The following is a 108485-nucleotide window of genomic DNA, read 5'->3' as shown; positions in this document are numbered from 1 at the left end:
GTCCGGCAGCCAGCGTCAGCGTTGTCAGTTTCATGTGTCCTCCCTTGGTTGCCGCGAGTCTTTGCCCGCAGCTCTTCTCGCCTTGTATACCGTAGGCTACGGAGAGCCAATACGCAACATCAAATTCACGAATGTGAATTGTTATTTCATTGCAAGGACCACCACCGGAAATTTCGAAAAATTTCACTTGATTACAGTGATCGTGGGGCCTTTCAGCGGGTGTCGCCGTCGTTGCGCTCCTTGATCATGCGCGCATGGTAGCGCTGAAAATCCTCTTCGGACTGATCGAGATATCGCTCTTCCTTGACCCAGGTCATCATGTCCAGAGTCGTTCCGGCCGAAAACGCTCCCGGCATCACCGAAACGGCCTGGTCGACCGCCGAAACGCTTTCCTCCAGCACCGGCGGCAGGAAGATCATCGTCGGCGTGAACAGGACCCGCCATTTCCGGGTGGCTTCCTTTTCCGTCAGAGTTTCGCCATCGGTATCCACGATCTCGATATCCCCGTGCAGGTTGATCTGCACCGGAAAGTAGGTCTCTTCCAGCAGAGCCAGAACCCGTGGATCGGTGAAGGTATTTTCGTGCATGTCCCTGCAATAAAGGCACCCGCGCTGTTCGACCAGCAGCAAAAGCCGCTTGCCCTCGGACTGCGCCTCGGCGTAGTCCTCGCGCAGGTCCTTGAACGTGTCGCGGAGCCATTCGGGCTTGTGCAGGCCATCATCACCCATTTCGACCGCATGCGCCGCGGTCGCAAGACCCAAGGCCAGAATCGCAGCCAGAAGTCGTCTCATCGTCTTCCTCCATTTGTTCACGGTCGTCACCCGACCGACGAAAACCCGGGCATCCAGCGAATCATCGCCTCGGCAATCCAGGTCACGCCGCCGGTGGCAATGAGGATAGCAAAAAGGATCAGCATCGCGCCCATGCCTTTTTCGACCCATGTGAAAGCGGCCCGGTGGCGCTGCACCCAGGCCAGGAACGGTTTGGCGAAAAACGCGGCAATGACGAAAGGCGCCGTCATCCCCACCCCGTAGACCAGCAGCAGCAGGCCGCCCCTCCAGACATCGCCCATTCCGCTGGCGATCATCAGGATCGAGGCCAGCGCCGGCCCTACACAGGGTGTCCAGCCGAAACCGAAGGCCAGGCCCATTGCATAGGCCCCGAAAACCGTCGAGGCGGAAGCGCTGCTTTCAAGACGTGCTTCACGATAGAGCAAGGGAACGCGGATGACCCCGAGAAAGTGCAGACCGAAGATCAGCAGGATACCGGCGGCGCCCCAGGCCAGCATGTCCATATATGTCGCAAACAGACGGCCCAAGGCGGTGGCGCCCATTCCCAAGGCCATGAACACCGTCGTCACACCCGCCGCGAAACACAAGGCGGAGTTGATCAGGCGACGTTGCGCGCCGGGCTCGATTCTACCATCGGCACGCAATTCGGCGATGCTCAGCCCCCCAAGGTACGACAGGTAGAACGGCACCATGGGCAGGATGCAGGGCGTAAAAAAGCTCAGCAATCCGGCAATCAGAGCCCCGAGGAACGAAATCTCCAGCATCTCACCTCCCTGTGAGAGCAGCCAAGAGTCGCAACTCTTGAATTATTCACACATTCAAATTACGTTGTGAGAAGCAAAAAGGTCAACGGGTCTCACATGTACAAGTTTCGAAATCTTCTTGCCGCGATCGGCCTGACGATTGCAGGTACACCGCTTTGGGCGGCGGATCTCGTCATGGTCGAACAGGCGGGATGCGAATGGTGCGCGCGGTGGAACAAGGAGATCGGAGACATCTATCCGCTGTCCGCCGAAGGTCGTTTTGCGCCGCTGAAACGCGTCGATCTGCGCGCGATACCTGCTGATCTTGAACTCAGCCGCCGGGTCGTCTTCACACCGACCTTCATTGTCGTGGAGGACGGGCGTGAAATCGGCCGCATCGAAGGCTACCCCGGAGAGCATTTCTTCTGGCCGGTGCTTGAAAAACTGCTGATCGAACAAACAAGCTTCCAGCCACCCGTGCCGGGCAGCAGTTGAGGCAAACCGGAACCACATGAGATCAAATTCGCCGAAGCCGGTGGAACAGATCGACAAATAGAATTAAATGCGCGCGAAAGCGCTGGTAAAGGGCGTAACGGTTGCAGACCCCCGGATCTCTCCTACCGGGAACGAGGACAAAAAAGATGGCACTTCCGAAATTTTCGACCGATATGGCCGAAGAAGAACTCGACAAGATGGTGGACAACGCCACTCTTGCGTCCAACTTCCTCAAGGCGATCAGCCATGAAGGCAGGTTGATGATCCTCTGCCATCTGGTTTCCGGCGAGAAATCCGTGACCGAACTCGAAGACCTTCTGTCCGCCCGGCAGGCAGCGGTGTCGCAACAGCTGTCGCGACTGAGGCTCGAAGGCCTGGTGGTTCCTCGTCGCGACGGCAAGGCCATCTATTATCGTTTGGCAGACGACCGCCCGCGTCGCATACTGGAAGTGGTATACGAGCTTTTCTGCAACGCCGACTGACCGACCGGACAGACCGCTGCAACAGGCTGACCGGGCGCGACAGCGGGAGGAACACATGCTTGCATGGATGAGCGACAGCCAGGCTGTTGCGCTGGTGGGATTGGTCGGAGGCATCGCCCTCGGGCTGGCTGCCCGTCTGGGCCGCTTTTGCACCCTGGGTGCGATCGAGGACCTGCTCTACGGCGGTTCCGGTGTCAGGATGCGGATGTGGCTGCTGGCCATAGGGGCGGCCACGTTGGGCAGTTTTGCCCTGACCGGTCTAGGACTGCTTGACCCGTCTGAAAGCTACTATCTCTCGATCCGCTGGATGCCGCTTGCCTCGGTGGTCGGCGGGCTGATGTTCGGGTACGGCATGGCCCTCTCCGGCAACTGCGGCTATGGCGCTATCGCGCGTCTGGGTGGCGGCGACCTGAGAGCCTTCGTCATCGTGCTGGTCATGGGCGTGTTTACCTATGTCACGCTTTCGGGTCCCCTTGCTCCGATTCGAAATGCCTTGTTTCCTCAGATCGAGGTGGCGGGGCAGATTCCCCCTGGAATTGCCCATTACGCGCAGGCGGCGACCGGGTTGCCTCTCTGGAGCATCGGAGCGGCGCTCGGGCTTCTGCTCTGTGTCGGCGCGCTGTCTTCGTCCTCTCTGCGGCAGGAACCAAAGTCCATTTTCTGGTCCCTGGTGGTAGCCTTCGCGATCGTCTCGGGCTGGGCCGGAACGCAATGGGTCGCCAACCACGGGTTCAATGCCGAACCGGTGGTGTCGCACAGTTTCTCCGCCCCCGTCGGCGAGACCATCCTGTTCGCCATGACCGGGTCGGTCCGGCCGCTGTCCTTTGCCGTGGGATCGGTGGCCGGGGTCTGGCTGGGTGCATTCATCGGGTCGATGATCCGCGGCCATTTCCGGTGGGAAGCCTGCGAGGATCCGCGCGAATTGCGCCGCCAGATCATCGGGGCCGCGATCATGGGAACCGGTGCCGTCATCGCCATGGGGTGCACCGTGGGACAGGGTCTGACGGCCTTCAGTCTGCTATCCTTCAGTGCACCAGTAACTTTTGTGGCGATCTTTGCCGGGGCCGCTCTGGGCTTGCGTCAATTGATCGAGGGGTTCAGCCCGGCGGAATGACCGCCCGTCAGTTGCCCGCGCATTCCACAAAACCCGCCCCCATGTCGCGCAGCAGTTGCGCGTAGAGGTCCGGACCTGGGGTCAGATGCGCGCCGATCGGGTCCAGGACCAGAATGCGCGTGTCCGTTCCTTCGATGACGGTCTGCAACACACCGGTGTTGAACTGAGGCTCGGAAAACGCGCAGGCAATGTCCTTTTGCCCGATCTCCTCGCGCAGACGCGCCAGCCTTGCAGGGCTCGGGCTGCGTGCGTCGCTCAGCGACACGGTGCCCGCGAGCGTGAGCGAGAAACGCCGCTCGAAATACTGGTAGGCATCGTGGAAGGCGATGAAACTCCGCCCGTCCATTGGTTGAACCGCCGATGTGATTTCGGCGATCGACACTTCGAGCCTCTCCACGGCGGCGACGGCGTTCGCCCGGTATGTCCCGGCATTCTCCGGGTCGATGGCCGCCAGTTCCTCGGCCAGCGTCGCCAGCCATGCTTGCCCGTTGCGAGGGTCGAGCCAGGCGTGCGGGTCCACACCCTCGTGGCCATGACCATGGTCATGGCCATGGTGCTCGTCCTCTTGCTCCCCATCGTCGTGGTCAAGCACCCGAAGCGGAAGGGTCTCTGTCGCAGCCAGGTCGAGCAGAGTGACATGACGTGCACTCGCCCCAAGCGCCTCCAGTGGCTTCTCGAACCACGGTGTAAGCTGCGGTCCCATCCAGACCACAAGATCGGCTTGTTCCATCGCGCGCGCCTCGGACGGGCGCATCGCATAGCTATGGGGTGAGGCTCCCGGATGCACGATCAGTTCCGGCTCTCCTACCCCGATCATGACTTGCGCGACCAGCGAATGAACCGGGGCTATGTCGACAACAACGCGCGGGACATCGGCAACCACGGGCACGGCAGCAGTGAGAAACAGCGAAACGAGGCAGGAACGGAGCATGTTGGTCCTATCAGTGACATGTTATTCTATAACAGATGACCAGGGTTGATATCCGAGATGTTATAACATATCAACCCCTGCACTCCATCAGGGGAACACCCGTATGACAGCCATCGGTTTCGAACAGCATGATCACAGCCGCTGCATCGCCACGGCGCTGGCCGAGGCCGAAGCGCGCTGCGCCGATCAGAAACTGCAACTCACCCCCGTTCGTCGCCGGGTACTCGAGATTCTCGTGCAGCAGCACCGCGCCATGGGCGCTTATGAGATCCTCGACATACTGGCCGCCGACGGTCTGGGATCACAGCCGCCGGTCGCGTATCGGGCGCTCGATTTTCTGGTACAGAATGGCTTTGCGCATCGTATCGAACGGTTGAATGCCTATACCGCCTGCGCCCATCCCGAGCAGGACCATGTCCCGGCCTTCCTGATCTGCCGCAACTGCAAGGCAGTGGCGGAAGCAGAGACGGAACTGGAACAGGGCCGTTTGGGCAAGGCCGCCGCCACGACCGGGTTCGCGATAGAACGGATCGTGGTCGAAGCCGAGGGGCTGTGCCCTGCCTGCCAGGAATTCGCCGCATGACCGCCGATGCCGGTACACCCGTGATCGAAACCCAGGGGTTGGGTGTGCGCGTCGGTGGGCGCACCGTGCTGCAAGACGTATCGATGGCCGTTGCGGCCAACGAAATCGTCACCATCGTAGGCCCCAACGGATCGGGAAAATCCACGTTTCTTCGCGCCTTGATCGGGGCGGTGCCGCTGAGCGCCGGTCGAATGCAACGTTTGCCCGGCCTGAGGATCGGATATGTCCCCCAGAAGCTGTCGATCGATGCAGCGCTGCCGATCACCGTCAGACGGTTTCTGAGCCTGCCGCGTCGCGTCACGGACAGCGTTGCGGGCGAGGCACTGGCGCGCGCCGGCGTGCCGGAGCTGGGCAAGGCGCAGATGGCGGACCTCTCGGGGGGGCAGTTCCAGCGGGTCTTGCTGGCGCGCGCCATTCTGGAACGCCCGCAGCTGTTGTTGCTCGACGAGGCGACCCAGGGTCTTGATCAACCCGGGGCCGCCGCCTTTTACCAGCGGATCGAAGAAGTGCGCCGCGAGCTTGGCTGCGCGATCATCATGGTCAGCCACGACCTGCATGTGGTCATGGCGGCGTCCGACCGCGTGCTGTGCATCAACGGGCATATCTGTTGCGAGGGCACGCCCGAGGTCGTGGCCGATGCCCCGGAGTACCGCGCGCTGTTCGGGACCGGCACCAAGGGCACTCTGGCCCTCTATCGGCATCAGCACAGTCACAGCCATGACGCCGATTGCGCACATGATCACCAGCCCGGAGTATCCTGATGCTGAACGATTTCATGGTCCGCGCGACCCTGGCCGGAATGGGGATCGCGGCGGCCTCTGCGCCGCTCGGGTGTTTCGTGGTCTGGCGGCGCATGGCCTATTTTGGTGAGGCCACCGCCCACGCCGCGGTTCTGGGTGTGGCGCTGGCGCTTGCCCTTTCGGCACCGGTCCTGCCGGCGGTCATCCTCGCCTCTCTGGCGATGGCTCTGACTGTCGTGCTGTTGCGCGGCCACGGATACGCGATGGACACTTTGCTGGGCGTCATGGCACATACCGCGCTGGCGGCAGGCATGGTCGCCGTATCGTTGAACACGAACGCCCGGCTTGACCTCATGGCCTTCCTGTTCGGCGACATCCTGGCGGTCACGCCCGGCGATCTGGCGGTGATCTGGGGCGGCGGCATTCTGGTCATCGGGCTTGTCGCATGGCACTGGTCCGACCTGCTGGTCTCGACCCTGAACCCCGACCTTGCGCGGGCTGCGGGCGTCGATCCCGCAAAGGCGGAACTCTGGCTGACACTTGCGCTGGCCCTTGTCGTGGCGGTCGCCATCAAGGTCGTCGGCGTATTGCTGATCGCGGCGATGCTGGTGATCCCGGCCGCAGCGGCCCGGCCTCTGGCCCGAACCCCCGAGGCGATGGCCTTGGGCGCAGGCGCAATCGGCGCCGCCGCCGCTCTCGGCGGCCTTTACGCCGCATACTGGTTCGATACCCCCGCCGGGCCGAGCATCGTTTGCGCCGCCTCGGTGATCTTTGTGCTCACGACCCTTGCGCGAAGTGTCGCCCGGCACCGCTAGGGCCTCTGGTCCAGCCCGGGCGCGACTGATAGAGAAGCCCTGAAACCAGATGGAGGCCGGAATGATCCGCATCGTTGTGATCGGTGTGATGCTGTTGACGCTCGCCGCTTGTGAAACGGCGAAGGGGGCGGGACGGGATATTCGCAAGGCGGGGAATGCGATCGAGAACGCCGCGACGGATTTGCAGAAGCAGTTCTGACCCAATCGCGAATGCCATATCTGGGGCGAGTGGAGCAGCCGACACCGATATATTGTTGCATCCCATAGGCGCATCGGGTAGAGGTTAACCACAGGTGCAACAGACGCGGCATTGCATCCAAGGACACGGACAACGGGGATCAGCCAAGCAAGGCCGATCCCCGTTTCTGCTTCAGACCAAGGTAAGCCCTTGAAACAACTGCCAGAATAGAAAAAGGCGTCAGGTGCTCAGACGCGGTCTTTGCATGCATCCCCAAGGACACGCCCTGACGCCTTGCCGAGCGAGGGCGAACCCCCGTCCGGTTTGCCGATTAACGTCCGCAAACGTCAACCCGCCCGCAAGACCCGTGTCAGAGATGGCCCCTCGCCCGGCTCCGAAGACCCTGTGCGACGCGCCACCTCCCGGTAAGCTCCTGACTTTGCTGCGTTTCCCCTAAGGTCCCCGCTGCGCCGCCCGGCCCCCTGGCCCCTGCGTCCCGCTTCGGAAACCGAGGCTCCGTTGCGGTAAGACAAATCTGGCACCCCACCCCGCTGCGAGGCAAGAAAATAGCACCGCAGCATGAAAATTCGCCGGGGATAACATGGGGATAAGCGGTGGCGGCACCTGTGGACAAGGCCGACAAATCCAGCCGCGCGGCAGGGTTGCAGGGGGACAGGGGTTAACGCGGAGCCAAGCCCCGGTTTCTGCGCCCGCAAAGCGGATCGTACGCTGGAATCGGGCCGTTTTAACCGAATTGTCCCAGCCTCAGACCCCTGATTGACCGTTTTGTACAGAGGAGATTCGCCATGTACATCCCCGTTTCCGAGGCCCGCTCGCAACTGGGCCAACTCGTCACCCGGGCGCAGGACCCGCGCGCGGTGATCGTGCTGACCCGCCACGGCCGCCCGGTGGCAGCGCTGGTGTCGATGCCCGAGGTGGAACGCATCTGGGACCTGGGCGACGACGCGCGCACCGGCTGGCGGCACGTGCTGGCGGGGATGCGCGGCTGGTGGCACCGCCGCCCGACGGTGCCGGGGATGGAACCGGGGCCGGACGGGAATTATGTCACCGCGCGCGAGGCGGCGATCCAGGTCCGCAAGATCCAGATGACCCGCGCCCAGGAACGCCGGATCCTGAAGGCGGGCGGGGTCGAGGGGGTGGAAGGCGGCGAGGTTGCGGGGGAAGTTAGGAAGGGGTGGTTTTGGTGAGGGGGGGGTGAGGCCCGTCCTGGAAACGGTCCAGTGGACCGTTTCAGGGCCGAACGGGCGGAGCCCCGGGGCGCAGTCGCAAATGCGACGGCGGATCAAAGCACGGAGGGCCGCGCCGACCCGAGGGGTGGCGCAATCGCGCCGCCCCATGGGGGCGGGTCGGCGCGGCCCGGCCTGTGGCCGGGCGGTATTGTTGGATTGCAAACAGAAATTCTAACTCGGGATTATACAACAGCCTGCTTTTACTGATCTTTTTGCAAAAAATCAGTTAGAAAAATCTGGTAGATAGAGGCGATTGATGGACGAATTATTCCCTGACCGGGGTACAGCCATAGAAGGCTTGCTGCCAAAAGAATTCACTTATTTATTGGGACTTTATCTGCAAACCTGCGCGCATATCGAGTTGTTAACAAGCGCTCTGGTTGTTTTCCTCGGAGGATTAAGGCTGGAAAATGAAAATTGGTTTGATGCATACTGCCAGGTGAGAAAACTCACCACGAAAGAGCTCAACAAAGAACTCAAGAAATCTAGCGAGTTGGCGAAAGAATTCGGGTTTTCTGAAGACTTGTACGCCTTATCTGATTGGATCGAGAGGTTTGTCCAAAATCGGCACATGGCCGCACACGGTGCTTTCTTTGGAACGTCACAAGGATTCTTACGAGTGGACTATGTGACCAACATTGGCTCGAGGAGTAACCCTAAGTTTAGGCGCCAAACTAGTGCCGTGACACGAGAACTGGTCGATGAAGCTCTCAAGGACGCTGACCGAATTTACCTGATAGTCTTGGGAATGATTGGCCTTATCCGAAAAGATCTACCAATTAGCGTACACCACGCCATATTGCCGATAGTTAAAAACCCAAATGAGCAAGCGTAGGGTGGGCAGTTTGCCCACCGCACGGGCGCATCAACCATGGTGGGCAGGACTGCCCACCCTATGGGGGCGAGGCCTCTACCGGGTGCCGCACGCCTACGCGCCCTGAAAACAAAGCCAAACTCCACGGTGTGGGCACGCAGTTGGCTGCGCCAACCGCTTTCGCACACCGTCACTCAAAATGAACAGCCTCAGCTGTCCATTTTCAGGGCGGAAATAAACGCTTCCTGCGGGATATCCACCTTGCCGAACTGGCGCATCTTCTTCTTGCCCGCCTTCTGCTTGTCCAGCAGCTTGCGTTTGCGGGTCGCATCCCCACCATAACACTTGGCGGTCACGTCCTTGCGAAGCGCCGAGAGGGTCTCGCGTGCGATGACCTTGCCGCCGATGGCCGCCTGGATCGGGATCTTGAACATGTGGCGGGGGATCAGGTCCTTGAGCTTTTCGCACATGGCGCGGCCGCGCGCCTCGGCCCGGTCGCGGTGGACCATGGTCGAGAGCGCATCGACCGGCTCGTCATTCACCAGGATCGACATCTTGACCAGGCTGTCCTCGCGGTAGCCGGTGAGCTGGTAGTCGAAGCTGGCATAGCCCTTGGTCACCGATTTGAGCCGGTCGTAGAAGTCGAACACCACCTCGTTCAGCGGCAGGTCATAGACGACCATGGCGCGGGAGCCGGCATAGGAGAGGTCGGTCTGGATGCCGCGGCGGTCCTGGCAGAGTTTCAGCACGTCGCCGAGGTATTCGTCGGGCACGAGGATGGTCGCCTTGATGCGCGGTTCCTCGATATGGTCGACCTTCGACAGGTCGGGCATGTCGGCGGGGTTGTGCAGCTCGCGCATCTCGCCGTCGCGCATGAAGACGCGGTAGACCACCGAGGGGGCGGTGGTGATCAGCTCGATATCGTATTCGCGTTCGAGGCGGTCGCGGATGACCTCGAGATGCAGGAGGCCCAGGAAGCCGCAGCGGAAGCCGAAGCCGAGGGCGGCGGAGGTTTCCATTTCATAGGAGAAGGAGGCGTCGTTGAGGGCCAGTTTCTCGATGGCGTCGCGGAGGTCTTCGAACTCGGCGCTATCGACCGGGAAGAGGCCGCAGAACACCACCGGCTGGGCGGGTTTGAAGCCGGGCAGCGCCTTGTCGGCGCCGTTGCGGTCATTGGTGATGGTGTCGCCGACGCGGGTGTCGCGGACCTGTTTGATCGAGGCGGTGAGGAAGCCGATCTCGCCCGGGCCGAGCTCGTCCACCATCTGCATGGCGGGGCGGAAGACGCCGATGCGGTCGACATGGTGCAGGGTGCCGTTGGACATGAACTTGACCCGCATGCCCTTTTTCAGGACGCCGTCCATGATGCGGACCAGCACGATGACGCCGAGATAGCTGTCGTACCAGCTGTCCACCAGCATCGCCTTCAAGGGCGCGTCGCGGGTGCCCTTGGGCGCGGGCAGGTGGTGCACGATGGCTTCGAGCGTTTCGTGGATGCCGACGCCGGTCTTGGCGCTGACGCGGATCGCGCCGGATGCGTCGATGCCGATCACATCCTCGATCTGTTCGGCCACCCGGTCGCAGTCGCTGGCGGGCAGGTCGATCTTGTTGAGGATCGGCACGATCTCGTGGTTGGCGTCGATGGCCTGGTAGACGTTGGCGAGAGTCTGCGCTTCGACCCCTTGCGTGCTGTCCACCACCAGAAGCGACCCCTCGACCGCGCGCATCGAGCGGCTGACCTCATAGGCAAAGTCGACATGGCCGGGCGTGTCGATCAGGTTCAGCACATACTGCTCGCCATTGTCGGCGGTATAGTCGATGCGGACCGTGTTGGCCTTGATGGTGATGCCGCGCTCGCGCTCGATATCCATGCTGTCGAGCAACTGCTCCTTCATGTCACGATCCTGCACCGTCCCGGTCTCCTGGATGAGCCGGTCGGCAAGGGTGGATTTGCCATGGTCGATATGGGCGACGATGGAGAAATTGCGGATATGAGCGAGGTTTGTCATGGATTGGGCATATGATGAGGAATCTTGGTTTGGTCAAGGTGGATCAAGAGCCTTCAGTTGCCGGAATTGATCCTGAGACGAGCCAATCGGCGGATGCTGGCAAGGGCTTCCTCGGCGACGGGACGGGAAGGCTGCCCACAAACATCCTCGCGGCATGCCTGAAGGCGCTCCCCCACCAGAGGACAGGTGACGCAGGCGCGCATCATTCATCCACCAGCCATACATTCCGATTGTCGCACCCGATTGATCCGCGCGCGCTCTTTTGTCATAGTGTGGCCCGAGAGACGGGGCGGCAGACCCCGCAGCAGAGCAAGAGGCCAAAACGTGAAACGGTTTTTGACGGGGGCGGTCTGTGCCGCCCTGATGAGCGTGACGGCGCCGGCACAGGTTTTTGCGGCGACCGGAGGCATTCATGATGCCTGCCGCCAGAGCGGCCGGTCCGAGGCGACCCCGCAGCGGTGCAGTTGCATCCAGCAGGCCGCCAACAAGTCGCTGACCCGGTCCGACCGGCGCAAGGTCGCCAAGTGGTTCCGGGACCCGCACCAGGCGCAGGAAGTGCGGATGTCGGACAAGCGCAGCGACGAGGCACTGTGGAAGCGCTACAAGGCGTTCGGAGAGCTGGCGCAGGCGATCTGCCAGTAATCGAAGACGGCGGACGGCTGGCTTGAAGCCCGCCTTTTGTTTGCTCAGCCATTGCCGACCTGTCGCAGCACGGGGCGCAACTTTTCCAGACGGATATCCGCCGTGCGGGCGTGGCCTTCCATCCCCTCGGCGCGCGAGATGACAGCGGTGGCGCGGGCGAGTTCGGGCAGCGCCCGCGGCTCGACCTGCTGCCAGGTCACGGTTTTCAGGAACTTGTGTACGCTTAGCCCGCCAGTATAGCGTGCCGCGCCCGAGGTGGGCAGCACGTGGTTGGGCCCGCTGGCCTTGTCGCCGAAGGCCACGGTGGTCAACTCGCCCAGGAACAGCGAGCCATAGGCCGAAAGGCGGCGCCGCCACCAGTCGAGATCGGCGGCCTGCACATGCAGGTGCTCGGGCGCGTAGCGGTCGGCGGTAGCGGCCATCTCCTCGCGATTAACGCACAGGATCACCTCGCCCAAGGCATCCCAGGCGGCCTGGGCGCTGGAGCGGTTGGGTTCGGGCAGTTCGGCGATGCAGGCGGGAATATGGGCCAGCACCGTCTCGGCCAGGGTCCTGTCGTCGGTGACCAGCCAGACGGGTGAGTTGTAGCCATGCTCGGCCTGGCCGACCAGATCCCAGGCAACGGTCAACGGGTCGGCGGTGGCGTCGGCGATGACCAGGCTGTCGGTGGGCCCGGCGAACATGTCGATACCGACCGGGCCGAACAGCTGGCGCTTGGCCTCGGCCACGAACTGGTTGCCGGGCCCGACGAGGATATCGGCGGGCGGGGCACCGAAGAGGCCAAAGGCCAGCGCCGCCACCCCCTGCACCCCGCCCAGCGCCAGGATGCGGTCGGCGCCGGCCAGCGACATGGCATAGAGGATCGCCGGATGGATGCCACGCCCCGGCTGCGGCGGCGAGACGGCGGTGATACGCGGCACGCCCGCGGCGCGGGCGGTGGTGATCGTCATCAACGCCGAGGCGATATGGGCATAGCGCCCGCCCGGCACATAGGCCCCTGCCGCCGCCAGCGGGATCTGTTTCTGCCCGGCGATCAGGCCCGGGCGCAGCTCAGTCTGGAAATCCAGCGCCGAGGCGCGCTGCGCCTCGGCGAAACGGCGGATGTTGTCATGGGCGTAACGGATCTGGGACTTGAGGTCTTCGGGCACCTGGTCGCAGGCGCCGGCGATCTGCTCGGATGTGACCACGATATCGCCGGTCCAGCCATCAAGACGCGCGGCATAGTCACGGGCGGCAACCTCGCCTTCCAGTTTCAGACGGGCGAGCATCACCTGCACGACGTCGGACGCATCCCCCTGCGCCGAGACTTCAAGCCCGGGTGCGGATTTCAAAACGGTAATACTCATTCGAGAGCCTCACGATCATTACTTGACGTTTGGTCAACTTATATTAAGAAAAAGCAAAACTGCCGGGAGCGACCGAAATGCTGATGAAAGGCGTGACCCTGCGCGGTCTGGAAGTGTTCGAGGCGCTGGCGCGCTCCGGGTCGGTGGCGCAGGCCTCGGAACTGACCGGGTTGAGCCAGCCGGCGGTGAGCCAGCAGCTGAAGAATCTGGAACAGGCACTGGGCAGCGATCTGGTGGACCACGGCCGCCGCCCCATGGTGCTGACACCGGCGGGGCGCGCGTTTCTGCCGCGGGCAGAGACGGTTCTGAGCGAGCTCCGGCTGGCGCAGAGCGAACTGACGGTGATGGACCTGACCCATCTGAGCACGCTCAGCATGGGGCTGATCGACGATTTCGACAATGACCTGACGCCGCGGCTGGCGGTACTTCTGGCCGACAGCCTGACCAAGTGCCGGTTCAAGCTGATTACTGCGCCCAGCCACGAGATCACCGAGGCGATGAAGGCACGGCGTCTGCATATTGCTGTCGCCGCAACCGCGGGCGAGATGCACGAAGGCGTGGTCGAATATCCGCTGGTGCGCGACCCGTTCATGATCGTGGCGCCGCGCGGGGTGGTGCCCGAGGGCGGCGACGTGATGGCGGCGCTGCGTACCATGCCCCTGCTGCGCTATGCCCGAGAGCAACTGATCAGCCGCCAGATCGAAACCCAGCTGGCCCGCCACAAGCTGGAGTTCGAGGAACGGTTCGAAATCGGTTCGCACCTGGCGCTGATCGCGATGGTGGCCCGGCGCGTGGGCTGGGCGGTGACGACGCCGCTGGGATACATGCGCGCGGCCCGGTTCCATGAAGAGATCGACGCCTTTCCCCTGCCCTTTGCCGCGTTTGCGCGCACCATTTCGCTCTTTGCCGGATCCGACTGGGCCGACCGGGTGCCACGCGACGTGGCGCAGACCATGCGCCGGCTGGTGCAGAGCCAGATGATCGACCCCGCAGTCGCCCGGCTTCCATGGCTTGGCGGCCAGCTCAGGGTGATCGAGGACTGACGGGCACGCATGGTCCCGGGCATCCATATCCGAAAAACTTTGGTTTGAGGTCATCTGAAGCCTGCCGGGATGCTGACCCCCCGCATTGAGCGCAAGGCGCGCGGACCCGGCAAGAGGCGGCTTGCAAGTTTGCACAACAAGAACGGCCAGTTTTGGAATTGCTTAAATCCCGGCCGGTTTCCCCGGACCCCCGCCTTTTGTGCCGCCGATCCGGGGCCAGTTTACAAACTGGTGGCAGGCCGTCAGGGGAGTTGGGATTGACAGACTGCGCTTGGGTCGATCCTGGTCAGTGGCCCAGATGTTTCCGCAACCCGGCCGCCGCGGCCCGGATCAGGTCGAGCGCGCCGTCGAAATCGCGGGTGTAGTAGGGATCGGGCACATGGGTTGCCCCGGTTTCGGGCGCGAACTCGGTGAAGAGCCTGACCGGAGTCGCGTTGCCGGCGGGACGCAGCGCCTCGATATCCGCAATGTTCTGCATGTCCATGCCCAGGATCAGGTCGAAACGGGTGAAATCGGCCGCGGTGAACTGGCGCGCCCGCAGGTCCGACAGGTCGATGCCGCGCGCCTGCGCCGCCACCTGCATCGGACCGTAGGGCGGCTCGCCCACATGCCAGTCGCCGGTTCCAGCGCTGTCGGTCTGCGCGTCGGGCATCAGCACGCGAAAAACGCCTTCGGCCGCGGGTGACCGGCGGATGTTGCCAAGGCAGACGAAGAGGATACGGTGGGTCATGCGGGGCTCCGTTTTGCCCCGATCATTACGCGAGGGTCCTGGGATGGAAAAGATCGTCATACTGACCGGCGCGGGTATATCGGCTGAAAGCGGGCTGGGCACGTTCCGGGACAAGGACGGGCTGTGGGCGAAATACGCGATCGACGACGTTGCGACGCCCGAGGGTTTTGCCCGCAACCCGGTGCTGGTGCACGAGTTCTACAATGCGCGCCGGGTGAAGGCCGCCGCCGCCCGACCCAATGCAGCGCATCAGGTGCTGGCGCGCCTGCAACGGGACTGGCCAGGCGAGGTGGTGATCGTGACCCAGAACGTGGACCGCCTGCACGAGGCGGGCGGCGCGCAAGACGTGATCCACATGCATGGCACCCTTGCGGGGGCGCTTTGCGCCGCCTGTGGCCACCGCTGGACCGCACCCGAAGAGATGGACACTGCCACCCCCTGCCCCGCCTGCACCCGCCCCACCGCCCGGCCCGATGTGGTGTGGTTCGGCGAGATGGCCTATTTCATGGATGCCATATATGACCACCTGGCGGGCTGTTCCGTGTTTGCCGCGATCGGCACCTCGGGGCAGGTCTATCCGGCGGCAGCCTTCGTGAACGAGGCGACCGCGGCGGGCGCGCGGACTGTGGAGCTGAACCTGGAGCCCTCGGCCGTCGTGTCGAGCTTCGACGAGACCCGGTTCGGCCCGGCCAGCCAGATCGTTCCGGACTGGGTGGCGGACTTGCTGGAGGGGCCGAGATGAGCGGCTTCCTGATCCTGTCGGATTCCGAACTGGCCGGCCTGGGGATAACGACGGCCGAGGTGCTGTCGGCGCTGGAAAACGCAATCGCGGCGCAGGTCCGGGGCACGGTGAAGGTGGCGCCGAAATCGGCGGTGCTGCCGGGAGACGGGCGCTACGTGATGACGACGCTGGCCACGGGCGATGCGCCGGACCTGACGGTGGTCAAGTCGGTGATGGTGAGCCCGCGCAACCCGGCCCGCGGCCTGCCCGGGGTCGAGGGCGTGGTGCTGGTGCAGGACAGCGAAACGGGACAGATGCGGGCGCTGATGCAGGCGGGGTGGCTGACGGGCGTGCGCACGGCGGGGCTCAGCGCGCTGGCAGCGCGGCGGCTGGCCGATCCGGCGGCCGAAACGATAGCCTTCGTAGGCACCGGGGCGCAGGCGCGCAGCCACCTGGCGGCATTCTGCGACCTCTTCCCGCTGCGGCGGGCGGTGCTGCTGGGGCGCGGCGCGGGAAACCTGGAGCGGCTGGCCGCGCTGGCCCGGGCGCGAGGGCTGGAGGTCGAGATCGCCAGCGCACCGCAGGCGGCGCTGGCGGCGGCCGATATCGTGGTCTCTTCGGTGACGCTCGCCTACGGGATGGAGCCGTTCCTCGATGCCCGCTGGCTGAAACCCGGCGCCTTTGCCGCGATCACCGATGCGGGCGTACCCTGGCGGGCCGAAGGGATGGCGGCGCTGGCGCCGCTTTACATCGACGATCAGGCGCAAGAGGTCGACAACCCGCGCCCGATGGTCGATCCAGCGCTGGTGGCCGGGGACCTGGCGGCGCTGGTGACTGGCACCGCACCGGCCCGCGCCCCGGCGAACCGGGCGGGTTTCGTGTTTCGCGGCATGGCGATCGGCGATTTTGCGATAGCGGCCCAGGCGCTGGACCGTGCCCTTTCGGCAGGGGCGGGAACGGTGTCGGATTGGGCCTCCAGGCCGGGGGAAGGCCCGGCCTGACGCATGGATGAGGGCTGCAGCGCAGCCTGAAGACAGGCGTGCCTGCGCGTTCAGTTCTTTTTCATGTGGCCGTGGCCGCCATCCTGGCGCTCCAGGTCGACGGGGACCTCGATCTCGATCTCGCCGGCCTTTTCGAACAGCAGCGTCAGCGGCACCATCGCCCCCTGCTCAAAGGGCGCCTTGATGCCCATGAACATCACGTGATCGCCGCCGCGCGCCAGCGCATGCATGCCACCGGCAGGGATCACGAAGCCTTCGGGGACGTGCATCATCTGGGCGACACCCTGATCGTTGATCTTGTGGGTGTGCAGTTCCACCCGGGCCGACACGTCCGAGCGGACATCCATCAGCCGGTCGTCGGTATCGCCGGAATTGTGGATCACCATGAAGGCGGCGCCCGCCTTGGCATGGGCGCCGGCCGAGCGGGCATAGGCGTCGTCGATGATGATGTCCCCGGCCAGCGCGGCGGTGGCAAGGCTCAGGGATGCGGCGGCGGCCAGCAGTGCGGATTTGAACGACATGGGTCTCTCTCCTTGGTCATGTCCTGATTGGTCTGATTTGGGTCGGATCAGACCGGGACAGGCGGCGCGCGGGCCGGAACGGCCGAGAGCGTGGCGGAAATCAGGCTGGCCCGGGTGCGGTCGGGCTGCGATGCGGCGCGCTCGGGCAGGACTGGCAGAGCCATGACGTCAGGCGTCAACGCCCCCAGCAGGGCCAAGGCGAAATCGGGACAGTAATGCGGCCGGGCCGTGGGCTGCCCGTCTTCGCCCATATAGAGGATCACCGGGCCGGAGCCGGTGCAGATCTCCATCTGCCCCACTGCGGCATTCATGCCGCGGGAATTGGCCAGCCCCTGCCCGGTCAGCGCCAGCAGCGCAGCCAGGATCACGGCTAGGGAGATGCGCAGACGGATCATCATTGCCGTTCTGCTAGCGCGTTCGCGAGGGGGAACACAAGGCGGCATCGGGCCGCTGCGACAGGCGGACGCTTTGCCCGCGCCCAACACGCGGAAAACCCCGCACCGGTTGGTACGGGGTTTTCTGCGATCCAGTGTCCTGGGGTCGATCAGGCCGAGGCTTGTGCCTTGGCGATCTCTTTCTTGACCTTCAGGGCGTTGTCGGACAGGTCCTCGTCCTTGGCCTTGGCCAGGAAGGCGTCCAGACCGCCGCGGTGGTCGACCGAGCGCAGGGCAGCCGCCGAGATGCGCAGCTTGACGCCGCGGCCCAGGGTTTCCGACTGCAGCGTCACGTCGTTCAGGTTGGGCAGAAAACGACGGCGGGTCTTGTTGTTTGCATGGCTGACATTGTTGCCAGTCATCGGGCCTTTTCCGGTCAGTTCGCAACGGCGCGACATGGTCTCTTCCTTCGTATCTGGTGGCAGACGAAAGGCGCCTGCCAAATCACAAGGGGCGCAACCCGAAGTCGCGCCCGAAAACTGGTTGGATGCGTGTAGTGGGAATCGCGCGGGGGGTCAAGACGGCTGGCGCGGATTCTTTGCCTTCGCTGCGACCGCCCCCGAGGGCCCCGGGTCCGGCATGTTCCGGGCCACGGTGTTCTTGGCAGGCCAAGCCCATCAATTCACCTTCAGATAGGCCAGCATCTGCTCGGCGGCGCTGGCCGGGGTCATATCACCCACGGCTGCAGCGGTGGCCAGCCGGTCCATCTCGGCCCGCGCCTGCGGCGTTTCCAGCCGGGCCAGCAGGGCGTGGCGCACCTCCTGCCCGAACCAGAACCGGGCCTGCGCGGCCCGGTTGTCCTGCCAATGCCCCTGCGCCTTGCGCCATTCGACCAGCGCCTGCATCTCGGCCCAGGCCTCGGCCAGCCCGTGTTCCTCGACCGCCGAGACGGTGAGAGCCTTCGGGAAATGCTCCGGATCCTGCGGCCGCTTGCGCAGCAGGCGCAGCGCGCCGGCATAATCGGCACAGGTCCGGGTGGCGACCGGTTTCAGCGGGCCGTCGGCCTTGTTGACCAGAATGATGTCGGCCATCTCCATGATGCCGCGCTTGACCCCCTGCAACTCGTCGCCGCCCGCGGGCGCCAGCAGCAGCAGGAACAGGTCGGACAGTTCCGAGACCACGGTTTCTGACTGGCCGACGCCCACGGTCTCGATCAGCACGACATCGAACCCCGCCGCCTCGCACAGCGCAACCGCCTCGCGGGTGCGCCGCGCGACGCCACCCAGGTGGCTCTGGCTGGGGGAGGGACGGATAAAGGCATTGGACTCGCGCGAGAGACGCTCCATCCGGGTCTTGTCGCCCAGGATCGAGCCGCCGGAGCGAGCCGAGCTGGGATCAACCGCGAGGACCGCGACGCGCAAGCCCTGCCCCACCAGCATCATGCCGAAGCTTTCGATGAAGGTGGACTTGCCAACCCCCGGCGTGCCCGAAAGTCCGATCCGGAGCGCCTGCCGCCCTGCGCGCGCCAGCCGCTCCAGCAGTTCGGTGGCGTCGACCCGATGGTCGGCGCGCCGGCTTTCCACCAGCGTGATCGCCCGCGCCAGCGCCCGGCGATCGCCCGAGAGTATCCTGTCGCCAAGCTGTGTGATATCCATGCCGATCCTCGCGAATTTTGCCCTGAATGGCGGAGCGGGCCGGTGTTTGTCCAGAGCCTGTCGTCCGGATGCGCCGGATTGTCCCTGCGCCGGGGACCCCATCGCAGTCAATCGCCCCAGAGCGCGGCCGCCTCCGGCGGGAGTATTTTTCACCAGAAAGAAGCCCGAACGCTTCTGCTTCTTTCTGGTTGGAAATACTCCGGCGGGTCGCCATCCGTGGCGCCAGTGGCTCGAACCCGGATGGCGACGGGGCCGCAATTCCGGATTGGGGCCTAGACCTTTGTCCCGTACTGTGGCGATAAGATGGACATGACCCGCCTGCCCATCGAAGACGCCCTGCCCGATCTGCTTTCCGCCCTGCGCCTGCGGGGACGTGCGGTCCTGCAAGCCCCACCGGGGGCGGGCAAGACCACGCGGGTGCCGCTGGCCATATTGGAGGCCGGGCTGACGCCCGGACGGATCGTGATGCTCGAGCCGCGCCGGCTTGCGGCGCGGGCGGCGGCGGAACGGATGGCCGAAACCCTGGGCGAGCCGTTGGGCCAGACCGTGGGCTATCGGATCAGGGGCGAGGCCAGGATTTCGAAATCGACCCGGATCGAGGTGGTTACCGAAGGCATCCTGACCCGGATGCTGCAATCGGATCCCGATCTGCCCGGCGTCGGTGCGGTGATCTTCGACGAATTCCACGAACGCTCGCTGAATGCCGATCTGGGTCTGGCGCTCTGCCTGGAAGTTGCGGGCGCGCTGCGCGAGGAGCTGATCCTGCTGGCGATGTCGGCAACGCTGGATGCGGCCCCGGTGGCGGAGTTGATGGAGGCGCCGCTGGTGACATCCGAGGGACGCGCCTTTCCGGTCGAGACCCGCTGGCTGGACCGTCCGCTGGATCCGCGCGTGCGACGGGTGGAGGCGCTGGCCGATCTCGTCGTACAGGCCGAGGCGGACACCCGTGGCAGCCACGGCGGGCTGCTGGTGTTCCTGCCCGGCGAGGGGGAGATCCGGCGCGCCGAGGCGCTGCTGTCCGCGCGCCTGCCAAAGGACTGCGCGATCAGGCCGCTGTTCGGGGCCATGCCCTTCGGCGCGCAAGGCGCGGCGCTGGCCCCTGTCGCAAAGGGGCGCAAGGTGGTGCTGGCGACCTCGATCGCCGAAACTTCGCTGACCATTCCCGACGTCCGGGTCGTCGTGGACATGGGTCAGGCACGGCGGGCGCGGTTCGATCCCGGCTCGGGGATGTCGCGGCTGGTCACTGAACGGGTGACGCGGGCCGAGGCGACCCAACGCGCGGGGCGCGCGGGGCGAGTGACCGAGGGCGTCTGTTACCGGCTCTGGACGCGCGGCGAGGAAGGGGCGCTGGCCGGGTTTCCGCCGGCCGAGATCGAGGCGGCGGATCTGGCCGGCCTTGCGCTGGAACTGGCGCTCTGGGGGGCCGAGCCCGAGGATCTGCCGTTTCTGACCCAGCCCCCCGAGGGCGCGCTGGCCGAGGCGCGGGCGTTGTTGGCCATGCTGGGCGCGCTCGACGGACGCGGGCGGATCACCGAGCACGGCCGCGTACTGGCATCGCTGCCGTTGCATCCGCGGCTCGGCCACATGCTGGCCATGGCCGGGCGGCAGGCGGCGCCGCTGGCGGCGCTGATGGCCGAGCGCGACCCGCTGCGCGGTGCGCCCGCCGATCTGGAGTTGCGGCTGGACGCCCTGCGCGACCCGGCGCGGTTCCGGCGCGAGCGGCCTTATGAGATGAACATGGCGGTGATCGACCGCATCCGGGGCGAGGCCAAACGGCTGGAGCGGCAGGCAGAGACATCGCCCGAGGCGATGAGCCCGGCGGCGATGGCCGCGCTTGCCTATCCCGACCGGATCGGCCAGCGCCGCAAGGGTGAGGCGCCCCGCTTCGTCCTGTCGGGCGGCAAGGGCGCGGCGCTGGACCTCGGCGAGACACTGGCCGGCGCGCCCTATCTGGTGGCCATCGACACCGATGGCGACCCGCGCGAGGCGCGTATCCGCATGGCCGCGCGGATCGGCGAGGCCGAGTTGCGGACACTGTTCGGCGACCAGATCACCCTGGTCGATACTTGCGAGTGGTCGCGGCGCGAACGCCGGGTGATCGCACGGCAGCAGGAGCGGCTGGGCGCGATCACGCTGAGCGACCGCCTCTGGAAGGACGTCCCCTCCGAGGCCGTGGCCCGCGCGATGCTGGACGGCGTGCGCGACCTCGGTCTGCGGCCGGAGGGGGCCGCGGCCCGGCTGGCGCGGCGGGTGGAACTGGTCCGCGCCGGGGGCGCGGACCTGCCGGATTTCTCGCAAGCCGGGCTGATGGCCAGTCTGGAGGACTGGCTGTTGCCGATGCTGACCGGGGTACGCAGCGCCGAGGACTGGAAACGCTTCGATCTGCTGCCAGCGCTGAAGGCGCGGCTCGACTGGGGACAGAGCCAGGAACTGGAGGCGCGCGCGCCAGGAGCATTCGTCACGCCCCTGGGGCGCAAGGTGCCGATCGACTATGAACATGAGGTGCCGGAAATCTCGGTCCGCCTGCAAGAGATGTTCGGGGTGACTCAGCACCCGATGGTGGCGGGCGTGCCGCTGAAGATCACGCTCCTGTCCCCTGCCCAGCGCCCCATCCAGATCACCCGCGACCTGCCGGGATTCTGGGACGGCTCCTATGCGGATGTGCGCAAGGACATGCGGGCGCAATATCCAAAACACCCCTGGCCCGAGGACCCGCGCGCCGCCGATCCGACGCTCAGGGCCAAGCCGCGGGGCGGCGCCTCTTAGTCGGGCCCGAGGTCAGTAGCGGCCGGACAAGCCCACGATTGCATCGTGCAGGCCGTACTCCGACGCAAGGGCCTCGGGGCAGAGTTCGAAGATTTCCCGCGGGAAGGCGCGGCGCGCGCGGTCGTCCTTGGTCTCGGTCTCGGGCAGTGGGGCCGCCTGGGAGCGGCGCCAGGACAGCGGCCGCGCCAGAAACGCGCACATGATTTTGAAGCGGGTCGGAAAGCTGTCCTGCATGGCCATCCCGGCCTCCCCTTGCTTGGGCATCACACAAAGAACATTAGGTGGCGCGCAAGCGGCATGGTATACACGACGGCGTTGCGCGGTTCTTCGGAAATGAAGAGGTGGTCGTTGAACTGGTCGGACATTCGCGTCTTTCTGGCAGTCTACCGCGAGGGATCGACACTGGCCGCGTCGAGAGTGCTGGGGGTGTCGCAGCCGACCGTCGCCCGCCAGATCGAGACGCTGGAGCATCAGTTGGGGCTGACGCTGTTCGAGCGCGATACCCGCGGGTTCCGCCCGACTCTAGTGGCGCGGGACCTGCTGCCGCAGGCGGAGATGCTGGAAGCCTCGGCCAGAAACCTGGAGGAGGCCGCGACCAAGGCGCGCAAGTCCAACGCCCGGCCGATCCGGATTACCGCCCCCAACCGGAATTTCTCGCCGATTTTCACCAAGATCCTGTCAGATTTCCGTGACGGGCACCCCGAGATCCGTTTCGAATTGATCTCGACTTATGACATACTCGATCTGGCGGCGGGAGAGGCCGACATCGCCATCCGTATCACGCCCCAGATCACCAACGAGCGGCTGATCTGTTCAAAGCTCACCGACGTCAAATCGGCCCTTTACGCATCGCGCGACTATGCCGCGCGCCATGGGGTACCGACGGGGCCCGATGATTTCGCCGGTCATACCTTTGTCATCTACGACCCCATGCCGGGGGCCATGCGGCTGAACAGCTGGCTGATGGAACGGATTTCGCCCGAGCAGATCGTGGCGCGCTGCGGCGAGCCGGAATCGGTGACCGCCAGCATCGAGGCGGGCCTGGGCATCGGTCCGGTGGCGATCTTGTATGCCACCGATTACCCGACGCTGGTGCGCTGTTTTGATCCGGTTCCGGACACCGACAGCACTTCGTGGCTGGTGATCGGCCCGGACGCCTATCGCCGCCCCGAGGTCCGCGCCTTTGTCGCGTTCTTTGCGCCCCGGTTCCGCACCGCCTATGTGGCGCAGCGTGAACAGGCGATGATCGCGCAGGCCTATCGGCCGGAGCGCTGAACCGGGCGGAGCAAGGGGGCGCTGCCCCCTCGGCCCTGACGGGCCTCACCCCCGGAGTATTTCGGACCAGAAAGAAGCAGGAATGACGGGCTGTCAGGTGCCGCTGCGGATCATGTCGGCGGCTTTTTCGGCGATCATGATCACGGGCGAGGCGGTGTTGCCGCTGACGATCCTGGGCATGATCGAGGCGTCGATCACCCGCAGCCCGGAGAGACCGTGCACCCGCAGGTCAGGGGCGACCACCGCCATCGGGTCCCGGCCCATCTTGCAGGTGCCCACCGGGTGAAAGATCGTGGTGGCGATATTGCCGGCCTCACGCAGCAGATCGGCATCGCTGGCGATATGCGGGCCGGGCAGGAATTCCTGCGGCCTGTAGGGCGCGAGCGCCTTTGCCGTCATGATCCGGCGGGCCTGCTTGATGGCGGCGACGGCGACCTGCTGGTCGCGCGGGGCGCTGAGGTAGTTGAGCCGGATATGCGGCTGTTGCCCGGTGTCCGCGGTGGTGATGTGGCAATCGCCGACGCTTTCGGGGCGCAGGTTGCAGACCGAGACGGTGATGGCCGGGAAGGGGTGCAGCGGGTCGCCCAGCCGGTCGGTGGAGAGCGGCTGCACATGGTATTCCAGGTCGGGGGTTTCCAGGCTGGGATCGGATTTCGTGAACATGCCGAACTGGCTGGGCGCCATGCTGAGCGGCCCCGAGCGGGTCAGCGCATATTTCAGCGCGATACCGATGCGGCCGGTGAGCGAATTGGCCGTCTCGTTCAGGGTGGGCGTGTTCGACACCTTGAACACGGTGCGGATCTGCAAGTGATCTTGCAGGTTCTCGCCCACGCCGGGCAGGTCGTGCACCGGGGCAATGCCCAGCGCCGAAAGGCGGTCGGGCTGGCCGATGCCCGAAAGCTCCATCAGCTTGGGCGAGTTGATGGCGCCCGCGGCGAGCAGCACCTCGGCCCGCGCGATGGCGGTATGGTCCGCCCCGTTGTGGCGGAAGGCGACGCCGGTGACACGCTTGCCGTCGAGGATCAACCGCTGCGTTTCGGCCCGGGTCAGCACCCGCAGGTTGGACCTGTTCATCGCCGGGCGCAGGAAGGCCTTGGTGGTGTTCCAGCGCACGCCCTTTCTCTGGTTGACCTCGAAAAAGCCCGATCCCTCGTTGGTGCCGCTGTTGAAATCCTCGGTGGGCTCGTATCCGAATTCGCGCGCGCCCTGTTGAAAGGCACGCAGGATCTCCCAACTCAGGCGCTGGGTGGTGACCTTCCACTCGCCCCCTGCCCCGTGCAGGTCACTCTCGCCCTTGTGGTGATCCTCGGAGCGGCGGAACCAGGGCAGAACGTCGTCCCAGCCCCAGCCGGTATTGCCCATCTGCCGCCAGCCGTCGTAGTCGGCGGCCTGCCCGCGCATGTAGATCATGCCGTTGATCGAGGTGCAGCCGCCCAGAACCTTGCCACGCGGATAGACCAGGCTGCGACCGTTCAGGCCGGGTTCGGCGGCGGTCTTCATCATCCAGTCGACGCGCGGATTGCCGATGCAATAGAGGTAACCCACCGGGATATGCACCCAGTGGTAATGGCCCTTGCCGCCCGCCTCGAGCAGCAGGACGCGCGTCTTTGGGTCGGCGCTGAGCCGGTTGGCCAGCACGCAGCCGGCGGTGCCACCCCCCACGATGATGTAGTCGTAATCGCCTGCAAGCTGCTCGGTCATGTCACTCTCCCTCGTCTGCCAGCTTGCCGATCGGGACGGGGGATGCAATGGGCGTGTTCGATGCCCGCCGCGCATTCGGGGGCGCGGCGGGAACCGGTGTTCATCAGCACGGGTATCAGTCGGCCTTGCTGCCGGCGATGACCTTCCACAGGATCGCGCCGAGCGCCCCGCCGATCAGGGGCGCGACCCAGAACAGCCAGAGCTGCGCCAGCGCCGGACCGTCGGCGAACAGCGCCACGCCGGTCGAGCGGGCGGGGTTGACCGAGGTATTGGTCACCGGGATCGACACCAGGTGAATGAGCGTCAGACCGAGGCCGATGGCTATGGGCGCGAAACCCGCCGGGGCGCCCTTGGACGTGGCGCCGAGAATGATGATCAGGAAGAAGGCAGTGAGCACCACCTCGGTCACCAGGCCCGAGATCATCGAGTAGCCCTGGGGCGAGGCCGCGCCATAGCCGTTGGAGGCAAAGCCGCCGACGCCCGCAAAACCGGCACCGCCGGAGACGATGATATAGAGCACCAGGGCAGCGAGTATCGCGCCGACAACCTGCGCCGCCCAGTAGGGCAGGAGCAGTTTGCCATCGAAGCGGCCCGCCACCATAAGGCCCAGCGACACCGCCGGGTTGAAATGGCCGCCCGAGATATGTCCCACGGCATAGGCCATGGTCAGGACGGTGAGGCCGAAGGCCAGGCTGACGCCTGCCCAGCCGATCCCGACGTCTGCGACCCCGGCCGCGAGCACGGCGCTGCCGCAGCCGCCGAGCACCAGCCAGAAGGTTCCGAAAACTTCTGCAATCAGTTTGTTGGTCATTGAGTTCTCCCTCGGGGAAACCGGTATTAAAAATTACCTTGCCGCAGAGAGCGCGATCCGCCGGATACAAGGCGAAAAACGCTTGCGGATCAGCCAGTAAGTCCAAAGATTTATTGTTGTGTCAACTTTCTTGATGCCGCCGGAACCGGGTGAAGCGCATTCTGCTGTCGGGGCGTTCCGCAAGCCGGGCCGGTCACCAGTCGAAATGCGCCTCGCCGGGCCTGTCGATGCGTTCGAAGCCGTGGCGGCCAAAGGCGTCACGCTGGGCCTGGATCAGGTTCGCCGTGCCGCGCGGCTGCGCCAGGCTGTCGGCCCAGGCCAGCGCGGCGGAGAGCGCCGGAACCGGCAGGGCCGTTGCGACCGCCTGCGAAACGGAGGCACGCAGCGCAGGCAGAACCGAGGACAACAGATCGGCGGCCTCGGGGGCCAGGTAGATTGGCCCGTCGCCCGCGCCACGCAGGATCGGCGCGAGGCGGTCGAGCAGGTCAGAGCGGATGATGCAACCCGCGCGCCAGATTTCGGCGACGCGGGCCAGATCGAGCGGCCAGCCGTATTCCTCGGCGGCGGCGCGCATTATCCCGAACCCTTGCAGATGGGCGATCAGGCGGCCCGCCTGCAACGCGTTTTCAAGCTGTTCCGGCTGAAACTGCCTCTGCCCGGCAGGCTTGGCGCCAGACAGGCGCGGCAGGCCGGACCAGCCGCGCGCGGCCACGGCAGCCTCGATCACCGAAGCGGATTGGCCAAGGCGCAGCGCCTCGATCACGGTCCATCGCCCGGTGCCTTTCTGCCCGGCCCGATCCCGGATCAGGTCGACCATCGGCTGCCCGGTTTCGGGATCGACCGCAGCCAGAACCCGGGCGGTCGTTTCCACGAGGAAGGACCTGAGCGGGCCCTTGTCCCACTCGGCAAACAGCGCGCCGATGCGGGCGGCGCCCCAGCCGGCGCCGTCCCGCATGAGACCGTAGACCTCGGCAATCATCTGCATGTCGGCATATTCGATGCCGTTGTGCACGGTCTTGACGAAATGCCCCGCGCCATCCGGCCCCATGTGAGCGACACATGGATCACCCTGGAACCGCGCGGCGATGGGTTCGAGGAGGGGGCGAAGCAGGCTCCAGCTATCCCGCGAACCGCCCAGCATCATCGATGGCCCGTTGCGTGCGCCTTCCTCGCCGCCCGAGACGCCAAGGCCAACGAAGCCGATCCCCTGCCCGGTCAGGGCGGCTGTCCGGCGGCGGGTATCGTGAAAATCGGAATTGCCGGCGTCGATCAGGGTATCGCCCGGTGAGAGAAGCGGCAGGAATGTGTCGATCATCGCATCGACCGGCGCGCCCGAGGGGATCATGAGGAGGATCAGCCGCGGCCTCGGCAAAGACAGGACCAACGCGGCGGGGTCTGCACAACCGGTGATCCGGTCCGCCAAAGGCCCGGCCCGGTCAAGGAAGGGCGCGAGCCATTCGGCTTCGCGATTGGCGACGGCTATGTCGATCCCACGGCCGGCGAAATTTAGCGCCAGAGCACTCCCCATGGTGCCCAAACCGTATAGTCCGATCCGTGGTTGCCCCATCCTTCCTCCGGTCTCGCTCTGCTGCGGTTTCAGGATGCGCGATGCGTGTGGCCTGTGCAAGCGGGTGAACCCAGGACACCGACAGACGGGAAAAACAGTTGAATCCCGGCGCAAAAAGAATATTTCATGAACATATTTCCACGCGACACAAAAAAACAAACGTCAACCCAATCGGAGGTGGAGAGCATGAGAACCAAGGTCAGTCGCGCATGGGCAGAATTGGTAAGCCCCATCCTGAGGCGCCCCAAGAGGGCACAAGTTGCGGCGCTGTGCCTGCGCCCTGTCGCGCAGGGACAAGAGGTTCTGCTGATCACCAGCCTGGACACCGGGCGCTGGATCGTTCCGAAGGGCTGGCCGATCGAAGGCATGAGCGGGGCCGAAACCGCGCTCCACGAAGCCTGGGAAGAGGCGGGCGTCTCGCGTGCCGAGGTGACGGACGAGCCGGTCGGCGTGTTCGGCTATGGCAAGCGGCGCAAGAACGGCACGGTCGAGCCGGTGGAAACCTATGTCTATCGGGTGGATGTCGCGGAACAGTCCGATGAATTCCCCGAAGCAGGCCAGCGCACCCTGCGCTGGGTCGCGCCGCTGGAGGCAGCAAACATGGTTCAGGAGCCGCAGTTGCAGGAATTGCTGCGGCAATTGTAACAGTCCGATTACACTTTAATGACAGCCTGGTTGCGCTGAAACCTCAGGCGGTCTATGGCATCCTGCGACATTCCCAGGCCGGATGACGCAGATGACCGAACCCACCGCAAGACCCCAGTGGGGCAGGCTCGACGCCGACCTGAACCGGATTTCCCGGATCGAAGTGGCGGCGAACTACGTGACCCGTCCGCTCGTTGCCCCCGGCATCGCGCTGGCTTTCATCGTCGTTGCCGCATTGGCGGCCATGGTGGCCTTTGGCCATGCGCCCGGCGGGTTCGTCGTGGTCGCGGCGGCAGCGTTCGGCGCCTACATGGCAATCAACATCGGCGCCAACGACGTCGCCAACAACATGGGGCCGGCGGTAGGTGCGGGCGCGTTGAGCATGGGGGCGGCGATCGCCATTGCCGCCGTGGCCGAAACCGCAGGTGCGCTGCTGGCGGGCGGGGACGTGGTATCCACCATCTCCAAGGGGATCATCGACCCGCATTCGGTCGAGGATGCGCAGGTCTTTGTCTGGGCGATGATGGCAGCGCTGATTTCCTCGGCCTTGTGGGTGAACCTCGCCACCTGGATCGGCGCGCCGGTCTCGACCACCCATTCGGTGGTCGGCGGCGTGATGGGCGCGGGCGTGGCGGCGGCCGGCCTCTCGGCGGTGGACTGGTCGACCATGAGCGCGATCGTCGCCAGCTGGATCATCTCGCCCGTGCTGGGGGGCGGCATTGCTGCGATGTTCCTGGCCCTGATCAAGCACCGTATCCAGTACCAGCCGGACAAGATCGCGGCAGCACGCAAATGGGTGCCGATCCTGGTGGCGATCATGGCCGGAACCTTTGCCACTTACCTGGCGGTCAAGGGGGTCAAAAAGCTGGTCAAGATCGACCTGCAGATGGCCCTGCTGATCGGGCTGGGCACGGCCCTGGTCATCTGGGCCGTGACCGTGCCCTGGGTGCGGCGCAAATCCGAAGGCATGGAGAACCGCACCCGTTCGGTCAAGGCGCTGTTCGGCCTGCCGCTGGTGTTGTCCGCCGCCCTTCTGAGCTTTGCCCATGGCGCCAATGACGTGGCCAATGCCGTCGGACCGCTCGCCGCCATCGTGCATGTGACGTCTGCCGGCAGCTTTGCCGCCAAGGTGGCTATCCCTTCCTGGGTGATGGTGATCGGCGCATTCGGGCTGTCTTTCGGCCTGTTCCTGTTCGGTCCCAAACTGATCCGCATGGTGGGCAGCCAGATCACCAAGCTGAACCCGATGCGCGCTTATTGCGTGGCGCTGTCGGCCGCGATCACGGTAATCGTCGCCAGTTGGCTGGGTCTGCCGGTCAGTTCCACCCATATCGCCGTTGGCGGCGTGTTCGGGGTCGGGTTCTATCGCGAGTGGCATTCGGAAAAGCGGCTGCGCGCATTGCGAGACCGCCGCCCGGCCGAGCTCCGCCTGCCGCAGGAAGAGCGCCGCCGGCGCAAGCTGGTGCGCCGGTCGCATTTCATGACAGTCGTTGCGGCCTGGATCGTCACCGTTCCAGCGGCGGCGCTGATGTCTGCGCTCATCTTCATCCTGCTCAACCAGATCACCTGAGCACAGGACCTGTTCAGCCGCGTATGTCCTGCGGGGTCAGTCCGGGCAAACCGGGGCCTGCCATTTCGGCCCGGCGGACAAGTCCGGTAATGCGCTCGGCAAGCGGCGCGGGCCGGTCCCACGCTTGCGCAAGACGCAGGATCTCGCCTTGCAGGCTGTCGATCTCGGTCATCCGTCCTGCCAGCAGGTCATAGGCCATCGAGGTGCGGGCGGCGGGGTCGACGGTCAGCATACGGGCCGCGATGCGCCGGAACAACGGGGTCGGCAAGCGCAGGATATGCGGGCTGGTCCAGACCGGGAGCGGCGTGGTCGAAGCCACGGCAATACCCGCAGCGCGCAGCACGCCCAGCGCCTCGGCCATCTGGTCGGCCATCAGGCGGCGCCAGTCGCGGTCGGCGAGTTGTTCCACCAGCGTCAGCCCCGACAGCGCATTGAGCGCGTTGTTGAGATTGACCACCAGCTTGCCCCATTGCACCGCCTCGATCCGGGCGCTTTCGATCACCGGCAACCCAGACACAGACAAGGCCGGGCCGAGCCTCCCCGGACCGGGCCCGATCACGATGTCACCGGAGCTGGCGCGGTGCCAGACACCGGCGCCCGCGGGCACCACGTTGAACGGCACCATGCCCGCGCGCAGGTCGCGCCCCGGCATGGCCGCGCGCAGGATCCGGGCGTTTTCAACCCCGTTCTGCCAAGACACCACCGGCACGACAGAGGGAGCATGGGTTGCGATATCGCCGGCGATGCCGGCGGTCGCGGGTGTCTTGACGGTGACAATCACCGCTTCCGCGTCGGACAGGCAGGCCGGATCCTCCGCCAATGTCAGACCATCGACGGCGATATGCCGTTCGAGGCCGGAGAAATCTGTCACCGTCAACCCGTGGGCCCGGATCTGGTCCAGCACGCGGTCCCGCCCCCAGAGCGTGACGGCATGCCCTCCGGCCGCCAGCAACCCGCCACAGAAACAGCCGATGCTGCCCGCACCGGCGATGACGATCCGCATGGTTTCCTCTCTCGCTTGACAATGCGCATCATGCGCGTGCCAAGACAGCCGCGCAACTGGTCAAGCTGCTGGTCGGCCGCGTCTCGGGAGGCGTTGGTCAGAGGCCCAGCGTTTCATCGAGCCCGAGCATGATGTTGAGGTTCTGCACCGCCGCCCCCGAGGCGCCCTTGCCCAGGTTGTCGAGCAGGGCGATCAGCACCGCGCCGCCGGTGTCGGGATTGCCATGCACCGACAGTTCCAGCCGGTTGGTATCGTTCAGGCGGCGCGGGTCGATCCGGGCGCCGTAGTGATCCGGCTTGACGACCGACACGAAGGCGCTGCCGGCGTAATGCTCGGCCAGGGCCGCGTGCAGGCCGGCGCTCTCGCCCGGTTCCAGGAAGGGCAGCGGCACCTGCACGATCATGCCCTGTTCGTAGGGGCCGACCGAGGGCACGAAGACGGGCCGCCGCGACAGGCCCACATGCGCGATGATCTCGGGCAGGTGCTTGTGCCGCTGGTCGGTGGCATAAACGAAGGGGCCGTCGGTCTGGCCGCTCTGGAACTCGGCGATCATCGCCTTGCCGCCGCCGGAATAGCCGCTGATGGCATTGATGGCGAGCGGCGTTTCGGCGGCGATCAGCCCGCGCTTGACCAGCGGGTGCAAGAGCGCAATGGCGCCGGTGGAATAGCAGCCGGGGTTCGAGACGAACTGACCGCTGGCGATCCGGTCGCGCAGGCCGCTGTCCATCTCGGGGAAGCCGAACACCCAGTCCGGGTCGACCCGGTGCGCGGTGCTGGCGTCGATCAGGCGGGTCCCGGTGCCAGCCAGTTGCGCCACGATCTCGACCGCCGCCGCGTCGGGCAGGCAAAGGATGCCGACATCGGCCTCGGCAAAGGCGGCCAGCCGCGCGCCGGTATCCTTGCGCTCGGCCTCGCCCAGGGTGACGAGACGGATATCGTCCCGCCCTTCGAGCCGGGCGCGGATCTGGAGGCCGGTGGTGCCGACCTCGCCGTCGATGAAGACCTTGTGTGTCATGTTCAGTCCCCCGTGTTGAGGAGTGGGTATGCGATGATCTGGCCGAGTCCGGCCATCGGTTTGGTTCAGGTTGCGCAGGCGCGAGATCAGACCCCCAGGCACCAGCGCATGATCGCCTTTTGCGCGTGCAGCCGGTTTTCCGCCTCGTCGAAGACGACAGAGTTCGGGCCATCCATCACCTCGGAGGTCGCTTCCTCCTCGCGGTGGGCGGGCAGGCAATGCATGAAGAGTGCATCCGGCTTGGCGTGGCGCATCAGTTCGGCATTGACCTGGTAGGGCCTGAGCAGGTTGTGCCGGCGTTCCTTGGCCGATTGCGCGTCATGCATCGACACCCAGGTATCGGCCACCACCAGATCGGCGCCCTCGACCGCCTTGTAGGGATCGCGCTCGATCACGATCGTCGAGCCCTTGCGGCGGGCGAAGCCCACGAACTCTTCCTTGGGGTCGAACTGGGCCGGGCCGGTGAAGGTGAGATCGAAGCCGAACTGACCGGCGGCATGCAGGAAGGAGGAACAGACATTGTTGCCGTCGCCGGTCCAGACCACCTTCTTGCCGGCGATCGGGCCGCGGTGCTCCTCGAATGTCAGCACGTCGGCCATGATCTGACAGGGATGGGTGCGGTCGGTCAGCCCGTTGATGACGGGAACATCGGCATATTCGGCCATCTCGGTCAGCACCGTCTCGTCGAAGGTGCGGATCATGATCATGTCGACGTAGCGGCTGAGCACGCGGGCGGTATCCGCGATGGTCTCGCCGTGACCGAGCTGCATGTCATTGCCCGAAAGCACCATGGTCTGCCCGCCCATCTGGCGCACGCCAACGTCGAAGGACACGCGGGTCCGGGTCGAGGGTTTCTCGAAGATCAGCGCCACCATCCGGTCCTTGAGCGGCTGCGTGTCATCGGGCGCGGCCCTGGGCCGGCCGAGGCGGGCCTTTTTCATGGCACCCGCCTGGTCGATCATGGCGCGCAGGTCGGCAGCGTCGGTCTTGTGGATGTCGAGAAAGTGATTCATGGCGTTGGACTTTCGTCTGCCCGGGAGATGGGGCGCTGCCCCCGTCGCGCCATGCGCAACTCCCCCGGAGTATTTTCGAAAAGATGAAGGTCAGGAGGTTGCGAGCTGTTCTTCAACCTGTGCGGCGGCCTTGTCGAGGCGGATCATGGCCTGTGCAATGTCGTCCTCTGTCAGCGTCAGGGGCGGCAGAAGGCGAATGACGTTATCGGCAGCAGGCACCGTTATGACCAGATTGTCATAGCCGGCCTTGACGACGTCAAGGTTGGACGCCTTGCATTTCAGCCCCAGCATCAGGCCAGCGCCGCGAACCTCTTCGAACACCTCCGGGTGGTCGGCGACCAGGCCTTCCAGCTTTTGCCGCAGCAACCCTGCCTTGCGGTTGACGCCTTCGAGAAAGGCCGGGGCGGTGATGTGGTCAATCACCGCGCAGCCCACCGCGCAGCCCAGCGGGTTGCCGCCATAGGTGGAGCCATGCGTGCCCGCGGTCATGCCCGAAGCGGCCTCTTCGGTGGCCAGCACGGCACCCAGGGGAAAGCCGCCGCCGATGCCCTTGGCGACCATCATGATGTCGGGTGTGATGCCCGCCCATTCATGCGCGAACAGCTTGCCGGTGCGCCCCATCCCGCATTGCACCTCGTCGAGGATCAGCAGCAGGCCGTGATCGTCGCAGATCTGCCGCAGCGCCTTCAGCTCGGCATCGGGGACGGGGCGAATGCCGCCCTCGCCCTGCACCGGCTCGATCAGGATCGCGGCGGTCTTGTCGGTGATCGCGTTGGTCACGCCGTCGAGATCGCCGAAGGTGAGATGCACGAAACCGGGCAGCAGCGGGCCGAACCCCTTGACCATCTTTTCCGAGCCAGCGGCGGCGATGCCGGCCGAGGACCGGCCATGAAACGAGCCGTCGAAGGTGAGGATCTCGACACGCTCGGGCTGGCCCTTGTCGTAGAAATACTTGCGCGCCATCTTGACCGCCAGTTCGCAGGCCTCGGTGCCCGAATTGGTGAAGAATACCGTGTCGGCGAAAGTATGCTCCACCAGCTTGTCGGCCAGCGCCTGCTGTTGCGGGATCTGGTAGAGGTTGGAAACATGCCACAGGTTCTGGGCCTGGTCGGTCAGCGCCTTGACCAATGCCGGATGGGCATGGCCCAGCGCATTCACCGCAATGCCCGAGCCGAGGTCGAGGAAACGTCGGCCGTCCGCCTCGGTCAGCCAGGCGCCTTCGCCCTTCACGAAGTTAAGCGGCGCGCGGTTATAGGTCGGCAGGACGGACGGAATCATGGGATCATCCTTGTCTGATGGTTATCCCCGATGCAGGGCATAGCGGGGCGGTCAGGTCAATGTCTGTAACGGGATATGCGCGGAAAACACGGGCGCGCATGGATCAAGAGGCCGCTCAGGCGGCAGCACGTCGGCGTCGAAGGGACAGGATATGGACGAGTTTGATCATGGCGCGCTCCATAACGGAGGATTCGCGCAAAGAAAACCCCTTTTGGAGGGTCGCATGCAACAAAATGGCAATCCGGCCACGCGCAGCGGTCGAGTCGCCACGTCCGGCGGGCAAAGATGCCGGGAATGCCCCTGGCCACCAGCGCCTCGACACGCTGGTAACGGAATTCCCCGCAGTCGCGTCCGGGTGATCATGGGCGCCATTCGCGGCACGGCGCGCACCAAATCGCGCCGCGCCGCCCTTGCGCCTCGCTGACGACACCAGCCGGACCCATCGTTTCCTCTTGTCAAGCGCGCGGTACTCGGTCACCGCTGGCGCATGTTCGAAGCGAAACCGCAAAACCCCGCGCTGGCCGCCGCGTTGATCTTTGCCGCCACGGCGTTCATCGCAGGCACCACGCTGCTGGCCAAGGCGCTGGGAACCGGCACGCTGGGGCCGGCACTGCCGGCCCTGCAGATCAGCCACGGCCGCTTCCTGTTTGCCTTCCTGGCCATCGGGGGCGTGGTGATGACCCTGCGCCCCCGCCTGACGCGGCCGCATTGGAGGCTGCATCTGGGCCGCACCACCTTCGGTTGGGGCGGGGTGACCCTGATGTTTGCCGCTGTCGCCTATATCCCGATGTCCGATGCCACGGCGATCGCCTTCCTAAATCCCGTATTCGCAATGGTCCTGGCAATCCCTCTGCTGGGCGAACGGGTTGGGCCATGGCGCTGGGGCGCGGCGGCGATTGCCCTTTGTGGCGCGCTCATCCTGCTGCGGCCGGCGCCCGGCAGCTTCCAGCCCGCCGCCCTGCTGGCACTCGCCGCGGCCGCCGTGATGGGAATGGAACTCATTTTCATCAAGAAGCTCTCGGGGCGGGAACGGCCGATCCAGATCCTGCTGGTCAACAACGCCATGGGGCTGGCGATCGCCAGCGCCGCGGTCTGGCCGGTCTGGCAGCCGCCCCTGCCCGGCCAATGGGCGGCGCTGGCCGGAATCGGGGGGCTGATGGCTTGCGCCCAGGCCTGTTTCGTCAACGGGATGGCGCGGGCGGATGCCTCCTTCGTGGCGCCGTTCAGCTACGCCACGCTGATCTTTGCCGCCCTCTATGACATGATCGCATTCGACGTGATCCCTGACGCGATCAGCATGACCGGCGCCGCCATCATCCTGACCGGCGCCCTGGTCCTGGCCTGGCGCGAAGGGCGTGCCGCGCGACGCTGACTACGGTTTCTTTCTGGTCAGAAATACTCCGGGGGAGCGCCGCCCAGAGGGCGGCGCGGGGGCAGAGCCCCCTGCGGCATCACGGTCCGTTTTTTCGCGGCGCTGGCCTTTGAGCGACGGATGTGTCGCAAATCTTCGCGACCGCGATCCCAGTGATGCCGATGCTGAGCCCGTTTTGTAGCAAAGGTTGCCATTATGCATGAACGCCGGATTCCCGAATGGGTGCGCCATTCTCCCGCCCCCTCGGTGCGGGATTTCGGCATAATTGCCGGGCTCGAGGCAGTGGTCCGCGGCATCCTCATCTCGGTGTTTCCGCTCGTGATGTACCGTGCGCTCGGCAGCGCCGAAAACGTGTCTCTCGCCTATTTCCTGATCGGCGTCCTGTCGCTGGTGGCCGGGTTGATGGTGCCCTTCCTGATCCGTTTCGTGCCGCGCCGCTGGTCCTATACGGTCGGCGCGCTGCTGTTCGTGATCGGCGCCGTCCTGGCGGTTCGGGGTACGCCCGAAGCCGTGGTCGCCGCGCTCGCCTGCAACGCGGTGGCCGCCGTGGTCTGCTTCATCTGCTTCAACGCCTATGTGCTGGATTACATCGAGCGGGTGGATCTCGGCCGGTGCGAGACCAGCCGGATGTTCTACAGCGCGATGGGCTGGACGGCAGGTCCGATGGCGGGCGTGCTGCTGATGGAACTCTGGGCCCCTGCCCCCTTCGTGATCAGCGGCGCGGCCGCGGTGATCATGCTGGCGGTGTTCTGGATGCTGCGGATGGGCAATGGCAAGATGATCACCCGCGCGCGCGGCCCGGCGCGCAATCCGCTCGCGTTCCTGCCGCGCTTCTTCGCGCAGCCCCGGCTGGTGTCGGGCTATCTCTTTGCCATGATCCGGTCCTGCGGCTGGTGGGTCTATGTGGTCTACCTGCCGATCTTTTCCATTGAATCGGGCATGGGCGACAAGGTGGGCGGCATCCTGCTTTCGATCACCAACGGGATGCTCTTCCTGGCGCCGCTGATCCTGCGCTGGGTGCAGCGGCGGTCGCTGCGCAGCGCGGTGCGCACCGGTTTTGCGGGCGCCGGTTTCTGCTTCGCGGCAGCCGGTTTCCTGTCCGGCTGGCCGCCGCTTGCCGCGATCGTGCTGATGCTAGGATCGTTCTGGCTGATCGTGCTGGACATCTGCGCCGGGCTGCCGTTCCTGATGGCGGTGAAGCCCTCGGAGCGGACCGAGATGTCGGCGATCTATTCCAGCTATCGCGACGTTTCGGGGATCATGACGCCGGGCGCCGCCTGGCTTGTACTGATGGTGGCGCCGGTGGCCGGCATCTTCGTCGCCGGCGGCACGGCGCTGTTCGGCGCCTTTGCCATCGCCGCGCGGCTGCATCCCCGGCTGGGCCGGCCGCGCATCCCGCTGGAGCCGGGATCGCTGGCCGACGCCTGACGCCCTTGCATCACGCCTTCAGGCGGTAACCTTTCCTCAGCATCGACCAGGCCAGCAGGCAGACCGCGAAGGTGGCGGCGACGCAGACCGCGGCCCCCAGCGCGGGCGGGCTGTCGGAGGCGCCGATCACCGCAAAGCGCAGCCCGTCGATCAGGTAGAACACCGGGTTGGCGTGGCTCAGGAACCAAAGCGCAGGCGGCAGCACCTCGACCGAATAGAAGGTGCCGGACAGGAACGCGAGCGGCGTGACGATGAAATTGGTGATCGCCGCCATCTGGTCGAACTTGTTGGCGTAGATCCCTGCCACAAGCCCCAGCGCCCCCATGAAGGCCGCGCCCAGCGCGGCATAGAACAGGGCCAGCACCGGATGCTGCGCGACCAGCCCCAGCAGCAGCGCCAGCGCGACCGCTATGGCCAGGGCCACGATCACGCCCCGCGCCACCGCGCCCGCCAGATAACCCAGCAGCAGTTCCAGCGGCGAAAGGGGCGGCATCAGAGTGTCAACGATATTGCCCTGCACCTTCGAGATCACCACCGAGGACGAGGTATTTGCAAAGGCGTTCTGGATCACCGTCATCATCAGGATGCCCGGCGCCAGGAAATGCAGGAAGGGGACGCCCATGACCTCGCCCCGGCCCGAACCGACCGCGAGCGTGAAGATCATCAGGAACAGCCCGGCCGTCACCAGCGGCGCCAGCAGGGTCTGGGTCCAGACCACGAGAAACCGCATCACCTCGCGCGCCGCAAGGGTATAGAGCCCCAGCCAGTTGATGCGCCCAAAGCGGCGGACCCCGGGTTCGACCGTCTTGCCGTTCATGCCATTCTCCTGTCGCGATCCGATTCGAAGTGCCTTGTAACTCGGGCCGCAGTGGCTAGAATAGGGCGCTGAGACGAATTCCGGAGGCGGCCACAGCGCATGGGGCCGCTTTTCCCGCTTTTGAGAGGCTGACATGTCCTGGACTGACGAGCGCGTTGAACTGCTCAAGAAAATGTGGAGCGATGGCCAGTCGGCCAGCCAGATCGCCAAGGAACTGGGCGGGGTGACCCGCAACGCAGTGATCGGCAAGGTTCACCGCCTGGGTCTGTCAAACCGTACATCGGGCCCCGCGGCGGCGCCCGCACCGGCCAAGCCCGAAGTCAAGGACAAGCCCGCGGCCAGCGCACCCAAGCCCGAGGTCCGGGCAAAACCCGTGCCGCGCACGGAACCTGCGCGCCCCGCCCCCGCGGCGGCGGCCGCCGATCCACAGCCGGCCGAGGCCAAGCCCATTCCGCCGCGCAAGCAGATCATTCCGGCAGGCCAGCCGCTGCCACCGCAGCCTTCGGCCAACGAGATCAGCCCCGAGGCGCTGGCCAAGGTCAACGAGGTCGAGAAAAAGGCCAAGAAACTGACGCTCATGGAGCTCACCGAACGCACCTGCAAATGGCCGGTGGGGGACCCCGCGACTGACGACTTTTGGTTCTGCGGCCTGCCGGTGCAGCAGGGCAAACCCTATTGCGAGGCGCATGTGGGCGTGGCCTTCCAGCCGATGAGCGCGCGCCGCGACCGGCGCCGCTGAGACTTGCATGGGCCGAAAATGGACTGGTCCGGGATCTTGACCCCGGACCATTTCTTTTTGCGGAAAACCGCTTTTGCGTGCCGTCAGTTGGTTACCGGCGCCGACGAGGTGAAATCGGGGATCACGCTGGTCGATGCCGCATTCGGTTCGATCCCCGGCCAATTGCCATCGGCCTTGTCGATGTTGCCGGGAATATCCTCTTCCCAGAATCCCACCACGTTCCGGGTGATGTTCAGATAGAGCTTGTCGTCGACGATGCGCCACAGGTTCGGGTTGCCCGGAACCTTGCCACCCTTGGACACGCCATAGGCGCAGTGTCCGTCAAACTGCGGCGCATAGAACTCCGGATCGGCGAGGAACTTGTCGCGGTTCTCCTCGGTCGAGAACGCCCAGGTCGCGCCGTTCCACTCGGCCGTGATCGAAGCCTTGCCCTTGACCCCCTCAGGCTGGGCAAGACCGACGGCCGATTGGGTTAGGCCGTGATAGGCCACCACATCATAGCCCGACACCGCGTATCCGGTGCCGTCGACATATTGCTCACCGGCAAGGGCCGGCAGGGACAGCGCCGTGGTGGCGACCGTGGCAAGGGCAAAAACGAAACGTCTCATCAACGGGTCCTTCCGTATGGTTCATGGCCGCATGCACCGGCCAGTGCCCAGAGATTACCCTTGCCCGCATGATTTCGCAGCGCCGCTCGCGCGGGTGTGAGCGGGAACGAGGTTTCGTGATTGCGGCCCGGGGAAATGTTTCAATTCCGCATTACATCCCGACGTCAGAATGATCGTCCCTTGTGTCTCTGCCAGGGTTGGACTTTGTTGAGCGAAACATTAGCTGACCGGGTGTCGGGTGTCCGGTCCCGTCGCAAGCGAGAAAGGTTCCGCATGAGTGAAACGTCAAACTATACGCCGCCGAAAGTCTGGGTCTGGGACAAGGAGAGCGGCGGTCAGTTCGCCAGCATCAACCGCCCCATCGCGGGACCGACCCATGACAAGGAACTGCCGGTCGGCGAGCATCCGTTCCAGCTCTACTCTCAGGGTACGCCCAACGGGGTCAAGGTCACTGTGATGTTCGAGGAGCTGCTGGCCGCGGGTCATGCAGAGGCCGAATACGATGCCTGGCTGATCCAGATCGGCAAGGGCGAGCAATTCGGATCGGGCTTTGTCGACATCAACCCGAACTCGAAGATCCCGGCCCTGCTGGATCGTTCGGGTGCCGAACCGGTCCGTGTGTTCGAGAGCGCCTCGATCCTGTTCCACCTTGCCGAGAAATTCGACGCCTTCCTGCCCAGGAGCGGCGCGGCCCGGACCGGAGTGATGAACTGGGTGTTCTGGCAGATGGGCAGCGCGCCTTATCTGGGCGGCGGGTTCGGTCATTTCTACGCCTATGCGCCCGAAAAATGGGAATATCCGATCAACCGGTTCGCGATGGAGGTCAAACGTCAGCTGGACGTGCTGAACCGGGAACTGGCGAACAAGAGCTTCATCGCCGGCGAAGACTATACCATCGCCGACATGGCGATCTGGCCATGGTACGGACAACTGGCGTTGGGCCGGCAATACAGCGCGGGAGAGTTCCTCGATGTCGAAAGCTACGAGCATGTGCAGCGCTGGGCCAAGGCGATCGACGCGCGCCCGGCGGTCAGCCGGGGACGCATGGTGAACCGGACCGCCGGCGAGCCCAAATACCAGTTGCGCGAACGACATGCCGCCAGCGATTTCGACACCCGCACCCAAGACAAGCTGGAAGCGGCGGAATAACCGCCGCCCCTTGCGGGCGGGCCAGGCGCCCGCCTGTGGTCATTTCAATCGCGGCGGGCGACCCGGGTCCATGCCCGGAGCTGACGGCGCACTTGCAGGGGCCACAGGTTTGGGCAATTCGAACCGCAGCCCCACACGCGCCAAGGCAGCGGCCATCGGGTCGCTGGCGCTGAAAAAGCCGACGTCCATGGCCCCGGCCTCGATCCCGGAAAAGGTGAGCGCTTCGGACGCCGCCTTGGCCAGCGCCGCTTCGGCCCCTGCCACCGCATCGACAAATCCCAGAAGATGCCCGCGCGCGCCTTCGTGATAGACCACCCCCGCGAGATAAGCCCCCTGCGCCAGACCGGCGGCGCTGACGAGCTTGGCATCGAGGGCGGATAGCAGCGCCTCGGGCAGCCCGCCGGGCGGCGTGACCTCGGATATCCGCGCCTCGACATGGTCCGGACGGTTGCCCAGCGTTGCATCCAGCCAGGCCAGCGCCTCGGCCGGGATCAGCATGGCCGAAGGCGCCACGTCGAGATTGAGGCCGAGCCCCACCCCCTGCCCCGCCAGCATCGCCGCGAGCACCCGACCAGACAAGGCCGCATAGGGCGCCGGCCGGCCGACAAACGCGGCCAGGCGGTCCTCGCGGTCGAAGGCGAGTACGAAGCGGCCATCGGCGAGGTCGAAGAGTTCGGGCGAAAGATTCTCGTCGCGCGCCTCCTCGGTCAACAGCAGGAACAGTTCGGCATCGCCCAGCCGCTCGAAGAAGCGCAGGCGGGCGGCGTCGCTCGACTCCATTTCCGCATGGGCGCGGTCAATCGGGGTTTCCGGGGTCATGCAGCACCTCCTTGACCCGTGCGCGCAGGACCGGCAGCAGGTCGGTCTGGAACCACGGGTTCTTCTTCAGCCATCCCGTATTGCGCCAGGACGGATGAGGCAAGGCAAAGACCCGCGGCGCATGGTCCCGCCAGGCGGCGACCGTTTCGGTCACCGGCCCGCGCGCGCCAAGGTGGTAGCGATGCGCGTGACCGCCCACCAGCACGACCAGCGGCAAATTGCCCAGTTCTGCCATCACCCGATTGTGCCATGTCCTTCCACAAATCGGCGGCGGCGGCAGATCCGAGCCCTTATTGTCGTAACCCGGGAAACAAAAGGCCATCGGAACAACCGCCACGCGGGAGAGGTCGTAAAAAATATCCTCGCCGATCCCCAGCCAGTCGCGCAGACGATCACCCGACGGATCGGTGAAGGGGCGGCCGGTCTGGTGTACGCGCGCACCCGGCGCCTGTCCGGCAATCAGCACACGCGCGCCGGGCCGGAACCAGACCACCGGACGCGGGACATGGGCGGTAGCCGTCCCGGCAAACCGTTCCGCACACAGCCGGCAGGCACGGATATCCTTGGCCAGTTGGGTTTCTGCCGGTGTGTCCGGGACCATGTTCCTCTTGCCTCGTGGAATTTGAGCGGCCAGCGCAAGATAGACCATGGCCCTCTTGCCTCCAACCGTCAGAGAGCTGCACGATATCTCAAAACCCGCCGGACCGGCGAAAGTCCATCAGTTTTCCCTGCGGGAATCGCATTGAAGATTTGTTTCGGATTTCGACATAATGTAGCCCAAATCCCCCTATAGTCGGAGGTCAGTCTCCGTGCAGGCGGGAACCGGGTAGGCGCCCATCAGGGACGGAACTGCAAAAAAGAAAACATGGGCCGCAGCAGACAGCAGATGCTTGAGTTCGAGAATGTCAGCAAGTCGTTTTGGACCGGATCGCAGCGAAAGGTGATCCTGGACCGGGTTTCGTTCCGGGTCGAACTGGGCAAGTCGCTTGGCGTGCTCGCACCGAACGGGACCGGCAAGACGACCCTGATCAACATGATGGCAGGGCTGGAAAAACCCGACGAAGGCGTGATCCGGAGGTCCTGCAACATTTCCTTTCCGCTGGGCTTCATGGGCGGCGTCATCGGCCGATTGTCCGCCATGGAAAATGCCCGCTACATCGCTCGCCTCTATGGCATGGACCCCGACTACATCGAGGCGTACTGCCGGTGGCTTTGCGGGTTGGGCGAATATTTCGACCAGCCGCTAGGCACCTATTCCTCGGGCATGAGGGCGCGGTTCTCCTTTGCGCTAATGCTTGCGCTTGACTTCGACATGTACCTGATCGACGAAGGCATGCCGGCCTCGACAGACGTCGAATTCAACAAGAAGGCCGGCGCGATCCTGGAAGAACGCCTGCGCACAACGACGATCGTGATCGTCTCGCACCAGGCCGCGACGCTTGAGAAATTCGCACGCCAGGCCGCTGTTTTGATGAATGGCCAGTTGCACATGTTTGACTCGTTGGAAGAAGCGAAACAGCTCTATGACTACGAAACCCAAAGCTAAGAAATTCCGCATCCGCCGTACCGGCGGTGTGCCGGAGGGCGTGCAGCATGCCTCTGCCGCCGGGGGTTCTGCAGCCCAGACGAGCAATGTCGCGCCGCTGCGCCCGCTTGTGACTCCCACACGCCCGGCAACCGGAGCGACGCGCCCCGAAACCGCGAAGGAAGACGTCAGCACGCGCGTCGCGCCAGAGGGCAAGGCCTCTGCGCCGATGCAGGGTCAGGTCTCTTCGGCTGCGGAAACCGGCGCCGAGACCGAGATCGACGCGATCAAACGCGAAGGGCTGACCGGCCGACAGTTGCGTATGGCGCGTCGGCTCGCGCAGAAACACAATCTCCCGGTCATGTCCGATTACGATGCGGTACGTCAGCTGCGCGCGCGGGGCATAGACCCGCTGGAGCGCGGCAACATGCTGGATCTGGTGGTGCAACGCGGCGAAAAGACTGCCGAAAAACCGGAGCCCAAGGTGCAGCTGCCGCAGACCATTCAGCCGCGCCAGACGCTGCCATCGACAGAACTCAGCCCGACCCAGCGGCGCGAGATGGAGATTGGCAAGATCCAGCAGGACATCATGCGCCGGCGCCGGCGCAAGCTGATGCAGCTGGTGACCCGGCTGGCGGTTTTCGTCGGGCTGCCGACGCTGATCGCCGCCTATTACTTCTATGCCGTCGCCACCCCGATGTATGCGAGCAAATCGGAATTCGTGATCCTGCAGGCGGATGGCTCGCTGGGCGGGCTGGGCGGCTTTTTCGCGGGCACCCAGTTCGCCACCAGCCAGGATTCGATCTCGGTCCAGTCCTTCCTGGAATCGAAGGAAGCGATGTTGCAACTGGACCGCGACCGCGGGTTCAAGGCGCATTTCCAGCAACCCTGGATCGACCCGATCCAGCGCCTCGCCCCGGATGCCACGAACGAGGACGCCTACAAGATCTACAGCCGCATCGTGAAGATCGGCTATGACCCGACCGAAGGCGTGATCCGGATGGAGGTCGCCGCCCCCGATCCGCAGGTGGCCACCGAGTTTTCGCAAAGCCTGCTGACCTATGCCGAGGAGCGGGTGAACAACCTGTCCGGGCAAAAGCGCGAAGACCAGATGCGCGAGGCGCGCCAGAGCTTCGAGGATGCCCAGGCCGAACGGCGCAAGGCACAGGAGGCGCTGGTCGAGTTGCAGCAGAAGGGCGCGCTGCTTGATCCCGAAGGCGTGATCGCAAGCCTGCGCGGCCGCATCGACCAGGTCGAAGTGCAGATCCAGGAGAAGGAATTGCAACTGGCGGCCCTGCTGGACAACGCGCGTCCGAGCAAGGCCAAGGTCGACGGCACCCGTGCCGATATCGCGCGATTGAACGATCTGCTCGACGATCTGAACGCCGAGATGCTGGATACCTCGCGCGGCGAAAACTCGCTGGCGCGGCTGACCGTCCGAATCCAGATGGCGCAGGCAGACCTCGCCACGCGCGACATGATGCTGCAATCGGCGCTGCAACAGATGGAAACCACCCGGATGGAGGCGAACCGGCAGGTGCGCTACCTGACAGTGTCGGTCAACCCCGTGCCAAGCGAGGAACCGAGTTATCCGCGCAGTTTCGAAAATACGATTTTGGCATTCCTGCTCTTTGCTGGTATCTACCTGATGATCTCGCTCACCGCGTCGATCCTTAGAGAACAGGTATCCTCGTAAGCCCATGAAACATGTCAAAATCGCCGACCTGACCGTTGGCAACGACCTGCCGCTGACCGTCATTGCCGGCCCCTGCCAGCTGGAATCCGCCGATCATGCGCAAATGATCGCCGGCACCTTGAAAGAAGCCTGCGACGCCGTCGGCGCGCAATTCGTCTTCAAGGCAAGCTACGACAAGGCGAACCGCACCTCGTTGAGCGGCCAGCGCGGCCTGGGCATCGACGCCGGGTTGAAAGTGCTGGACGACATCCGGCGCGGCATGGGCATACCCGTTCTCACCGATGTCCATACCGAGGCCCAATGCGCCGTTGCTGCGGCGGCGGTGGACGTGTTGCAGATACCGGCCTTCCTGTGCCGGCAGACCGACATGCTGCTGGCTGCGGGCGCGACCGGTGCCGTGATCAACGTCAAGAAAGGCCAGTTCCTGGCGCCCTGGGATATGGGTAATATCGTCACCAAGATCGAAAGCACCGGCAACGACAGGATCATGCTGACCGAGAGGGGCGTGTCTTTCGGCTACAACACCCTTGTGGCCGATATGCGTTCGCTGCCGATCATGGCGCAGACCGGCTATCCTGTGGTCATGGATGCCACGCATTCGGTGCAGCAGCCGGGCGGCCGGGGCGGCTCTTCGGGAGGGCAGCGCGAGTTTGCGCCGGTCATGGCGCGGGCGGCGGTGTCCCTGGGCATCGGCGCCGTTTTCATCGAAACCCACCCCGATCCCGACAATGCCCCCAGCGACGGGCCCAACATGATCCATCTCGATCAGATGCCGGCCATGATCGCCACCTTGATGCGCTTCGATGCGCTTGCTAAGGCAGAGCCCATTCGCATCTGACAAGAAACCAGAGAATTTGACATGACCAAACCGCTTTCCGAGGTGACACCCAACACCTGGAGCTTTCTGCGCGACGCAATGATCCGGCCCACCGGGTTCCGGGAATACGATGCCCGCTGGAAATACCCCGAAGAAATCAACTTGCCCGGCATGACCGCGCTGGGACTGGGCCTGGGCACGCAGATGCACCGCCGCGGCATCGCGCCGGTCATCGCGGTCGGCAACGACTATCGCGACTATTCACTCGCCATCAAGAATGCGCTGATCCTGGGCCTGATGCAGGCCGGTGTCCAGGTCAAGGACATTGGCCCGGCGCTGTCACCGATGGCCTATTTCGCACAATTCCACCTGGATGTGCCGGCGGTTGCGATGGTCACGGCCAGCCACAACCCGAACGGCTGGACCGGGGTCAAGATGGGGTTTGACCGGCCATTGACCCACGGACCCGACGAAATGGCCGAACTGCGCGACATCGTGCTGAACGGCGAAGGCGTCGCACGCCCGGGTGGCTCCTATGAATTCGTGGAGGGCGTGAAGGAAGCCTATATCGACGATCTGGTCGGCGATTTCCGCATGTCCCGTCCGCTCAAGGTGGTCTGCGCCACCGGCAACGGCACGGCCTCGGCCTTTGCGCCCGAGATCTTCGCGCGCATGGGGGTCGAGGTGGTGCCGAGCCACAATGAGCTCGACTATACCTTCCCCCACTACAACCCGAACCCAGAAGCCATGGAAATGCTGCATGACATGGCCGACATGGTCAAAGCCAGCGGCGCCGATCTCGCGCTGGGCTTCGACGGGGACGGCGACCGCTGCGGCGTGGTCGATGACGAGGGCGAAGAGATCTTTGCAGACAAGGTGGGCGTGATCATGGCGCGCGACCTGTCGAAATTGTATCCCGGCGCCACCTTCGTGGCGGATGTGAAATCCACCGGCCTGTTTGCCGCCGACCCCGAACTGAAGAAGAACGGCGTGGTCGCCGACTACTGGAAGACCGGTCACAGCCACATGAAGCGGCGGGTCAAGGAGATCGGCGCGCTGGCGGGGTTCGAGAAGTCGGGCCACTACTTCCTGGCCGAACCGATCGGGCGCGGCTACGACTGCGGCATGCGGGTGGCGGTCGAGATCTGCAAGCTGATGGACCGCAACCCCGGCAGCCGCATGTCCGACCTGCGCAAGGCGCTGCCGCGCACCTGGTCGACGCCGACCATGTCGCCCTATGCCGCCGATACCGAAAAATACGCCATTCTCGAACGGCTGGTGGAAAAACTGGCCGCAAGGCATGCGGCCGGGGACAGTTTTGCCGGCAAGGCGATCAAGGAAGTCGTCACGGTCAACGGCGCCCGCGTCATCCTCGACAATGGATCCTGGGGCCTGGTCCGCGCCTCGTCGAACACGCCCAACCTGGTGGTGGTCTGCGAAAGCAGCGAAAGCGAGGCGGAGATGCGCGCCATCTTCGCCGAAATCGACGCGGTCATCCGCACGGAACCCGGCGTCGGGGACTACGACCAGACCATCTGAGCGGGTTTCGGGGGGGGAGGCGCTCCCGCCCCCTCACCGGGTTTCTCTGGCGAGAAACCCGTTCGGGCTTGGGCCGGGCCGCGCCTGCGGCGCGGCATATTCAGGCGAGGCTCTGCCTCGCGCTCCGGAGTATTTCCGACCAGAAAGAAGCCGGATCCGCGCCTTCTTTTCCGAGACACCCGGGCAGTGCCCATGCCCGGTTGCACTGCGCACTCTTGCGGCATTGGCGAGGCGTCTGCTGCGGCTCTGTTCCGACAGGCTCTAGTTCTTGCCGAGCAGCTTCAGCAATCCCTTGGTCGCTTCCTGTTCCAGACGTTCCCTGATCAGGTCTTCGACATCCTGGCCAGGCTGGATCTCGGTATCCAGTTCCTCGCCCAGTTTGCGCCGCAACTCCTCCTTGGCCTTGTCTTCGAGTTGCCCCGCCTCGAGACCGGTTGCCTTTTCGATCACCTGTGTCAGATCGGGCCGAATGGCAGGATTGGCCCAGGGGCCGACAATCCGGACCGGGACCGCAAGGCCCTGGCCCGCGTTTGCACGAAGCGCAACCGGGGTGAAGAGATAGTCGATATCGCGCGCGCCGAGGCCGATGCGCCCCTCGCCGTTGGCCTTGAAATTGTCCAGCAGCATGAGGAGGTCGCCATTGAAAACATCCCCCTTGTCGATCTTGTAGCTTGCCGAAAGGCTGTTGAATACGGTTGCCCCGCCGCCTGCCCCCTGCCCCATGAGGCTGTCCAGATCGAACCCGGAGATCACGCCGCGCCCCATCTGAATGCTTCCCTCACCGGACAGGGACCGCATCAACTCGTCTTCGCTTTCGCCAACGCCAAGAAACCGGAGCGTACCCGAGGCAGCGCCCGAGAGGCGCTGGACTCCCGCCAGTGTGGACAGGACCTGTTGCATCTCGACCCCTTCGACGCTGATGTCGCCGGCCATCGACAGGCCGTTCCTGTTGTTGGCGACAAGCTGGCCAGTGAGTTGCCCGGAAAACAGGGAAACCGGCTGCATCGCCAGAACCGCGCGGTTCTGGTCGAGGGACAGCGTCAGGTCGCTCGCCCCCAGTGACAGGCCTGGCAAGGCGATAGACTGTGCGACCAGACGGATGGAACCGTTCGCAAGCGCGAGGGCCGAGGCGTCGATCGGCGCCCTGGACCAGCCACCGGAGCCGGCGGCCGCAGCGGGAGTTTCACCTGACGCGGAAAGACCGGTCAGGTCGAGCGCGTCGGCCGCAAGCCGTGCGGTCACCTGCGGCGGATCGGCTACGGTGACATCGGCGGCGCCCGTGAGCCGGTTTCCGTCTAGATCCATCGCCAGATCGCGCAGGGCCAGCTGGCCGTTGGCGGTATAGGTGATCTGGGCGCTGACTTCAGCCTTCTGGCCCAGACCGCGCGCCAGGGTCGTGCCCGGCTGACCGAAGGCCGCCAGCATTCGGGCGCTGTCAGTCGTCCACAGGCTGGCCTTGCCCGCCATGTCGCCGTTCAGCGCAGCATGACCGTCGAAGATGATCAGGCTGTCCGGACCCGTCATCTGTATCTGCATGGCAGTAACCTGGCCCGACGAAAAGGCCGGCAGATTCGGCAAGGTGAGATCGACGCCGATGCCATCTGCGCCCAATGCCAGTCTTGCCTGCAGTTTCAGCGGCGCATCCGGAGCAGGCCAGCTTGCCGTGATGTCCACATTGGCGAAGTCGAAACGGGTCTGTGCATCTTCGGTAAGGATCAGGCGGGCATTCTTCAATTCCAGCCGGTCCAGCGTGATGAGACGCGGCTCCGATGCGGGAGTCTCGGTACCTGATCCGGCGGCCAGGGTTTGCGTGGGCGCGAATTCCCAGTTGACCTTGTCTCCGGCGGTTTCCAGACGCAGAAGAGGATCCTCGGCGACGATCCCGGTTATCCGGACATCTCCGGCAAGCAGTGCCGGCGCGCTGACGCCAATGGCCAGACGGCTGGCCGTCAGCATTGGCTGATCACCCGCCCAGGGCGCATTTCCCAGGACGACGGGTCCCGTTTCGACCCCCAGAACGGGCCAGAAGGTGAGACGGACCTCGCCTGTGAAGCTCAGCTCCCGCCCGGTTTGCGCCCGGATCTGATCTGCCGCGAGACGCGCCAGCTTGTCCCCCGGCAACAGGAGAACGGCCCCGGCCAGCGCCACCGCCGCCAGGACCAGGGTGATCAAAATGCGAACCAGCCATTTCATGCAACTGCTCCCCGTCGGTCTTGTGTTCCCGGTATGGCAAACGGACTGCGCTTCTACAACATTTGCAAGCCGCAGAGTTCCCCACTATATGCGCGCCATGAGCACGAACCCACCGAACCTGCGGCCCGACCTGGCGCCTGCCGCCCGCCTGACAGACACCGCCCGCCCCGGCCAGCCGACCATCGGCATGGTTTCGTTGGGCTGTCCCAAGGCGCTGGTCGACAGCGAACGCATCCTGACGCGGCTCAGGGCCGAAGGATATGGGATTTCTCCGGATTATGCAGGAGCCGATGCCGTGATCGTGAACACCTGCGGGTTTCTCGACAGCGCCAAGGCGGAAAGCCTGGAGGCGATCGGCGAAGCGTTGAAAGAAAACGGCAAGGTGATCGTGACTGGCTGCCTGGGCGCCGAGCCGGACTATATCACCGGGGTGCATCCCAGGGTTCTGGCCGTGACCGGACCGCACCAGTACGAACAGGTGCTGGACGCGGTGCACGGGGCCGTTCCGCCGGATCCCGATCCCTTTGTGGACCTGTTGCCCTCCTCGGGCATCAAGCTGACGCCAAGACACTATAGTTACATGAAGATATCAGAGGGCTGCAATCACAAGTGCAAGTTTTGCATCATCCCGGACATGCGCGGCAAGCTGGTGAGCAGACCCGCACATGCTGTCCTGCGCGAGGCGGAAAAGCTGGTTGAGAACGGCGTTCGGGAACTGCTCATCATCTCTCAGGATACAAGCGCTTATGGGCTGGACCGAAAGTACGACGTGAACCCGTGGAAGGACCGCGAAGTGCGCAGCCACATCACTGATCTGGCCCGCGAACTGGGGCAACTCGATGCCTGGGTCAGGCTGCACTACGTCTATCCCTATCCACATGTTCGCGAACTGATTCCATTGATGGCGGAATCGGCTTCCAACCTATTGCCATATCTCGATATTCCGTTTCAGCACGCGCATCCCGACACGCTGAAACGCATGGCGCGCCCGGCGGCGGCGGCGAAAACCCTGGACGAGATTGCCGCCTGGCGCGCGGTCTGCCCCGAGATCACCCTGCGATCGACCTTCATCGTCGGCTATCCCGGTGAAACCGAAGAGGAATTCCAGACGTTGCTCGACTGGATGGACGAGGCGCAACTGGATCGCGTGGGATGTTTCCAGTACGAGAACGTCGCAGGCGCCCGGTCCAACGATCTGCCCGATCATGTGCCGGACGAGGTCAAGCAGGAGCGCTGGGACCGGTTCATGGAAAAGGCGCAGGCGATTTCCGAGGCCAGGCTGGCCGCCAGGGTGGGCCAGACAATTCAGGTGATCGTGGACGAGGTTGATGACGAGGCCGCAACCTGCCGCACCAAGGCCGACGCGCCCGAGATCGACGGAAACCTGTTCATCGACCAAGGGTTCGAAGGTCTGAAACCGGGCGATATCGTGACGGTCGAGGTCGAGGAAGCCGGGGAATACGACCTGTGGGGCCGTCTGGCTGGCTAAGGAACTGCCAAAATGGCCGTCCGGCCAGACAAGTTAAAAAACTGCCTGTCCCGGCCCCTTTCCACGCCTGCCGCTCACGCTAGACTGTCCTGCGACAGCAGCCAAAAGGAGAGCCAGATGTCCGACGCGCCGCATATTGCGCAGAAAGCCTCGTTTCCGGTCGAAGTGGCCGAAGGGAAAACCTATTTTTGGTGCGCCTGCGGCAAGTCGCAGAAGCAACCGTTCTGTGACGGATCCCACAAAGGATCGGAGTTCTCGCCGGTGAAGTATACGGCGGAGGCGGACAAGAAAGTGTTCTTCTGCGGATGCAAGCATTCGGGCAAGGCACCGTTGTGCGACGGCACTCACAAATCCCTGTAACGCATCTCCCGAAAAGCCTTGATCAGCGCAGCCGGTTCAGCAGATCCGCATTGACGCAGAAGTCAGGCGCGGCTGGCGCGTTGCAATTCTGCGTTGCCAGCCAGTGCTGACACCTTTCGCTGCAATCGGCGGCACGGCACCGGGCGACGACCTCGGCATAGTCGTCTTGAGTCACCTTGCCCTGGATCATGGCCTCAGAGAAGCTGACTCCAAGCGACCGCGCGACAGAGCGCGTCAGCCAGAAATGCCTTTCGATATCACCGAGGGGAATTTGCGGCATTGGGGCTCTCCGTAACTGAAAGGTCAAGGTTGCAGCCGGCTGAGCAGATCACGGTTGCGGCAATACTCGGGCGTTTGCAGCGCGTGGTCACGCGTATCCAGCCATCCGGCGCAATGATCGGGGTTGCTGCATTCAGTGCACGAGAGAACCGCATCGGTAATCTGGTCTATACTCAGCTGGCCCTGAATAGCGACCTCCTGCAGATCGTGACCCAAGGTGCTGACCATGTTGTCGAACAACTGGGCGTGGTGCTTGAGAATCTCGCGGTCGGCCATTTCGTCCTCGACAGTTCGCTGGTTTCAACATGCCGAGGGTAGCTTGTGGCGCAGCGGCCGCGCCTTGACACAGGTCAAACAGCCAATCCCAGATGATCGAGATAGGCGCGGGTCGCGTCCTGCACGCGGCGAAAGCGGTCTCCGCCCAGTTTCTTGCCGCCGTACCAGCGGGTCACCACGATGACATGGTCGGTCAGGCCGGCCCGCTCCATCATCCTCAGAATCACCATAGCCGCGCCGGTTTCGCCGTCATCTGCCTTGAGCGCGCCGGATGGCAACACGGCCGCCCAGGTGTTGTGCGTCGCCTTGGCATAGGACTTGTCCGATTTCAGGACAGCCAGCACCGCGTCAACCTCTTCCCGGCTGCGTGCTGGTGCGCCGCTGACCGCGTATTTCGACCCGCGATCCGTCAGGACGACGCCCAATCGGGTCGGGTCGGTCATTGGACGAGGCCCAGATTGGCGGCGGTGCGCTGCACGACCTGGATGCGCGCGGCATTGGGCGGATGTGTACCGAGGAAGCGGTCGCCGGGGTCGGGAATGCGCGAGAAGAAATGCGCGCCGACCAGGGGGTTGTAGCCCGCGCGATAGGTAATCAAGGTCCCCAGTTCGTCGGCCTCAAGCTCGTAATCCTTGGAATAGGTGCGCGCCCCGACCATCGCGCCGATCTGGGTGGCGGCGTCGATGGCCGAGGCATTTCCCCCGGTCAGACCGGCCAGCCCGGCAAAGACGATCGCGCCTGCGGTGGCATTGGCCTGCTGTCGGGCCAGATGGCCGCGAATGTGGTGTGCCGCCTCATGTGCCATGACAAAGGCCAGTTCGTCGGCATTGCGGACGGAATCGATCATCGCGCGGGTAAAGATGATCACGGGCCGACCTTCGCGATCCACGGTCTGATAGGCATTCACCGGCGCGCGGGGATTTGGATCGACCTCGATCCGGAAATCGCAGCGCATTCCGCTGGTGCGGCGCTGGCACTCGTTCACAGCCACCGGACGCAGGTTGGCGCTGACCGTTGAAAACGCCGCCTGAGCGCTGGCGGGGCTCAGTGCGGCACCACCGGGCGCCTGGCTCAGCGGGACTGGCGCAGAGGTAGGGGCCGGCGAATCGCAGGCCGACAGAAACAGGGCAATCAACAACAGGACCCGGCGCATGAATTTCCTCGTTTCCGTCTGGATCATTGGAATCTACCCAAAGCGGCACCCGGCTTCCAGCCCCGGGCGTCTGTCCGCTTGCAAAGGCGGCGGAGCGCCGCCACTCTGTGGTCATGTTTAGCATTGAACACGAATTCGACTCGACCGTGATCACCCTTGTCGACGAGGGCGAGACACCTTTGCAAGAGGACGTGGTGATCAATTCATTTGCCGAATGCGTGACGTTGGAACAATATGACGCGCGCACGGATACGATGCAGAAGATCACCCTGTCGCCCGAGCAGTTGCGTGATCTTGCTGCCGCGCTGGACCTGCCGGAAGGGGTCTATCAACTGCGCGAAATGCCGCCGGAGAGTTAGCCTTCAAGACAGACGAATGTCTTGTCGCGCGCGGTCTGGCCTCGGCGCAGGTGAAGCCGGCTGGGCGCGATGCCCATGGCACGCGCCAAGAGCTTGCGCACCGCCTCGTTGGCCTTTCCGTCCTCGGGCGGGGCGGTCACCGTGACGCGCAGGGTTCCGTCGCGCAGGCTAAGGCTATCGCGCCTGGCCTTGGGTGTCACACGAACATTTACCTCTCGACCGGCATGGGCGAGATGTTTCAGGTCCAGCAGCGCATCTGATTTCAGTTTGGCCATGCCGCGGGTCTACAGGATTGTCGGCTGAAAACCCAGATTGCGATTCAGTACCATTCTTCCCCGCGTGGACCCAGGTAATAGGCTTTCGATGCCGCCCTGACGCTTTCATCGCGCGGCGCGGTGGGCGGCGGCAGACTGCCAGGCCAGGCCTCCGGCGTCGGTCTGGCCGCTGCAGATTGCCGAGGTTCGTTCACACAGGCCGCCAAGGCAGACAGAACCAGAGCCGTTAAGAAAAGTGGTTTCATTGTCAACTCCGTGGGTTTCGAAACAGATGGTACCATCTTGCCCCTGATTTTCCCTGGCCAAAGCTTTTGATCACGCAGGATTTACACTTGAAACTCGGACGTGGGTGCCCGAGATACGGAAGGGACAGTATGTGAAAAGGATTTACATATGCCGCCGCGCAACGATGCCGCCCTTGAATTTCTTCTGACCCGCCGCTCGCGTCCGGCAAAGACGCTGACCGCGCCGGGACCGTCCCGCGCGGAGCTTTTGCCGATCCTCACCGCCGCGGCGCGCAGCCCCGACCATGGCAAACTGGAACCCTGGCGGTTCATCGTGCTGGAGCAAGGGGCCATGGCGCGACTGGCTGATCTGGCCGAAAAGCGCGGGCGCGAACTTGGAAAGTCCGACGAAGACCTGGTCAAGGGGCGGTCGCAATTCGACCAGGGCATCCTGGCTGTCGCCGTGATCGAAGTGCGCCGGCAGAGTGACAAGATCCCGGCGCTGGAACAGACCTATTCCACCGGCGCGGTATGCCTTGCACTGCTGAACGCGGCGCTTGCCGCCGGCTGGGGCGCCAACTGGCTGACCGGCTGGCCCTCGCATGACCCGGCGTTCTGCGCCGAGGGGCTTGGGCTGGCGGAACACGAGCGTGTGGCCGGGCTGATCCATATCGCCACGGAAACCAGCGCACCGCCCGACCGGCCGCGCCCGGATCTGGATGCAATCACCAGCTGGGTTTCGGAATGATCATCATCAATTCCTTTCTGCTGGCACTGGGCCAGATCGGAGATCCGCGTTTTCGCAAAGTCCTGTTGCTCGGGGTCGGGCTGACATTCGCGCTGCTGGTGGGCGTCTATGCCGGTTTTCTCTGGCTGATCCAGACATTCATCGGCCCCGAGGTGACCTTGCCCGTTCTGGGCGAGGTGACATGGGTCGGTGGATTGCTGAGCGTCTCGTCGCTCTTGTTCATGATGGTGCTGTCGGTTTTCCTGATGGTGCCGGTCGCCTCGGCCATCACCTCGATGTTTCTCGACGAGGTGGCGCAGGCTGTCGAGGACAGGCACTATCGGGGTCTTCCGCCGGTCGCCCCGGTCCCGTTCGGCGAGGCGCTGAAGGATACGGTCAATTTCCTCGGCGTGCTGATAGTGGCCAACCTGCTCGCCTTTGTACTCTACGTGTTCTTCGCGCCATTCGCGCTGTTCATCTTCTGGGGGCTGAACGGATTTCTGCTTGGGCGCGAGTATTTCACCCTTGCAGCGATGCGCCGGGTGGGACGCGATGGCGCCCGCCGGCTGAGGTCGCAACACCTGATCACGATCTGGGCGGCGGGGGTCCTGATGGCGGTGCCCTTGTCGGTACCGCTGGTGAACCTGCTGATACCGATCCTGGGGGCCGCGACCTTCACCCATATCTTTCACGCCCTGCATGGAAGATGAGCGCGCGGGCGCTCATTCAAGCGGCGGCATCACCTTGAGCAGGTTGATGTCGTCGACCGATATCCAGCCCGAGAGGATGATTCCCGCGATCACGCACCAGAGCACCGCCGAAACACCCGTGGTGATCCAGGCCTTGCGCCGGAGATAGTGATGTTCGGGAGCGCCGGCATGAGTGCCGGGCACGATCTCGCCCAGATCGCCCTGTGTCCTGACCCGGATCGGCAGCACGATCAGGAAAGTCATGAACCAGATCACCGAGAACAGGACCAGTGCGGATGTGATCGACATGTTCGCCCTCTTTTTGACTTACCCGTATATGGGTCAGACCTGCTCCAGTTCCACCAGGCAGCCGTTGAAATCCTTGGGGTGCAGGAACAGGACCGGTTTGCCATGGGCGCCGATCTTGGGCTCGCCCGTCCCCAGAACGCGGGCGCCGGTGGCCTTCAGGTGGTCGCGGGCGGCCAGGATATCCTCGACCTCGTAGCAGACATGATGAATGCCGCCCGAAGGGTTCTTTTCCAGAAAGCCGGCGATGGGGCTGTTTTCGCCCAGGGGATAGAGCAGTTCGATCTTTGTATTGGGAAGTTCGATGAAGACAACCGTCACGCCATGATCGGGCTCATCCTGCGGTGCGCCCACCTTGGCGCCCAGCGCGTTGCGGTACTGTTCGGACGCCGCGGCAAGATCCGGCACGGCAATGGCGACATGGTTCAAACGGCCGATCATGATCATCCTCCAGGGTTCGTCGGTTTGACTGCCTTATGCGGCCTGCGGACCCGCTGGGCAAGTGCGCCAAATCGCCCATTAACCTGCCATTAGCCAGAGTGACCTAGCGTTGACCCTGTCTGCCGAAGGAGCACACCATGGACGATTCTGATCCCTTTGTCACCGCGACCCGACTGCCTGCCGGTACCCGCCCCCTGCTGGGGCTGACGATTCTCGTAGTCGAAGACAGCCGTTACGCCTGCGAAGCGATGCGCCTCTTGTGCCTGCACAGCGGCGCCCGCATTCGACGGGCGGATTGCCTGAAATCGGCGCGTCGGCACCTGCAGATCTATCGTCCCTCGGTCATCGTGATCGACATGGGCCTGCCGGATGGATCGGGGGCGGACCTGATCGAGGAACTGGCGCAGGCCAGCCCACGCGTTGGCGTGATCCTGGGCACGTCCGGTGATCTGGCGGCCGAAGAACTCGCGCTCGACTCGGGCGCGGACGGTTTTCTGGCGAAACCCGTTTCCTCGCTGGCGGCTTTCCAGGCCGAGATCCTGAAACGCCTGCCGGCGGACCGTCAACCATTGGGGCCAAGGCTGCTGTTCGACGAACATATCCGGCCTGACCCCCTCGCCTATCAGGATGACATGGCGCATGTAGCCGATATCCTGAACGAACGCAGCGACGGCCAGACACTCGACTATGTCGCCCAGTTCATTCAGGGGGTGGCACGCAGCGCCGAGGATCATGTCCTTCTGACCGCGGCGCAGGCTCTGGCGCGCAACCGCGCGCACGGCGCTCCGGTCACCGCCGAAGCGGCCAGGGTGGCGGGGCTGGTACAGGACCGGCTGCATCAGAAAAAGGCGATCTGACATCCTGAACGCCTTTTGGGTCGCCGGCATCAGCCTGATCGCGGTGCTCTGGATGCAGCACCGCCGCCCGACGGTTTTGGACCTCCCAGCCATCGGGCGAGAACGTCCCCCCATGTGTCGCGCCGCAGCGCCCCGGACAGGCCGGAGTAAAGCAACGGCCCGGCGTCCATGACCTGCCCGACCAGCCACTGCGCCTGCGGACTGAGCGACAGACGCCCATCCGGCGACCGGTCGGACACCGGAGCGCTGTCATCGCACAATCGCAACTGGCCGGTTGCAATGGCAAAGGCGTGCGGATCTCGCCCCCGATGGCGCGATCTCGGGCGAGAGCGCGAATCCGCCACGGATGTCCGCAAGGGGGAGAGAACCGCTCGGCTCCGATGCCTCGGTGACTTGACGCGCGCAGGATGCCACCGTTTCGCGCCACCGATGGAACGGCCTCTCGCTCACCGCGGATCTGCACGGGTTTCCGCCCTGCCGGAAAGGAAAAGGGGAGATGCATTGCACCTCCCCCTTCAATTCGGGTCGAAAGTCCCCGGGATCAATCCCGCGGGATGACACGCAGCCCCAGTTCCATCAGCTGGTCCGAAGTCGGGTCCGAGGGCGCGGCCATCATCAGGTCCTCGGCGCGCTGGTTCATCGGGAACATGATGACCTCGCGGATATTGGCGGTATCGGCCAGCAGCATCACGATGCGGTCGATCCCGGCGGCACATCCGCCGTGCGGCGGCGCGCCGAAGTGGAAGGCGTTGAAGAGCGCGCCGAACCGTGCCTTGACCTCGCCCGCGCCATACCCGGCCAGTTCGAAAGCCTTGAGCATGATTTCGGGCTTGTGGTTGCGGATCGCACCCGAAACCAGCTCATAGCCGTTGCAGGCCAGGTCGTACTGGAAGCCGCGCACCGCCATCGGGTCGCCGTTCAGCGCCTCCATCCCGCCCTGCGGCATCGAGAACGGGTTATGCTCGAAGTCGATCTCGCCGGTTTCCTCGTCACGTTCGTAGATCGGGAAATCGACGATCCAGGCAAAGGCGAAACGGTCGTTTTCGGTCAGGCCCAGCTCGGCGCCGATCACGTCGCGGGCCTTGCCGGCCACCTTTTCGAAGGACTTGGGCTTGCCACCCAGGAAGAAGGCCGCGTCACCCACGCCCAGGCCCAGCTGCTGGCGGATCGCCTCGGTGCGCTCGGGGCCGATGTTCTTGGCAAGCGGACCTGCGGCTTCCATCTCGCCGTTGTCGGCGGCACGCCAGAAGATGTAGCCCATCCCCGGCAGGCCCTCTTTCTGGGCGAATGCGTTCATCCGGTCGCAGAACTTGCGGCTGCCGCCGGTGGGGGCGGGAATGGCGCGGATCTCGGTGCCTTCCTGCTCCAGCAATTTGGCGAAGATGGCAAAGCCCGAGCCACGGAAATGCTCGGAACAATCCTGCATCTTGATGGGGTTGCGCAGGTCGGGCTTGTCGGTGCCGTACCATTTGGCGGCATCGGCATAGGCGATCTGCGGCCAGTCCTGCGGCGCGTCGACCTTGCGGCCGCCGCCAAACTCCTCGAACACGTCTGCCAGCACGGGCGCGATCGTATCGAACACGTCCTGCTGGGTGACAAAGCTCATTTCCATGTCGAGTTGGTAGAAATCGGTGGGCGAGCGGTCGGCGCGCGGGTCCTCGTCGCGGAAACAGGGGGCGATCTGGAAATACTTGTCGAAGCCCGAGACCATGATCAGCTGCTTGAACTGCTGCGGCGCCTGCGGCAGCGCGTAGAACTTGCCCGGATGCAGGCGCGAGGGCACCAGGAAGTCGCGCGCGCCCTCGGGCGAGGACGCGGTGATGATCGGCGTCTGGTATTCGCGGAATCCCTTGTCCCACATGCGGCGGCGCATCGAGGCGACCACGTCCGACCGCAGGGTCATGTTGCGCTGCATCGCCTCGCGGCGCAGGTCGAGGTAGCGATAGCGCAGGCGGGTTTCCTCGGGGTATTCCTGATCGCCGAAGACCATCAGCGGCAGCTCGCCCGCGCGGCCCAGCACCTCGAGATCGCGGATGAACACCTCGATCTCGCCGGTCGGCAGGTTCGGGTTCACGAGGCCGGGGTCGCGGGCCAGCACATCGCCGTCGATCCGGATGCACCATTCCGAGCGCACCTTTTCCAGTTCGGCAAAGACCGGGCTGTCGCCATCGGCGATCACCTGGGTGATGCCGTAATGGTCGCGCAGGTCGATGAACAGCACGCCGCCATGGTCGCGCACCCGGTGGACCCAACCGGACAGGCGGACGGTCTCGCCGACATTGGCGGCGGTCAGGGCGGCGCAGGTGTGGCTGCGATAGGCGTGCATGGGTGTATCCCTTCGGGCGGAGAATTCGTCGCGCCGATACACCGCGCTCAGCACCCGATGTCAAGGGAAGGCAGGGATCAAAACGGTCTTTGAACGTTGCCCGAGTAGAAATAGATGCCCAGCCCCACGGCAAACAGGATGTTTCCGGCGATGGCATGCAGCAGCACCGCGAAAAAGAACGACCCGCGCCGCCGATAGGCCCAGGAAAACAGCAGCCCGCCCGCAAAGGTCATCGCCGCCACGATCCAGCTCCAGTACATCAGATGCGCAAGGGAAAAGAGCGCCGCGTTCAGCAGATGGCTCCCGCGCCCTTGCGGCAGGATCGCATGGTAGCGGCGATAGAACAGCGGGCGGAACAGCAACTCCTGCGGCAGGGCCGACAGGAAGGGGTAGAAAAACCAGACGGCCGCCAGCATCTCGGGGCGACGCCTGGCAAGCGCAAAGGCCGCGTCGGGCCGGGTGGCGTAGATCACCCAGACACAGAGCCCGGTCATTGCCACGGTGAACCCGGCAACTTCGGCCCAGGACCAGTTGCGCCAGTTCCACCGCAACTCGGCCCAGGCAAAACCGGGGGTCAGATGCAGCAGGACAAGACCAAGACCAGTGAAGGCAAAGAGCGCCGGAAACATCATGTCCGGCGGCAGCAACATCGCGATCAACAGCGGTGCACCGATGTAGAACAGTCCGAATTCTGCCCTGAGCCGCAACCGCGCCGGTTCGGACGCGACCGCCGTCTGCAACCTGTCTAGTCGTCCCACATTACCACCCTGATCAGCCCCCGAAGCGAATTGCCGATATAAAGAGATCGGGCCTTGGCGAGATTTCTCAAGGTGATCGGTGTCGCGGTCGCGCGGTTTTCCGTGATCAGGCTTTGACGCAAAACGCCGGGAAGCAGCCCCGAGGACAGCGGCGGGGTCAGCAGGCCCCGCCCCATATCGACAAAGACATTGGTGATCGTTCCCTCGCAGATCTCGCCTCGGGTGTTGAGGAACAGCCATTCGTCGATGCCTGCGGGCAGCTCCGCGCGGGCCCTGTCGTAAAGCGCCCGGCGGCTGGTCTTGTGGCCAAGCCAGGGGTCGTCCGGATCCAGCCGCTCGGGGTGGATCGCGACGCGCCAGAGCGTCGGATTCGGGAGCAGCGGCACCGTGCTCAGTTCGAAGGCCCCGCAGCTATCAAGCGTCAGGCGGCAGCGCCGTGGGGTGTCACCAGCAATCGGGGTCAAGGCCCTGGCGGCAGCCGCCGCATCGTAGGGCAGACCAAGCGCTGCTGCCGACCGGGCCATGCGGGCCAGGTGCAGGTCGAGATGCCGTATGCCTTCGCCGGGATGGTACCCGAAGGTCTCGATCAGGCGAAACTCAGGCTCATCTGGCGGACAAAACGGGCCTTCCAAAGCGCTTCCTCATATTCCGACCGGGCGGTGCTGTCCCAGACCACGCCGCCGCCAAGGTTGAGCGTGGCGCTGTCCTGCTCGACCAGCAGGGTGCGGATCGCCACGTTGAATTCGGACCGCCCGTCGGGCGCGGCCCAGCCGATGCTGCCGCAATAGATGTCGCGCGGCCAGGGCTCCAGATCAGCCAGGATCTCCATTGCGCGGATCTTGGGCGCCCCGGTTATCGACCCGCAGGGGAAAAGCGCCCGCAGGATTTCCGAGAGAGTCACATCGGGCCGCAGCGTTGCGGCCACCCGCGACACCATCTGATGAACCGTGGCATAGGTTTCGACATGGAACAGTTCGGGCGCATGAACCGAACCCGGCTCGGCTACCCGGCTGATGTCATTGCGCAGAAGATCGACGATCATCAGGTTCTCGGCGCGATTCTTTTCGTCCCGGGCCAGCCAGGCACGGCGGCGGTCGTCCTCGGCGGGATCGTCGCTGCGGGGCTGGGTGCCCTTCATCGGGCGCGTCTCGATGTGACCCGCCGCATCGGTGCGAAAGAACAGTTCGGGCGAGCGGCAGAGAATGTCGGGAAGACCGGGTTGCGACACGAATACGCCGTGCCCCACCGGCTGGCGTGCTGCAAGTGCGGCATAGAGCGCCGCGCTGTCCCCCGCCACCCGCAGATCGACGGGAAACGTCAGGTTCGCCTGATAGACGTCGCCCGCGCCGATGGCCTGCTTCACCCGATCGAAGGCGCGCGTGTAGCGCGGTTCGGACCACCGCGGCGCAAGATCGGTAATGCCACCGGACGGCGCGGCCTGCGGCAGGGTCTGCGGCCCGTCGTAGAGACCAAGACACAACAGCGGCAGTCGCCGCCCGCCAGGCATGCAGGCGACCAGCCGCGGCTCCAGCGCGTAGCCCAACTCGTAGCTGATGTAGCCTGCAAGCCATGCGCCCTGAGCGCGCGCACGGTCCATCGCCTCGAACGCGTCTGCCACCTGATCAGCAGTATCGGCCCGGATCATGCCCCGTGGAGAGGCGAATCCTGTATCAGGCCCGAGGGGTCCGTGATCGAAGCGAAGCTGCACTACCGGCCTCCGTTTGCACTGCGATTTGGCGTGAGGTGGCGGTATAGAGATTTCGCGCCCGGGTGAAAGAGTCGAAAGCGGCAAAACCGCGCCGCTTTCCGATCCCTCTTGCACCTTTCCCCGAGGCGCCTATAACGCACGACAATTTGAGCGCTGGGCGGGCGCTCGTGACTCGCACAAAATCAAAGGGGCCAGCCATGCCGAAGAGAACCGACATCCAGTCGATCATGATCATTGGAGCCGGGCCGATTGTCATCGGGCAGGCCTGTGAATTCGACTATTCCGGCGCGCAAGCCTGCAAGGCGCTGCGCGAGGAAGGCTACCGGGTGATCCTGGTGAACTCGAACCCGGCAACGATCATGACCGATCCGGGCCTGGCCGATGCCACCTATATCGAACCGATCACGCCTGAGGTGGTCGCCAAGATCATCGAGAAAGAGCGCCCCGACGCGCTGTTGCCGACCATGGGCGGGCAGACCGGCCTCAACACCTCGCTGGCGCTCGAAGAGATGGGCGTGCTGGAGAAATTCGGCGTCGAGATGATCGGCGCCAAGCGCCACGCCATCGAGATGGCCGAGGACCGCAAGCTGTTCCGCGAGGCGATGGACCGAATCGGGCTGGAAAACCCCAAGGCGACCATCGTGTCTGCCCCCAAGAACGACAAGGGCAAATACGACATCCGCGCGGGCCTCGCCGAGGCTCTGGACGCGCTCGAGGAAATCGGCCTGCCGGCGATCATCCGCCCCGCCTTTACCCTGGGCGGCACCGGCGGCGGCGTCGCCTATAACCGCGACGATTACGAGCATTTCTGCCGCTCGGGGTTGGAGGCCTCGCCCGTGGCGCAGATCCTGATCGACGAGAGCCTGCTGGGCTGGAAGGAATACGAGATGGAGGTTGTCCGCGACAAGGCGGACAACGCGATCATCGTCTGCTCCATCGAAAACGTCGATCCGATGGGCGTACACACCGGCGACTCGATCACCGTGGCCCCGGCACTGACGCTGACCGACAAGGAATACCAGATCATGCGCAACGGCTCGATCGCCGTGCTGCGCGAGATCGGGGTCGAGACCGGCGGCTCGAACGTGCAATGGGCGGTAAACCCGGTCGATGGCCGCATGGTGGTGATCGAGATGAATCCGCGGGTGTCACGCTCCTCGGCACTGGCCTCCAAGGCGACAGGCTTCCCGATTGCCAAGATCGCGGCCAAGCTGGCCGTGGGCTATACACTCGACGAACTCGACAACGACATCACCAAGGTGACGCCGGCCAGCTTCGAGCCGACCATCGACTACGTCGTCACCAAGATCCCGAAATTCGCCTTCGAGAAGTTCCCCGGATCCGAGCCCTACCTGACCACCGCGATGAAATCGGTGGGCGAGGCGATGTCGATCGGGCGCACCATCCACGAATCGATGCAAAAGGCGCTGGCCTCGATGGAGTCCGGTCTTACCGGGTTTGACGAGGTTACTATTCCCGGCCTCTCGGTCGGGCTTTGGGACGCGGTCGAGAGTGCGGACGACAAGGCGCATGTGATCAAGGCGATCAGCCGCCAGACCCCCGACCGGCTCCGCACCATCGCCCAGGCAATGCGGCACGGGCTGTCGGATGACGAGATCTTTGGCGTCACCAAGTTCGATCCCTGGTTCCTCGCCCGCATCCGCGAGATCGTCGATGCGGAACGCAGCCTGCGCAAGACCGGCCTGCCCACCAACGAAGAGGGCCTGCGCGCGCTCAAGATGCTGGGCTTCACCGACGCGCGCCTGGGCAAGCTGACCGGCCGGGACGAGGACAACGTGCGCCGTGCCCGCCACAACCTGGGCGTCACCGCCGTGTTCAAGCGCATCGACACCTGCGCCGCCGAGTTCGAGGCCCAGACCCCCTATATGTATTCCACCTACGAGGCCCCGATGATGGGCGAGGTGGAATGCGAGGCACGCCCGAGCGACCGCAAGAAGGTGGTCATCCTGGGCGGCGGCCCCAACCGGATCGGCCAGGGCATCGAATTCGACTATTGCTGCTGTCACGCCTGTTTCGCGCTGACCGAGGCGGGCTATGAAACCATCATGGTCAACTGCAACCCGGAAACCGTGTCGACCGACTATGACACCTCGGACCGGCTCTATTTCGAACCGCTGACCTTTGAACACGTGATGGAAATCCTGCGCGTCGAACAGCAGAACGGCACCCTGCACGGCGTCATCGTGCAGTTCGGCGGCCAGACCCCGCTGAAACTCGCCAACGCTCTGGAAGAGGCGGGTATCCCGATTCTGGGCACAACGCCCGACGCCATCGATCTGGCCGAGGACCGCGAGCGGTTCCAGGATCTGGTCAACCGCCTGTGCCTGAAACAGCCCAGGAACGGCATCGCCAGCACCGATGCCCAGGCACTGGCCATCGCCGAAAGCATCGGCTTCCCGCTGGTGATCCGCCCCTCCTACGTGCTTGGCGGCCGCGCGATGGAAATCGTGCGCGACATGGATCACCTGCGCCGCTATATCAACGAGGCGGTGGTTGTGTCCGGCGACAGCCCGGTGCTCCTGGACAGCTACCTCTCGGGTGCGGTGGAACTCGATGTCGACGCGATCTGCGATGGCGAGGCCGTGCATGTGGCCGGCATCATGCAGCATATCGAGGAAGCGGGCGTGCATTCCGGCGACAGCGCCTGTTCCCTGCCGCCCTACTCGCTGTCATCCGAGATCATCGACCAGATCAAGGAGCAGACCAACAAGCTTGCGCGCGCCCTGAACGTGGTCGGCCTGATGAACGTGCAATTCGCGATCAAGGCCAATGAACAGGGCGAGGACGAGGTCTACCTGATCGAGGTCAACCCCCGCGCCAGCCGAACGGTGCCCTTCGTGGCCAAGGCCACCGACAGCGCCATCGCCTCCATCGCCGCGCGTGTCATGGCGGGGGAAAAGCTCAGCGCCTTTCCGATGCGCCCGCCTTATAAGGAAGGCGAGGATACCAAGATCGCCGACCAGATGACCCTGGCAGACCCCAACATGCCGTGGTTCTCGGTCAAGGAGGCGGTGCTGCCTTTTGCCCGCTTCCCCGGCGTCGATACCATTCTCGGTCCCGAAATGCGCTCAACCGGCGAGGTCATGGGCTGGGACCGCTCCTTTGCCCGCGCCTTCCTCAAGGCGCAAATGGGCGCCGGCATGGTGTTGCCGAGCGAGGGCTGCGCCTTCATCTCCATCAAGGACGCCGACAAGGGCGCCGCGATGCTGGAGGCCGCGCAGGTGCTGGTCGATCAGGGCTTCACCCTTGTCGCGACGCGCGGCACCCAGAGCTGGCTTTCTGGTCACGGTGTGCCCTGCGAGGTGGTCAACAAGGTCTATGAGGGCCGCCCCGACGTGGTCGACATGCTCAAGGACGGCCAGGTGCATCTGGTGATGAACACCACCGAAGGCGCCCAGGCCGTGGCCGACAGCAAGGCGATCCGCTCCATCGCGCTCTACGACAAGATCCCCTATTTCACCACCGCCGCCGGCAGCCACGCCGCGGCCCTGGCGATCAAGGCGCAGGCCGAAGGGGAAATCGAGGTGCGCAGCCTTCAGGGCTAGCTCCCGCTCGGGAGGGGCCGGCACCAGCCCGGCCTCTTCTTTCGGCCCTGCTTCTTTCTGGTCAGAAATACTCCCGGGGGTCCGGGGGACGGCGTCCCCCGGCCTCGGCCACAAGTGCGCCCTCCGGGCCGCAGTCGCCGAAAAGGGCCACGGCCTGCTGTTGACCTGGAACAGGGGTACCCGCAGGCTGCGATCATCGCAGCAGTACAAGGAGCGCAAGAATGCGTCTGGCCCTTTTCCTGACAAGCCTGCTGGCGCTCGGCGCCTGCAATGGCATTCCCCTGATCCCCTTCATCTGAAAGGGCCACCTCGATCACGCTTTCGCTGGCCGCGCGGTCCGTGCATGATCCCGATACAGACATGCCGCGCGTGTCCCCGTGAACATCCATTTCACCTTCGGCACCAATAACCTGGCCCGCACGGTCCGGTTCCATGACGTGGTCTTCGCCGTTCTTGAACAACCCCGCCTGCCCGACTGGCCCGTGGGCTGGGCCGGATGGGGCTCGGATTGCGACGACGGCACCATGGTGGGCTTTCCCGCCCGCGATGCGGCGCAGGTGTGCGCCCTTCACGCAGCCGGGCTCACGCATGGCGGTACCGGCGACGGCACGCCGGGCACCCGGCCCTGTTACACACCCGATTTCCACGTCGCCTGCCTGCGCGATCCGGACGGCAACAAGCCCCTTGTTTCTATCCGCATTACGCGCCCGGGACGGATTGCACGGTGGGAAACGGAAAATCCGCGGCCGATCCGGCCGATTTGACGGTTTCCCTTGGGTCACCTGCTCTTGATCGTTTCACACTTCGCCTGCATTTTGGTCAAATCCTGGTTTTCGAGGTCGCTTCCATGTTCACACCTGCCATCACCGGCACCGGCGTCTTTACGCCCCCGAATGTCATCACCAACGCCGAACTGGTCGCGGCATTCAACGCCTATGCAGACAGGATGAACGCCGCAAATGCCGAAGCCATCGCTGCCGGCGAAATGGAACCGATGCAGCATTCCTCGGAAGAGTTCATCGTCAAGGCAAGCGGCATCGAGAACCGTTACGTGATGGACAAGTCGGGTGTGCTCGACCCCGAGGTGATGCACCCGCTGCTGCGCCAGCGCAGCGATGACGAACCGGGCATCATGACCGAAATGGCGGTGGACGCGGCGAACAAGGCGCTGGCCCAGGCCGGCAAGACGGCGGCGGACGTCGACGCGGTGATCTGCGCCGCCTCGAACCTGGAACGGGCCTATCCGGCGGTCGCGATCGAGATCCAGCAGGCGCTGGGGATCGAGGGATTCGCCTTCGACATGAACGTCGCCTGTTCCTCGGCCACCTTCGGCATTCAGGCCGCCGCCGACATGGTCCGCTCGGGTTCGATCCGCTCTGCGCTGCTGGTCAACCCCGAGATCTGCTCGGCCCATCTGGAATGGCGCGACCGGGATTGCCATTTCATCTTCGGCGATGTGGCCACCGCCACGCTGATCGAACGGATCGAGGATGCCAGGGGTCCGCATTTCGAAATCCTCTCGACCCGCTGCGCCACCCGGTTTTCCAACAATATCCGCAACAATAACGGCTTCCTGCGCCGCTCGCGCCCGGACGGGATGAAGGATCGCCGCGACATGCAGTTCATGCAGAACGGCCGCAAGGTGTTCAAGGAAGTGCTGCCGATGGTCAGCCAGCACATCGCCGATCACATGGACGCAGAAGGCATCGCAAGCACCGATTTGAAACGCCTCTGGCTGCATCAGGCCAACAAGACGATGAACGATTTCATCGGCAAGAAGGTGCTGGGCCGAGAGCCGGAACCGGGTGAACAACCCAATATCCTTCAGGACTATGCCAACACCTCCTCGGCCGGGTCGATCATCGCGTTCTCGCAAAACTCCGATGATCTGATCGAGGGCGATCTGGGCCTGATCTGCTCCTTCGGGGCGGGGTATTCGGTGGGCTCGGTCATCCTGCGCCGCCACGGCTGAGGCGCTGAGGCGACCACGGCCCATCGCAACACCGGCCATTCGGTCGGGTTCGACTCGGGTGCCGGGTGAAAAGCTGCACGAAATCGAAGCACGAGCGGTGCCGGTCGTCTGTCTTGCCCTGTTAATCATGTCGGAATAAACCCCGTCCATGGCAAAGCTTTACTTCAACTTCTCGACCATGAACGCGGGCAAGTCGACCGTCTTGCTGCAAGCGTCGCACAACTACCGTGAACGCGGGATGCAAACCTATCTCATGACCGCCGCAGTCGATGGGCGCGCGGGGCACGGACGCATCGCCAGCCGCATCGGGATCGAGGCGGAGGCGGATGTGTTCGGGCCTCGGGACGATGTCTTTGCCATGATCGAAGCGCGTTTGCGCAAGGGTCCTGTCGCCTGTGTCTTCGTCGACGAGGCCCAGTTCCTCAGCCCCGCCCAGGTCTGGCAACTGGCCCGTGCCGTCGATGATCTGAACCTGCCGGTTCTGGCCTATGGATTGCGGGTCGATTTTCAGGGCAACCTGTTTCCCGGTTCCGCAACGCTGCTGGCGCTGGCGGATGAGATGCGCGAGGTCCGCACGATCTGCAAATGCGGTCGCAAGGCGACAATGGTGATCCGGCAGGATCCCGAGGGGAACGCCATCACGGAAGGCGCTCAGGTTCAGATCGGCGGCAACGAAACTTATGTCTCGCTTTGCCGGCGCCATTGGCGCGAGGCGATGGACGCCGCCGGGCGAGCCATACCCTGATCCGGACAGGCCGACGACGGGCGTGAGCGCGCGCTCAGCTCTTGCCCGAAACGCCCTGCGGAACGGAATTGGGCAGATCACCGCCAGCGACGAAGGCCGCCACGTTGTCGAGCGCCATGTGCCCCATGCTGGTCCGGACCTCTTCGGTCGCGGTCCCCAGGTGCGGCAGCAAGGTCACCTGCTCCATGTCGCGAAGCGCCTGCGGCACAGCCGGTTCGAATTCGTAGACATCGAGACCGGCACCGGCAATCCGCCCCTCCCCCAGCGCCGCGATCAGCGCTGTCTCGTCCACCACTTCGCCCCGGGCGATGTTCACCAGGATACCGGTGGGCTTCATCGCCGCCAGCACATCCGCATCGACCAGATGGCGTGTCTGCGCGCTGCCCGGCACGGCGACGACCAGAAAATCGACCGCCCCCGCCAGTTCCGGCAGGCTGCCCATCCGGCTTGCCGGGAAATCGACATTCTTGTCACTGCGCGCCACATAGGACACTCGCATTCCGAAACCATGGTGGCAGCGCCGGGCAATGGCCTGCCCGATCCGGCCAAGCCCGACGATGCCCACATGTTTTCCGGTCACGTGCAGGCCCAGCATCTGGGTCGGGTGCCAACCTTCCCACTGGCCGGACCGGACCAGCCGCTCACCCTCGCCGGCGCGCCTGGCGGTCATCAGCAACAGCGTCATCGCCACATCCGCCGTCGCATCGGTGACCGCACCGGGCGTGTTGGTCACTGCGATCCCGGCCGCGCCGGCCGCGGCGACGTCGATATGGTTGTAGCCGACCCCGAAATTGGCCAGCAGACGGCATCGCGGCTCGGGAACCGAAGCGAACACATCCGCGCTGAACAGGTCACCCAGGGTGGGCACCACGACATCGAACTCCTGCAAGGCCCGCAGCATCTCGGCCCTGGTCATCGGAGCCGTGTTCTCGCGGATCTCGGTATCGAACTCGGCGCGCGCGCGCGCTTCGACGGCGGCGGTCATCGGCCGCGCGATCAGCAGTTTCATCAATGCATCCTCCCGCCCAGCGGCACTTTTCCATCCGGGCCGATCAACACGATCTCGCCGTTTTCGTCAGGCAGACCCAGCACTAGCACCTCGGACATGAACTTGCCGATCTGGCGCGGCGGAAAGTTCACCACGGCCATCACCTGTTTGCCGACCAGGGTCGCCGGATCGTAATGCGCGGTGATCTGGGCCGAGGTCTTGCGTTCGCCGATCTCGGGGCCAAAGTCGATCCACATCTTGATTGCGGGTTTACGGGCCTCGGGGAAGGCTTCGGCGCGGGTCACCTCGCCGACGCGGATATCGACCTTGAGAAAGTCGTCAAAGGAAATCTCAGCCACGGGACAGCTCCCTGGATCGGTCCGTGGCGGCGGCAACCGCCCGCTCCATCAGGCCGGGAAAGCCGGATTCGGGGTCCATCAGAACCTCGAGCGCCGCCTGGGTCGTGCCATTGGGCGAGGTCACGTTGATACGCAGCTGCGCTGGTGCCTCGTCCGCCGCCTCGGCCAGGGCGCCGGCGCCGGCCACGGTGGCCTTGGCCAGTTTCATCGCCAGATCCGGGGGCAACCCCTGCGCCGCCCCGGCGGCGGCCAGCGTCTCGATCAGGTGAAACACATAGGCCGGCCCCGAGCCGCTGACACCAGTCACCGCGTCCATCTGATCTTCGTTTTCCAGCCGGACAGTCTGGCCCACCGCCGCGAGCAGGCTTTCGGCCCGGTCGAGATCAGCGACGGTGGCGCGGTCATTCCCGATGAGCGCGGTAATCCCGCGCCCGATCGCGGCGGGCGTATTGGGCATGGCGCGGACAATCGGGGTCCGGGCTCCGAGAATCTCTTCGTAGGTCGCGATGGAGGTCCCCGCCGCCACGGACACGAACAGCGTGGTGCCGTTGCCCAGCGCCTGCATCCGTGGCAGCGCTTCGCCCATCATCTGCGGTTTGACCGCGATCAGCACGATGGCCGGATCGGCGGGAAGCTCGGCATTCACATGGACGCCCTGATTCTTGACCCAGTCCGAAGGATAGGGGTCCAGAACCCAGACCGACCCTGCGGGCAATCCGCCCTCCAGCCAGCCCGAAAGCATGGCCGATCCCATTTTGCCACAGCCCAGCAGGACCAGCCCACGGCGCGCGATGTCCGTCATGTCCAAGATATGCCCCTCCCCTGTCATCCGGTTCGGGGCACAGGTTTAAGCCCGGCCGTAAGCCTCTGCAATGGCGACCTGCATCGCGTCGGCTGGGCTGCGGTTGCCCCAGACCATCAGCTGGATCGCGGGATAATAGCGCTCGGCGCTCAGGACGGCCGCGTTGATCATCGTGTCGATCTGCTCCGGACTGGCCACCTGCCCGCCCGCAAGGACCAGGCCATAGCGATAGACCATCAGGTTCTGCGCCGCCCAATAGGTGAAGGATCCGGCCCAGCACTGGTCGTTCATCGCATTCAGGAGTTCGTAGAGCTGCGGCAGTTTCTCGGCGGGCGGCTCCATCTCGAAGGTGCAGATCAGCCGCAGCGTCTCGTCGTACCCGGACCAGGCGAGTGTCAGGGAGTAGGTGCGCCACTGGCCCTCGACGGCCATTGCAATTTGATCATCACCGATCCGGTCGAAATCCCAATCATGGTGCTCGGCCAGATGCTCGACGATGTCGATCGGATGGATATCTTCTTCCAGATAATGTTCGGACAGGGCCATGGTGCCACCTCACTGATCTCTAGCGGTGCGGGGCGGGTAGCGCCCCCAGCGCTAGGTGCCTGCTCAACAGTCGGGGAGTTTTCTCCCTGCCTGTACTAGATATGGTGATACCCAATCGGATTTCTGGCAACCCCTTATTTGGGGATAACCGCAATAAGTTGTGGATGGCAGCAAAGTTGGCCCGAAATAATGGCAGCCACCACTGCGGGTCAGTGGAAGAGGTCTCGCCGCAGGGTCGGCGACAACAGGATTGAAACGGAGAGCGTTTCACGCCGATCGAACGGCGAGGCAGAGGGGTGAGCCTGTCTGGCCGGCTCGTCTTGCAAAATAAGTTCCCGGCAATTGGCGAAGGCGGCCGGTGCAATCCACGTCATGCATACAGGACGCGATCGCCAGCCACCGTCCGGCGGGTCAGTTACCCTGCTTTGCTTCGAGTGCGGCAATGCGGGCGGCCAGCACCTCGTTTTCTTCGCGCGCTTTCTGGGCCATGGCGCGCACGGCGTCGAATTCCTCGCGGGTAACGAAATCGCGGTCGGCAAGCCAACGGTCGATCAGCGATTTCATCGCCGTTTCAGCCTCGTCCCGCGCGCCCTGGGCAACCCCCATTGCGTTGGTCATCAGTTGCGAAATGTCGTCCAGGAACTTGTTTCGGGTCTGCATCTGTCTTCTCCATGTCGAAGTTGGCTTCTATATGGGCAAGAATGGCTGCGGCCTCAAGGTTGACTTGTGCCGCAGCCCAAGGGCATTGAGGCGCATATGCAGGCAGTACTTCGCTTTCCCGATCTTTCGCCCGAACTCTTCTCGATATCCATATTCGGGATGGAGTTCGCATTGCGCTGGTATGCGCTGGCCTATATCGCGGGCATCCTGATCGCCTGGCGGCTGGCGGTTGCCGCGCTGCGGCGGCCAGCGCTGTGGCCCGGTGACAGTACGCCCATGACGCCGCGGCAGGTCGAGGACCTGCTGACCTGGATCATCCTTGGCGTGATTCTGGGCGGGCGGCTGGGGTATGTCCTGTTCTACCAGCCCGCCTATTACCTGGCCCACCCGGCAGAAATCCTGATGGTCTGGCAAGGCGGCATGGCCTTTCACGGCGGGTTGCTGGGGGTGGTGGCGGCGGCATGGATCTATGTGTCCCGGCATGGGGTCGCGCGGCTGCAAATGGCAGATCTCGTGGCACATACGGTGCCGCCCGGTCTTCTGCTGGGGCGGCTTGCGAATTTCATCAATGCCGAGCTCTGGGGGCGCCCTTCCGACTTGCCCTGGGCAGTGGTCTTTCCCGGCGCTGCCGCGCAGGATTGCCCGGATGTCGCCGGGCTTTGCGCGCGACACCCCTCGCAACTCTACGAAGCCGCGCTCGAAGGCGTGCTGCTGGGCGCCCTGGTTCTGTGGCTGGTGTGGCGGCGCAAGGCGCTCAAGCAGCCGGGGACGGTGACCGGGGTATTCATGGCAGGATACGGGCTGTCCCGGTTCATCGTCGAGTTCTTCCGCCAGCCCGACGCGCAGTTCGTCTCTGCCGGCAACCCCCTGGGCCTCGCTTTTCAGGTGAACGGCTACGGCCTGACGATGGGTCAGACCTTGTCCCTGCCGATGATCGCGCTGGGCCTGTGGCTGATCCTGCGGGCAAGGCGGGCAGCGGCATGAGCCTGTTGCCCCTGTTGCTGGAGCGGATCGCCGCCGACGGGCCGATAACCCTGTCGGACTACATGGCCGAGTGCCTGTTGCACCCGGAGCACGGATACTATTCCTCGCGCGACCCGTTGGGCGTGGCGGGCGATTTCACCACTGCTCCGGAAATAAGCCAGATGTTCGGAGAGCTGCTGGGGCTGGCGCTGGCGCAAGCCTGGGTGGATCAGGGCCGCCCTGCCCCCTTCACATTGGCCGAACTGGGGCCCGGTCGAGGTACGCTGATGGCGGACGCCTTGCGTGCAACACATTCCGTGCCCGGTTTTCTCGAGGCGGCGCAATTGCATCTGATCGAGGCGTCGCCGGTCCTGCGCGCGATGCAGTCCAGGGCATTGGAGCCACACTCCCCGGTCTGGCTGGATCATGTGCAGGACCTGCCGCGGCAGCCGCTGTTCCTGATCGCCAACGAATTCTTCGACGCCCTGCCCATTCGCCAGTTCATCCGCGACGGCGCGGGCTGGCGCGAGAGGCTGGTCGGTGCCCGCGACAAGGGGCTGGTCTTCGGGCTTGGCGCGGTGACGCCCCAGCCGGCGCTGTCTTCACGCCTGGACGACACGCGTGATGGCGACCTGGTCGAGCTCTGCCCCTCGGCGGCCGCCATCATGGACCCGGTCGCAGGTCGAATCGCCGGTCACGGCGGCGTGGCCTTGATCGTTGACTATGGCGACTGGCGAGCGTTGGGCGACACGTTTCAGGCAGTGCGGGATCACCGGCCTGCCGATCCATTGACCGACCCCGGACAGGCCGACCTGACAGCGCATGTCGATTTCGAAACCCTGGCGCTTGCAGCACGCAAAGCTGGCTGTTTCCATGCCAGGCTGACCCCACAAGGCGTGTTTCTGGAGAGGCTCGGGATCACGCCTCGGGCGGAACAATTGGCCAAACCCCTGACCGGCGCGGCGCTTGACTCGCTGGTGGCCGCACATCGCCGGTTGACGCACCCCGATGAAATGGGAAACCTGTTCAAGGTGCTGGGAGTGTATCCCGCATCGGCCAACCCTCCGCCGGGACTGGAAAGATGACGCTGGAAATTCTGACTGCCGACAGCCTGTCCTTTGTGCGCCATGGCTTTTTCACCCGCCGCGGCGGCGCCTCCTCCGGGGTATTCGCCGGTTTGAACTGCGGGACGGGGTCGACCGATCAGACCGAAGTCGTTGCACTGAACCGCGCCCGCGTTGCCGAGGCGATGGGTTTGAGCGGGACGCCCTTGCAAACGGTGCATCAGGTCCATTCGAACAAGGTCGCCACCGTGACCGAACCGCTGACCGAGAAACCGCGGGCCGATGCGATGGTCACCAATGTTCCCGGTCTGGCCCTTTCGGTTCTGACGGCCGATTGCCAACCGGTACTGCTGGCCGACCGGGATGCGGCCGTCATCGGCGCGGCGCATGCGGGTTGGCGGGGAACGCTGGACGGCATTCTCGAAGAGACCGTGGATGCCATGGAAGCACTCGGAGCCGCGCGCGAGAGGATCGTCGCGGTGATTGGCCCATCCATCTCGCAACGCGCCTATGAAGTCGGACCCGAGTTCTTCGATGAATTCATGGCCGAAGACAGCGGCAATGCCCGGTTCTTTGCCAATGGGCAGGGTGACCGGATGCTCTTCGACCTGCCGGCCTACGGGCTTGCACGGCTGCGCGCCGCAGGGGTGGGCATGGCGGAATGGACCCGGCATTGCACCTACTCGGACCCGGAACGATTCTACTCGTACCGGCGCGCGACCCATGCACGCGAGGCAGACTATGGACGGTTGATCTCGGTGATCCGTCTCTAGGCCGACAAACCAGGCCGCACCAGCCCAAGCTTGCCACATTCCCGCCGCCTTCCCGGCAATCGTCGGTTGCGGCTTTTGAAACGCGGCAGCGGGCGGGCGCGCGATTCCCTTTGTTTACATGGAAAATCGACGCGCCAGTCGAAAATTCGACCCGCCTTTGCCTCGGGCAGACCGTCCTTCAATTTTCAAGGAACGGCCAAAGACCTGCCCCATTGCCATGGCAATTTTCTTTCAACACAGATGCAAGGCTGCGCATTCGGCACCCGGCCAGGAGACCCAAGATGACCAATACCCGCTACGTCAAATCCATAGTCGCGGCCGCGGCCAAGACCGAGGTCCAGATGCCCTGGACACGTGGCGCCCGTCGTGCGGCTATGATCGCCCGCCGGATTGCCGCCGCGACCCCACAGGCCCGGTCGGCCTGAACCGAATTATCGCGGAGGGCCGCTCGCTTGCCCCTCCGAAGACCCGGGTTCGGGACGCTGCCCCTGACCGGCCCGGCACAAGAGCCCGCCTCGCCCGATCCGGGCGGGGCGGAGCCGGGGCGAAGTTAATGAGTAAGGGCGATAACCTGCCCGAATGGAAACAGTTATGTAGGGACAATCTAATTGGCCACAGAAACACGGGATTTGTTACGGTTTTTTTGACAATTTGAACCGTTACCCGGCATGATTTCAGCCGATTCAGATGAGGACAACTTGTCCGTCTGACGTCGTCGGTGGGGGCCGATGCAGATGCGACCCGAAATGGAAAGGGCCGATAAACCATGACGATTCCCCACTCGCTTGCGCGTGCTGCGCGCAACGCCTTGTATACCAGCCCCATCTTGCAGGATCCGGCCACGTTGCGTGCTCCGCAACGTCCACAGATGCGGCGTTACGAAGTCAGCACGCTTCTGGGCAAGGGCAATGTCGTCCAGACGCGCCATATCGCCCCGGCTCTTCCCTTGTTCGAGGATGCCTTCTGCGCTTTCTCGCGCGGCTCACTGGTCGAGACGGATTGCGGCCCCATGGCGATCGAGGATCTCCTTCCGGGTGACCGGGTGATCATCCAGGACGGTTCGGCGCAGGAAGTGGTCTGGAAAGGCTCCACCGTCATCGTGCCGGGCCGCGCTTCGGCGACTGGCCGGCAATACAAGCTCACGCGAATCATGGCCGATGCATTTGGAATGCAACGGCCGCTGTCAGGCGTGGTGGCAGGCCCCTCGGCTCGGCTTCTTGCCACTCCCGGACATCTGCGCGCGCTGGCCGGTGACGAACCGATGCTGACCCCGATTCAACATTTCATCGATGGCATGGGCATCATCGAAACCGCACCTCCGACACCGGTCGAAGTGTTCCATATCTGCCTGCGCCGCCATGCGGTGATCCGGGTCGACGGGCTGCAATTCGAAACCTACCACCCCGGGGTGCAGGCGGTGCGGGTGCTGAGCCACGCGATCCGCTCGCTGTATCTGAACCTGTTTCATCATGTCGACCAGTTGACCGACTTCGGCCCGCAGGCCTTTCCGCGTGCGGGTGAAGGCGAGATCGACGCAATTTCCGCCTGAGAGGAACCACAATGGGACTGCTGATTCACTGGTGCCTGTGCACGATCGCCGCGGTGGCCCTGCCGCCGATTGTCAACAGGCCGGACCCGGTGTCCGCGCTCAGGCCGTCCGGCTCAGACGCTCCTCGAGAACATCGAAAGGAACGCCGGGTTCGTCCTTGGCCCCTCGAATGACAAGCGAGGTCTTGACGCTGGCAACATTGGGTGTGGTCAACAACTGTCCGGTCAGGAAGCTCTGAAAACTGCTCAGGTCGGGCGCCACGCATTTCAGTATGAAGTCCACTTCGCCATTCAGCATGTGGCATTCCCGGACCAGCGGCCAGTTGCGGCACCGGGCTTCGAAAGCGCTCAATTCCACCTCGGCCTGGCTTTCCAGTCCGACCATCGCAAAAACCTGAACCTCGAACCCGAGTTGGCGCGAATCCACTTCCGCGTGATAGCCGCGGATCAGCCCCTGCTCCTCGAGCGCACGTACACGGCGCAGGCAAGGTGGGGCCGAGATTCCAACCCTCTTGGCGAGTTCGACATTCGTCATCCGCCCGTCGGCCTGAAGCTCCGCCAGAATCTTGCGGTCTATTTCGTCCAGTCGATGAGCGACCATGAAAAGCTCCCGTATTTTTGCAGTTGTTATAGCAGCAGCCAGCGGCTGCGCAATATTATTTCCCAAGCGCGCAATTTTCTGATTTTGCCAAATTCAAGAGCGCTGGTTTCACTGGCAATTTCCGGTCAGATCCCCGGGTACCGGATCATGTGCAAAGGGGTTTAAGACTTCGCTTCGTCCCGCTATATGCGATTTTCGACAGGCGGCGTGCCGCCAGCCTAACGGAATGGGGAAATCATGGCCGAGACACGTCACACCAGGGTTCTGATCATCGGTTCGGGGCCTGCCGGCTATACGGCCGGCGTCTATGCCAGCCGCGCCATGCTGCAACCGATCCTCGTGCAGGGAATCGAACCGGGCGGCCAGCTGACCACCACCACCGAGGTCGAGAACTGGCCCGGCGATACCGAGGTGCAGGGCCCCGACCTGATGGTGCGGATGGAAGCTCATGCCAAGGCAATGGGCTGCGAAATCATCGGCGATATCATCACCTCGCTCGACACCTCCAGCCGTCCCTTTGTCGCCAAGGGCGACAGCGGCACCACCTACACGGCGGATGCGGTGATTCTCGCCACCGGCGCGCGGGCCAAGTGGCTGGGGCTGGAGAGCGAAGAGAAATTCAAGGGCTTCGGTGTCTCTGCCTGCGCCACCTGTGACGGGTTCTTCTACCGCGGCCAGGAGATCGCCGTGATCGGCGGCGGCAATACCGCCGTCGAAGAGGCGCTGTTTCTGACCAACTTCGCCTCCAAGGTTACGCTGATCCACCGCCGTGACGAGCTTCGGGCCGAGAAGATCCTGCAGGACCGTCTGTTCAAGAACGAAAAGATCGAACCGCTGTGGTTCCATGAACTGGCCGAGGTCTATGGCGCCGACAGCCCGCTGGGGGTCGAAGGAATCAAGGTGCGCAACGTCAAGACCGGCGAGATCACCGACATTCCCTGCAAGGGCGTTTTTGTCGCCATCGGCCATGCCCCGGCCAACGAACTGGTCAAGGATGTGCTGGAACTGCACAACGGCGGCTACGTGACCGTCAAACCCGGCTCGACCGAAACCTCGATCCCCGGCATTTTCGCCGCCGGCGACCTGACCGACCACAAGTACCGCCAGGCGGTGACCAGTGCCGGCATGGGCTGCATGGCCGCGCTGGATGCCGAAAGGTTCCTGGCCGAACACGAGTGATCCGGCCCTCCCGTTCGGCCGGGACGACCAGGCGCTCCGGGTCGTGTGCCATCGAGAAGCGCGGCGCTTGACCCAGGCCCGCGCTCGCCACACCATCGCCCCATGACAGCGCGCGACCGCAACCGAGACGCCGGCATTCTCTGGCGGGGCAACTGGGCCACCCGCACCCGGATCGTGACCGGGCTGATCCTGTTCAGCTTTGCCCTCTTCCATTTCCTGAATATCGGGCTCGGGCTGTTCTCGCCCGAGCTGATGCACGGCTTTCAGGACCTGCGCCAGGCCATCACCCGCAGCCTTGCGGGCGAGGCGATCCTGCTTGCCGCGCTGCTGCTGCATGCCGGGCTGGCGCTGGGTAAAGTGGCGACGCGGCGCACCCTGCGCATGCCCGCATGGGAGGCGCTCCAGATCGGGCTTGGCGTGGCGATCCCGCTGCTGCTGATCGAACACATGGTGCATACCGGCGTCGCCCACCGCGTGTTCGGCGTGAACGACCGAATGGACTATATCATGTCGCTGATCTGGGGAACGCCGGACGGCGCGTGGCAGGCGCTTTTGCTGCTGATCGTCTGGGGGCATGGCTGTCTCGGGCTGCATTTCTGGCTGCGCCTGAAACCCTGGTGGCGCAACGCGTCGCACTGGCTGGCGGCTGGGGCGGCGCTGGTTCCTGCCTTCGCCCTTGCCGGCTTCATGGTCGAGGGGCGGCGCATCCGGGCCGAGATGGCCGACCCGGAGACCCGCGCGGCCCTGTTCGAGTGGTTCAACTGGCCCAGCCCCGAGAACTTTGCCACCCTGATCCGCACCGCCACCCTGGCCGACTACGTTTTCTGGTCCATCCTGGCGCTGGTCGCGGCGATCTATGGCGGGCGCAAACTGGTCAACCGCCGCCGCCCCGTGCGCATCCGCTATGTGGACGGCCCCGAGATCACGTCGGCCCGCGGCCCGACGCTTCTGGAAATCTCTCAGGCCAACGGGGTGCCGCACACGGCACTGTGCGGCGGCAAGGGGCGCTGCACCACCTGCCGCGTGGTGATTGAAGAGGGCCTCGATCTGCTGCATCCCCCGTCTGATATGGAACTTGCCAGCTTGCGCGCCGTGAACGCCGCGCCGAATACACGGCTTGCCTGCCAGATCCGCCCGTCCGACCCGGCAACCGTGTTTCGTGTGTTCCGCCCCGAAGGCGGGCGCAATCGGGCGCATGCCAGCCAGGGCCAGGAACGGCAACTGGCGGTGCTGTTCCTCGACATGCGCGGATTTACCGCGCGCACCACCGGGCAATTGCCATATGACGTGGTATTCCTGCTGAACAGGTTCTTCGACGCGATCGTGCCCTCTGTCACCGGAGCGGGCGGAACGGTCGACAAATATCTGGGCGACGGGTTCCTGGCCGTGTTCGAGGCGCGCGACGCCGACACCTCGGCCCGCGCCGGGATCGACGCCGCACGCAGCATCGGCGCGGCGCTGAAGCTGTTCAACCGCACTCTGGCCGCGGAAGGCGCAGCGCCCGTTCGGATTGGAATGGGGTTGCACCTGGGTAATCTCGTGCTGGGCGAAATCGGTGCGGGCGGCCATGCCCCGCGCACCATCATCGGCGACACGGTGAACGCCGCCAGCCGCCTGGAAGCCGAGACCAAGGCATTGGGGGTGGAATTGCTGGTGTCCGAAGCGGTCCTGGTTGCGGCCGGGATCGAAACAACCGGGCTCGACCTGCAGGAATTCACCTTGCGCGGCGTTCCGGAACCGGTGCGCGCCCTTCCCGTATCCGATGCGGCAAGGCTTTCGCTTGCGGCCACCCCGGCGGAACAGCGTTCCGAATAGCCTTGTCTGACGGGCCAAATCCGAAAATCTTTCGCCCATAGGGCAGGAAATCGAAAACATGCTTCTATCTTGTGGTCAAACGGCTCAATTTGTCCTTTGTTGCAAGGCAGACCTAGACATCCGGAGGTAACAGGGTCTATTGCACGGCGGAAATCCAACACGACCGCACCCGAAGTCCAGAGTATTCACATGACCATGTTGAGCAATCTCGCTCCCATTCCGGAGCTCTATGTTTCCTACGAGTCCGCGCAAAAGCTGAAACTGGAAGCCGCCGACCTTCTGAGCCATGATCTGACACCACGTCAGATCTGCGACCTTGAACTGCTGATGAACGGCGGCTTCCATCCGCTCAAGGGTTTCCTGAGCGAAGCCGACTATGATGGCGTGGTCGACAACATGCGTCTTTCGGACGGCACGCTGTGGCCGATGCCGATCACGCTGGATGTCAAGGAAGAGTTCGCCGACAGGATCGAGATCGGACAGGACATCGCGCTGCGCGATCAGGAAGGCGTGATCCTCGCCACCATGACCGTCACCGACAAATGGGTGCCCAACAAGGCGCGCGAGGCCGAAAAGGTCTTTGGCGCCGACGATGTGGCGCATCCGGCGGTCAATTACCTGCACCACACCGCCGGCAAGGTCTATCTGGGCGGCCCGGTGACCGGCATCCAGCAGCCGGTGCATTATGATTTCCGCGCCCGTCGCGACACCCCGAATGAACTGCGCGCCTATTTCCGAAAGCTGGGTTGGCGCCGCATCGTCGCCTTCCAGACCCGCAACCCGCTGCACCGCGCGCATCAGGAACTGACCTTCCGCGCAGCCAAGGAGGCGCAGGCCAACCTGCTGATCCACCCGGTCGTGGGCATGACCAAGCCGGGCGATGTCGACCATTTCACCCGCGTGCGCTGCTACGAGGCGGTGCTGGACAAGTATCCGGCGGCCACCACCACCATGTCGCTGCTTAACCTGGCGATGCGCATGGCCGGCCCGCGCGAGGCGGTCTGGCACGGCCTGATCCGCAAGAACCACGGGTGCACTCATTTCATCGTCGGCCGCGACCATGCCGGCCCGGGCAAGAACAGCCAGGGGCAGGACTTCTATGGTCCCTACGATGCGCAGGACCTGTTCAAGAAATACCAGGACGAGATCGGCCTCGAAATGGTGGACTTCAAGCACATGGTCTTCGTGCAGGAACGCGCGCAATACTACCCAGTTTCCGAAGTCCCCGAAGGCTCGACCGTGCTCGACATCTCGGGCACCGAGCTGCGCCGCCGCCTGCGCGAGGGCCTTGAGATCCCGGAATGGTTCTCCTTCCCCGAGGTCGTAAAGGAACTCCGCCGCACCTCGCCGCCGCGTTCCAAACAGGGCTTTACCGTGTTCTTCACCGGATTCTCGGGTTCGGGAAAATCGACCATCGCCAACGCGCTTATGGTCAAGCTGATGGAAATGGGCGGCCGCCCGGTCACGCTGCTGGACGGTGACATCGTACGCAAGAACCTCAGCTCCGAGCTGGGCTTCTCGAAAGAGCACCGCGACCTCAACATCCGCCGCATCGGCTATGTCGCCTCCGAGATCACCAAGAACGGCGGTATCGCCATCTGCGCACCGATCGCCCCCTATGCCACTACCCGCCGGGCGGTGCGCGAGGAGATCGAACAGTATGGCGCCTTTTGCGAGGTCCATGTCGCAACCTCGATCGAGGAATGCGAACGTCGTGACCGCAAGGGGCTCTACAAGCTGGCGCGGGAAGGCAAGATCAAGGAATTCACCGGCATCTCGGACCCCTATGACGTCCCCGAGAACCCTGAACTCCGCGTCGAGACCGAGAATGTCGATGTCGATAACTGCGCCCATCAAGTCCTGCTGATGCTGGAAAGCATGGGACTCATCGCAGGATGATCACGAAGGCCCGGGAAATCACCTCCCGGGCCTTTTTCCTCTAAAGCAGTGTCAAGGTTCCGATCTGCCGGTTTCTTCAAGAATGATCTGCGCCGCCCGCAACTCGTGATCGGCAAAGGGCGCAAGCTGCTCTTTCAGCGCCCGAAGCGCAGGCAAGCGCGCGGCGTAGTCTTCCGGGTTGGCTTGCAGCACGGCCGCGCGAACCTGCTCTGCAGTTTCGCACAGGATCATTGCCGAAGGATCGACGAAATCGGCGATGTTGGGGCAGCCCCAGTAAATCGGCACGGTCTCGCAAAAAACCGAATCCAACAGCTTTTCCGAAAAGTAATTCCTCTCCCGAACATTCTCGATCACCACGGAATAGCGATAGGGCACCAATCCGTCGGCCTTGCTCTCGAAAGGTCGATAGCCACGTCCCAGAACCGCGACGTCCTGCCCTGTCTCCCGCACCCAATCGACGACCGCATGGCGCAGCTTGTGGCCCTCGCTGTCGCGCTTGGCCGAAGCGATCAGCGAACAGTTCAGCGTCTTTTCCGGCGCCAGGTCGCGCCAGTCCGGCACCCATGTCGTGCCAAAGGGCAGCAACCGCGCGTTGGGCAGGCTGTCCAGCGCCGGCTGGTTGAATGTCAGAACCCTAAAGAACCGCCGCCAGGTCAGCCGCAACAGCGCGTAATGCTTGGCATGGATCACCGAAGGTTCGGCCATGATCAGCGAGACCGCCGCCGCCGTTCCGCGTTGCAGGCGGAAATGCGTATCGGTTCTGGGGTAGACGATCAAATGATCATCGGACCGAAAATCGCCGACAACGCCACCTGCCAGCCGCGCCGGACGGCCAAGCGGCCAGTTCAACTGGTCAACCGGCATTTGCACCAGATGCGGCCCCAGCCGCTGACCATAGGGCAGGATGGCGATGGCACGATCCCGAACCACCGTCATTGCGCCAGCCAGACTTGCCCGCGCATCAGGACAAAGCTTGGCCCGGCGACCTTGATACCGGTCATCGCGTCGGAGGGGCCGACACGGGTCACCCGCGCCCGGCCCGGTCGGCCCATGCCATGGCCCTGTTCGGCGATGAACGTATCCTTGTCCATCAGGCCGTGTTTCCAGAGATAGGCCGCCATCGCGCCCGTGGCGGAACCGGTGAACGGATCCTCGGGCGGGCTCGGCGGCGCGATCAGAAGACGCGCATAGGTGTCACCGGCCCCTGTCGCGCCCGAGAGTGTCACCATGAAGGGTTCAAGCATGTCGGAACCATCGTAACCCTGGCTGGACGCCAGGTCGCGCAGGGCCCCCACGTCAAGGACCGCCGCATCCAGGGCCGCCCTGTCGCGCAGCACCGTTATGCAGAAAGGCAACCCGGTGGAAACCATTTGCGGCGGCGAAACGATGGCGTCGACCGGCAAGCCAACCACCCGCGCAACCAGATCCGCCGGTATCTGCGCCCCGAACTGCGGCGCGACCTGGGTCATTTCGATCTCTTCCCCCGAGATGCGGACAGGCACCAGGCCAGCGCCGGTTTCGAGAACAAGGTCGTCCTTGTCCAGGAAACCGCGCGACCGCAGCGCAGCCACCGTGGCGATGGTGGGATGTCCGGCAAAGGGGATCTCGCGGCTTGCAAGGAAATAGCGCACCCGCACGTCCGCCACATCCGAAGGGCCCGTGAAGGTGCATTCGACCAGCGAGGTTTCACGCACGAAGGCCATGCAGGTCTCGGCATGCAGGCCGGCGCCTCCATGGACCACAGCACAGCCATTGCCGCCAAAGGCCCGGTCGGTGAACGCATCCACCCAGTCGAAATCATGCCACCCCATTGTCCCGCTCCTGGCGTTTGCCGCAGGGCTGCATGTTTCGGCGGTTTCGGACCCGATGTCACGCGGGAAACGCATCCCGGGTCCGGATCACGCTAAATTGGTGGCAAGGTCAGTGCACCGTTACCGGCGACAGATCGTGCTGGCGTGCAAGAACAAAGGCCAGCTTGCGGTCGGCCACCAGCGCCAGGCGCTCGCCTTGCGCGTTGTGAACGGCATAGAGATGGTCGCGGTCGCCCGCTTGCTGGCGAACCTCGTCCGGCAAGTCGGCAACATCGACCGCCTTCACATAGACGATCCGGTCGCCGTTTCCATTGAAGTCTTCGAACTTGTACGGAGTATGCATCACTTACCCTTTCCTGATGTTGATCGTCTGCACCACGGACTGTGGGACCGCGCGGGTCAGGTCGATGTGCAGCAGGCCGTTTTCCATCACCGCCTCGCCCACCTCGACACCATCGGCCAGCACGAACATGCGCTGGAACTGCCTGGCGGCGATTCCACGATGCAGGAACACCCGTCCTTCGCTGTCATCATTCTGGCGGCCACGGATCACCAGTTGACGGTCCTCGACGGTAATCGAAAGATCACCCTCGCCAAATCCGGCAACGGCCAGTGTGATGCGATAGGAATGATCGGATGTCTGCTCGATATTATAAGGCGGATACCCTTCGTTTCCGGATTTCGCCGAACGCTCCAGCAAACGTTCCAACTGCTCGAAACCCAGCATGTGCGGGTATGAGTTCAGAGTAAGCTTCGACACGTTTCTTTCGTCCTTCCTGAAAAGCGACGTTGATGCGCGGTCCCGACAACGGCAACCACCTAGTTGAATATGGGAAGAAAATGCGTCCACTACAAGGTCTGGTCGAAAACAGCGTGAATGCGTATCCTCACCTCTACACTTGGCCCCGTCTCGCGAGTCGCTTCATGAATGCACCCAGTGATCTGTCGATGAAATCCGATGAAGTGCTGCGGGTGGAACTGGAAGTGTTCCGCCGCCAGCATCGCGATCTGGACGAAGCGATCTCGGCACTCGAGGAAAAGGGAACTGCCGATCAGTTGACCATCAAGCGACTGAAAAAGCAGAAACTCAGGCTGAAGGACATGATCGCCCTGATCGAGGACCGCCTGACGCCGGATATCATCGCCTGAGCCCCGTGCCGCATTGCCAGTCGATGCGATTTGGCTATAGTGCGCGCTCCTTTCAGAGCGAGCGGAGCGCATGGCCGAGGTCAAGGTAGGGATCATCATGGGCAGCCAGTCGGACTGGCCCACCATGAAGCAGGCAGCAGATATTCTGGACGAACTGGGCGTGGCCTACGAGGCGCGGATCGTTTCGGCGCACCGGACCCCGGACCGGTTGTGGGACTATGGGCGCGCTGCTGTCGGCCGCGGGCTGCAGGTGATCATCGCGGGCGCCGGCGGGGCGGCGCATCTGCCCGGCATGATGGCGTCCAAGACGCGGGTGCCGGTGATTGGCGTGCCGGTTCAGACCCGCGCCCTGTCGGGTGTCGATTCTCTCTATTCCATCGTGCAGATGCCCAAGGGCTATCCGGTCGCCACCATGGCGATCGGCGCGGCGGGCGCTGCCAATGCCGGGCTGATGGCGGCGGGGATTCTTGCCTTGCAGGACGCGGATCTGGCCGAACGGCTGGACGCCTGGCGCGCCGCGCTCTCGGCCTCGATCCCCGAGGAGCCTGTCGATGAGTGAAGCGTTGAAACCGGGCGCCCGGATCGGCATTCTGGGGGGTGGACAACTGGGCCGGATGCTGTCGGTCGCCGCTGCGCGGCTTGGCTTTGCCACCCATATCTATGAACCCGGCGCCAACCCGCCCGCGGGCCAGGTGGCCGACCGGGTGACCACGGCCGGGTATGACGATGCCGAGGCGCTGGCGGAGTTCGCCGCGTCGGTCGACGTGATCACCTACGAGTTCGAGAACATCCCGACCGAAGCGCTGGACATTCTCGAGGCGCATCGTCCAATCCGCCCCGGGCGCGAGGCACTGCGAGTGAGCCAGGACCGGCTGACCGAGAAGAGCTTTCTGCGCGATCTGGGCCTGATGACAGCCCCCTTCGCCGATGTCACCGATCTGGCGAGCCTTGAGGCGGCGATTGCCAGGAACGGCACACCCGCGATCCTCAAGACGCGCCGCTTCGGCTATGACGGCAAGGGCCAGGTACGCCTGAAAACGCCCGAAGATGCCCCGGCGGCGCTGGCCGACATGGCCGGCGCGCCCGCGATCCTCGAAGGCTTCGTGGACTTCACGCATGAGGTTTCGGTGATTGCCGCGCGTGGGCTGGACGGCCAGGTCGCCTGTTTCGACCCGGGCGAGAACGTGCATCGCGACGGCATCCTGCACACGACCACTGTACCGGCGCGGCTGAGTGCGGCGCAGCGCACCGATGCGGTGCTGCTGGCGGCCCGGATCCTGAACGCGCTCGACTATGTGGGCGTGATGGGGGTCGAGCTCTTCGTCACGCCGGCCGGGCTGATCGTGAACGAGATCGCGCCGCGGGTGCACAATTCGGGGCATTGGACCCAGAACGGTTGCGCCGTGGACCAGTTCGAACAGCATATCCGCGCCGTGGCCGGGTGGCCTCTGGGCGACGGGCAGCGGCATGCCGATGTGGTGATGGAAAACCTGATCGGCGCCGACATGGATCGGGTGCCGGAGCTGGCACGCGAACGCGATCTGGCGCTGCACCTTTACGGCAAGGCCGAGGTGAAGCCCGGCCGCAAGATGGGCCATGTCAACCGGATACAGCGCAACGGCTGACGCGGGCGGCGAAATCCGTCCCGGATTTCGCGCGCGCCGCCGACGGACCGCCGGGCCCGAGGCGGGGCGCAGCCCCTATCGCGCTGCGCGCGATGCCTCCGGCGGGAGTATCTTAAGAAAAGATGAAGCCAATCAGGCCAGAAACCGCGCGGCCACATCACCGGACATGTAGCTGACCCGGCCACCGGCGAAGGTGGCGGCGACCCGGTGGTTTTCCGCGTCGAGAATCACCAGATCGGCGCGTTTGCCGGGGCTCAGCTCGCCCCGGTCGTCCAGCCCCAGAACCCGGGCCGGGCCGCTGCTGACCAGCGCCCAGGCGGCGCCCAGATCGAGGAGCCCGCTGCGCGCCAGCATCAATGCGGCCCGACGCGGGCTCGGATAGTGGTAATCCGAGGCCAACGCGTCGCAGTACCCCATCGCGATCAGGTCGATGGCGCTGGCATTGCCCTTGTGCGAACCGCCGCGCACCACGTTGGGCGAGCCAAGGATCACATGCCCGCCCGCCGCGCGCGTGGCCTCGGCGGCCTCGGCCGTCTCGGGGAACTCCGAGATGCGCAGACCGCGTGCCTGCCAGGCGGCACAGTCTTCGGCGCTGTGGTCGTCATGGCTGGCCAATCGTACACCGCGCCGGTGCAGTTCGGCGCAGAGTGCATCCAGCGCCGCGGGCACCTGCGGCCCGTTAGCGTGCAACCTCTGGAGCAATTCCAGGTGTTTCTCGGGGCTGCGGCCGGCCTTGAGGGCCTGCCCGGCCAGCCGGGGCGGCTTGCGTCCCTCGGCCAGCCGCTCATGCGGCAGGTGGTCGTTGAAGACCACATATGGGACCTCCCACTCCGTCAGCCTGTCCGGCAGCAGATCATAATCGTCGAGCAGATGCGTCTCGAACCGCAGTTGCGGGATCAGATCCGTGACCAGGCTGTCGCGGACCTGTCGGATCGCCCGGAATACGCCCTCGGCAAACTCCGGCCCACGCAAGCCGCCTTCCCAGCTCCAGAACTGTGCCATGACGGCCGTGGTGATGCCGTTGGCGGCCAGTTCCGCCTCGGACGCGACCACACCATCCGCCATTTCCTTCATGGCGCCACGCCGCGGCGCCATATGGCGTTCGAACCCGTCCCCGTGCAGGTCAACGATGCCGGGCAGCACCAGATAGCCTGCAAGGTCGATCCGTTTGCCCGTGCAGGACCCGGCGATACGCCCCTCGGACAGGCAGAGATCGGTTTGCACGACGCCCTCCGGCAACAGTATCCGCGCGCCGGAAAAGGTCAGGGCGGGCGGGATCATCTGCCGCGCTCCGACGGCGAAGCCGAGCAGTTGCCGCTCGGGCACATCTTCTCATAGGTCCCAAAGATCGACTCGACCCATGTCAGGTCCGGGTTGAACCTGCCGTTTTCAAGAAAGAACAGGGTCTGGGCTATCACGCGGGGGTTGTTCATCATGAATGTATGGGTCACTGGAAGCACGATGTGATCGGCCATTCCGGCAACTTTGGTCGAGCTGACGGAAACCTTTCCATCGTCGGTGCCAGGAATGATGGAGGAAAAAACCGGATTCAGGGAGATTTCTCCGGCAATCACCCCCAGCGGAAAATCGACGGCCGGCAGTTTGCGCGGCAGGCTGTCCGGCCCGGTTCCAAGAGCAAGTCCGGCCGGTCCGTTGAGACGTCCGAAAACTTCCCAGGCGCCCAGTTCATCGACTAGTTCGCTGCCCTGGTTCGGCGGGCCCAGCATGACCACGCGCCCCAGCCGCGCCGGGCGATTCGTCAGCAGCCACTGACGGATCAGTATGCCGCCCATCGAATGAGCGACCATATGCACGGTGTCCTCGCCGCACGCGGCCACGGCTGCCGGCAGGGTCTCGTCCGCCAGTTCCGGAATCGGCAGATCGGTCGAAGGATAGCCGGGTCGCACAACGTGAAAGCCGCGCGCCTCGAATACTTCGTCCATCAAGGTGAAAGACGCCTCTGTCCGCGCCAGCCCGTGCAGCAGCACGACGCAATCGGCCCAGAGGGGCACGGGCAGGAGGAGGGAAAGACAGAAAACCACAAGACGCATTGGCGCGAGATACTGCGAAACGGCCTGCTGTGAAACCCTCAACCCGACGGGGTGCGCCTGATCGACAGCGCAATGCCGCCCAACAAGACAGTGCCGCCCAGCAAGAGCCGCAATGGCACCGCTTCACCCAGCAGGATCACCCCTCCGAAAACCGCAATGACCGGCGCCGAGAGTTGCACCGTCGCGGCCCTTGCCGCGCCGAGGTTGGGCAGGATGCGATACCAGAGCGCATAGCCCAGCCCGGACGTGACGGCGCCTGAAAGGACCGCAAGCGCTGCTCCTGGCAAGGTCAGCGTCAAGGGCGCACCCATCAGCAGTATCGCGCAGGCCGTCACCGGCAAGGCGGCAACGAAATTCGCCCCGGTCGCCGCCAGCGCATCCGGTTCGGCCCGACCGGACAGGGTGTAGATCGCCCAACCGAAACCGGCCGAAGCCATCAGAGCCGCGCCTCCCGGATCGACTCGCAAGGCGCCCGCTGGCCAAAGAACCCAGACCAGCCCGGCAAAGGCCAGCACCGCGCCCAGCAGTTGCCGTTGCGTCGGTGGCGCGCCGTTGGTCGCGGTCCAGCCGAACATGGTGATCTGGACAACCCCGAACAGGATCAGCGCCCCCAACCCGGCGTCAAGCGTCAGATAGGCAAGCGAGAAGCCAACCATGTAGAGCGAAAGCGCCGCCGCCCCGACGAGGCGGCGGCGACGGATTACCGGCAGGCGCTTGCCCTGCCCCAGAACCAGCACCGCCAGCATGACGGCGCCAGCCGCGACCCGAACGATCGCAAAGGCGCCCGGATCGCTCCCCCAGCCTGCAACCGCGAACCGGTTGAGGACCGAATTTGCGGCAAAGGCGGTCATTGTCAGCGCCGTCAACAGAAAAAGCTGCATTCCATCACCCTGCACATTCTCCTGGCCATTCTGATCGGGGCCGCACGATCTGTCACGGATGTTCTGCGCCGTACTGCAGGTGACAGCGCCGCTGCCGTGGCGCAGCGGCGCAAGGGTCTCGACCCTGCGGATGTCAGCGGCTCCGCCGATGCACACCAGTCCGGTTCGGCCAGCGCCAGGCGTTCCTTGGGACAGCGTGCATGAGATCGGGAAAGACGGAAGGCGCGAGCGATTTCATCGCGGTTCCATTCCGGCCGGTTTTTCTTGGTCATGACCGAAGATGCAGCCCGCCGGGCACAGACAGGACCGGCATTCAGGTCAATCTCAGCGATGAATTATCATTGCCCTTCGGCGGCAAGGAAAAGGGCCGCGCGATGGCGGCCCTTTCAATTTCTCTGACTTTCGGCAAAATTTCCTTGTGGAAATCCGCCTTACATCATGCCGCCCATGCCGCCCATGTCGGGCATGCCACCGGCAGGTGCTTCCTTCTGCGGCTTGTCGGCCACCATCGCTTCGGTGGTGATCAGCAGGCCGGCAACCGAAGCTGCGTCTTCCAGCGCGGTGCGGACAACCTTGGCCGGGTCGATGACGCCGAACTTGAACATGTCACCATATTCTTCGGTCTGAGCGTTGAAGCCGAACTTGGCGTCGTTGCTTTCGCGGATCTTGCCAGCGACGACAGCGCCGTCGACACCTGCGTTTTCGGCGATCTGGCGCAGCGGCGCTTCGATGGCCTTGCGGATGATGGCGATACCGGCGTTCTGGTCGGCGTTGGCGCCTTCCAGGTCGGCCAGTGCCTTGCCGGCTTGAACCAGCGCGACGCCGCCACCGACGACCACGCCTTCCTGCACGGCAGCGCGGGTTGCGTTCAACGCGTCGTCCACACGGTCCTTGCGCTCTTTCACTTCAACCTCGGTCATGCCGCCGACGCGGATGACGGCAACACCGCCTGCCAGTTTGGCAACGCGTTCCTGCAGCTTCTCGCGGTCGTAGTCGCTGGTGGTCTCTTCGATCTGGGTGCGGATCTGGGCCACGCGGGCTTCGATCTCGGCCTTCTCGCCTGCGCCATCAACGATGGTGGTCTCGTCCTTGGTGATCGAGATCTTCTTGGCGGTGCCCAGCATGTCCATGGTCACCGACTCGAGCTTCATGCCCAGGTCTTCCGAGATCACCTGGCCGCCGGTCAGGATCGCGATGTCCTGCAGCATGGCCTTGCGGCGGTCGCCGAAGCCCGGTGCCTTGACGGCTGCGATCTTCAGGCCGCCGCGCAGCTTGTTGACCACGAGGGTCGCCAGCGCTTCGCCTTCGACGTCCTCGGCGATGATCAGAAGCGGTTTCTGCGACTGGATCACCTGCTCGAGCAGCGGAACCATCGGCTGCAGCGACGAGAGTTTCTTCTCGTGCAGCAGGATCATGGCGTCTTCCAGTTCGGCCACCATCTTGTCGGCGTTGGTGACGAAATAGGGCGACAGGTAGCCGCGGTCGAACTGCATGCCCTCGACCACGTCGGTCTCGGTTTCCAGGCCCTTGTTCTCTTCGACGGTGATCACACCCTCGTTGCCGACCTTCTGCATCGCTTCGGCGATCTGGCGGCCGATTTCAGCTTCGCCGTTGGCCGAGATGGTGCCGACCTGCGCGACTTCGGCGCTGTCGTTGACGGGGCGCGAAGCGGCCTTGATGGCCTCGACAACCTTGGCGGTGGCCAGGTCGATGCCGCGCTTCAGGTCCATCGGGTTCATGCCGGCGGCAACCGATTTCATGCCTTCCTTGACGATGGCCTGGGCCAGAACGGTCGCGGTGGTGGTGCCGTCGCCCGCCTCGTCATTGGTGCGGGAAGCGACTTCCTTCACCATCTGCGCGCCCATGTTCTCGAACTTGTCTTCCAGTTCGATTTCCTTGGCGACCGACACACCGTCTTTGGTGATGCGCGGTGCGCCGAACGATTTGTCCAGGACCACGTTGCGGCCTTTGGGGCCCAGGGTCACCTTGACCGCGTCGGCCAGGATGTTGACGCCCTTGAGCATCTTGTTGCGGGCTTCGGTGTTGAACTTGACGTCCTTAGCAGCCATGTTCTTTCTCCTTGAGAAATTTGATTGGAATGATGCGACCAGATATCAGAGCAGCGCGTGGCTTACTCGATGATCCCCATGATGTCGCTTTCCTTCATCATCAGCAGTTCTTCGCCGTCGACGGTGACTTCGGTGCCCGACCATTTGCCGAACAGGACACGGTCGCCCGACTTGACTGCCATCGCGATCAGCTCGCCGCTATCCTTGCGGGCGCCTTCGCCACAGGCGACGACGATGCCTTCGCTGGGCTTTTCCTTGGCGCTATCGGGGATGATCAGGCCGCCTGCGGTTTTCTCTTCGCTTTCGGTACGGCGAACCAGCACGCGGTCATGAAGCGGTTTCAATGCCATCTTTGCAGCTCCTTGAGGCTCAAAGTTTGTTTCCCTCCCCCTGCTCTGTGCCAGGGGCATTATCACTCGACCTTATTGAGTGCTAACGGCGCATAGCTAGGAAAATGAAAAGCCCGAGTCAACAACTTCGATGTAAAAAATCACCGCCTCCTCATCCGGCGGAGACGGTTTACATCCGTCCGGTCCCAAAGCAGAGTCCCCAGCACGTGGCAACAACGGGAAAACGGGCATGCAAATCGAAGCGAACGGCATTCGGATCGAGGTCGAGGAACACGGGCCATCCGACGGCGTGCCCATGATCCTGATCCGCGGCCAGGGCAGTCAGTTGGCGCATTGGCCCGCCACGTTATACGAGGGTTTCGCCAAGGCAGGATATCGGGTGATCCTGTTCGACAATCGCGACGTGGGCCTGACCCAGCGTTGCCCGGCCGATGGGGTGCCCGGTGACGCGGACAGTATTCTCGACCTGCTGCGCGGCGGCGGCGATATTCCCAAACCCTACGGGATCGAGGATATGGTGGGCGACATCACCGGCCTGATGGATACGCTGGGGATCGAACGCGCGCATATGTTCGGCATTTCGATGGGCGGCGCGGTGCTGCAACAGGTCTGCATCGACCATCCCGAACGGGTTCTTTCCGCGTCCATTGTCATGACCGCCTGCCGCCCCTTCGCGGAACGGGCGCCAAACGACCGCACCATGATGCTGGCGCTGGTCGAGAGCTTGCTGGTGCGCGACATGACGCGGGCGGAATATCTCGATGCCCAGGTCGCCGAACATGGGCTTTGGGGCAGCCCCGGCTATCCGATGCCCGAAGCCGATATCCGCGCCATGGCAGCCCGCGCCTGGGACCGCGGGGTGGATGCCGAGGGCAGAAACCGGCAGGTTCTGGCCATCCTGCACGCATCTGACCGGCGGCCCGCCCTGCGCAATCTAGCCCTGCCCTGCTTCGTGATCCACGGCACCGACGATACGCTGGTCCCGCTTGCGATGGGCGAAGAGATCGCCGCGACCATCCCCGGATCCGAGTTCCGGGCCATCGAAGGCATGGGCCATATCATCACTCCGGCCCTTGCCCCGCTGATCGTCGAACTGGTCACCGATTTCATTGCCCGGCGGGGCTAGTCCCAGCTACAGCCCCAGTGCACGAGCCCGGCGCGCCCCTCCTCGGTCAGGGCGTAGACACCTTTGTCCGCGCGCTCGAACCAGCCATAGTGGTTTTCCCGCATCAGGCGGGTCGCTGCCGGAACGCCGGTCGCCTGCGCGACCGCAGCCCCCCTGCTCTGCCCATGTCGGGCCAGATGTGCAGCGCATCGCAGCGCGTCCTGGCGATAGGCGGTCACGATGCCATGCCGGGTGGCGCCGCCGGCGTTCGGGTCGCCGGCCAGACGGTCGAATTCGCGCAACAGCCGGCCGGTCCGGATTTTCGACTTGCGCGGTCGATGAGGGCCGGGGTCGCAATGCACCTCGACCCGCCCGTCAGCGCGCACGGTCATCAGCCCCAGCCCCAACCGGCGGCATAGCGCCAGGTTGTCCCGCAGGGCCCTTCGCGCGGTCTTGCCCGTCGGCCGCAGCACCGCGACGTACACGGTGTCGGTCAGCGAAAGCCGCGCCACCGCCTGATGAAACAGGGACAAGGAAAACCGCAGCTTGAGTTCCACCACCAATGGCGGTTCGTCCCCACGCCGCGCGACGATATCGGCCGCACCGACTTCGCCCTTGACGACATAGCCCTGCCGTTCCAGCATCTGCTTGACGGGCGGGTAAAGATCCTGCTCGCGTTCCATGGTTGCAGGCTAGGCACAACCGCCCCGCAATACAATCGCGCACCCGGGCATGGCTTGCTCCCGACCGGCGCCGACCCTAGCTGTTGTTGCCAACCAATTTTCAAAGGAGACCTCATGCTGCGTGCCCTGATCCTTTGCCTGGGCCTGCTGATGGCCACCGGGGTCGAGGCCCGCTGCACCGGAACCGATCTGCGCACGCGGCTGACGCCGGAAGGAGAGGCGCGGCTGGCGCGTGAGATCAAGAAGGTTCCCTTTGCCTATGGCAATCACTGGATCGCCACCAAAGGGACGCAGCGCATCCACCTGATTGCCACACAACACACCGGCGACAGCCGGATGCGGGCAGTGATGCGGCGGATCGCCCCGGTAATCGAGACCGCCGATGCCGTGCTTCTGGAGGTGACAGGCAGGCAGCTTGCCACGCTTGAGGATACGTTGCGCAAGACCCCTTCCATCCTGACCATACCACGGGGCGCAGCCGGACTCGACCAACTGATGACGCCGGAGGAATGGAGATTCCTGACCATTCGAATGAACGCGCAGGGCGACGAAGAGCGGGTTCTGAGCCGGTTGCAGCCCTGGTTCATCTCGATGAATCTGTCCCGCTCGGGGTGCGGGGGCCGCGGGCTCTTTGCCTACCGGGGCCTGGATGACCGGATCGAAACCCTGGCCGCGCGCGCCAGGGTGCCTGTCGGAGCCTTGGAAACCGTCGGCTCCGGAATGAGCGCCCTTTCGGCCATCCCGATCCGGGATCAGGTCAAGCTGCTCGTGATGGACATGAAGAGCGAACTCAATTTCGACGACCAGATCGTCACCATGTCGAACGCCTATTTCGACGAGGCTCTGGCCGAGGCGTTGCTGATCGAGGACTGGACGCTCTACCGTGATCTCGATGTTCCCCGCAAGGAAGTGTCGCGCCTGCTGCGCCAGTTCGATGTCCATATTCTGGACAAACGTAACCGCGCCTGGATCTCGGTCATACTGCGCACGAGAGCGCAAACGCTGGTCGTAGCGGTCGGCGCCGCGCATCTGCCGGGAAAATCGGGCCTGCTCAACCTGCTGAAACAGCGAGGCTACAGCCTGTCGCGTGCCGAATTCTGACCATTCCAGAGCGAGCCAAGCGTTTCGGACTATGATGGTTTTCCGCTGCTCCAAAGCGCCGCGCCGGGCGCCTGCATGGGCCGCGACCTCTCGAACGAGATGTGCGCCGAGGTGGAACAGGTCGCTCGCGCTGGCTGGCCGCAAAATCTGTCGAACAACAGGCGCGCGAGATGGGCTGTTCTCAACCGATCCAGACGCTGACACCGGCCACCTGGCAACCTTGGAAGAAACCTGTTTCGGTGCGCGCCTCGTCGGAGTGTTGGATTTTCACGCTTCGATATACAAAAGAGGTATCGACTGACACGTTTGAAATTCGCCCCGATCCGGGACGAAACCTTCGACGCTTTGTTGGAACGGCAAAACCGCAACTGGATGGATCACATCCCGGGAGTCCGCAACGGGACGGCGGTGCGCTGCGCATATGCGCGGCGATAATGGGTTCCCGATCCTGCTGGCCATCGCAGATTATGCGCTTGAACATGACGCATTCCGAGGTGGTACCCTGACCAAGGGTCGCAGCCCGCGCGGCACCCCGTGACAATGTCCGCACGCGCCCCTATAAGGCGCGCAAATTCGACCATTGGCAGGATAGACACATGACCATTCAGGTATTTGGCCACAAATCCCCCGACACCGACTCCACCGGCTCGCCCATCATCTGGGCCTGGTATCTGAACGAGGTGAAAGGTCAGGCCGCGACTCCGGTGCTGCTGGGAGAACCCAACACCGAAGCGGCCTTCATGCTGAGCCGCTGGGGCTTCGACAAGCCCGAGATCATCTCGGACGTCGCCGCCGGCGCCCCGGTCGTGATCGTGGACACCAACAACCCGGCGGAACTGCCCGCAAGTGTCAATGACGCCGACATCCGCCAGATCATCGACCATCACGCGCTGATCGGCGGGCTGAAGACCAAGGGCCCGATCGACATCACCGTGCGCCCGCTGGCCTGCACCGCCACCATCATGGTCGATCTGATGGGTGACGATGCGACCCGCATGCCCGAGGCGATCAAGGGCGCTGCGCTGACCTGCATCCTGTCCGACACGCTGGAATTCCGCTCACCCACCACCACCGACCACGACCGCGCCGTGGCCGAGAAACTGGCCGCCGATCTGGGCATCGACATCCCCTCTTACGCGGCCGAGATGTTCGCCGCGAAATCGGATGTGTCGTCCTTCTCGGATGCCGAACTGCTGCGGATGGACTCCAAGGAGTACAATGTCGACGGCAAGGAGTTCCGCGTCTCGGTTCTGGAAACCACCGCCCCCAAGGTTCTGCTGGACCGCAAGGACAGCCTGATGGCGTCGATGATCGACGTGGCCAAGGAAGATGGCGCCGACCAGGTTCTGCTCTTCGTCATCGACATCCTGAACGAGGAAGCCACCCTGCTGGTGCCCAACAATCTGGTCAAGACAGTGGCCGAAAAGAGCTTTGGCGCCGCGGTCTCGGGCGACACCGTCGTCCTGCCCGGCATCATGAGCCGCAAGAAGCAGATCATCCCGAACCTCAAGCTCTGATCCGTTTCGGCTTGCAGACGAAAGGCGCCCCGACGGGCGCCTTTTTCATGTGCCCACCCGAGCGACACACAAGAAAGCAACCGGACTGCGCCATGTCATCAACCGGCGCACCGGGCGCAGGCCGAACAGCTTTCGAGGCCGAAGGGCGCTTTGCCATGGCTATCGCGCGCGGCTTGCGGCATACACATCCCGCACAGCAGAAACTCGGGACGACCCATGACCCAGATCATCAATAGCCTCGCAGACATTTCCGATCGTTATCGTGCCCTGTTCGTCGATCTCTGGGGATGCGTCCACAATGGCGTGACAGCCTTTCCCGCAGCGGTTGCAGCGCTGCAAGCCTATCGCGCGACCGGCGGCAAGGTGGTGCTGGTGACAAACTCGCCCAAACCGCGTGCCGGGGTCGCAACGCAGCTGGTCCAGTTCGGTGTCCCCTCGGATGCCTATGACACCATTGCCACCAGCGGCGACAGCGCCCGGTCTGCCATGTTCCTGGGCGCGGTCGGGCAGAAGGTCTATTTCATGGGCGAGTGGGAGCGAGACGCCGGTTTCTTCGAACCGCTCAAACTGCTCGACGACCCCGTCGAGATCACCCGTGTGCCCTTGCAGGAAGCAGAGGGCATCGTCTGCTGCGGCCCCTTCGACCCGATGGCAGACCCCGAGGTAAACCGGCCCGATTTCCTCTACGCCAAGACAAAGGGCATGAAGCTGCTCTGCGCCAATCCCGACATTGTCGTCGATCGGGGCGAGGTGCGCGAATGGTGCGCCGGCGCATTGGCACGGCTCTATACCGAGATGGGCGGCGAAAGTCTCTATTTCGGCAAGCCGCACCCGCCGATCTACGATCTGGCCCGCCGTCGGCTGCTGGCGCTGGGAACGGACATCCCTGACGGCGACATCCTTGCGATCGGGGATGGCATCCAGACGGATGTCGCCGGCGCCCAGGGTGAGGGGATCGATTCTCTCTTCATTTCCGGCGGCCTGGCCGCATCGGAAACCAAAACTGGCATCAACCCGGATCCGTTTGCGCTAACTGCATACCTGGAAAGGGAAAATCGCACTCCGACTTATACCATTGGACAACTTCGCTGAGCAGAAAAGACTTGATTTTCTGCATCTGCAAAGTAATAAAGTTACCAAAGTCATGCGAAGCCTTGCCTAAAATTGCTTCGCCGTCCTGATTGAGAGGGTGACATGTTGGACAATCTGCCGCGCGGAACGATCTGCATCGAAGACATCGAAATGGGCATGACCCGTTATCTTCGCAAACAGGTGACCGATGCCGATATCGAGATGTTCGCGCAGATTTCGACCGACCGTAACCCGGTGCATATGGACGACGATTATGCCCGCGACACCATCTTCGAAGGGCGCATTGCCCACGGAATGCTGACCGCCGGGCTGATTTCGGCGGTGATCGGCGAGCAGCTTCCGGGCCACGGCACTGTCTACATGGGCCAGTCGCTGAAGTTCCTCGCCCCCGTGCGCCCCGGCGACACGGTCTATGCCGAGGTCAAGGTGATCGACATCGACTTTGCCAAACGCCGGGTCAAGCTGGACTGCCATTGCTCGGTCGACGGCAAGAAAGTGCTTGTGGGCGAGGCCATGGTGCTGGCCCCCTCCCGCAAGTTCGACTGATCGCGCCAACGTTCAGGAAATAGGCGCGGCCGACAAGTCGCGCTTGAACATGCGCAAACCTGCGGGTACCCAACCTGCATGCGTATCATCCGCGACTACAAATTCGTCGAACCTGCCGACCGGGGCGCCAGCGCCGCCATCGGCAATTTCGATGGCGTGCATATCGGCCATCGCTCGGTCATCGAACTGGCGCGCGAGGCGGCACCTCAGGCGCCGCTGGGCGTTCTGACCTTCGAACCGCATCCGCGCGAATTCTTCGCACCCGACAGCCCGCCGTTTCGCCTGATGCGCGGGACCGCGCGCGCGCACCGGCTGGAAAAGCTGGGGGTCGAGCGGCTTTATGAACTTCCCTTCAATGCCGCGCTTGCCGGCCTTACACCGGAAGAATTCGCCCGGCGGGTCATCTGCGACGGGCTGGGGTTGACGCATGTGGTCATCGGCGCCGATTTCTGCTTCGGCAAGGGCCGCAGCGGCGATCCCGCCGACATGGTCCGCTTCGGCCGCGACATGGGGTTCGGCGTCACTGTCGCGCCGCTACTCGAACAGACCGACAGCGTGATCTCGTCGACCGCGATCCGCTCCGCGCTGACTGACGGCCGCCCGCGCGACGCAGCCGACATGCTGGGTCACTGGCACCGAATCGAGGGCGAAGTGATCGGCGGAGAACAGCGCGGACGCGAGCTGGGGTTTCCCACCGCCAACATGTCCATAGACGGGCTGCACCCGCCGCGCTTCGGCGTCTACGCGGTGCTGGTCGACGTGCTGGACGGCCCCCACCGGGGCTGCTATCACGGCGCCGCCTCGGTCGGCGTGCGGCCGATGTTCAGGGGCGAGCAGCCCAACATCGAAACCTTCCTGTTCGACTTCTCGGGCGATCTCTACGGCGCGACGCTCAGCGTCGGACTGGTCGAATACCTGCGCCCGGAAATGACCTTTGACGGGCTGGATGCGCTGATCGCCCAGATGGACGCCGACTGCGCCCGCGCCCGCGACATACTGGCGGCGCTATGAAGGACCCGATCGACCGCGGCGGTCTGAAACCAAGGTTCTGGGAGCGCAAGCCGCTCTCGCGGCTGAACAAGGCCGAATGGGAGGCGCTGTGCGACGGCTGCGGGAAGTGCTGCCTCAACAAGCTTGAGGATGAGGACACCGGCGTCGTGGAACTGACACGGGTGGCCTGCCGCCTGCTGGACGACGAAACCTGCCATTGCACGCAATACCCGATCCGGCACCAGTTCGTTCCCGATTGCATCGTTCTGACACCCGACAATCTCGACAGCCACGCCTATTGGATGCCGCGCACCTGCGCCTATCGGCTGCTGTGGGAGGGCAAGCCGCTCTACGACTGGCACCCGCTGATCTCCGGCGACCCGGAAAGCGTACACCGGGCGGGTGTTTCCGTGCGCGGGATCACCGTGTCCGAATTCGAGACCCCGGAAGAAGACTGGGAAGACCATATCATCGAGGAGCCGATCTGATGTTCTTTGCTTCCGACAATTCCGGCCCGGCGCACCCCGAGGTTCTGACCGCACTGATGGAGGCAAACCAGGGCTATGCCATGGCTTATGGAGCCGATGCAATCATGGATGGGGTCCGAACCCGCATCCGCGAGATTTTCGAAGCCCCCGAGGCGGCCGTCTATCTGGTGGCAACTGGAACTGCGGCGAACTCACTGGCGCTTGCCACACTGTCGCAGCCCTGGCAGACGATCTTCTGTTCGCCGGTGGCGCATATCCACGAGGACGAGTGCAACGCGCCGGAATTCTACTCGGGCGGTGCCAAGCTGACGCTTGTGCCGGGCGGCGACCGGATGACGCCCGAGGCGCTGCGCGGCGCAATCGCAGGCGAGGAAACCCGTGGCGTGCACGGGCCGCAACGCGGGCCGGTGTCGATCACCCAGGTGACCGAGCGGGGCGGCGTCTATTCCATCGCCGAGTTGCAGGCGCTCTGCGCGGTTGCGAAAGAATACGGACTGCCGGTGCATCTGGACGGGGCCCGTTTCGCCAATGCCCTGGTTGCGCTCAATGCCTCGCCGGCGGAAATGACCTGGAAGGCGGGCGTGGACGCGGTGAGCTTCGGCGGCACCAAGAACGGCTGCATGGGGGTCGAGGCCGTCATCTTCTTCGATCCGAAACACGCCTGGGAGTTCGAGCTCCGCCGAAAGCGTGGTGCGCATCTGTTCTCGAAACACCGCTACCTGTCTGCACAGATGGCGGCCTATCTCAAGGACGATCTCTGGCTGCGCTCCGCCCGCCAGGCCAATGCCAATTGCGCGCGTCTGGCGGATGGGTTGCGGGCCGCCGGGGCCGAGTTCCTGCACGAACCGCAGGCCAACATCGTGTTCGCCGCCTTTCCCCGGGCAACGCATCGGCGCCTGATGGCGGCCGGGGCGGTCTATCACCTGTGGGGGGGCACGCTCGACGGGCAGGACGAATCCGAGAAACTGGCCTGCCGGCTGGTTTGCGACTGGTCGATCGGGACCGAGCAGATCGACCGGTTCCTTGCACTGCTCTGACCGGTTGGGGACCGCCCCCTGCCCGCTCAGAGCGGCAGCACGGTGGTCGACTTGATCTCTTCCATCGACAACAGCGCGGTGACGTTGTGCACCCGCACTTCCGAGATCAGCGCCTGATAGAACGCGTCATAGGCGCGCGCGTTCTTCACCCGGACTTTCAGGATATAGTCGATATCGCCGGCCAGACGGTGCGCCTCCTGCACCTCGGGCCGCCCCTGAAGCGCCTTGAGGAAGTTCTTCTGCCATTCCGCCTCGTGTTCCGAGGTGCGGATCAGCACGAAGAAACAGGCCTCGAACCCCAGTGACTCGGGGTCCAGGATAACGGTCTGCTGGCCAATCACGCCGGCCGCCTTCAGCTTTCGGATGCGATTCCACACCGGCGTCTTGGAACTTCCCACCCGGCTGGCGATATCGTCCAGCGACTGGCTGGCGTCGCGTTGCAGCTCGACCAGAATTTTCCGGTCCGTTTCGTCGATGCGCACCGACATTCCTGTTTTCCTTTCTTTTCGAAACAGATGTTCTCCACGCCATCATCAGAAGAACATTTTTCCTTATTTGCCGCAGCATATAGCGTCTTATGGGAAATATTTCTTATATTGACACCAAAGTCAAACAGGAGAAAAGCCCATGGCTCGCGCTTTCACACCGAAGGTGATCACTGCCAATGACCTGATCGCAGGCGATGTGATCTATCAGACCGCAGACGACCGCTGGTCGCGTGATCTGGCCGAGGCCGAGCTGATCACCGACGAGGCGCATGCCCAGCTGCGCCTGCTCGACGCCGTTCGGCAGGCATCGAAAGTGGTCGGCGCCTATCTCGCCGACGTCCGGCCCGGCCCGAACGGGCCCGAGCCGGTTCATTTCCGAGAGGACTTCCGCCGCACGGGCCCATCGAATTACGCCCACGGCAAACAGGAAACCTCTCCGCAGCCCCGGGCCTGAGCCCCAGTCCCATCCCCCTTTAAAAGGCCCCGGTTCGGGGCTGCACCAAGGACAGCCAGACATGTATCGCTATTCCGAGTTCGACACCGCCTTTCTCGCCGCGCGCAACGCCCAGTTCCGCGCCCAGGTGGAACGCCGCATCGACGGCTCGCTGACCGAGGACGAGTTCAAGCCGCTGCGCCTGATGAACGGGCTCTATCTGCAACTGCACGCCTATATGCTGCGGGTGGCGATCCCCTATGGCACGCTGAACAGCGCCCAGATGCGGAAACTGGCCTATCTGGCCGAGACCTGGGACAAGGGATATGGCCATTTCACCACCCGCCAGAACATCCAGTACAACTGGCCCAAGCTGAGCGACGTGCCCGACATGCTGGACGCGCTGGCCGAGGTCGGCCTGCACGCGATCCAGACCAGCGGCAACACCATCCGCAACGTGACCGCCGACCATTTCGCCGGCGCCGCGGCGGATGAGGTGGCCGACCCCCGCCCCTATGCCGAGCTGCTGCGGCAGTGGTCGACCGACCACCCCGAGTTCCAGTTCATGCCACGCAAGTTCAAGATCGCCATCACCGGCAGCGCCAATGACCGCGCGGTGATCAAGGCGCATGACATCGGCCTGCAACTGGTGGAGCGCGACGGCGTGCTGGGCGCCCGCGTCATCGTCGGCGGCGGCCTCGGCCGGACACCGATGATCGGTCAGGAACTCAGCCCCTTTGTCTCCTTCGACGATCTGCTCGCCTATCTCGAAGCCACGGTCAGCGTCTGGAACCAGATCGGGCGTCGCGACAACAAGTACAAGGCGCGCATCAAGATCACCGTCTTCGAGCACGGGATCGACGCGATCCGGGCCAAGGTGAACGAAAGGTTCCTCAAGGTGCGCGGCCAGTTCAAAGGTGCCGACATGGCGCTGCTGGACCGGATCAAGGCGCATTTCGCGCCGCCGGAATTTGTACAAAACGGTCAATCCGGCTTTGAAGACGCGTACAGAACGGACAATATCTTCCGCTCCTGGGTCGATACCAACATCGCCGCGCACAAGCGCGACGACCACGCCATCGTCACCATCTCGCTCAAGGCGCATGGCGCGACGCCGGGCGATGCCACGGCGGAGCAGATGCGGGTGATGGCGGATCTCGCCGAATGCTATGCCTATGACGAGCTGCGCATCAGCCACGAGCAGAACGTGATCCTGCCGCATGTGCCGCGCGCGCATCTGCACGCGATCTTCAAGGCGCTTCAGGAAAACGGCCTGAGTACCGCGAATATCGGGCTTATCAGCGATATCATCGCCTGCCCCGGCATGGATTACTGCGCCCTGGCCACCGCCCGCTCGATCCCGGTCGCCCAACAGATCGCCACCCGGTTCGAAGAACTGAAGCTGGAGCACGAGATCGGCGCGCTCAAGATCAAGATCTCGGGCTGCATCAATGCCTGCGGTCATCACCACGTTGGCCATATCGGCATCCTCGGCCTCGACCGCGCAGGCGTCGAAAACTACCAGATCACACTGGGGGGCGACGCCACGGAAACCGCCACCATCGGCGAGCGGACAGGTCCCGGTTTTGCCTATGACCAGATTGTTCCGGCAATCGAACGGATCGTGGAAACCTATCTGGATCAAAGGCTTGATCGCGAGGAGAGCTTTATCGAGACCTATCGCCGGGTCGGCATGGCGCCGTTCAAGGCGGCGCTCTACCCCGAGGCTCGTGCCGATGCCGCTTGACGAGATCCAGACCGAACTGGGCCGTGACCGGAGCGCGCTCAGCGCCAAGGTCGCGGCGCTCAACGCCCGTTACAAGCACCACGGCGCAACCGACGTGATGCACGGTGCGCTGCGCGAGGCGGGGCATATTGCACTGGTGTCGAGCTTTGGCGCGGAATCGGTGGTGCTGCTGCACATGGCCGCAGTGATCGACCGCCAGGTGCCGGTACTGTTCATCGACACCCAGATGCTCTTTGCGGAAACTCTTGTTTATCAACAGGAGGTCAGCGAACGCCTCGGCTTGCGCAATGTCCACGTGATCCGAGCGGACGCTGACGATGTGGCCCGCGACGACCCTTATGGCGCCCTGCGCCTGCGCGACACGGACGCCTGCTGCACCCTGCGCAAGACGATCCCGCTGCAACGGGCGCTGTCGGGCTACGACGGCTGGATCACCGGCCGCAAGCGGTTCCAGGCGGGCAGCCGCGCCGCGCTCGATTTCTTCGAAGTCGAGGACGGCACCGGGCGGATCAAGGTCAACCCGCTGGCCCATTGGGCCCCCGAGGACGTGCGCGCCTACATGGAGGAAAACCGCCTGCCTCGGCACCCGCTGGTGGCGCAGGGCTATCCTTCGATCGGTTGCGCCCCCTGCACCTCGCCCGTGAAACCGGGCGAAGACCCGCGCGCCGGGCGCTGGCGGGACCAGACCAAGGAAGAATGCGGCATCCATTTCATCGACGGGAAACTCGTCCGCACCGGAGAAAAGACATGACTGTGATCGTAACCGACAGCGGGTTTCAGCCCGAGGACTGGACTGACGGCTTCCTGCCGCTCGGCGAGGCCGCGAATGACATGGTGGCGCTGGACGTGCCCTCGGACGCGGACCCCGACGCGGTGCTTTCGCGGTTGGAACGGGTGCGGATGGTCCGGGTGGATTTCCCCTCTTTCGCCGATGGGCGCGGCTTTACCATAGCGCGTACCCTGCGGTTGGGCGGGTACACAGGCCGGTTGCGGGCCCGCGGTCATGTCCTGGCCGACCAATATGCCATGGCGCGCCGGGCCGGTTTCGACGAGGTCGAGATCGATTCCGCCCTGGCGGAACGTCAGCCCGAGGAGCAGTGGCTGGCGCGCGCCGATTGGCAGGCGCATGACTATCAGGCCCGCCTGCGCGGCTGAACCCGAAATTTCATTCGTGTACTAACAAAAAGGGGAGACAATCCCCTTTTCATGATGTATGTCAAAGACGAGAGAGAGGCGCCGGATTACCGCTCCGGTGACACGAACAATGACCGAGATGAGACCCGTGACCGAAGCCGCCGCCATCAAGGCCCCCACCCTGCCCGACGCCCAGACCGTAACGCAAGTGAAACACTGGACCGACCGGCTGTTCTCGTTCCGCGTGACGCGGCCCGCCAGCCTGCGGTTCCGTTCGGGCGAGTTCGTGATGATCGGGCTGCTGGGCGACAACGGCAAACCGCTGCTGCGTGCCTATTCCATCGCCTCGCCCGCATGGGACGAGGAGCTGGAGTTCTACTCGATCAAGGTTCAGGATGGCCCGCTCACCTCGAAGTTGCAGCATATCCAGCCCGGGAACGAGATCATCCTGCGGCCCAAGCCCGTGGGCACGCTGGTGCATGACGCGCTGTTGCCCGGAAAGCGGATCTGGTTCTTTGCCACCGGCACCGGCTTTGCCCCCTTTGCCTCGCTCCTGCGCGAACCGCAGACCTACGAGGATTACGACGAGATCGTCATCACCCATACCTGCCGCGAGGTGGCAGAGCTGGAATATGGCCGCCAGCTGATCGAGCAGATCCGCCAGGACGAGTTGCTGGCCGAACTGATCGGCGAAGGCTTTGCCGACAAGATCCGATACTATCCCACAACCACACGCGAAAAAAGCCCGCGCATGGGCCGTATCACCGAACTGCTCCGGGACGGCACAGTGTTCAGGGATCTTGGCATCGAAGGCGGCATCAAGCCGGAAACGGACCGTGCCATGGTCTGCGGCAGCCTGGCCTTCAACCACGACATCAAGGCCATTCTCGAAGACTTCGGCCTGACCGAGGGCGCAAATTCGGATCCGCGCGAATTCGTGATCGAAAAAGCCTTTGTTGGCTGACGCTGGACGGGGTCAAAAGCACCTTGCCATCCGGTATCGCGGTATTTTACCGGCCTCCCCGGCGGATGCCGCTTGAAACACTGCGCGGGCCGGTCTATTTTCCGGCCTCGAATTTCTGCTAACAACAAAGGAATGTTCCCATAGCCCGCAGACCGCACAATGCGCCGCCGCAACGCGACACCGGCCCGCGCATCAACGACAAGATCCGCGCCCCCGAAATTCGTCTGATCGGCGCGGATGGAGAGAATGTGGGTGTCGTACACCCCGCCAAAGCCATGGCCCTCGCCGAGGAAGCCGGCCTGGACCTCGTGGAGATCTCGCCGAACGCGACACCGCCGGTCTGCAAGATCATGGACTATGGCAAGTACAAGTACGAACAGCAGAAACGCGAAAGCGAAGCGCGCAAGAAACAGAAGATCATCGAGGTGAAGGAGATCAAGTTCCGTCCCGGCACCGATACGCATGATTACGAAGTGAAGATGAAAAGCGTCGCCAAATTCCTCGAGAACGGTGACAAGGTAAAGATCACGCTGCGGTTCCGTGGCCGCGAACTGGCCCACCAGAACCTGGGCCGTGAACTGCTGGAGCGGGTTGCCGAAGACATCAAGGAAATCGGCAAGGTAGAGAACATGCCGAAGATGGAAGGCCGCCAGATGATCATGATGATCGGACCGCTGCCGAACAAGTGAGCCTGCCAGCGGCTCCCGTGAATAACCCCGTCGCATCCCGGCGGGGTTTTCTGTTGCCGCCCGCATGCCACTGGCACCCGTGCCTTGCGCAATGGATCGGGCGGGACAGAGCTCGGCGGCAGGCGAGAGGGCTACGCGTCACGGCCTGGCCCGAAAGAAGCGCGCTATGCGCGGTGCCGAAATGGCTGGCAGAGGCAGCTTCTCCGGCAAATCAGAGCGCCCCGTCCCAGTCGACCCCGGCCAGGGCTGCACGCGGGGCCGGCCCGGTGCCGACCGCTTTGTAACTGTAACTGCCAGGCATATGACGTTCCAGCTTCCAGCGCGTGACTTGCGCGGCAACCGGTGCGGGAAATCGCGCCCCGAACATGCCGTGCAGCGCCTGATGCGTGGCAGCAGCCGTGCCACGGTCGCCCATCCGTTCGATCTCGGCGACCGCATCTGCGGCATTGAACCCGATCAGGACCGGCACCCGTAGTGCCCGGGCCAGAGACAGCCATTCCGCCCAGAACCCCGGTTGCGGTCCGATCCATCCCGGCCAATTGACAGGGGAATACGCCTTGCCGGTGCGCCTGCGGCAGACAGGACAAATAGGGTCGGATAGAAAAAGGAAGGGCTACGTCATCCACCTAGGCCCGGCGGCACAACCCACCAGCCCCGCCCCTTGTTCCGCCGCCAAGTGCCTGCCTTTTGTCCCGTGGGTCGCAAAAGCCCCCGCTTTTGGGCGGGGGCCTTCGGTTTTGGCTGTTTTTGCGTCCGGGTCAGGATGCGGCCTGGACGGCGCGGCGGGTCATCACGTTGACCAGATGGGCGCGGTAGGGTTTGGAGCCGTGCAGGTCGCCGATCATGCCGTCGGGGTCGACGGCGAGGTCCGTCAGCGCCGCGGGGGTGAAGCTCTGGTTCAGCGCCGCCTCGGCCTCGGACCAGCGGAACACCCCGTCCTCCGAGGCGCCGGTGACCGCCACCCGCACGCCATCGGCGTATTTCGCCACGAAGACCCCCACCAGGGCAAAGCGCGAGGCCGGCTGCACGAACTTCTGGTAATTCGCCGCCTCCGGCACCGGGAAGCGCACGCCGGTGATGATCTCGCCCTCTTCCAGCGCGGTGGTGAACAGGCCCTGGAAATAGTCATCCGCCGCGATCTCGCGCCGGTCGGTCACGATGGTCGCCCCCGATCCCAGCGCCGCCGCCGGGTAGCAGGCCGAGGGGTCGTTGTTGGCCAGGCTGCCGCCGATGGTGCCGCGATTGCGCACCGCCGGGTCGCCGATCCCCCCCGCGAGCGCCGCCAGCGCCGGGTAATGCGCCGCCGCCGCCCGCGCCACCTCGGCATGAGGGGTGCCGCCGCCCACCGAGACCGAGCCGTCGTCATTGACGCAGACGCCCTTCATCTCGGCGATGCCGCCCAGCGACACCAGCTTTTCCGGCGCCGCCAGCCGCTGCTTCAGCGTCGGGATCAGCGTCTGACCGCCTCCCAGCGCCTGCGCGCCTTCCGATGCCAGCGCCGCGACCGCCTCGGCCACGCTGCCAGGCCGCTCAAACTCGAAATTATACATCTCGCTCCTCCTCCAAGAGGCTCCGGGTCCCTGCCCTTTCCTCTTGCTGAAAATATCCCGGGGGTCCGGGGGGCAGCGCCCCCCGGCCGTCTCAGCCGTTCATCGCCGCCCAGACCCGCGACGGGCTCACCGGCATGTCGATATGCGCGACAGTCTTGCCGCCCGATTGCAGCGCGTCGATCACCGCGTTCACCACCGCCGGCGGGCTGCCGATGGCCCCGGCCTCGCCGCAGCCCTTCACCCCCAGCGGGTTGTGCGTGCAGGGCGTGGCGCAGGAATGATCCACCGCGTAGAACGGCACGTCATCGGCGCGCGGCATCGCGTAATCCATGTAGGACGCGCTGAGCAGCTGCCCGGTCTCCGGATCATAGGCGCAGTTCTCCAGCAGCGCCTGGCCGATCCCCTGGCCCAGGCCGCCATGCACCTGCCCCGACACGATCATCGGGTTGACGATATTGCCGAAATCATCCGCCGCGCTGAACCGCTCCACCGTCACCTTGCCGGTCTCGGGGTCCACCTCCACCTCGCAGGCATAGGCACCGGCCGGATAGGTGAAGTTCGATGGGTCGTAGAACGCCGTCTCCTCCAGACCCGGCTCGATATCCTCCAGCGGGTAGTTGTGCGGCACATAGGCCGCCAGCGTCACGTCGCCCCAGGCCACGGATTTATCCGTGCCCGCGACCGTGAACTGGCCGCCCTTCAGCTCGATATCGGCCTCCGAGGCCTCCATCAGATGCGCCGCGATCTTCTTCGCCTTGTTGATGATCTTCTCGGTCGCCCGCACCATCGCCGAGCCGCAGACCGCAAGGCTGCGCGAGCCATAGGTGCCCATGCCGAACGGGATCTTCGAGCTGTCGCCATGCACGATCTCGATCATGCTCTCGTCGATGCCCAGCATCTCGGCCACCACCTGCGGAAACGCCGTCTCGTGGCCCTGGCCGTGGCTGTGCGCCCCCACCATCACGCTGATGCTGCCGGTGGCGTTCACCCGCACCGTCGCCGCGTCGTAAAGACCCGCCCGCGCGCCCAGCTGCCCCACCAGGTTCGACGGCGCGATGCCGCAGGCCTCGATATAGCAGTTCACACCGAGGCCGCGCAGCTTGCCCTTGGCCTCGGACGCCGCCCGCCGCGCCGCAAAGCCCGCGATGTCCGCGATCTCTTCCAGCTTGTCCATCGTGGCGTTGTAATCGCCGGTGTCATAGACCACCGCGACCGGCGTCTGATAGGGGAACTCGGTCACGAAGTTCTGCCGCCTCAGCGCGATCGGGTCCACCCCCAGCTCGCGCGCCGCCTTGTCGATCACCCGCTCCAGCTGGAACGTCGCCTCGGGACGGCCCGCGCCGCGATAGGCATCCACCGGCACCGTGTTGGTGAACACCGCCTTCACGTTCACATAGATCAGCGGCGTCTTGTAATTGCCCGCCATCAGCGTCCCGTGCAGCCAGGTCGGCACCGAGGGTGCGAAGGTCGACAGGTACGCCCCCATGTTCGCCAGCGTCTCGGTCCGGATCGCGGTGAAATTGTTGTCCGCGTCCAGCGCCAGTTCGATCCTGGTCACATGGTCGCGCCCATGCGCGTCCGACATGAACGCCTCCGACCGCGACGAGGTCCACTTCACCGGCCGGTTGATCGCCTTGGCCGCGAAGGTGCAGAACGCCTCCTCGGCATAGTGGAAGATCTTCGAGCCGAAGCCGCCGCCCACGTCGGGCGCCACCACCCGCAGCTTGTGCTCGGGAATGCCCAGCACGAAGGCCCCCATCAGGAGCCGGATCACATGCGGGTTCTGGCTGGTGGTGTAGAGCGTCGACTCGCCCGTCGCCCGCGCATAATCGCCGATCGCCACCCGCGGTTCCATCGGGTTGGCCACCAGCCGGTTGTTCACCAGCTCCAGCGTCGTCACATGCGCCGCCGTGTCAAAGGCCGCGTCCACCGCCGCCTTGTTCTCCTCGACGAAACCCCAGTCGTAGCACAGGTTCGACGGCAGATCGTCATGCACCCTGGCCGCGTCCCCGGCCAGCGCCGCCTTCATGTCGACAACCGCCGGAAGCTCCTCGATCTCCACACCGATCGCCTCAGCCGCGTCCCGCGCCTGCTCGGCCGTGTCCGCCACAACCGCCGCGATCGGGTCGCCCACGTGCCGCACCTTGCCCTGCGCCAGCACCGGGTGCCCGGGCTCGGCCATCGGCTGGCCATGCCGGTCCGTCACCTGCCAGCCGCAGGGCAGACCGCCCACCCCCTCGAAATCGGCGCCGGTGAATATCCGCACCACCCCCGGCATCGCCGAGGCCGCCGCCGTGTCGATGCTCACGATCCGGCCATGCGCCACGTCCGAGCGCAGAAAATGCACGTAAGCCTGGCCGTGAATGTTGATGTCGTCGGTGTAATTGCCGGCGCCCGTCAGAAACCGCACGTCCTCGCGCCGTTTCGAACTCGCCCCGATGCCACTGTCCTTGGGCATGTCTCGTCTCCTCCCAGAAAAAGAATTTTCGCCGAAAATTCTCGGTCAGCCTATTCCGCCGCGATCCCGCTCACGTCCTGACCGGACGCCGCAAGAACCGCCTTGACGATGTTGTGATACCCCGTGCAACGGCACAGGTTCCCCTCCAGATGCGCCCGCACCTCAGCCTCGCTCGGCCGCGGATTGTCCTTGAGCAGCGCCGCCGCCGACATCACCATCCCCGGCGTGCAGAACCCGCACTGAAGCCCGTGATGATCCTGAAACGCCTGCTGCAGCGCGTTCAGCGTCCCGTCCGCCGCCGCCTGACCCTCGATCGTCCCGACCGAAGACCCAGACGCCTCCGCGGCAAGCATGTTGCACGACTTCACCGCAACACCGTCAACATGCACAACACAGGCCCCGCACTGACCCGTGTCACACCCAACATGCGTCCCCGTCAGCGAAAGATGATCCCGCAAAAACGTCGACAACAACGTCCGACCCTCAACCTCTCCAC

Annotated in this window: 116 protein-coding genes (1 of these 116 running past the window's edge); 60 read left to right on the top strand and 56 right to left on the bottom strand. The window is 64.4% G+C overall.

The genetic code is table 11. The features are described from left to right. From soxX to BLT75_RS08915, 3 genes are all read right to left on the bottom strand, one after another. Positions 1 to 34 carry the 5' portion of a sulfur oxidation c-type cytochrome SoxX gene (gene soxX, locus BLT75_RS08925; protein WP_093029924.1) on the bottom strand. It extends 440 nt beyond the left edge of the window, so the window shows 34 of its 474 coding nt (coding positions 1-34); the start codon lies at positions 32 to 34; the stop codon falls past the left edge of the window. Positions 35 to 212: 178 nt separating this feature from the next. Beyond that, a complete protein-coding gene (locus BLT75_RS08920) occupies positions 213 to 791 on the bottom strand; it encodes a SoxW family protein (RefSeq protein WP_093030510.1) in 579 nt (192 codons plus the stop codon). Positions 792 to 817: 26 nt separating this feature from the next. Beyond that, on the bottom strand, positions 818 to 1555 hold the full coding sequence (locus BLT75_RS08915; RefSeq protein WP_093029923.1) for a cytochrome c biogenesis CcdA family protein: 738 nt from the start codon (positions 1553 to 1555) through the stop codon (positions 818 to 820). Positions 1556 to 1729: 174 nt separating this feature from the next. Between BLT75_RS08915 and BLT75_RS08910 the strand changes: the two genes are divergently transcribed. From BLT75_RS08910 to BLT75_RS08900, 3 genes are all read left to right on the top strand, one after another. Next, complete coding sequence (locus BLT75_RS08910) at positions 1730 to 2029, top strand: hypothetical protein (RefSeq protein ID WP_425441129.1); 300 nt, start codon at positions 1730 to 1732, stop codon at positions 2027 to 2029. A gap of 146 nt (positions 2030 to 2175) precedes the next feature. Further along, positions 2176 to 2511 carry an ArsR/SmtB family transcription factor gene (locus tag BLT75_RS08905; protein ID WP_093029919.1) on the top strand — a complete coding sequence of 112 codons (336 nt, stop codon included), beginning with the start codon at positions 2176 to 2178 and terminating at the stop codon, positions 2509 to 2511. 55 nt (positions 2512 to 2566) lie between these two features. Next, on the top strand, positions 2567 to 3625 hold the full coding sequence (locus tag BLT75_RS08900) for a YeeE/YedE family protein (RefSeq protein WP_093029917.1): 1059 nt from the start codon (positions 2567 to 2569) through the stop codon (positions 3623 to 3625). Between the two features lie 7 nt (positions 3626 to 3632). On the opposite strand, the gene BLT75_RS08895 is transcribed toward BLT75_RS08900, so the two are convergent. Next, on the bottom strand, positions 3633 to 4556 hold the full coding sequence (locus tag BLT75_RS08895) for a zinc ABC transporter substrate-binding protein (protein WP_093029915.1): 924 nt from the start codon (positions 4554 to 4556) through the stop codon (positions 3633 to 3635). Positions 4557 to 4659: 103 nt separating this feature from the next. Here BLT75_RS08895 and BLT75_RS08890 point away from each other — a divergent pair, with 103 nt between their 5' ends. The 6 genes from BLT75_RS08890 (at position 4660) to BLT75_RS08865 (ending at position 8957) form a co-directional block, all read left to right on the top strand. Then, positions 4660 to 5139 (top strand): transcriptional repressor, encoded by a 480-nt coding sequence (locus tag BLT75_RS08890; RefSeq protein WP_093029913.1) that lies wholly within the window; start codon positions 4660 to 4662, stop codon positions 5137 to 5139. Beyond that, positions 5136 to 5900, top strand: a complete 765-nt coding sequence (locus tag BLT75_RS08885) for an ATP-binding cassette domain-containing protein (protein WP_093029911.1) — start codon at positions 5136 to 5138, stop codon at positions 5898 to 5900. Before BLT75_RS08890 ends, BLT75_RS08885 begins: the two co-directional genes overlap by 4 nt. Beyond that, positions 5900 to 6694 carry an iron chelate uptake ABC transporter family permease subunit gene (locus tag BLT75_RS08880; RefSeq protein WP_093029909.1) on the top strand — a complete coding sequence of 265 codons (795 nt, stop codon included), beginning with the start codon at positions 5900 to 5902 and terminating at the stop codon, positions 6692 to 6694. The genes BLT75_RS08885 and BLT75_RS08880 overlap by 1 nt, the downstream gene beginning before the upstream one ends. Positions 6695 to 6755: 61 nt before the next feature. After that, positions 6756 to 6893 (top strand): entericidin A/B family lipoprotein, encoded by a 138-nt coding sequence (locus tag BLT75_RS08875; protein WP_093030507.1) that lies wholly within the window; start codon positions 6756 to 6758, stop codon positions 6891 to 6893. A 785-nt stretch (positions 6894 to 7678) separates the two neighbouring features. Continuing rightward, the gene (locus BLT75_RS08870; protein WP_093029908.1) at positions 7679 to 8080 is read left to right on the top strand and encodes a type II toxin-antitoxin system Phd/YefM family antitoxin; all 402 of its coding nucleotides are present in this window, start codon (positions 7679 to 7681) and stop codon (positions 8078 to 8080) included. 298 nt (positions 8081 to 8378) lie between these two features. After that, on the top strand, positions 8379 to 8957 hold the full coding sequence (locus tag BLT75_RS08865; RefSeq protein ID WP_093029906.1) for a hypothetical protein: 579 nt from the start codon (positions 8379 to 8381) through the stop codon (positions 8955 to 8957). A 188-nt stretch (positions 8958 to 9145) separates the two neighbouring features. Here BLT75_RS08865 and lepA read toward each other — a convergent pair whose 3' ends face one another. Continuing rightward, positions 9146 to 10945 (bottom strand): translation elongation factor 4, encoded by a 1800-nt coding sequence (gene lepA, locus BLT75_RS08860; RefSeq protein WP_093029904.1) that lies wholly within the window; start codon positions 10943 to 10945, stop codon positions 9146 to 9148. A gap of 324 nt (positions 10946 to 11269) precedes the next feature. Here lepA and BLT75_RS08855 point away from each other — a divergent pair, with 324 nt between their 5' ends. Then, the gene (locus BLT75_RS08855; protein ID WP_093029902.1) at positions 11270 to 11587 is read left to right on the top strand and encodes a hypothetical protein; all 318 of its coding nucleotides are present in this window, start codon (positions 11270 to 11272) and stop codon (positions 11585 to 11587) included. Positions 11588 to 11631: 44 nt separating this feature from the next. On the opposite strand, the gene hisD is transcribed toward BLT75_RS08855, so the two are convergent. Further along, a complete protein-coding gene (gene hisD, locus BLT75_RS08850) occupies positions 11632 to 12933 on the bottom strand; it encodes a histidinol dehydrogenase (protein WP_093029900.1) in 1302 nt (433 codons plus the stop codon). Positions 12934 to 13010: 77 nt separating this feature from the next. On the opposite strand from hisD, the gene BLT75_RS08845 reads away from it, so the two are divergent. Then, positions 13011 to 13976, top strand: coding sequence for a LysR family transcriptional regulator (locus BLT75_RS08845; RefSeq protein ID WP_093029898.1), 966 nt, complete (start codon positions 13011 to 13013; stop codon positions 13974 to 13976). A gap of 286 nt (positions 13977 to 14262) precedes the next feature. On the opposite strand, the gene BLT75_RS08840 is transcribed toward BLT75_RS08845, so the two are convergent. Then, a complete protein-coding gene (locus tag BLT75_RS08840; protein ID WP_093029896.1) occupies positions 14263 to 14706 on the bottom strand; it encodes a low molecular weight protein-tyrosine-phosphatase in 444 nt (147 codons plus the stop codon). 43 nt (positions 14707 to 14749) lie between these two features. Here BLT75_RS08840 and BLT75_RS08835 point away from each other — a divergent pair, with 43 nt between their 5' ends. Beyond that, complete coding sequence (locus BLT75_RS08835; RefSeq protein ID WP_093029894.1) at positions 14750 to 15448, top strand: NAD-dependent deacylase; 699 nt, start codon at positions 14750 to 14752, stop codon at positions 15446 to 15448. Beyond that, entirely contained in the window at positions 15445 to 16428 is a 984-nt protein-coding gene (locus BLT75_RS08830; protein WP_093029892.1) for an ornithine cyclodeaminase family protein, read from the top strand. The genes BLT75_RS08835 and BLT75_RS08830 overlap by 4 nt, the downstream gene beginning before the upstream one ends. A gap of 50 nt (positions 16429 to 16478) precedes the next feature. Here BLT75_RS08830 and BLT75_RS08825 read toward each other — a convergent pair whose 3' ends face one another. The 4 genes from BLT75_RS08825 to meaB form a co-directional block, all read right to left on the bottom strand. Next, positions 16479 to 16949 (bottom strand): copper chaperone PCu(A)C, encoded by a 471-nt coding sequence (locus BLT75_RS08825; RefSeq protein WP_093029890.1) that lies wholly within the window; start codon positions 16947 to 16949, stop codon positions 16479 to 16481. A 47-nt stretch (positions 16950 to 16996) separates the two neighbouring features. Next, positions 16997 to 17347, bottom strand: coding sequence for a hypothetical protein (locus BLT75_RS08820; protein WP_093029888.1), 351 nt, complete (start codon positions 17345 to 17347; stop codon positions 16997 to 16999). Positions 17348 to 17493: 146 nt separating this feature from the next. Beyond that, positions 17494 to 17781, bottom strand: coding sequence for a 50S ribosomal protein L28 (rpmB, locus tag BLT75_RS08815; protein ID WP_093029886.1), 288 nt, complete (start codon positions 17779 to 17781; stop codon positions 17494 to 17496). A 219-nt stretch (positions 17782 to 18000) separates the two neighbouring features. Continuing rightward, the gene (meaB, locus tag BLT75_RS08810; RefSeq protein ID WP_093029884.1) at positions 18001 to 18978 is read right to left on the bottom strand and encodes a methylmalonyl Co-A mutase-associated GTPase MeaB; all 978 of its coding nucleotides are present in this window, start codon (positions 18976 to 18978) and stop codon (positions 18001 to 18003) included. Between the two features lie 309 nt (positions 18979 to 19287). Here meaB and hrpB point away from each other — a divergent pair, with 309 nt between their 5' ends. Further along, positions 19288 to 21744, top strand: coding sequence for an ATP-dependent helicase HrpB (hrpB, locus tag BLT75_RS08805; protein WP_093030504.1), 2457 nt, complete (start codon positions 19288 to 19290; stop codon positions 21742 to 21744). Between the two features lie 12 nt (positions 21745 to 21756). On the opposite strand, the gene BLT75_RS08800 is transcribed toward hrpB, so the two are convergent. Further along, the gene (locus BLT75_RS08800; RefSeq protein WP_143028535.1) at positions 21757 to 21984 is read right to left on the bottom strand and encodes a hypothetical protein; all 228 of its coding nucleotides are present in this window, start codon (positions 21982 to 21984) and stop codon (positions 21757 to 21759) included. 57 nt (positions 21985 to 22041) lie between these two features. Between BLT75_RS08800 and BLT75_RS08795 the strand changes: the two genes are divergently transcribed. Further along, the gene (locus BLT75_RS08795; RefSeq protein ID WP_093029880.1) at positions 22042 to 23019 is read left to right on the top strand and encodes a LysR family transcriptional regulator; all 978 of its coding nucleotides are present in this window, start codon (positions 22042 to 22044) and stop codon (positions 23017 to 23019) included. Between the two features lie 93 nt (positions 23020 to 23112). Here the strand turns inward: BLT75_RS08795 and BLT75_RS08790 are convergent, their stop codons facing one another. The 3 genes from BLT75_RS08790 to gndA all read right to left on the bottom strand — a co-directional run bounded on the left by BLT75_RS08790 (position 23113) and on the right by gndA (position 27098). After that, positions 23113 to 24720: a GMC family oxidoreductase gene (locus BLT75_RS08790; RefSeq protein ID WP_093029878.1), complete on the bottom strand. Its 1608-nt coding sequence runs from the start codon at positions 24718 to 24720 to the stop codon at positions 23113 to 23115. 115 nt (positions 24721 to 24835) lie between these two features. Next, on the bottom strand, positions 24836 to 25531 hold the full coding sequence (gene aqpZ, locus BLT75_RS08785) for an aquaporin Z (RefSeq protein ID WP_093029876.1): 696 nt from the start codon (positions 25529 to 25531) through the stop codon (positions 24836 to 24838). A gap of 193 nt (positions 25532 to 25724) precedes the next feature. After that, positions 25725 to 27098 carry an NADP-dependent phosphogluconate dehydrogenase gene (gene gndA / locus BLT75_RS08780; protein WP_093029874.1) on the bottom strand — a complete coding sequence of 458 codons (1374 nt, stop codon included), beginning with the start codon at positions 27096 to 27098 and terminating at the stop codon, positions 25725 to 25727. A gap of 186 nt (positions 27099 to 27284) precedes the next feature. Here gndA and BLT75_RS08775 point away from each other — a divergent pair, with 186 nt between their 5' ends. Both BLT75_RS08775 and BLT75_RS08770 read left to right on the top strand, forming a co-directional pair. Next, a complete protein-coding gene (locus tag BLT75_RS08775) occupies positions 27285 to 27743 on the top strand; it encodes an NUDIX hydrolase (protein WP_093029872.1) in 459 nt (152 codons plus the stop codon). A 91-nt stretch (positions 27744 to 27834) separates the two neighbouring features. Next, positions 27835 to 29313, top strand: coding sequence for an inorganic phosphate transporter (locus BLT75_RS08770; RefSeq protein WP_093030501.1), 1479 nt, complete (start codon positions 27835 to 27837; stop codon positions 29311 to 29313). A gap of 13 nt (positions 29314 to 29326) precedes the next feature. Here BLT75_RS08770 and BLT75_RS08765 read toward each other — a convergent pair whose 3' ends face one another. From BLT75_RS08765 to BLT75_RS08750, 4 genes are all read right to left on the bottom strand, one after another. Next, positions 29327 to 30316, bottom strand: coding sequence for a 2-dehydropantoate 2-reductase (locus BLT75_RS08765; protein ID WP_093029870.1), 990 nt, complete (start codon positions 30314 to 30316; stop codon positions 29327 to 29329). Positions 30317 to 30413: 97 nt separating this feature from the next. Further along, entirely contained in the window at positions 30414 to 31331 is a 918-nt protein-coding gene (gene argC / locus BLT75_RS08760) for an N-acetyl-gamma-glutamyl-phosphate reductase (protein ID WP_093029868.1), read from the bottom strand. Between the two features lie 86 nt (positions 31332 to 31417). Next, complete coding sequence (gene argF, locus BLT75_RS08755; protein WP_093029866.1) at positions 31418 to 32344, bottom strand: ornithine carbamoyltransferase; 927 nt, start codon at positions 32342 to 32344, stop codon at positions 31418 to 31420. A gap of 90 nt (positions 32345 to 32434) precedes the next feature. Further along, positions 32435 to 33622: an aspartate aminotransferase family protein gene (locus BLT75_RS08750; protein WP_093029864.1), complete on the bottom strand. Its 1188-nt coding sequence runs from the start codon at positions 33620 to 33622 to the stop codon at positions 32435 to 32437. Between the two features lie 487 nt (positions 33623 to 34109). Here BLT75_RS08750 and BLT75_RS08745 point away from each other — a divergent pair, with 487 nt between their 5' ends. Both BLT75_RS08745 and BLT75_RS08740 read left to right on the top strand, forming a co-directional pair. Further along, a complete protein-coding gene (locus tag BLT75_RS08745) occupies positions 34110 to 34994 on the top strand; it encodes a DMT family transporter (protein WP_093029862.1) in 885 nt (294 codons plus the stop codon). A 195-nt stretch (positions 34995 to 35189) separates the two neighbouring features. Continuing rightward, complete coding sequence (locus BLT75_RS08740) at positions 35190 to 36422, top strand: MFS transporter (protein ID WP_093029860.1); 1233 nt, start codon at positions 35190 to 35192, stop codon at positions 36420 to 36422. 10 nt (positions 36423 to 36432) lie between these two features. Here BLT75_RS08740 and BLT75_RS08735 read toward each other — a convergent pair whose 3' ends face one another. Continuing rightward, positions 36433 to 37239, bottom strand: a complete 807-nt coding sequence (locus tag BLT75_RS08735) for an ABC transporter permease (RefSeq protein ID WP_093029858.1) — start codon at positions 37237 to 37239, stop codon at positions 36433 to 36435. 133 nt (positions 37240 to 37372) lie between these two features. Here BLT75_RS08735 and BLT75_RS08730 point away from each other — a divergent pair, with 133 nt between their 5' ends. Next, positions 37373 to 37978 (top strand): GcrA family cell cycle regulator, encoded by a 606-nt coding sequence (locus BLT75_RS08730; protein ID WP_093029856.1) that lies wholly within the window; start codon positions 37373 to 37375, stop codon positions 37976 to 37978. An 83-nt stretch (positions 37979 to 38061) separates the two neighbouring features. Here BLT75_RS08730 and BLT75_RS08725 read toward each other — a convergent pair whose 3' ends face one another. Then, positions 38062 to 38586 carry a YHS domain-containing (seleno)protein gene (locus BLT75_RS08725; RefSeq protein ID WP_093029855.1) on the bottom strand — a complete coding sequence of 175 codons (525 nt, stop codon included), beginning with the start codon at positions 38584 to 38586 and terminating at the stop codon, positions 38062 to 38064. A 273-nt stretch (positions 38587 to 38859) separates the two neighbouring features. Between BLT75_RS08725 and yghU the strand changes: the two genes are divergently transcribed. Beyond that, on the top strand, positions 38860 to 39735 hold the full coding sequence (gene yghU / locus BLT75_RS08720) for a glutathione-dependent disulfide-bond oxidoreductase (protein WP_093029853.1): 876 nt from the start codon (positions 38860 to 38862) through the stop codon (positions 39733 to 39735). A 39-nt stretch (positions 39736 to 39774) separates the two neighbouring features. On the opposite strand, the gene BLT75_RS08715 is transcribed toward yghU, so the two are convergent. Together BLT75_RS08715 and BLT75_RS08710 are read right to left on the bottom strand one after the other, a co-directional pair. Beyond that, positions 39775 to 40554 carry an SseB family protein gene (locus BLT75_RS08715; RefSeq protein ID WP_093029851.1) on the bottom strand — a complete coding sequence of 260 codons (780 nt, stop codon included), beginning with the start codon at positions 40552 to 40554 and terminating at the stop codon, positions 39775 to 39777. Further along, a complete protein-coding gene (locus tag BLT75_RS08710) occupies positions 40532 to 41155 on the bottom strand; it encodes a uracil-DNA glycosylase family protein (protein WP_093030498.1) in 624 nt (207 codons plus the stop codon). Before BLT75_RS08710 ends, BLT75_RS08715 begins: the two co-directional genes overlap by 23 nt. Before the next feature lie 285 nt (positions 41156 to 41440). Here BLT75_RS08710 and BLT75_RS08705 point away from each other — a divergent pair, with 285 nt between their 5' ends. Genes BLT75_RS08705 through BLT75_RS08690 form a run of 4 tightly spaced genes read left to right on the top strand, consistent with a single transcriptional unit; the run spans position 41441 to position 46131 of the window. After that, positions 41441 to 42100, top strand: a complete 660-nt coding sequence (locus tag BLT75_RS08705) for an ABC transporter ATP-binding protein (protein WP_093030495.1) — start codon at positions 41441 to 41443, stop codon at positions 42098 to 42100. Continuing rightward, on the top strand, positions 42078 to 43775 hold the full coding sequence (locus BLT75_RS08700; RefSeq protein ID WP_093029849.1) for a KpsE/RkpR family capsule polysaccharide export protein: 1698 nt from the start codon (positions 42078 to 42080) through the stop codon (positions 43773 to 43775). Before BLT75_RS08705 ends, BLT75_RS08700 begins: the two co-directional genes overlap by 23 nt. 4 nt (positions 43776 to 43779) lie before the next feature. After that, on the top strand, positions 43780 to 44613 hold the full coding sequence (gene kdsA / locus BLT75_RS08695; protein WP_093029847.1) for a 3-deoxy-8-phosphooctulonate synthase: 834 nt from the start codon (positions 43780 to 43782) through the stop codon (positions 44611 to 44613). Positions 44614 to 44634: 21 nt separating this feature from the next. Beyond that, a complete protein-coding gene (locus BLT75_RS08690) occupies positions 44635 to 46131 on the top strand; it encodes a phosphomannomutase/phosphoglucomutase (RefSeq protein ID WP_093029845.1) in 1497 nt (498 codons plus the stop codon). A gap of 261 nt (positions 46132 to 46392) precedes the next feature. Here BLT75_RS08690 and BLT75_RS08685 read toward each other — a convergent pair whose 3' ends face one another. Beyond that, positions 46393 to 48324 (bottom strand): AsmA family protein, encoded by a 1932-nt coding sequence (locus BLT75_RS08685; protein ID WP_093029843.1) that lies wholly within the window; start codon positions 48322 to 48324, stop codon positions 46393 to 46395. Positions 48325 to 48421: 97 nt separating this feature from the next. Between BLT75_RS08685 and rimO the strand changes: the two genes are divergently transcribed. Together rimO and BLT75_RS08675 are read left to right on the top strand one after the other, a co-directional pair. Continuing rightward, entirely contained in the window at positions 48422 to 49813 is a 1392-nt protein-coding gene (rimO, locus tag BLT75_RS08680; RefSeq protein WP_093030492.1) for a 30S ribosomal protein S12 methylthiotransferase RimO, read from the top strand. Between the two features lie 117 nt (positions 49814 to 49930). Further along, positions 49931 to 50173 carry a CDGSH iron-sulfur domain-containing protein gene (locus BLT75_RS08675; protein WP_093029841.1) on the top strand — a complete coding sequence of 81 codons (243 nt, stop codon included), beginning with the start codon at positions 49931 to 49933 and terminating at the stop codon, positions 50171 to 50173. 22 nt (positions 50174 to 50195) lie between these two features. Here BLT75_RS08675 and BLT75_RS08670 read toward each other — a convergent pair whose 3' ends face one another. The 4 genes from BLT75_RS08670 to BLT75_RS08655 all read right to left on the bottom strand — a co-directional run bounded on the left by BLT75_RS08670 (position 50196) and on the right by BLT75_RS08655 (position 51881). After that, the gene (locus BLT75_RS08670; protein WP_093029839.1) at positions 50196 to 50453 is read right to left on the bottom strand and encodes a DUF6455 family protein; all 258 of its coding nucleotides are present in this window, start codon (positions 50451 to 50453) and stop codon (positions 50196 to 50198) included. A 23-nt stretch (positions 50454 to 50476) separates the two neighbouring features. Continuing rightward, complete coding sequence (locus BLT75_RS08665; RefSeq protein ID WP_093029837.1) at positions 50477 to 50728, bottom strand: DUF6455 family protein; 252 nt, start codon at positions 50726 to 50728, stop codon at positions 50477 to 50479. Between the two features lie 74 nt (positions 50729 to 50802). Beyond that, a complete protein-coding gene (locus tag BLT75_RS08660) occupies positions 50803 to 51171 on the bottom strand; it encodes a YigZ family protein (protein ID WP_093029835.1) in 369 nt (122 codons plus the stop codon). Beyond that, positions 51168 to 51881, bottom strand: a complete 714-nt coding sequence (locus BLT75_RS08655) for a M48 family metalloprotease (protein ID WP_093030488.1) — start codon at positions 51879 to 51881, stop codon at positions 51168 to 51170. The genes BLT75_RS08660 and BLT75_RS08655 overlap by 4 nt, the downstream gene beginning before the upstream one ends. 113 nt (positions 51882 to 51994) lie before the next feature. Here BLT75_RS08655 and BLT75_RS08650 point away from each other — a divergent pair, with 113 nt between their 5' ends. Further along, positions 51995 to 52240, top strand: a complete 246-nt coding sequence (locus BLT75_RS08650; protein ID WP_093029832.1) for a hypothetical protein — start codon at positions 51995 to 51997, stop codon at positions 52238 to 52240. Here the strand turns inward: BLT75_RS08650 and BLT75_RS08645 are convergent. Then, the gene (locus BLT75_RS08645) at positions 52237 to 52515 is read right to left on the bottom strand and encodes a DUF167 domain-containing protein (RefSeq protein WP_093029830.1); all 279 of its coding nucleotides are present in this window, start codon (positions 52513 to 52515) and stop codon (positions 52237 to 52239) included. The genes BLT75_RS08650 and BLT75_RS08645 overlap by 4 nt on opposite strands. Before the next feature lie 393 nt (positions 52516 to 52908). Here BLT75_RS08645 and BLT75_RS08640 point away from each other — a divergent pair, with 393 nt between their 5' ends. Together BLT75_RS08640 and BLT75_RS08635 are read left to right on the top strand one after the other, a co-directional pair. Further along, complete coding sequence (locus tag BLT75_RS08640) at positions 52909 to 53487, top strand: nitroreductase family protein (protein ID WP_093029828.1); 579 nt, start codon at positions 52909 to 52911, stop codon at positions 53485 to 53487. Continuing rightward, positions 53484 to 54176: an EI24 domain-containing protein gene (locus BLT75_RS08635; protein ID WP_176827903.1), complete on the top strand. Its 693-nt coding sequence runs from the start codon at positions 53484 to 53486 to the stop codon at positions 54174 to 54176. Before BLT75_RS08640 ends, BLT75_RS08635 begins: the two co-directional genes overlap by 4 nt. A gap of 12 nt (positions 54177 to 54188) precedes the next feature. On the opposite strand, the gene BLT75_RS08630 is transcribed toward BLT75_RS08635, so the two are convergent. Together BLT75_RS08630 and mce are read right to left on the bottom strand one after the other, a co-directional pair. Then, the gene (locus BLT75_RS08630) at positions 54189 to 54464 is read right to left on the bottom strand and encodes a DUF1467 family protein (protein WP_093029826.1); all 276 of its coding nucleotides are present in this window, start codon (positions 54462 to 54464) and stop codon (positions 54189 to 54191) included. Positions 54465 to 54497: 33 nt separating this feature from the next. Continuing rightward, complete coding sequence (gene mce, locus BLT75_RS08625; protein WP_093030482.1) at positions 54498 to 54902, bottom strand: methylmalonyl-CoA epimerase; 405 nt, start codon at positions 54900 to 54902, stop codon at positions 54498 to 54500. Between the two features lie 137 nt (positions 54903 to 55039). On the opposite strand from mce, the gene BLT75_RS08620 reads away from it, so the two are divergent. Then, a complete protein-coding gene (locus BLT75_RS08620) occupies positions 55040 to 55759 on the top strand; it encodes a response regulator transcription factor (RefSeq protein ID WP_093029824.1) in 720 nt (239 codons plus the stop codon). Between the two features lie 541 nt (positions 55760 to 56300). Here BLT75_RS08620 and aspS read toward each other — a convergent pair. The 4 genes from aspS to BLT75_RS08600 all read right to left on the bottom strand — a co-directional run bounded on the left by aspS (position 56301) and on the right by BLT75_RS08600 (position 60551). Further along, positions 56301 to 58085, bottom strand: a complete 1785-nt coding sequence (aspS, locus tag BLT75_RS08615) for an aspartate--tRNA ligase (protein WP_093029822.1) — start codon at positions 58083 to 58085, stop codon at positions 56301 to 56303. Between the two features lie 77 nt (positions 58086 to 58162). Next, the gene (locus tag BLT75_RS08610; protein WP_245706434.1) at positions 58163 to 58843 is read right to left on the bottom strand and encodes a CPBP family intramembrane glutamic endopeptidase; all 681 of its coding nucleotides are present in this window, start codon (positions 58841 to 58843) and stop codon (positions 58163 to 58165) included. After that, positions 58831 to 59475 carry an aminotransferase class IV family protein gene (locus BLT75_RS08605; protein ID WP_093030476.1) on the bottom strand — a complete coding sequence of 215 codons (645 nt, stop codon included), beginning with the start codon at positions 59473 to 59475 and terminating at the stop codon, positions 58831 to 58833. Before BLT75_RS08605 ends, BLT75_RS08610 begins: the two co-directional genes overlap by 13 nt. Then, entirely contained in the window at positions 59430 to 60551 is a 1122-nt protein-coding gene (locus tag BLT75_RS08600) for an aminodeoxychorismate synthase component I (RefSeq protein WP_093029820.1), read from the bottom strand. Before BLT75_RS08600 ends, BLT75_RS08605 begins: the two co-directional genes overlap by 46 nt. Positions 60552 to 60748: 197 nt before the next feature. Here BLT75_RS08600 and carB point away from each other — a divergent pair, with 197 nt between their 5' ends. The 4 genes from carB to BLT75_RS08580 all read left to right on the top strand — a co-directional run bounded on the left by carB (position 60749) and on the right by BLT75_RS08580 (position 66834). Continuing rightward, the gene (gene carB, locus BLT75_RS08595) at positions 60749 to 64117 is read left to right on the top strand and encodes a carbamoyl-phosphate synthase large subunit (protein ID WP_093029818.1); all 3369 of its coding nucleotides are present in this window, start codon (positions 60749 to 60751) and stop codon (positions 64115 to 64117) included. A 377-nt stretch (positions 64118 to 64494) separates the two neighbouring features. After that, a complete protein-coding gene (locus BLT75_RS08590; protein ID WP_245706432.1) occupies positions 64495 to 64881 on the top strand; it encodes a VOC family protein in 387 nt (128 codons plus the stop codon). Positions 64882 to 64964: 83 nt separating this feature from the next. Next, positions 64965 to 66089 carry a beta-ketoacyl-ACP synthase III gene (locus BLT75_RS08585; protein WP_093030473.1) on the top strand — a complete coding sequence of 375 codons (1125 nt, stop codon included), beginning with the start codon at positions 64965 to 64967 and terminating at the stop codon, positions 66087 to 66089. A gap of 148 nt (positions 66090 to 66237) precedes the next feature. Beyond that, complete coding sequence (locus BLT75_RS08580) at positions 66238 to 66834, top strand: thymidine kinase (protein WP_093029816.1); 597 nt, start codon at positions 66238 to 66240, stop codon at positions 66832 to 66834. A gap of 34 nt (positions 66835 to 66868) precedes the next feature. Here BLT75_RS08580 and BLT75_RS08575 read toward each other — a convergent pair whose 3' ends face one another. The 5 genes from BLT75_RS08575 to BLT75_RS08555 form a co-directional block, all read right to left on the bottom strand. Continuing rightward, a complete protein-coding gene (locus tag BLT75_RS08575; RefSeq protein ID WP_093029814.1) occupies positions 66869 to 67843 on the bottom strand; it encodes a 2-hydroxyacid dehydrogenase in 975 nt (324 codons plus the stop codon). Continuing rightward, positions 67843 to 68181, bottom strand: coding sequence for a tRNA-binding protein (locus BLT75_RS08570; protein ID WP_093029812.1), 339 nt, complete (start codon positions 68179 to 68181; stop codon positions 67843 to 67845). Before BLT75_RS08570 ends, BLT75_RS08575 begins: the two co-directional genes overlap by 1 nt. Continuing rightward, entirely contained in the window at positions 68174 to 68983 is an 810-nt protein-coding gene (gene proC, locus BLT75_RS08565; protein ID WP_425441131.1) for a pyrroline-5-carboxylate reductase, read from the bottom strand. Before proC ends, BLT75_RS08570 begins: the two co-directional genes overlap by 8 nt. A gap of 45 nt (positions 68984 to 69028) precedes the next feature. After that, positions 69029 to 69529 (bottom strand): type III secretion system chaperone family protein, encoded by a 501-nt coding sequence (locus BLT75_RS08560; RefSeq protein WP_093029810.1) that lies wholly within the window; start codon positions 69527 to 69529, stop codon positions 69029 to 69031. Positions 69530 to 69940: 411 nt separating this feature from the next. Continuing rightward, positions 69941 to 70189, bottom strand: coding sequence for an accessory factor UbiK family protein (locus BLT75_RS08555; protein ID WP_093029808.1), 249 nt, complete (start codon positions 70187 to 70189; stop codon positions 69941 to 69943). A 96-nt stretch (positions 70190 to 70285) separates the two neighbouring features. Between BLT75_RS08555 and lgt the strand changes: the two genes are divergently transcribed. From lgt to BLT75_RS08535, 5 genes are all read left to right on the top strand, one after another. Next, positions 70286 to 71173 carry a prolipoprotein diacylglyceryl transferase gene (lgt, locus tag BLT75_RS08550; protein WP_093030467.1) on the top strand — a complete coding sequence of 296 codons (888 nt, stop codon included), beginning with the start codon at positions 70286 to 70288 and terminating at the stop codon, positions 71171 to 71173. Further along, entirely contained in the window at positions 71170 to 72237 is a 1068-nt protein-coding gene (locus BLT75_RS08545) for a class I SAM-dependent methyltransferase (protein ID WP_093030464.1), read from the top strand. Before lgt ends, BLT75_RS08545 begins: the two co-directional genes overlap by 4 nt. Beyond that, a complete protein-coding gene (gene pgeF / locus BLT75_RS08540; RefSeq protein ID WP_093029806.1) occupies positions 72234 to 72989 on the top strand; it encodes a peptidoglycan editing factor PgeF in 756 nt (251 codons plus the stop codon). The genes BLT75_RS08545 and pgeF overlap by 4 nt, the downstream gene beginning before the upstream one ends. 281 nt (positions 72990 to 73270) lie before the next feature. After that, on the top strand, positions 73271 to 73414 hold the full coding sequence (locus BLT75_RS24350; RefSeq protein WP_176827901.1) for a hypothetical protein: 144 nt from the start codon (positions 73271 to 73273) through the stop codon (positions 73412 to 73414). 341 nt (positions 73415 to 73755) lie between these two features. Then, positions 73756 to 74538: a Hint domain-containing protein gene (locus BLT75_RS08535; RefSeq protein ID WP_176827899.1), complete on the top strand. Its 783-nt coding sequence runs from the start codon at positions 73756 to 73758 to the stop codon at positions 74536 to 74538. 99 nt (positions 74539 to 74637) lie between these two features. Here the strand turns inward: BLT75_RS08535 and BLT75_RS08530 are convergent, their stop codons facing one another. Further along, positions 74638 to 75138: an Lrp/AsnC family transcriptional regulator gene (locus tag BLT75_RS08530; protein WP_093029802.1), complete on the bottom strand. Its 501-nt coding sequence runs from the start codon at positions 75136 to 75138 to the stop codon at positions 74638 to 74640. Between the two features lie 237 nt (positions 75139 to 75375). Here BLT75_RS08530 and trxB point away from each other — a divergent pair, with 237 nt between their 5' ends. From trxB to BLT75_RS08515, 3 genes are all read left to right on the top strand, one after another. Then, positions 75376 to 76317, top strand: a complete 942-nt coding sequence (trxB, locus tag BLT75_RS08525; protein WP_093029800.1) for a thioredoxin-disulfide reductase — start codon at positions 75376 to 75378, stop codon at positions 76315 to 76317. A gap of 102 nt (positions 76318 to 76419) precedes the next feature. Then, the gene (locus tag BLT75_RS08520) at positions 76420 to 78132 is read left to right on the top strand and encodes an adenylate/guanylate cyclase domain-containing protein (RefSeq protein WP_093029798.1); all 1713 of its coding nucleotides are present in this window, start codon (positions 76420 to 76422) and stop codon (positions 78130 to 78132) included. 189 nt (positions 78133 to 78321) lie between these two features. Then, positions 78322 to 80031: a bifunctional sulfate adenylyltransferase/adenylylsulfate kinase gene (locus tag BLT75_RS08515; RefSeq protein ID WP_093029796.1), complete on the top strand. Its 1710-nt coding sequence runs from the start codon at positions 78322 to 78324 to the stop codon at positions 80029 to 80031. A gap of 51 nt (positions 80032 to 80082) precedes the next feature. On the opposite strand, the gene BLT75_RS08510 is transcribed toward BLT75_RS08515, so the two are convergent. From BLT75_RS08510 to BLT75_RS08495, 4 genes are all read right to left on the bottom strand, one after another. Further along, complete coding sequence (locus BLT75_RS08510) at positions 80083 to 80967, bottom strand: hypothetical protein (protein WP_093029794.1); 885 nt, start codon at positions 80965 to 80967, stop codon at positions 80083 to 80085. After that, positions 80964 to 81842 (bottom strand): PhzF family phenazine biosynthesis protein, encoded by an 879-nt coding sequence (locus BLT75_RS08505; protein ID WP_093030461.1) that lies wholly within the window; start codon positions 81840 to 81842, stop codon positions 80964 to 80966. The genes BLT75_RS08510 and BLT75_RS08505 overlap by 4 nt, the downstream gene beginning before the upstream one ends. Before the next feature lie 109 nt (positions 81843 to 81951). Next, positions 81952 to 82185: a DUF1150 family protein gene (locus tag BLT75_RS08500; protein ID WP_093029792.1), complete on the bottom strand. Its 234-nt coding sequence runs from the start codon at positions 82183 to 82185 to the stop codon at positions 81952 to 81954. Positions 82186 to 82188: 3 nt separating this feature from the next. Then, positions 82189 to 82602, bottom strand: coding sequence for an Hsp20 family protein (locus BLT75_RS08495; protein WP_176827897.1), 414 nt, complete (start codon positions 82600 to 82602; stop codon positions 82189 to 82191). A gap of 164 nt (positions 82603 to 82766) precedes the next feature. Here BLT75_RS08495 and BLT75_RS08490 point away from each other — a divergent pair, with 164 nt between their 5' ends. The 3 genes from BLT75_RS08490 (at position 82767) to BLT75_RS08480 (ending at position 84616) form a co-directional block, all read left to right on the top strand. After that, positions 82767 to 82991: a YdcH family protein gene (locus BLT75_RS08490; RefSeq protein WP_093029788.1), complete on the top strand. Its 225-nt coding sequence runs from the start codon at positions 82767 to 82769 to the stop codon at positions 82989 to 82991. Between the two features lie 70 nt (positions 82992 to 83061). Then, positions 83062 to 83550 carry a 5-(carboxyamino)imidazole ribonucleotide mutase gene (gene purE / locus BLT75_RS08485; protein ID WP_093029786.1) on the top strand — a complete coding sequence of 163 codons (489 nt, stop codon included), beginning with the start codon at positions 83062 to 83064 and terminating at the stop codon, positions 83548 to 83550. Then, the gene (locus BLT75_RS08480) at positions 83543 to 84616 is read left to right on the top strand and encodes a 5-(carboxyamino)imidazole ribonucleotide synthase (protein ID WP_093029784.1); all 1074 of its coding nucleotides are present in this window, start codon (positions 83543 to 83545) and stop codon (positions 84614 to 84616) included. Before purE ends, BLT75_RS08480 begins: the two co-directional genes overlap by 8 nt. A 132-nt stretch (positions 84617 to 84748) precedes the next feature. Here BLT75_RS08480 and BLT75_RS08475 read toward each other — a convergent pair whose 3' ends face one another. From BLT75_RS08475 to BLT75_RS08455, 5 genes are all read right to left on the bottom strand, one after another. After that, positions 84749 to 85897 (bottom strand): alpha-D-ribose 1-methylphosphonate 5-triphosphate diphosphatase, encoded by a 1149-nt coding sequence (locus BLT75_RS08475; protein ID WP_093030458.1) that lies wholly within the window; start codon positions 85895 to 85897, stop codon positions 84749 to 84751. After that, complete coding sequence (locus BLT75_RS08470; protein WP_093029782.1) at positions 85894 to 86667, bottom strand: alpha/beta fold hydrolase; 774 nt, start codon at positions 86665 to 86667, stop codon at positions 85894 to 85896. The genes BLT75_RS08475 and BLT75_RS08470 overlap by 4 nt, the downstream gene beginning before the upstream one ends. A gap of 38 nt (positions 86668 to 86705) precedes the next feature. Then, positions 86706 to 87548 (bottom strand): DMT family transporter, encoded by an 843-nt coding sequence (locus BLT75_RS08465; RefSeq protein ID WP_093030455.1) that lies wholly within the window; start codon positions 87546 to 87548, stop codon positions 86706 to 86708. Positions 87549 to 87979: 431 nt separating this feature from the next. Then, positions 87980 to 89617, bottom strand: a complete 1638-nt coding sequence (groL, locus tag BLT75_RS08460; protein ID WP_093029780.1) for a chaperonin GroEL — start codon at positions 89615 to 89617, stop codon at positions 87980 to 87982. A gap of 62 nt (positions 89618 to 89679) precedes the next feature. Then, the gene (locus tag BLT75_RS08455; protein WP_093029778.1) at positions 89680 to 89967 is read right to left on the bottom strand and encodes a co-chaperone GroES; all 288 of its coding nucleotides are present in this window, start codon (positions 89965 to 89967) and stop codon (positions 89680 to 89682) included. A 229-nt stretch (positions 89968 to 90196) separates the two neighbouring features. Here BLT75_RS08455 and BLT75_RS08450 point away from each other — a divergent pair, with 229 nt between their 5' ends. Then, complete coding sequence (locus tag BLT75_RS08450; RefSeq protein ID WP_093029776.1) at positions 90197 to 91093, top strand: alpha/beta fold hydrolase; 897 nt, start codon at positions 90197 to 90199, stop codon at positions 91091 to 91093. On the opposite strand, the gene BLT75_RS08445 is transcribed toward BLT75_RS08450, so the two are convergent. After that, positions 91090 to 91755, bottom strand: coding sequence for a DUF2161 domain-containing phosphodiesterase (locus BLT75_RS08445; RefSeq protein WP_093029774.1), 666 nt, complete (start codon positions 91753 to 91755; stop codon positions 91090 to 91092). The two genes, BLT75_RS08450 and BLT75_RS08445, sit on opposite strands and share 4 nt — an antisense overlap. Positions 91756 to 91869: 114 nt before the next feature. Between BLT75_RS08445 and BLT75_RS08440 the strand changes: the two genes are divergently transcribed. From BLT75_RS08440 to BLT75_RS08410, 7 genes are all read left to right on the top strand, one after another. After that, entirely contained in the window at positions 91870 to 92856 is a 987-nt protein-coding gene (locus BLT75_RS08440; RefSeq protein WP_093029772.1) for a TraB/GumN family protein, read from the top strand. Between the two features lie 596 nt (positions 92857 to 93452). After that, positions 93453 to 94373, top strand: a complete 921-nt coding sequence (locus BLT75_RS08435; protein ID WP_093029770.1) for a manganese-dependent inorganic pyrophosphatase — start codon at positions 93453 to 93455, stop codon at positions 94371 to 94373. A gap of 216 nt (positions 94374 to 94589) precedes the next feature. Then, complete coding sequence (locus tag BLT75_RS08430) at positions 94590 to 95465, top strand: TIGR01459 family HAD-type hydrolase (RefSeq protein WP_093029768.1); 876 nt, start codon at positions 94590 to 94592, stop codon at positions 95463 to 95465. Between the two features lie 102 nt (positions 95466 to 95567). After that, positions 95568 to 96011 (top strand): MaoC family dehydratase, encoded by a 444-nt coding sequence (locus tag BLT75_RS08425; RefSeq protein WP_093029766.1) that lies wholly within the window; start codon positions 95568 to 95570, stop codon positions 96009 to 96011. Positions 96012 to 96089: 78 nt separating this feature from the next. Next, the gene (locus BLT75_RS08420; RefSeq protein ID WP_093029764.1) at positions 96090 to 97022 is read left to right on the top strand and encodes a bifunctional riboflavin kinase/FAD synthetase; all 933 of its coding nucleotides are present in this window, start codon (positions 96090 to 96092) and stop codon (positions 97020 to 97022) included. Then, on the top strand, positions 97019 to 97489 hold the full coding sequence (locus BLT75_RS08415; protein ID WP_093029762.1) for a YcgN family cysteine cluster protein: 471 nt from the start codon (positions 97019 to 97021) through the stop codon (positions 97487 to 97489). Before BLT75_RS08420 ends, BLT75_RS08415 begins: the two co-directional genes overlap by 4 nt. After that, positions 97489 to 98526, top strand: a complete 1038-nt coding sequence (locus BLT75_RS08410; RefSeq protein WP_093029760.1) for a threonine aldolase family protein — start codon at positions 97489 to 97491, stop codon at positions 98524 to 98526. The genes BLT75_RS08415 and BLT75_RS08410 overlap by 1 nt, the downstream gene beginning before the upstream one ends. Positions 98527 to 98552: 26 nt before the next feature. Here the strand turns inward: BLT75_RS08410 and BLT75_RS08405 are convergent, their stop codons facing one another. Further along, positions 98553 to 99014: an Lrp/AsnC family transcriptional regulator gene (locus BLT75_RS08405; protein ID WP_093029758.1), complete on the bottom strand. Its 462-nt coding sequence runs from the start codon at positions 99012 to 99014 to the stop codon at positions 98553 to 98555. 139 nt (positions 99015 to 99153) lie between these two features. Between BLT75_RS08405 and BLT75_RS08400 the strand changes: the two genes are divergently transcribed. The 6 genes from BLT75_RS08400 to infC all read left to right on the top strand — a co-directional run bounded on the left by BLT75_RS08400 (position 99154) and on the right by infC (position 103981). Beyond that, complete coding sequence (locus BLT75_RS08400) at positions 99154 to 99468, top strand: DUF2849 domain-containing protein (protein ID WP_093029756.1); 315 nt, start codon at positions 99154 to 99156, stop codon at positions 99466 to 99468. Between the two features lie 61 nt (positions 99469 to 99529). Continuing rightward, on the top strand, positions 99530 to 101194 hold the full coding sequence (locus tag BLT75_RS08395) for a nitrite/sulfite reductase (protein WP_093029754.1): 1665 nt from the start codon (positions 99530 to 99532) through the stop codon (positions 101192 to 101194). Then, a complete protein-coding gene (locus BLT75_RS08390) occupies positions 101184 to 101945 on the top strand; it encodes a phosphoadenylyl-sulfate reductase (protein WP_093029752.1) in 762 nt (253 codons plus the stop codon). Before BLT75_RS08395 ends, BLT75_RS08390 begins: the two co-directional genes overlap by 11 nt. Next, on the top strand, positions 101942 to 102349 hold the full coding sequence (locus tag BLT75_RS08385; RefSeq protein WP_093029750.1) for a DUF934 domain-containing protein: 408 nt from the start codon (positions 101942 to 101944) through the stop codon (positions 102347 to 102349). Before BLT75_RS08390 ends, BLT75_RS08385 begins: the two co-directional genes overlap by 4 nt. A 109-nt stretch (positions 102350 to 102458) precedes the next feature. Further along, entirely contained in the window at positions 102459 to 103292 is an 834-nt protein-coding gene (locus BLT75_RS08380; RefSeq protein ID WP_093029748.1) for a ferredoxin--NADP reductase, read from the top strand. A gap of 140 nt (positions 103293 to 103432) precedes the next feature. Next, positions 103433 to 103981 (top strand): translation initiation factor IF-3, encoded by a 549-nt coding sequence (infC, locus tag BLT75_RS08375; RefSeq protein WP_093029746.1) that lies wholly within the window; start codon positions 103433 to 103435, stop codon positions 103979 to 103981. Positions 103982 to 104192: 211 nt separating this feature from the next. On the opposite strand, the gene BLT75_RS24805 is transcribed toward infC, so the two are convergent. The 4 genes from BLT75_RS24805 to BLT75_RS08355 form a co-directional block, all read right to left on the bottom strand. After that, positions 104193 to 104450 carry an FAD-dependent oxidoreductase gene (locus tag BLT75_RS24805; RefSeq protein WP_093029744.1) on the bottom strand — a complete coding sequence of 86 codons (258 nt, stop codon included), beginning with the start codon at positions 104448 to 104450 and terminating at the stop codon, positions 104193 to 104195. A gap of 289 nt (positions 104451 to 104739) precedes the next feature. Then, complete coding sequence (locus BLT75_RS08365) at positions 104740 to 105531, bottom strand: FAD binding domain-containing protein (protein ID WP_093029741.1); 792 nt, start codon at positions 105529 to 105531, stop codon at positions 104740 to 104742. Positions 105532 to 105622: 91 nt separating this feature from the next. Then, a complete protein-coding gene (locus tag BLT75_RS08360; protein ID WP_093029739.1) occupies positions 105623 to 107989 on the bottom strand; it encodes a xanthine dehydrogenase family protein molybdopterin-binding subunit in 2367 nt (788 codons plus the stop codon). A 50-nt stretch (positions 107990 to 108039) separates the two neighbouring features. Further along, a partial coding sequence (locus BLT75_RS08355; protein WP_143028534.1) for a (2Fe-2S)-binding protein occupies positions 108040 to 108485 on the bottom strand: 446 nt, incomplete at its 5' end.

This window comes from Ruegeria marina, assembly GCF_900101475.1.
GTDB lineage: Bacteria > Pseudomonadota > Alphaproteobacteria > Rhodobacterales > Rhodobacteraceae > Ruegeria_B > Ruegeria_B marina.
This window is presented reverse-complemented; position numbering and strand designations above follow the sequence as displayed.

What these genes read in the sequence shown, in the direction of transcription:
- BLT75_RS08920 (WP_093030510.1), bottom strand. Translation starts at nt 791, where the DNA reads ATGAGACGACTTCTGGCTGCGATTCTGGCCTTGGGTCTTGCGACCGCG.
- BLT75_RS08915 (WP_093029923.1), bottom strand. Translation starts at nt 1,555, where the DNA reads ATGCTGGAGATTTCGTTCCTCGGGGCTCTGATTGCCGGATTGCTGAGC.
- BLT75_RS08910 (WP_425441129.1), top strand. Translation starts at nt 1,730, where the DNA reads ATGGTCGAACAGGCGGGATGCGAATGGTGCGCGCGGTGGAACAAGGAG.
- BLT75_RS08905 (WP_093029919.1), top strand. Translation starts at nt 2,176, where the DNA reads ATGGCACTTCCGAAATTTTCGACCGATATGGCCGAAGAAGAACTCGAC.
- BLT75_RS08900 (WP_093029917.1), top strand. Translation starts at nt 2,567, where the DNA reads ATGCTTGCATGGATGAGCGACAGCCAGGCTGTTGCGCTGGTGGGATTG.
- BLT75_RS08895 (WP_093029915.1), bottom strand. Translation starts at nt 4,556, where the DNA reads ATGCTCCGTTCCTGCCTCGTTTCGCTGTTTCTCACTGCTGCCGTGCCC.
- BLT75_RS08890 (WP_093029913.1), top strand. Translation starts at nt 4,660, where the DNA reads ATGACAGCCATCGGTTTCGAACAGCATGATCACAGCCGCTGCATCGCC.
- BLT75_RS08885 (WP_093029911.1), top strand. Translation starts at nt 5,136, where the DNA reads ATGACCGCCGATGCCGGTACACCCGTGATCGAAACCCAGGGGTTGGGT.
- BLT75_RS08880 (WP_093029909.1), top strand. Translation starts at nt 5,900, where the DNA reads ATGCTGAACGATTTCATGGTCCGCGCGACCCTGGCCGGAATGGGGATC.
- BLT75_RS08875 (WP_093030507.1), top strand. Translation starts at nt 6,756, where the DNA reads ATGATCCGCATCGTTGTGATCGGTGTGATGCTGTTGACGCTCGCCGCT.
- BLT75_RS08870 (WP_093029908.1), top strand. Translation starts at nt 7,679, where the DNA reads ATGTACATCCCCGTTTCCGAGGCCCGCTCGCAACTGGGCCAACTCGTC.
- BLT75_RS08865 (WP_093029906.1), top strand. Translation starts at nt 8,379, where the DNA reads ATGGACGAATTATTCCCTGACCGGGGTACAGCCATAGAAGGCTTGCTG.
- lepA (WP_093029904.1), bottom strand. Translation starts at nt 10,945, where the DNA reads ATGACAAACCTCGCTCATATCCGCAATTTCTCCATCGTCGCCCATATC.
- hisD (WP_093029900.1), bottom strand. Translation starts at nt 12,933, where the DNA reads ATGAGTATTACCGTTTTGAAATCCGCACCCGGGCTTGAAGTCTCGGCG.
- BLT75_RS08845 (WP_093029898.1), top strand. Translation starts at nt 13,011, where the DNA reads ATGCTGATGAAAGGCGTGACCCTGCGCGGTCTGGAAGTGTTCGAGGCG.
- BLT75_RS08840 (WP_093029896.1), bottom strand. Translation starts at nt 14,706, where the DNA reads ATGACCCACCGTATCCTCTTCGTCTGCCTTGGCAACATCCGCCGGTCA.
- BLT75_RS08835 (WP_093029894.1), top strand. Translation starts at nt 14,750, where the DNA reads ATGGAAAAGATCGTCATACTGACCGGCGCGGGTATATCGGCTGAAAGC.
- BLT75_RS08830 (WP_093029892.1), top strand. Translation starts at nt 15,445, where the DNA reads ATGAGCGGCTTCCTGATCCTGTCGGATTCCGAACTGGCCGGCCTGGGG.
- BLT75_RS08825 (WP_093029890.1), bottom strand. Translation starts at nt 16,949, where the DNA reads ATGTCGTTCAAATCCGCACTGCTGGCCGCCGCCGCATCCCTGAGCCTT.
- BLT75_RS08820 (WP_093029888.1), bottom strand. Translation starts at nt 17,347, where the DNA reads ATGATGATCCGTCTGCGCATCTCCCTAGCCGTGATCCTGGCTGCGCTG.
- rpmB (WP_093029886.1), bottom strand. Translation starts at nt 17,781, where the DNA reads ATGTCGCGCCGTTGCGAACTGACCGGAAAAGGCCCGATGACTGGCAAC.
- meaB (WP_093029884.1), bottom strand. Translation starts at nt 18,978, where the DNA reads ATGGATATCACACAGCTTGGCGACAGGATACTCTCGGGCGATCGCCGG.
- hrpB (WP_093030504.1), top strand. Translation starts at nt 19,288, where the DNA reads ATGACCCGCCTGCCCATCGAAGACGCCCTGCCCGATCTGCTTTCCGCC.
- BLT75_RS08800 (WP_143028535.1), bottom strand. Translation starts at nt 21,984, where the DNA reads ATGGCCATGCAGGACAGCTTTCCGACCCGCTTCAAAATCATGTGCGCG.
- BLT75_RS08795 (WP_093029880.1), top strand. Translation starts at nt 22,042, where the DNA reads ATGGTATACACGACGGCGTTGCGCGGTTCTTCGGAAATGAAGAGGTGG.
- BLT75_RS08790 (WP_093029878.1), bottom strand. Translation starts at nt 24,720, where the DNA reads ATGACCGAGCAGCTTGCAGGCGATTACGACTACATCATCGTGGGGGGT.
- aqpZ (WP_093029876.1), bottom strand. Translation starts at nt 25,531, where the DNA reads ATGACCAACAAACTGATTGCAGAAGTTTTCGGAACCTTCTGGCTGGTG.
- gndA (WP_093029874.1), bottom strand. Translation starts at nt 27,098, where the DNA reads ATGGGGCAACCACGGATCGGACTATACGGTTTGGGCACCATGGGGAGT.
- BLT75_RS08775 (WP_093029872.1), top strand. Translation starts at nt 27,285, where the DNA reads ATGAGAACCAAGGTCAGTCGCGCATGGGCAGAATTGGTAAGCCCCATC.
- BLT75_RS08770 (WP_093030501.1), top strand. Translation starts at nt 27,835, where the DNA reads ATGACCGAACCCACCGCAAGACCCCAGTGGGGCAGGCTCGACGCCGAC.
- BLT75_RS08765 (WP_093029870.1), bottom strand. Translation starts at nt 30,316, where the DNA reads ATGCGGATCGTCATCGCCGGTGCGGGCAGCATCGGCTGTTTCTGTGGC.
- argC (WP_093029868.1), bottom strand. Translation starts at nt 31,331, where the DNA reads ATGACACACAAGGTCTTCATCGACGGCGAGGTCGGCACCACCGGCCTC.
- argF (WP_093029866.1), bottom strand. Translation starts at nt 32,344, where the DNA reads ATGAATCACTTTCTCGACATCCACAAGACCGACGCTGCCGACCTGCGC.
- BLT75_RS08750 (WP_093029864.1), bottom strand. Translation starts at nt 33,622, where the DNA reads ATGATTCCGTCCGTCCTGCCGACCTATAACCGCGCGCCGCTTAACTTC.
- BLT75_RS08745 (WP_093029862.1), top strand. Translation starts at nt 34,110, where the DNA reads ATGTTCGAAGCGAAACCGCAAAACCCCGCGCTGGCCGCCGCGTTGATC.
- BLT75_RS08740 (WP_093029860.1), top strand. Translation starts at nt 35,190, where the DNA reads ATGCATGAACGCCGGATTCCCGAATGGGTGCGCCATTCTCCCGCCCCC.
- BLT75_RS08735 (WP_093029858.1), bottom strand. Translation starts at nt 37,239, where the DNA reads ATGAACGGCAAGACGGTCGAACCCGGGGTCCGCCGCTTTGGGCGCATC.
- BLT75_RS08730 (WP_093029856.1), top strand. Translation starts at nt 37,373, where the DNA reads ATGTCCTGGACTGACGAGCGCGTTGAACTGCTCAAGAAAATGTGGAGC.
- BLT75_RS08725 (WP_093029855.1), bottom strand. Translation starts at nt 38,586, where the DNA reads ATGAGACGTTTCGTTTTTGCCCTTGCCACGGTCGCCACCACGGCGCTG.
- yghU (WP_093029853.1), top strand. Translation starts at nt 38,860, where the DNA reads ATGAGTGAAACGTCAAACTATACGCCGCCGAAAGTCTGGGTCTGGGAC.
- BLT75_RS08715 (WP_093029851.1), bottom strand. Translation starts at nt 40,554, where the DNA reads ATGACCCCGGAAACCCCGATTGACCGCGCCCATGCGGAAATGGAGTCG.
- BLT75_RS08710 (WP_093030498.1), bottom strand. Translation starts at nt 41,155, where the DNA reads ATGGTCCCGGACACACCGGCAGAAACCCAACTGGCCAAGGATATCCGT.
- BLT75_RS08705 (WP_093030495.1), top strand. Translation starts at nt 41,441, where the DNA reads ATGCTTGAGTTCGAGAATGTCAGCAAGTCGTTTTGGACCGGATCGCAG.
- BLT75_RS08700 (WP_093029849.1), top strand. Translation starts at nt 42,078, where the DNA reads ATGACTACGAAACCCAAAGCTAAGAAATTCCGCATCCGCCGTACCGGC.
- kdsA (WP_093029847.1), top strand. Translation starts at nt 43,780, where the DNA reads ATGAAACATGTCAAAATCGCCGACCTGACCGTTGGCAACGACCTGCCG.
- BLT75_RS08690 (WP_093029845.1), top strand. Translation starts at nt 44,635, where the DNA reads ATGACCAAACCGCTTTCCGAGGTGACACCCAACACCTGGAGCTTTCTG.
- BLT75_RS08685 (WP_093029843.1), bottom strand. Translation starts at nt 48,324, where the DNA reads ATGAAATGGCTGGTTCGCATTTTGATCACCCTGGTCCTGGCGGCGGTG.
- rimO (WP_093030492.1), top strand. Translation starts at nt 48,422, where the DNA reads ATGAGCACGAACCCACCGAACCTGCGGCCCGACCTGGCGCCTGCCGCC.
- BLT75_RS08675 (WP_093029841.1), top strand. Translation starts at nt 49,931, where the DNA reads ATGTCCGACGCGCCGCATATTGCGCAGAAAGCCTCGTTTCCGGTCGAA.
- BLT75_RS08670 (WP_093029839.1), bottom strand. Translation starts at nt 50,453, where the DNA reads ATGCCGCAAATTCCCCTCGGTGATATCGAAAGGCATTTCTGGCTGACG.
- BLT75_RS08665 (WP_093029837.1), bottom strand. Translation starts at nt 50,728, where the DNA reads ATGGCCGACCGCGAGATTCTCAAGCACCACGCCCAGTTGTTCGACAAC.
- BLT75_RS08660 (WP_093029835.1), bottom strand. Translation starts at nt 51,171, where the DNA reads ATGACCGACCCGACCCGATTGGGCGTCGTCCTGACGGATCGCGGGTCG.
- BLT75_RS08655 (WP_093030488.1), bottom strand. Translation starts at nt 51,881, where the DNA reads ATGCGCCGGGTCCTGTTGTTGATTGCCCTGTTTCTGTCGGCCTGCGAT.
- BLT75_RS08650 (WP_093029832.1), top strand. Translation starts at nt 51,995, where the DNA reads ATGTTTAGCATTGAACACGAATTCGACTCGACCGTGATCACCCTTGTC.
- BLT75_RS08645 (WP_093029830.1), bottom strand. Translation starts at nt 52,515, where the DNA reads ATGGCCAAACTGAAATCAGATGCGCTGCTGGACCTGAAACATCTCGCC.
- BLT75_RS08640 (WP_093029828.1), top strand. Translation starts at nt 52,909, where the DNA reads ATGCCGCCGCGCAACGATGCCGCCCTTGAATTTCTTCTGACCCGCCGC.
- BLT75_RS08635 (WP_176827903.1), top strand. Translation starts at nt 53,484, where the DNA reads ATGATCATCATCAATTCCTTTCTGCTGGCACTGGGCCAGATCGGAGAT.
- BLT75_RS08630 (WP_093029826.1), bottom strand. Translation starts at nt 54,464, where the DNA reads ATGTCGATCACATCCGCACTGGTCCTGTTCTCGGTGATCTGGTTCATG.
- mce (WP_093030482.1), bottom strand. Translation starts at nt 54,902, where the DNA reads ATGATCGGCCGTTTGAACCATGTCGCCATTGCCGTGCCGGATCTTGCC.
- BLT75_RS08620 (WP_093029824.1), top strand. Translation starts at nt 55,040, where the DNA reads ATGGACGATTCTGATCCCTTTGTCACCGCGACCCGACTGCCTGCCGGT.
- aspS (WP_093029822.1), bottom strand. Translation starts at nt 58,085, where the DNA reads ATGCACGCCTATCGCAGCCACACCTGCGCCGCCCTGACCGCCGCCAAT.
- carB (WP_093029818.1), top strand. Translation starts at nt 60,749, where the DNA reads ATGCCGAAGAGAACCGACATCCAGTCGATCATGATCATTGGAGCCGGG.
- BLT75_RS08585 (WP_093030473.1), top strand. Translation starts at nt 64,965, where the DNA reads ATGTTCACACCTGCCATCACCGGCACCGGCGTCTTTACGCCCCCGAAT.
- BLT75_RS08580 (WP_093029816.1), top strand. Translation starts at nt 66,238, where the DNA reads ATGGCAAAGCTTTACTTCAACTTCTCGACCATGAACGCGGGCAAGTCG.
- BLT75_RS08575 (WP_093029814.1), bottom strand. Translation starts at nt 67,843, where the DNA reads ATGAAACTGCTGATCGCGCGGCCGATGACCGCCGCCGTCGAAGCGCGC.
- proC (WP_425441131.1), bottom strand. Translation starts at nt 68,983, where the DNA reads ATGACGGACATCGCGCGCCGTGGGCTGGTCCTGCTGGGCTGTGGCAAA.
- BLT75_RS08560 (WP_093029810.1), bottom strand. Translation starts at nt 69,529, where the DNA reads ATGGCCCTGTCCGAACATTATCTGGAAGAAGATATCCATCCGATCGAC.
- BLT75_RS08555 (WP_093029808.1), bottom strand. Translation starts at nt 70,189, where the DNA reads ATGCAGACCCGAAACAAGTTCCTGGACGACATTTCGCAACTGATGACC.
- lgt (WP_093030467.1), top strand. Translation starts at nt 70,286, where the DNA reads ATGCAGGCAGTACTTCGCTTTCCCGATCTTTCGCCCGAACTCTTCTCG.
- BLT75_RS08545 (WP_093030464.1), top strand. Translation starts at nt 71,170, where the DNA reads ATGAGCCTGTTGCCCCTGTTGCTGGAGCGGATCGCCGCCGACGGGCCG.
- pgeF (WP_093029806.1), top strand. Translation starts at nt 72,234, where the DNA reads ATGACGCTGGAAATTCTGACTGCCGACAGCCTGTCCTTTGTGCGCCAT.
- BLT75_RS24350 (WP_176827901.1), top strand. Translation starts at nt 73,271, where the DNA reads ATGACCAATACCCGCTACGTCAAATCCATAGTCGCGGCCGCGGCCAAG.
- BLT75_RS08535 (WP_176827899.1), top strand. Translation starts at nt 73,756, where the DNA reads ATGACGATTCCCCACTCGCTTGCGCGTGCTGCGCGCAACGCCTTGTAT.
- BLT75_RS08530 (WP_093029802.1), bottom strand. Translation starts at nt 75,138, where the DNA reads ATGGTCGCTCATCGACTGGACGAAATAGACCGCAAGATTCTGGCGGAG.
- trxB (WP_093029800.1), top strand. Translation starts at nt 75,376, where the DNA reads ATGGCCGAGACACGTCACACCAGGGTTCTGATCATCGGTTCGGGGCCT.
- BLT75_RS08520 (WP_093029798.1), top strand. Translation starts at nt 76,420, where the DNA reads ATGACAGCGCGCGACCGCAACCGAGACGCCGGCATTCTCTGGCGGGGC.
- BLT75_RS08515 (WP_093029796.1), top strand. Translation starts at nt 78,322, where the DNA reads ATGACCATGTTGAGCAATCTCGCTCCCATTCCGGAGCTCTATGTTTCC.
- BLT75_RS08510 (WP_093029794.1), bottom strand. Translation starts at nt 80,967, where the DNA reads ATGACGGTGGTTCGGGATCGTGCCATCGCCATCCTGCCCTATGGTCAG.
- BLT75_RS08505 (WP_093030461.1), bottom strand. Translation starts at nt 81,842, where the DNA reads ATGGGGTGGCATGATTTCGACTGGGTGGATGCGTTCACCGACCGGGCC.
- BLT75_RS08500 (WP_093029792.1), bottom strand. Translation starts at nt 82,185, where the DNA reads ATGCATACTCCGTACAAGTTCGAAGACTTCAATGGAAACGGCGACCGG.
- BLT75_RS08490 (WP_093029788.1), top strand. Translation starts at nt 82,767, where the DNA reads ATGAATGCACCCAGTGATCTGTCGATGAAATCCGATGAAGTGCTGCGG.
- purE (WP_093029786.1), top strand. Translation starts at nt 83,062, where the DNA reads ATGGCCGAGGTCAAGGTAGGGATCATCATGGGCAGCCAGTCGGACTGG.
- BLT75_RS08480 (WP_093029784.1), top strand. Translation starts at nt 83,543, where the DNA reads ATGAGTGAAGCGTTGAAACCGGGCGCCCGGATCGGCATTCTGGGGGGT.
- BLT75_RS08475 (WP_093030458.1), bottom strand. Translation starts at nt 85,897, where the DNA reads ATGATCCCGCCCGCCCTGACCTTTTCCGGCGCGCGGATACTGTTGCCG.
- BLT75_RS08470 (WP_093029782.1), bottom strand. Translation starts at nt 86,667, where the DNA reads ATGCGTCTTGTGGTTTTCTGTCTTTCCCTCCTCCTGCCCGTGCCCCTC.
- BLT75_RS08465 (WP_093030455.1), bottom strand. Translation starts at nt 87,548, where the DNA reads ATGCAGCTTTTTCTGTTGACGGCGCTGACAATGACCGCCTTTGCCGCA.
- groL (WP_093029780.1), bottom strand. Translation starts at nt 89,617, where the DNA reads ATGGCTGCTAAGGACGTCAAGTTCAACACCGAAGCCCGCAACAAGATG.
- BLT75_RS08455 (WP_093029778.1), bottom strand. Translation starts at nt 89,967, where the DNA reads ATGGCATTGAAACCGCTTCATGACCGCGTGCTGGTTCGCCGTACCGAA.
- BLT75_RS08450 (WP_093029776.1), top strand. Translation starts at nt 90,197, where the DNA reads ATGCAAATCGAAGCGAACGGCATTCGGATCGAGGTCGAGGAACACGGG.
- BLT75_RS08445 (WP_093029774.1), bottom strand. Translation starts at nt 91,755, where the DNA reads ATGGAACGCGAGCAGGATCTTTACCCGCCCGTCAAGCAGATGCTGGAA.
- BLT75_RS08440 (WP_093029772.1), top strand. Translation starts at nt 91,870, where the DNA reads ATGCTGCGTGCCCTGATCCTTTGCCTGGGCCTGCTGATGGCCACCGGG.
- BLT75_RS08435 (WP_093029770.1), top strand. Translation starts at nt 93,453, where the DNA reads ATGACCATTCAGGTATTTGGCCACAAATCCCCCGACACCGACTCCACC.
- BLT75_RS08430 (WP_093029768.1), top strand. Translation starts at nt 94,590, where the DNA reads ATGACCCAGATCATCAATAGCCTCGCAGACATTTCCGATCGTTATCGT.
- BLT75_RS08425 (WP_093029766.1), top strand. Translation starts at nt 95,568, where the DNA reads ATGTTGGACAATCTGCCGCGCGGAACGATCTGCATCGAAGACATCGAA.
- BLT75_RS08420 (WP_093029764.1), top strand. Translation starts at nt 96,090, where the DNA reads ATGCGTATCATCCGCGACTACAAATTCGTCGAACCTGCCGACCGGGGC.
- BLT75_RS08415 (WP_093029762.1), top strand. Translation starts at nt 97,019, where the DNA reads ATGAAGGACCCGATCGACCGCGGCGGTCTGAAACCAAGGTTCTGGGAG.
- BLT75_RS08410 (WP_093029760.1), top strand. Translation starts at nt 97,489, where the DNA reads ATGTTCTTTGCTTCCGACAATTCCGGCCCGGCGCACCCCGAGGTTCTG.
- BLT75_RS08405 (WP_093029758.1), bottom strand. Translation starts at nt 99,014, where the DNA reads ATGTCGGTGCGCATCGACGAAACGGACCGGAAAATTCTGGTCGAGCTG.
- BLT75_RS08400 (WP_093029756.1), top strand. Translation starts at nt 99,154, where the DNA reads ATGGCTCGCGCTTTCACACCGAAGGTGATCACTGCCAATGACCTGATC.
- BLT75_RS08395 (WP_093029754.1), top strand. Translation starts at nt 99,530, where the DNA reads ATGTATCGCTATTCCGAGTTCGACACCGCCTTTCTCGCCGCGCGCAAC.
- BLT75_RS08390 (WP_093029752.1), top strand. Translation starts at nt 101,184, where the DNA reads ATGCCGCTTGACGAGATCCAGACCGAACTGGGCCGTGACCGGAGCGCG.
- BLT75_RS08385 (WP_093029750.1), top strand. Translation starts at nt 101,942, where the DNA reads ATGACTGTGATCGTAACCGACAGCGGGTTTCAGCCCGAGGACTGGACT.
- BLT75_RS08380 (WP_093029748.1), top strand. Translation starts at nt 102,459, where the DNA reads ATGACCGAGATGAGACCCGTGACCGAAGCCGCCGCCATCAAGGCCCCC.
- BLT75_RS08365 (WP_093029741.1), bottom strand. Translation starts at nt 105,531, where the DNA reads ATGTATAATTTCGAGTTTGAGCGGCCTGGCAGCGTGGCCGAGGCGGTC.
- BLT75_RS08360 (WP_093029739.1), bottom strand. Translation starts at nt 107,989, where the DNA reads ATGCCCAAGGACAGTGGCATCGGGGCGAGTTCGAAACGGCGCGAGGAC.